The 112233-nt window shown below is 64.1% G+C and carries 109 protein-coding genes (2 of these 109 only partly in view); 52 read left to right on the top strand and 57 right to left on the bottom strand.

What is annotated here, in order from left to right; all coding sequences use genetic code 11:
* Together Q3C01_RS07600 and Q3C01_RS07605 are read left to right on the top strand one after the other, a co-directional pair.
* Window positions 1–1259, top strand: partial view of an amidohydrolase family protein gene (locus Q3C01_RS07600; RefSeq protein WP_458144701.1) — the 3' portion only. The gene continues 232 nt to the left of window position 1, outside the view; 1259 of the gene's 1491 nt are visible here — the last part of the coding sequence; its start codon lies beyond the left edge, outside the window; it ends in the stop codon at window positions 1257–1259.
* A gap of 3 nt (window positions 1260–1262) precedes the next feature.
* On the top strand, window positions 1263–2198 hold the full coding sequence (locus tag Q3C01_RS07605) for a CobW family GTP-binding protein (protein ID WP_458144702.1): 936 nt from the start codon (window positions 1263–1265) through the stop codon (window positions 2196–2198).
* A 71-nt stretch (window positions 2199–2269) separates the two neighbouring features.
* On the opposite strand, the gene Q3C01_RS07610 is transcribed toward Q3C01_RS07605, so the two are convergent.
* Window positions 2270–2518 (bottom strand): hypothetical protein, encoded by a 249-nt coding sequence (locus tag Q3C01_RS07610; protein WP_458144703.1) that lies wholly within the window; start codon window positions 2516–2518, stop codon window positions 2270–2272.
* Between the two features lie 87 nt (window positions 2519–2605).
* Window positions 2606–3484 (bottom strand): dienelactone hydrolase family protein, encoded by an 879-nt coding sequence (locus Q3C01_RS07615; protein WP_458144704.1) that lies wholly within the window; start codon window positions 3482–3484, stop codon window positions 2606–2608.
* A 280-nt stretch (window positions 3485–3764) separates the two neighbouring features.
* On the opposite strand from Q3C01_RS07615, the gene Q3C01_RS07620 reads away from it, so the two are divergent.
* A complete protein-coding gene (locus Q3C01_RS07620; protein WP_458144705.1) occupies window positions 3765–4223 on the top strand; it encodes a cupin domain-containing protein in 459 nt (152 codons plus the stop codon).
* 7 nt (window positions 4224–4230) lie between these two features.
* Here the strand turns inward: Q3C01_RS07620 and Q3C01_RS07625 are convergent, their stop codons facing one another.
* Window positions 4231–5193 carry an alpha/beta hydrolase gene (locus tag Q3C01_RS07625; RefSeq protein WP_458144706.1) on the bottom strand — a complete coding sequence of 321 codons (963 nt, stop codon included), beginning with the start codon at window positions 5191–5193 and terminating at the stop codon, window positions 4231–4233.
* Between the two features lie 142 nt (window positions 5194–5335).
* Between Q3C01_RS07625 and Q3C01_RS07630 the strand changes: the two genes are divergently transcribed.
* Window positions 5336–6013, top strand: a complete 678-nt coding sequence (locus Q3C01_RS07630; RefSeq protein WP_458144707.1) for a nitroreductase — start codon at window positions 5336–5338, stop codon at window positions 6011–6013.
* 390 nt (window positions 6014–6403) lie between these two features.
* Here the strand turns inward: Q3C01_RS07630 and Q3C01_RS07635 are convergent, their stop codons facing one another.
* The 3 genes from Q3C01_RS07635 to Q3C01_RS07645 are packed head-to-tail and all read right to left on the bottom strand — an operon-like array spanning window position 6404 to window position 8997.
* Window positions 6404–7522: an HD-GYP domain-containing protein gene (locus tag Q3C01_RS07635; RefSeq protein ID WP_458144708.1), complete on the bottom strand. Its 1119-nt coding sequence runs from the start codon at window positions 7520–7522 to the stop codon at window positions 6404–6406.
* Window positions 7523–7543: 21 nt separating this feature from the next.
* On the bottom strand, window positions 7544–7861 hold the full coding sequence (locus Q3C01_RS07640; RefSeq protein WP_458144709.1) for a PilZ domain-containing protein: 318 nt from the start codon (window positions 7859–7861) through the stop codon (window positions 7544–7546).
* Complete coding sequence (locus Q3C01_RS07645; RefSeq protein ID WP_458144710.1) at window positions 7858–8997, bottom strand: DUF2336 domain-containing protein; 1140 nt, start codon at window positions 8995–8997, stop codon at window positions 7858–7860. Before Q3C01_RS07645 ends, Q3C01_RS07640 begins: the two co-directional genes overlap by 4 nt.
* 352 nt (window positions 8998–9349) lie before the next feature.
* Between Q3C01_RS07645 and Q3C01_RS07650 the strand changes: the two genes are divergently transcribed.
* Together Q3C01_RS07650 and Q3C01_RS07655 are read left to right on the top strand one after the other, a co-directional pair.
* Entirely contained in the window at window positions 9350–10219 is an 870-nt protein-coding gene (locus Q3C01_RS07650; RefSeq protein WP_458144821.1) for an AraC family transcriptional regulator, read from the top strand.
* 61 nt (window positions 10220–10280) lie between these two features.
* Entirely contained in the window at window positions 10281–10871 is a 591-nt protein-coding gene (locus Q3C01_RS07655) for an NADPH-dependent FMN reductase (protein WP_458144711.1), read from the top strand.
* A 7-nt stretch (window positions 10872–10878) separates the two neighbouring features.
* Here the strand turns inward: Q3C01_RS07655 and Q3C01_RS07660 are convergent, their stop codons facing one another.
* Together Q3C01_RS07660 and Q3C01_RS07665 are read right to left on the bottom strand one after the other, a co-directional pair.
* Entirely contained in the window at window positions 10879–12963 is a 2085-nt protein-coding gene (locus Q3C01_RS07660) for a methyl-accepting chemotaxis protein (RefSeq protein WP_458144712.1), read from the bottom strand.
* A gap of 93 nt (window positions 12964–13056) precedes the next feature.
* Complete coding sequence (locus Q3C01_RS07665; RefSeq protein WP_458144713.1) at window positions 13057–13497, bottom strand: DUF1810 domain-containing protein; 441 nt, start codon at window positions 13495–13497, stop codon at window positions 13057–13059.
* 139 nt (window positions 13498–13636) lie between these two features.
* On the opposite strand from Q3C01_RS07665, the gene Q3C01_RS07670 reads away from it, so the two are divergent.
* Together Q3C01_RS07670 and Q3C01_RS07675 are read left to right on the top strand one after the other, a co-directional pair.
* A complete protein-coding gene (locus tag Q3C01_RS07670) occupies window positions 13637–14665 on the top strand; it encodes a DUF2778 domain-containing protein (RefSeq protein WP_458144714.1) in 1029 nt (342 codons plus the stop codon).
* A 66-nt stretch (window positions 14666–14731) separates the two neighbouring features.
* Entirely contained in the window at window positions 14732–14989 is a 258-nt protein-coding gene (locus Q3C01_RS07675) for a hypothetical protein (RefSeq protein WP_458144715.1), read from the top strand.
* A gap of 7 nt (window positions 14990–14996) precedes the next feature.
* Here the strand turns inward: Q3C01_RS07675 and Q3C01_RS07680 are convergent, their stop codons facing one another.
* Window positions 14997–15986 carry a phosphotransferase enzyme family protein gene (locus Q3C01_RS07680; protein ID WP_458144716.1) on the bottom strand — a complete coding sequence of 330 codons (990 nt, stop codon included), beginning with the start codon at window positions 15984–15986 and terminating at the stop codon, window positions 14997–14999.
* A gap of 160 nt (window positions 15987–16146) precedes the next feature.
* Here Q3C01_RS07680 and minC point away from each other — a divergent pair, with 160 nt between their 5' ends.
* The 4 genes from minC (at window position 16147) to Q3C01_RS07700 (ending at window position 18459) form a co-directional block, all read left to right on the top strand.
* Window positions 16147–16839: a septum site-determining protein MinC gene (gene minC / locus Q3C01_RS07685; protein WP_458144717.1), complete on the top strand. Its 693-nt coding sequence runs from the start codon at window positions 16147–16149 to the stop codon at window positions 16837–16839.
* A 21-nt stretch (window positions 16840–16860) separates the two neighbouring features.
* The gene (gene minD / locus Q3C01_RS07690) at window positions 16861–17676 is read left to right on the top strand and encodes a septum site-determining protein MinD (RefSeq protein WP_458144718.1); all 816 of its coding nucleotides are present in this window, start codon (window positions 16861–16863) and stop codon (window positions 17674–17676) included.
* Entirely contained in the window at window positions 17673–17957 is a 285-nt protein-coding gene (gene minE, locus Q3C01_RS07695) for a cell division topological specificity factor MinE (protein WP_458144719.1), read from the top strand. The genes minD and minE overlap by 4 nt, the downstream gene beginning before the upstream one ends.
* Window positions 17958–18273: 316 nt before the next feature.
* Window positions 18274–18459, top strand: a complete 186-nt coding sequence (locus Q3C01_RS07700) for a hypothetical protein (RefSeq protein WP_458144720.1) — start codon at window positions 18274–18276, stop codon at window positions 18457–18459.
* A gap of 11 nt (window positions 18460–18470) precedes the next feature.
* Here the strand turns inward: Q3C01_RS07700 and Q3C01_RS07705 are convergent, their stop codons facing one another.
* From Q3C01_RS07705 to Q3C01_RS07715, 3 genes are all read right to left on the bottom strand, one after another.
* Entirely contained in the window at window positions 18471–18716 is a 246-nt protein-coding gene (locus tag Q3C01_RS07705; RefSeq protein ID WP_458144721.1) for a hypothetical protein, read from the bottom strand.
* A gap of 142 nt (window positions 18717–18858) precedes the next feature.
* Window positions 18859–19239, bottom strand: a complete 381-nt coding sequence (locus Q3C01_RS07710) for a hypothetical protein (RefSeq protein WP_458144722.1) — start codon at window positions 19237–19239, stop codon at window positions 18859–18861.
* A gap of 947 nt (window positions 19240–20186) precedes the next feature.
* Entirely contained in the window at window positions 20187–21167 is a 981-nt protein-coding gene (locus Q3C01_RS07715; RefSeq protein ID WP_458144723.1) for a hypothetical protein, read from the bottom strand.
* Between the two features lie 325 nt (window positions 21168–21492).
* Here Q3C01_RS07715 and Q3C01_RS07720 point away from each other — a divergent pair, with 325 nt between their 5' ends.
* Entirely contained in the window at window positions 21493–22089 is a 597-nt protein-coding gene (locus Q3C01_RS07720; RefSeq protein WP_458144724.1) for a L,D-transpeptidase, read from the top strand.
* Window positions 22090–22240: 151 nt separating this feature from the next.
* Window positions 22241–22438, top strand: coding sequence for a hypothetical protein (locus tag Q3C01_RS07725; RefSeq protein ID WP_458144725.1), 198 nt, complete (start codon window positions 22241–22243; stop codon window positions 22436–22438).
* A 16-nt stretch (window positions 22439–22454) separates the two neighbouring features.
* Here the strand turns inward: Q3C01_RS07725 and Q3C01_RS07730 are convergent, their stop codons facing one another.
* Window positions 22455–22886, bottom strand: a complete 432-nt coding sequence (locus Q3C01_RS07730; protein WP_458144726.1) for a COG4315 family predicted lipoprotein — start codon at window positions 22884–22886, stop codon at window positions 22455–22457.
* Between the two features lie 173 nt (window positions 22887–23059).
* Between Q3C01_RS07730 and Q3C01_RS07735 the strand changes: the two genes are divergently transcribed.
* Window positions 23060–23581 (top strand): DUF1993 domain-containing protein, encoded by a 522-nt coding sequence (locus Q3C01_RS07735; protein WP_458144727.1) that lies wholly within the window; start codon window positions 23060–23062, stop codon window positions 23579–23581.
* A 6-nt stretch (window positions 23582–23587) separates the two neighbouring features.
* Here Q3C01_RS07735 and Q3C01_RS07740 read toward each other — a convergent pair whose 3' ends face one another.
* A complete protein-coding gene (locus Q3C01_RS07740; RefSeq protein WP_458144728.1) occupies window positions 23588–24052 on the bottom strand; it encodes a MarR family winged helix-turn-helix transcriptional regulator in 465 nt (154 codons plus the stop codon).
* 116 nt (window positions 24053–24168) lie between these two features.
* Here Q3C01_RS07740 and Q3C01_RS07745 point away from each other — a divergent pair, with 116 nt between their 5' ends.
* The 5 genes from Q3C01_RS07745 (at window position 24169) to Q3C01_RS07765 (ending at window position 28388) form a co-directional block, all read left to right on the top strand.
* On the top strand, window positions 24169–26094 hold the full coding sequence (locus Q3C01_RS07745; protein ID WP_458144729.1) for an FAD-binding monooxygenase: 1926 nt from the start codon (window positions 24169–24171) through the stop codon (window positions 26092–26094).
* Between the two features lie 157 nt (window positions 26095–26251).
* Window positions 26252–27190 carry an SH3 domain-containing protein gene (locus Q3C01_RS07750; protein WP_458144730.1) on the top strand — a complete coding sequence of 313 codons (939 nt, stop codon included), beginning with the start codon at window positions 26252–26254 and terminating at the stop codon, window positions 27188–27190.
* Window positions 27191–27342: 152 nt separating this feature from the next.
* Window positions 27343–27624 (top strand): hypothetical protein, encoded by a 282-nt coding sequence (locus Q3C01_RS07755; RefSeq protein WP_458144731.1) that lies wholly within the window; start codon window positions 27343–27345, stop codon window positions 27622–27624.
* Between the two features lie 173 nt (window positions 27625–27797).
* Complete coding sequence (locus tag Q3C01_RS07760) at window positions 27798–27977, top strand: hypothetical protein (protein ID WP_458144828.1); 180 nt, start codon at window positions 27798–27800, stop codon at window positions 27975–27977.
* Window positions 27978–28007: 30 nt separating this feature from the next.
* Complete coding sequence (locus Q3C01_RS07765) at window positions 28008–28388, top strand: hypothetical protein (RefSeq protein ID WP_458144732.1); 381 nt, start codon at window positions 28008–28010, stop codon at window positions 28386–28388.
* A 21-nt stretch (window positions 28389–28409) separates the two neighbouring features.
* Here the strand turns inward: Q3C01_RS07765 and Q3C01_RS07770 are convergent, their stop codons facing one another.
* Together Q3C01_RS07770 and Q3C01_RS07775 are read right to left on the bottom strand one after the other, a co-directional pair.
* Window positions 28410–29717 carry a hypothetical protein gene (locus tag Q3C01_RS07770; RefSeq protein ID WP_458144822.1) on the bottom strand — a complete coding sequence of 436 codons (1308 nt, stop codon included), beginning with the start codon at window positions 29715–29717 and terminating at the stop codon, window positions 28410–28412.
* Between the two features lie 509 nt (window positions 29718–30226).
* Window positions 30227–30559: a GYD domain-containing protein gene (locus tag Q3C01_RS07775; protein ID WP_458144733.1), complete on the bottom strand. Its 333-nt coding sequence runs from the start codon at window positions 30557–30559 to the stop codon at window positions 30227–30229.
* A gap of 283 nt (window positions 30560–30842) precedes the next feature.
* Between Q3C01_RS07775 and pdxY the strand changes: the two genes are divergently transcribed.
* Window positions 30843–31646 carry a pyridoxal kinase gene (pdxY, locus tag Q3C01_RS07780; protein ID WP_458144734.1) on the top strand — a complete coding sequence of 268 codons (804 nt, stop codon included), beginning with the start codon at window positions 30843–30845 and terminating at the stop codon, window positions 31644–31646.
* A gap of 159 nt (window positions 31647–31805) precedes the next feature.
* Window positions 31806–32285: a hypothetical protein gene (locus Q3C01_RS07785; RefSeq protein WP_458144735.1), complete on the top strand. Its 480-nt coding sequence runs from the start codon at window positions 31806–31808 to the stop codon at window positions 32283–32285.
* A gap of 104 nt (window positions 32286–32389) precedes the next feature.
* Here the strand turns inward: Q3C01_RS07785 and Q3C01_RS07790 are convergent, their stop codons facing one another.
* Entirely contained in the window at window positions 32390–32920 is a 531-nt protein-coding gene (locus tag Q3C01_RS07790) for a phasin family protein (protein ID WP_458144736.1), read from the bottom strand.
* A gap of 230 nt (window positions 32921–33150) precedes the next feature.
* Between Q3C01_RS07790 and Q3C01_RS07795 the strand changes: the two genes are divergently transcribed.
* Window positions 33151–33405, top strand: a complete 255-nt coding sequence (locus Q3C01_RS07795; RefSeq protein ID WP_458144737.1) for a hypothetical protein — start codon at window positions 33151–33153, stop codon at window positions 33403–33405.
* Between the two features lie 198 nt (window positions 33406–33603).
* Window positions 33604–33768 (top strand): Flp family type IVb pilin, encoded by a 165-nt coding sequence (locus Q3C01_RS07800; RefSeq protein ID WP_449382110.1) that lies wholly within the window; start codon window positions 33604–33606, stop codon window positions 33766–33768.
* 173 nt (window positions 33769–33941) lie between these two features.
* Here Q3C01_RS07800 and Q3C01_RS07805 read toward each other — a convergent pair whose 3' ends face one another.
* Window positions 33942–34115 (bottom strand): hypothetical protein, encoded by a 174-nt coding sequence (locus Q3C01_RS07805; protein ID WP_016840760.1) that lies wholly within the window; start codon window positions 34113–34115, stop codon window positions 33942–33944.
* A gap of 32 nt (window positions 34116–34147) precedes the next feature.
* A complete protein-coding gene (locus Q3C01_RS07810; RefSeq protein ID WP_458144738.1) occupies window positions 34148–34498 on the bottom strand; it encodes a zinc ribbon domain-containing protein YjdM in 351 nt (116 codons plus the stop codon).
* A 189-nt stretch (window positions 34499–34687) separates the two neighbouring features.
* Between Q3C01_RS07810 and Q3C01_RS07815 the strand changes: the two genes are divergently transcribed.
* On the top strand, window positions 34688–36094 hold the full coding sequence (locus Q3C01_RS07815) for an adenylate/guanylate cyclase domain-containing protein (RefSeq protein ID WP_458144739.1): 1407 nt from the start codon (window positions 34688–34690) through the stop codon (window positions 36092–36094).
* 329 nt (window positions 36095–36423) lie between these two features.
* Entirely contained in the window at window positions 36424–36570 is a 147-nt protein-coding gene (locus Q3C01_RS07820; protein WP_458144740.1) for a hypothetical protein, read from the top strand.
* Between the two features lie 16 nt (window positions 36571–36586).
* Here the strand turns inward: Q3C01_RS07820 and Q3C01_RS07825 are convergent, their stop codons facing one another.
* A complete protein-coding gene (locus Q3C01_RS07825) occupies window positions 36587–37564 on the bottom strand; it encodes a hypothetical protein (protein ID WP_458144741.1) in 978 nt (325 codons plus the stop codon).
* Between the two features lie 234 nt (window positions 37565–37798).
* Here Q3C01_RS07825 and Q3C01_RS07830 point away from each other — a divergent pair, with 234 nt between their 5' ends.
* The 4 genes from Q3C01_RS07830 to Q3C01_RS07845 all read left to right on the top strand — a co-directional run bounded on the left by Q3C01_RS07830 (window position 37799) and on the right by Q3C01_RS07845 (window position 40360).
* Entirely contained in the window at window positions 37799–38086 is a 288-nt protein-coding gene (locus tag Q3C01_RS07830; RefSeq protein ID WP_458144742.1) for a hypothetical protein, read from the top strand.
* Window positions 38087–38268: 182 nt separating this feature from the next.
* Window positions 38269–38565, top strand: coding sequence for a cytosolic protein (locus Q3C01_RS07835; RefSeq protein WP_458144743.1), 297 nt, complete (start codon window positions 38269–38271; stop codon window positions 38563–38565).
* 137 nt (window positions 38566–38702) lie between these two features.
* Window positions 38703–38900: a hypothetical protein gene (locus Q3C01_RS07840; RefSeq protein WP_458144744.1), complete on the top strand. Its 198-nt coding sequence runs from the start codon at window positions 38703–38705 to the stop codon at window positions 38898–38900.
* A 422-nt stretch (window positions 38901–39322) separates the two neighbouring features.
* On the top strand, window positions 39323–40360 hold the full coding sequence (locus Q3C01_RS07845; protein ID WP_458144745.1) for a hypothetical protein: 1038 nt from the start codon (window positions 39323–39325) through the stop codon (window positions 40358–40360).
* 383 nt (window positions 40361–40743) lie between these two features.
* On the opposite strand, the gene Q3C01_RS07850 is transcribed toward Q3C01_RS07845, so the two are convergent.
* Complete coding sequence (locus Q3C01_RS07850) at window positions 40744–41541, bottom strand: transglycosylase SLT domain-containing protein (protein WP_458144746.1); 798 nt, start codon at window positions 41539–41541, stop codon at window positions 40744–40746.
* Between the two features lie 217 nt (window positions 41542–41758).
* Between Q3C01_RS07850 and Q3C01_RS07855 the strand changes: the two genes are divergently transcribed.
* The 3 genes from Q3C01_RS07855 (at window position 41759) to Q3C01_RS07865 (ending at window position 44253) form a co-directional block, all read left to right on the top strand.
* Complete coding sequence (locus tag Q3C01_RS07855; RefSeq protein ID WP_458144747.1) at window positions 41759–42805, top strand: acyl-CoA desaturase; 1047 nt, start codon at window positions 41759–41761, stop codon at window positions 42803–42805.
* Window positions 42806–43118: 313 nt separating this feature from the next.
* A complete protein-coding gene (locus Q3C01_RS07860; protein ID WP_458144748.1) occupies window positions 43119–43544 on the top strand; it encodes a VOC family protein in 426 nt (141 codons plus the stop codon).
* Between the two features lie 199 nt (window positions 43545–43743).
* Window positions 43744–44253, top strand: coding sequence for a GDSL-type esterase/lipase family protein (locus Q3C01_RS07865; protein WP_458144749.1), 510 nt, complete (start codon window positions 43744–43746; stop codon window positions 44251–44253).
* Window positions 44254–44343: 90 nt separating this feature from the next.
* Here Q3C01_RS07865 and Q3C01_RS07870 read toward each other — a convergent pair whose 3' ends face one another.
* A complete protein-coding gene (locus tag Q3C01_RS07870; RefSeq protein ID WP_458144750.1) occupies window positions 44344–44859 on the bottom strand; it encodes a ParB N-terminal domain-containing protein in 516 nt (171 codons plus the stop codon).
* Between the two features lie 924 nt (window positions 44860–45783).
* Here Q3C01_RS07870 and Q3C01_RS07875 point away from each other — a divergent pair.
* Complete coding sequence (locus Q3C01_RS07875) at window positions 45784–46050, top strand: DUF2312 domain-containing protein (RefSeq protein WP_449382100.1); 267 nt, start codon at window positions 45784–45786, stop codon at window positions 46048–46050.
* 139 nt (window positions 46051–46189) lie between these two features.
* Here Q3C01_RS07875 and Q3C01_RS07880 read toward each other — a convergent pair whose 3' ends face one another.
* Complete coding sequence (locus Q3C01_RS07880; protein WP_458144751.1) at window positions 46190–46798, bottom strand: hypothetical protein; 609 nt, start codon at window positions 46796–46798, stop codon at window positions 46190–46192.
* A 174-nt stretch (window positions 46799–46972) separates the two neighbouring features.
* A complete protein-coding gene (locus tag Q3C01_RS07885; RefSeq protein ID WP_458144752.1) occupies window positions 46973–50734 on the bottom strand; it encodes a vitamin B12-dependent ribonucleotide reductase in 3762 nt (1253 codons plus the stop codon).
* Between the two features lie 750 nt (window positions 50735–51484).
* Here Q3C01_RS07885 and Q3C01_RS07890 point away from each other — a divergent pair.
* Window positions 51485–52381, top strand: a complete 897-nt coding sequence (locus Q3C01_RS07890) for a DMT family transporter (RefSeq protein WP_458144753.1) — start codon at window positions 51485–51487, stop codon at window positions 52379–52381.
* Between the two features lie 180 nt (window positions 52382–52561).
* On the opposite strand, the gene Q3C01_RS07895 is transcribed toward Q3C01_RS07890, so the two are convergent.
* The 3 genes from Q3C01_RS07895 to Q3C01_RS07905 all read right to left on the bottom strand — a co-directional run bounded on the left by Q3C01_RS07895 (window position 52562) and on the right by Q3C01_RS07905 (window position 56074).
* A complete protein-coding gene (locus tag Q3C01_RS07895; protein ID WP_458144754.1) occupies window positions 52562–54814 on the bottom strand; it encodes a CHASE3 domain-containing protein in 2253 nt (750 codons plus the stop codon).
* Complete coding sequence (locus tag Q3C01_RS07900) at window positions 54811–55221, bottom strand: response regulator (RefSeq protein WP_458144755.1); 411 nt, start codon at window positions 55219–55221, stop codon at window positions 54811–54813. The genes Q3C01_RS07895 and Q3C01_RS07900 overlap by 4 nt, the downstream gene beginning before the upstream one ends.
* 229 nt (window positions 55222–55450) lie before the next feature.
* Entirely contained in the window at window positions 55451–56074 is a 624-nt protein-coding gene (locus Q3C01_RS07905; protein WP_458144756.1) for a BA14K family protein, read from the bottom strand.
* Window positions 56075–56306: 232 nt separating this feature from the next.
* Between Q3C01_RS07905 and Q3C01_RS07910 the strand changes: the two genes are divergently transcribed.
* Window positions 56307–56714: an NADH:ubiquinone oxidoreductase subunit NDUFA12 gene (locus tag Q3C01_RS07910; protein ID WP_458144757.1), complete on the top strand. Its 408-nt coding sequence runs from the start codon at window positions 56307–56309 to the stop codon at window positions 56712–56714.
* 336 nt (window positions 56715–57050) lie between these two features.
* Here the strand turns inward: Q3C01_RS07910 and Q3C01_RS07915 are convergent, their stop codons facing one another.
* Window positions 57051–57737 carry a DJ-1/PfpI family protein gene (locus Q3C01_RS07915; protein ID WP_458144758.1) on the bottom strand — a complete coding sequence of 229 codons (687 nt, stop codon included), beginning with the start codon at window positions 57735–57737 and terminating at the stop codon, window positions 57051–57053.
* A gap of 102 nt (window positions 57738–57839) precedes the next feature.
* Between Q3C01_RS07915 and Q3C01_RS07920 the strand changes: the two genes are divergently transcribed.
* A complete protein-coding gene (locus Q3C01_RS07920) occupies window positions 57840–58778 on the top strand; it encodes a GlxA family transcriptional regulator (protein ID WP_458144759.1) in 939 nt (312 codons plus the stop codon).
* Here the strand turns inward: Q3C01_RS07920 and Q3C01_RS07925 are convergent.
* Entirely contained in the window at window positions 58775–59785 is a 1011-nt protein-coding gene (locus Q3C01_RS07925) for a Na+-dependent transporter (RefSeq protein ID WP_458144760.1), read from the bottom strand. The two genes, Q3C01_RS07920 and Q3C01_RS07925, sit on opposite strands and share 4 nt — an antisense overlap.
* Before the next feature lie 213 nt (window positions 59786–59998).
* Window positions 59999–60946: an alpha/beta hydrolase gene (locus Q3C01_RS07930; RefSeq protein ID WP_458144761.1), complete on the bottom strand. Its 948-nt coding sequence runs from the start codon at window positions 60944–60946 to the stop codon at window positions 59999–60001.
* Window positions 60947–61163: 217 nt separating this feature from the next.
* On the opposite strand from Q3C01_RS07930, the gene Q3C01_RS07935 reads away from it, so the two are divergent.
* Window positions 61164–62222 carry a DUF2155 domain-containing protein gene (locus Q3C01_RS07935; RefSeq protein ID WP_458144762.1) on the top strand — a complete coding sequence of 353 codons (1059 nt, stop codon included), beginning with the start codon at window positions 61164–61166 and terminating at the stop codon, window positions 62220–62222.
* Window positions 62223–62477: 255 nt separating this feature from the next.
* On the opposite strand, the gene aat is transcribed toward Q3C01_RS07935, so the two are convergent.
* The 10 genes from aat to Q3C01_RS07985 form a co-directional block, all read right to left on the bottom strand.
* The gene (aat, locus tag Q3C01_RS07940; RefSeq protein ID WP_458144763.1) at window positions 62478–63155 is read right to left on the bottom strand and encodes a leucyl/phenylalanyl-tRNA--protein transferase; all 678 of its coding nucleotides are present in this window, start codon (window positions 63153–63155) and stop codon (window positions 62478–62480) included.
* Window positions 63156–63203: 48 nt separating this feature from the next.
* On the bottom strand, window positions 63204–64307 hold the full coding sequence (locus Q3C01_RS07945; protein WP_458144764.1) for a sensor histidine kinase: 1104 nt from the start codon (window positions 64305–64307) through the stop codon (window positions 63204–63206).
* Entirely contained in the window at window positions 64304–64744 is a 441-nt protein-coding gene (locus Q3C01_RS07950) for a response regulator (RefSeq protein WP_458144765.1), read from the bottom strand. The genes Q3C01_RS07945 and Q3C01_RS07950 overlap by 4 nt, the downstream gene beginning before the upstream one ends.
* The gene (locus Q3C01_RS07955) at window positions 64741–66294 is read right to left on the bottom strand and encodes a sensor histidine kinase (RefSeq protein ID WP_458144823.1); all 1554 of its coding nucleotides are present in this window, start codon (window positions 66292–66294) and stop codon (window positions 64741–64743) included. The genes Q3C01_RS07950 and Q3C01_RS07955 overlap by 4 nt, the downstream gene beginning before the upstream one ends.
* Window positions 66295–66374: 80 nt before the next feature.
* A complete protein-coding gene (gene accC / locus Q3C01_RS07960) occupies window positions 66375–67724 on the bottom strand; it encodes an acetyl-CoA carboxylase biotin carboxylase subunit (RefSeq protein WP_458144766.1) in 1350 nt (449 codons plus the stop codon).
* Window positions 67725–67806: 82 nt separating this feature from the next.
* Entirely contained in the window at window positions 67807–68292 is a 486-nt protein-coding gene (gene accB / locus Q3C01_RS07965; protein ID WP_458144767.1) for an acetyl-CoA carboxylase biotin carboxyl carrier protein, read from the bottom strand.
* 36 nt (window positions 68293–68328) lie between these two features.
* Complete coding sequence (aroQ, locus tag Q3C01_RS07970; RefSeq protein WP_458144768.1) at window positions 68329–68796, bottom strand: type II 3-dehydroquinate dehydratase; 468 nt, start codon at window positions 68794–68796, stop codon at window positions 68329–68331.
* Between the two features lie 235 nt (window positions 68797–69031).
* Window positions 69032–69793: a DUF1236 domain-containing protein gene (locus Q3C01_RS07975; protein ID WP_458144769.1), complete on the bottom strand. Its 762-nt coding sequence runs from the start codon at window positions 69791–69793 to the stop codon at window positions 69032–69034.
* Window positions 69794–69990: 197 nt separating this feature from the next.
* Complete coding sequence (locus Q3C01_RS07980) at window positions 69991–70758, bottom strand: DsbA family protein (protein ID WP_458144770.1); 768 nt, start codon at window positions 70756–70758, stop codon at window positions 69991–69993.
* Window positions 70759–70856: 98 nt separating this feature from the next.
* Window positions 70857–72260, bottom strand: coding sequence for a M48 family metalloprotease (locus Q3C01_RS07985; protein ID WP_458144771.1), 1404 nt, complete (start codon window positions 72258–72260; stop codon window positions 70857–70859).
* A 165-nt stretch (window positions 72261–72425) separates the two neighbouring features.
* On the opposite strand from Q3C01_RS07985, the gene Q3C01_RS07990 reads away from it, so the two are divergent.
* The 4 genes from Q3C01_RS07990 to Q3C01_RS08005 all read left to right on the top strand — a co-directional run bounded on the left by Q3C01_RS07990 (window position 72426) and on the right by Q3C01_RS08005 (window position 77928).
* On the top strand, window positions 72426–73613 hold the full coding sequence (locus Q3C01_RS07990; protein ID WP_458144772.1) for a pyridoxal phosphate-dependent aminotransferase: 1188 nt from the start codon (window positions 72426–72428) through the stop codon (window positions 73611–73613).
* Between the two features lie 81 nt (window positions 73614–73694).
* Window positions 73695–74249: a biotin transporter BioY gene (locus Q3C01_RS07995; protein WP_458144824.1), complete on the top strand. Its 555-nt coding sequence runs from the start codon at window positions 73695–73697 to the stop codon at window positions 74247–74249.
* An 84-nt stretch (window positions 74250–74333) separates the two neighbouring features.
* Window positions 74334–75671 (top strand): C4-dicarboxylate transporter DctA, encoded by a 1338-nt coding sequence (gene dctA, locus Q3C01_RS08000; protein WP_458144773.1) that lies wholly within the window; start codon window positions 74334–74336, stop codon window positions 75669–75671.
* A gap of 172 nt (window positions 75672–75843) precedes the next feature.
* Window positions 75844–77928: a tetratricopeptide repeat protein gene (locus Q3C01_RS08005; RefSeq protein WP_458144774.1), complete on the top strand. Its 2085-nt coding sequence runs from the start codon at window positions 75844–75846 to the stop codon at window positions 77926–77928.
* On the opposite strand, the gene Q3C01_RS08010 is transcribed toward Q3C01_RS08005, so the two are convergent.
* The 3 genes from Q3C01_RS08010 to Q3C01_RS08020 are packed head-to-tail and all read right to left on the bottom strand — an operon-like array spanning window position 77925 to window position 81951.
* Complete coding sequence (locus tag Q3C01_RS08010) at window positions 77925–79157, bottom strand: NAD(P)/FAD-dependent oxidoreductase (protein WP_458144775.1); 1233 nt, start codon at window positions 79155–79157, stop codon at window positions 77925–77927. The genes Q3C01_RS08005 and Q3C01_RS08010 overlap by 4 nt on opposite strands.
* Before the next feature lie 14 nt (window positions 79158–79171).
* Window positions 79172–80401 (bottom strand): MFS transporter, encoded by a 1230-nt coding sequence (locus Q3C01_RS08015; RefSeq protein WP_458144776.1) that lies wholly within the window; start codon window positions 80399–80401, stop codon window positions 79172–79174.
* Between the two features lie 53 nt (window positions 80402–80454).
* Window positions 80455–81951 (bottom strand): amidase, encoded by a 1497-nt coding sequence (locus Q3C01_RS08020; RefSeq protein ID WP_458144777.1) that lies wholly within the window; start codon window positions 81949–81951, stop codon window positions 80455–80457.
* 210 nt (window positions 81952–82161) lie between these two features.
* Between Q3C01_RS08020 and Q3C01_RS08025 the strand changes: the two genes are divergently transcribed.
* Entirely contained in the window at window positions 82162–82845 is a 684-nt protein-coding gene (locus tag Q3C01_RS08025; protein WP_458144778.1) for a helix-turn-helix domain-containing protein, read from the top strand.
* A gap of 64 nt (window positions 82846–82909) precedes the next feature.
* Here the strand turns inward: Q3C01_RS08025 and Q3C01_RS08030 are convergent, their stop codons facing one another.
* Window positions 82910–86005: an Rne/Rng family ribonuclease gene (locus Q3C01_RS08030; protein ID WP_458144779.1), complete on the bottom strand. Its 3096-nt coding sequence runs from the start codon at window positions 86003–86005 to the stop codon at window positions 82910–82912.
* Between the two features lie 720 nt (window positions 86006–86725).
* On the opposite strand from Q3C01_RS08030, the gene Q3C01_RS08035 reads away from it, so the two are divergent.
* The 5 genes from Q3C01_RS08035 (at window position 86726) to Q3C01_RS08055 (ending at window position 93878) form a co-directional block, all read left to right on the top strand.
* Window positions 86726–88021: an N-acetylmuramoyl-L-alanine amidase gene (locus tag Q3C01_RS08035; RefSeq protein WP_458144780.1), complete on the top strand. Its 1296-nt coding sequence runs from the start codon at window positions 86726–86728 to the stop codon at window positions 88019–88021.
* Between the two features lie 233 nt (window positions 88022–88254).
* Window positions 88255–90753, top strand: a complete 2499-nt coding sequence (locus tag Q3C01_RS08040; RefSeq protein WP_458144781.1) for a penicillin-binding protein 1A — start codon at window positions 88255–88257, stop codon at window positions 90751–90753.
* 107 nt (window positions 90754–90860) lie between these two features.
* Window positions 90861–91992, top strand: a protein-coding gene (prfB, locus tag Q3C01_RS08045; protein ID WP_458144782.1) for a peptide chain release factor 2 whose coding sequence is annotated in 2 segments (ribosomal slippage) — window positions 90861–90929 and window positions 90931–91992 — 1131 coding nt in all. Because the reading frame shifts where the segments join, the coding sequence is not laid out codon by codon here.
* A gap of 2 nt (window positions 91993–91994) precedes the next feature.
* Window positions 91995–92867 carry an NAD(P)-dependent oxidoreductase gene (locus Q3C01_RS08050; RefSeq protein ID WP_458144783.1) on the top strand — a complete coding sequence of 291 codons (873 nt, stop codon included), beginning with the start codon at window positions 91995–91997 and terminating at the stop codon, window positions 92865–92867.
* Between the two features lie 84 nt (window positions 92868–92951).
* Window positions 92952–93878, top strand: coding sequence for a DMT family transporter (locus tag Q3C01_RS08055; RefSeq protein WP_458144784.1), 927 nt, complete (start codon window positions 92952–92954; stop codon window positions 93876–93878).
* Here the strand turns inward: Q3C01_RS08055 and Q3C01_RS08060 are convergent.
* Genes Q3C01_RS08060 through Q3C01_RS08080 form a run of 5 tightly spaced genes read right to left on the bottom strand, consistent with a single transcriptional unit; the run spans window position 93858 to window position 99348 of the window.
* Window positions 93858–95102 carry an O-antigen ligase family protein gene (locus tag Q3C01_RS08060; protein WP_458144785.1) on the bottom strand — a complete coding sequence of 415 codons (1245 nt, stop codon included), beginning with the start codon at window positions 95100–95102 and terminating at the stop codon, window positions 93858–93860. The two genes, Q3C01_RS08055 and Q3C01_RS08060, sit on opposite strands and share 21 nt — an antisense overlap.
* A gap of 9 nt (window positions 95103–95111) precedes the next feature.
* Entirely contained in the window at window positions 95112–96497 is a 1386-nt protein-coding gene (locus Q3C01_RS08065) for a glycosyltransferase family 4 protein (protein ID WP_458144786.1), read from the bottom strand.
* Window positions 96494–97234 carry an ABC transporter ATP-binding protein gene (locus Q3C01_RS08070; RefSeq protein ID WP_458144787.1) on the bottom strand — a complete coding sequence of 247 codons (741 nt, stop codon included), beginning with the start codon at window positions 97232–97234 and terminating at the stop codon, window positions 96494–96496. Before Q3C01_RS08070 ends, Q3C01_RS08065 begins: the two co-directional genes overlap by 4 nt.
* Before the next feature lie 4 nt (window positions 97235–97238).
* Window positions 97239–99173 (bottom strand): glycosyltransferase, encoded by a 1935-nt coding sequence (locus Q3C01_RS08075; protein WP_458144788.1) that lies wholly within the window; start codon window positions 99171–99173, stop codon window positions 97239–97241.
* Between the two features lie 19 nt (window positions 99174–99192).
* Complete coding sequence (locus Q3C01_RS08080) at window positions 99193–99348, bottom strand: hypothetical protein (RefSeq protein WP_458144789.1); 156 nt, start codon at window positions 99346–99348, stop codon at window positions 99193–99195.
* Between the two features lie 130 nt (window positions 99349–99478).
* On the opposite strand from Q3C01_RS08080, the gene Q3C01_RS08085 reads away from it, so the two are divergent.
* Together Q3C01_RS08085 and Q3C01_RS08090 are read left to right on the top strand one after the other, a co-directional pair.
* A complete protein-coding gene (locus Q3C01_RS08085) occupies window positions 99479–100360 on the top strand; it encodes a DUF6502 family protein (protein ID WP_458144790.1) in 882 nt (293 codons plus the stop codon).
* Window positions 100357–101550 (top strand): DUF5666 domain-containing protein, encoded by a 1194-nt coding sequence (locus tag Q3C01_RS08090; protein ID WP_458144791.1) that lies wholly within the window; start codon window positions 100357–100359, stop codon window positions 101548–101550. Before Q3C01_RS08085 ends, Q3C01_RS08090 begins: the two co-directional genes overlap by 4 nt.
* Before the next feature lie 50 nt (window positions 101551–101600).
* Here the strand turns inward: Q3C01_RS08090 and Q3C01_RS08095 are convergent, their stop codons facing one another.
* The 6 genes from Q3C01_RS08095 to Q3C01_RS08120 are packed head-to-tail and all read right to left on the bottom strand — an operon-like array spanning window position 101601 to window position 106517.
* On the bottom strand, window positions 101601–102323 hold the full coding sequence (locus Q3C01_RS08095) for an amino acid ABC transporter ATP-binding protein (protein ID WP_458144792.1): 723 nt from the start codon (window positions 102321–102323) through the stop codon (window positions 101601–101603).
* A gap of 9 nt (window positions 102324–102332) precedes the next feature.
* Window positions 102333–103037, bottom strand: coding sequence for an amino acid ABC transporter permease (locus Q3C01_RS08100; protein ID WP_458144793.1), 705 nt, complete (start codon window positions 103035–103037; stop codon window positions 102333–102335).
* Window positions 103037–103735 carry an amino acid ABC transporter permease gene (locus tag Q3C01_RS08105; protein WP_458144794.1) on the bottom strand — a complete coding sequence of 233 codons (699 nt, stop codon included), beginning with the start codon at window positions 103733–103735 and terminating at the stop codon, window positions 103037–103039. Before Q3C01_RS08105 ends, Q3C01_RS08100 begins: the two co-directional genes overlap by 1 nt.
* 49 nt (window positions 103736–103784) lie before the next feature.
* On the bottom strand, window positions 103785–104603 hold the full coding sequence (locus tag Q3C01_RS08110; protein ID WP_458144795.1) for an ABC transporter substrate-binding protein: 819 nt from the start codon (window positions 104601–104603) through the stop codon (window positions 103785–103787).
* A gap of 25 nt (window positions 104604–104628) precedes the next feature.
* Window positions 104629–105846, bottom strand: a complete 1218-nt coding sequence (locus Q3C01_RS08115; RefSeq protein WP_458144796.1) for an aspartate transaminase — start codon at window positions 105844–105846, stop codon at window positions 104629–104631.
* On the bottom strand, window positions 105843–106517 hold the full coding sequence (locus Q3C01_RS08120) for an RraA family protein (protein ID WP_458144797.1): 675 nt from the start codon (window positions 106515–106517) through the stop codon (window positions 105843–105845). Before Q3C01_RS08120 ends, Q3C01_RS08115 begins: the two co-directional genes overlap by 4 nt.
* 128 nt (window positions 106518–106645) lie before the next feature.
* Between Q3C01_RS08120 and Q3C01_RS08125 the strand changes: the two genes are divergently transcribed.
* Entirely contained in the window at window positions 106646–107575 is a 930-nt protein-coding gene (locus tag Q3C01_RS08125; protein ID WP_458144798.1) for a LysR family transcriptional regulator, read from the top strand.
* Between the two features lie 117 nt (window positions 107576–107692).
* Here Q3C01_RS08125 and Q3C01_RS08130 read toward each other — a convergent pair whose 3' ends face one another.
* Entirely contained in the window at window positions 107693–109048 is a 1356-nt protein-coding gene (locus Q3C01_RS08130) for a M23 family metallopeptidase (protein WP_458144799.1), read from the bottom strand.
* Between the two features lie 111 nt (window positions 109049–109159).
* Complete coding sequence (locus tag Q3C01_RS08135; RefSeq protein WP_458144825.1) at window positions 109160–109861, bottom strand: peroxiredoxin; 702 nt, start codon at window positions 109859–109861, stop codon at window positions 109160–109162.
* A gap of 195 nt (window positions 109862–110056) precedes the next feature.
* Between Q3C01_RS08135 and Q3C01_RS08140 the strand changes: the two genes are divergently transcribed.
* On the top strand, window positions 110057–112233 hold the 5' portion of the coding sequence (locus Q3C01_RS08140) for a YhdP family protein (protein WP_458144826.1). The gene runs 1639 nt beyond the window's last position; the window shows 2177 of its 3816 coding nt (coding positions 1–2177); its start codon is at window positions 110057–110059; the stop codon falls past the right edge of the window.

The following is a 112233-nucleotide window of genomic DNA, read 5'->3' on the forward strand; positions in this document are numbered from 1 at the left end:
CGACGACGCTCGACCTCGAGGCCGGTGTGCTGCCTGTCGCGGCCTGGTATCGCAAGCAGGCGGCGAAAGGACGCGTGCTCAACTATGGCGCCTCAACCAACTGGGCTTTCGCGCGCATCGGCGCGATGACGGGCTCCAACTCGGAAAGCTCGCTGGAGGCGTTCGGCAATGCCATGCGCGATCGCCGCTGGATCGACAACGTGGCGAGCGACACTGAGGTGGCCGGCATCCTCGATCGTCTCGCGGATGGGCTCAACGAGGGTGGCATCGGCATCGGCATCCTCAACGCCTACGCCCCCGGCGCCGGCGTGCAGGAGCTCACCGCGGTTTGCCAGCTGGCGGCCAGCCATGACGTGCCGACCTTCACCCACGTCGCCTTCATGTCGCGTATCGATCCGGAAAGCGCGGCCGAAGCCTATATCCGCCTGATCGGCTATGCCGGCGCCACCGGCGCGCATATGCACATCTGCCACTTCAACTCCTCCAGCAAGACCGACATCGAACGTTGCGTGAAGCTGGTGGCCAAGGCGCAGGCGCAGGGCCTTCCGATCACGGTCGAGGCTTACCCTTACGGCACCGGTTCGACCGTGCTTGCGGCCGCGTTCTTCAGCGACCCCGAATTCGTAGCGCGCAACGGCACCGGCTATGACTCGGTGCAGCGGGTCGCCGACGGCCGGCGTTTCCGCGACCGCGAGGAGCTGCTGGCGGCGCAGGCCGCAGAGCCCTCCACGCTGGTGCTCTGGCACATCCTCGATATCGAGAACAACGCGCACCACCGCGATCTCCTGGATATGTCGGTGCTGTATCCAGGCGGCGCGATCGCGTCCGACGCCATGCCCTGGACGCTCGCCGATGGCCGCACCTACACTGGCGATGCGTGGCCGCTACCCAACGACGCCACGTCCCATCCGCGTTCGGCCGGCTGCTTTACGCGCTTCATCCGCGAGTGGGTGCGCGAGCGCCGCGCGATTTCGCTGCTTGAAGGCATCCGCAAATGCGCGCTGATCCCGGCACAGATTCTCGAGCACAGCACGCCCGCGATGCGTGCCAAGGGACGGCTCGCAGCCGGTGCCGACGCCGACATCGTGGTGTTCGACTACGAGACGCTGACCGACCGGGCGGAATTCTCCGCGATGAACCGTGTCTCGGAGGGCGTACGCCATCTCGTGGTGAGTGGCCATCCGCTGATCACCGATGGCGTGCTGGACGTGGCGGCAAGGCCCGGCCGGCCAGTGCGCCGGCCCGTCGTCGAGGCTTGAGGCGTGTCCGTTCCGGTTCTGCTCGTGGCCGGCTTCCTCGGGGCGGGCAAGACCACGGTCGTGAACCACCTCCTGGCGCATGCCGACGGGCGTCGAATTGCAGCCGTCGTCAACGATTTCGGCGCGATCAACATCGACGCCGAGTTGATCACGGGTGCCGCCGACGGCGTGGTGAGCCTCGCCAATGGCTGCATCTGCTGCTCGCTCGAAGGCGATCTCTTGCGCACGCTTGCCGTGCTGCTGCGGCGTGATCCGCGCCCGCATGTCATCGTGATCGAAACCAGCGGTGTGGCTGATCCTGCGGATGTCGTGCGCAACCTGATGGATCCGCTGATCTTTCGCGAAGCGCCGCTGGAAACCGTGATGTGCGTGGTGGACGCGACGATGCGGGTGGCCATGCTGGACGACGCGTTGTTGCGGTCGCAGGTGCGGGCGGCCGATGTGGTCGCCCTGAGCAAGGTGGATCTGGTCGACGGCGCCGGTGCCGCGCAGATGCGCGACGCAATCCGCGCGATGCGCCCCTCGGCCGTCCTGGTCGACGCTGTCCATGGCGAAGTGCCCGCGGCGCTGCTGTTTGCGCCCGATGTCGATCGCGCGCCGGTGCCGCGCGAGCCTGGGCCGAAACGACCGGCTGCCGAGCGGTTCGAGACCATGAGCTGGACCGCGGATAGGCCGGTATCGCTGCCGCGGTTGCAGGCGGCGATCGGCCGACTCGCGCCAAGATTGGCGCGGGCGAAGGGCCTGTTCGAGACTGTCGAGCAGCCCGGGCGGCTGATGGTTTTTCAACTGGCCGGCGGTCGGGCGACGCTGGCCGCGGGCGGGACGCTGCCTGCGGGGACGCCACGGACGCGGATCGTCTTCGTTGCCGAGATCGGCGTCCTCTCGCGCGAGGAGATCGATCGGATCATGGAAGGCTGCATCGACGCTGGGGCGGCGTGAGGGCCGCCCCAAAGCAAGATACGCCCGCGGCGAGCGGGCGTATCGGGATCGAGGGCCGATCGCGCCGCGCCTTAAGCGCCCATCTCGCACTTCTTCATGAAGCTGCTCTTGGCGGCGCCGGCGAGCGGCTTGCCATCGGAGCCAACCGCCTTGGGCGCGCAGGCATCTTCCTTGCATTTCTTCATGAACGAGGTCTTGGCGGCGCCGGCCAGCGGCTTGCCATCCTTGCCAACGGCCTTGCTTTCGCAGGTATCCTCTGCGAAGGCCGAACCGGCCGCGAAGGTGGCGACGACGGCAGCCAGGAAAATCCGCTTCATCATGGGTGTCTCCCTAAACAATGGTTCGGGAATTGGAACTCCGAATCGTGGCGCAATCAAGCAAGATCAGCGTTCGGCCTGGCGATCGCTTCATTTTTTCCAGCGTGCTACTGTAGCAATCGCCTTGACCTGCACGTCGTTCAACGCCGCCTGATTTGCGGCGACCGACTGGTGGAGCGGCAAGGGATCGTCGAAATCATGGGTCGCGCCGGGATAGACCGTGACGTCGATCTTGCTGCCGGCCTGGCCCGCCCGGTCGGCGGCCTCCTGGCACAACACGGGCGACACCTCCTCATCGCTGGCGCCCAGGAACATGGCGATCGGCGCGGTCGTGGAGATCGTCGGCTGCAATAGCGCCTTCGGTCCGCAACCCGGATAGAACGCGAGTGCGCCGCGAAAGCCGGCTGCCAGGTTTGCGCCTTGCCGGATCATCACGTTCAGCGCGGTGCTGCCGCCGTTCGACCAGCCCTGGAGGAAGATCTGGTTGCCGATCACGTCGCTGCGGCTGCGCAAATAGGCAAGCGCGCCCTCGGCATCGAGCGGGCGCACGGTTTTCTCGTTGACGTCGTCACGATCGGAATCGTCATGGGTGAAACGGCCGAAACCGTAGGCCTTGCCGCGCGGACCAAAACTGTCCGGCAGCAGTGTGAGATAGCCGCGTGCTGCCCAGTATTGGCCCCACATCACGTGCCGTTTCGACAGGGTCGCAGCGTTGCAGGGCGAGGTGACCTTGGGGCCAACGACGGTGCAGTCCGCATTGACGTTGCTGGAATAGGGCCCGCCGCGGCCGTGCAGCAGCACGATGGCGGGAGCGGGACCCGCCGCCTGCGGGCGGAATAAATAGCCGACGAGCTGTGTGCGGCCGTCGGCACTGCGGAAATAGACCGTCTCCGGTGCGGCTGCCGCATCGCAGATCAGCCACAGCGAGGTGGTTGCGGCAAAGACAATGCGAGTGAAAAAGGCTGGCATGCTGGTCGGAATCCCTGGTCTTCCGGCAGGAGGCACTAAAGCGCGATGAGATTGGGCTGAACCATCATCGCGCTTTAGGTTGTTGTTTTGAGCATGATCTCCGCGCAAACGTGCTGCGTTAGTCGCGAGGGAAAACCGCTTCACACTTTGCGCTAATGCGGCCCTTCGGGTCCAGATCTGGTGGAGGCGAAGATTCAACTCAGCTTGCTGCACTGCGCGCTGACCGGTTGCTGCAAAGCTGTTAGCCTCGTTCATAATCCAGCAGGAACGGAGCATTGCGATGGACGCCCCGACAGGCCCGCAAACCGCCGACCGGCATTCCCACCTGGTTCAACCCCAAATCATGGACTGGCAGAAAACGCGCTTTCCGGGCTGCGAAACCAAGACGTTGCTGTTCGATCGCAGCACGGGACTGATGACGGCCCTGATGCGCTTTGCGCCTGGGGCGGTGCTACCCGATCATGAGCATGTCGGCATCGAGCAGAGCTACGTGATCGAAGGCGCGCTCGTCGATAAGGAGGGGCTCGCCAAGGACATCGCGTGCGGGGCCGGCGAGTTCATCTGGCGCGAAGCCGGCAGCCGTCACGTCGCCTGGTGCCCGGAGGGAGCGCTGGTTCTTGCGATCTTCCAGGTGCCGAACAAGTTCTTCGAGGCCGACGGCCGGGTGATCGATGCCAGCGGTCAGGACTGGGACGAAGCCTGGGGCCATACGGCGACGCAGCGGGCGCGCAGCAGTTAGCAGTTCTTCATGCCCCGCGGGCGAGCAACGCCTTGAAATCGGCACGCGCGCGCTGGGCCTCGAGGCGCGCAACCTCGGAGGCTTCACCCATGCTGAAATAGCCGTGGATCAGGCCGGCACCCTCGTGATGCCTGACGGGAACGCCGGCGGTCTCCAGCGCCCGTGCATAGGCCGCGCCCTCGTCGCGCAGCGGATCGAACCAGGCCGTCGTGACGACGGCCGGCGCAACGCCGGCGAGCGATTTGGCCCTCAGCGGCGAGGCGCGCCAATCCTGTGCGTGCGAGGGATCGGCGAGGTAATGGCCAGCAAACCATTCCATCACCGCGCGCGACAGGAAATAGCCGTCCGCATTTTCGGTGCGTGAGGGAAAGTGCGCGTTCTCGGTCGTATCCGCATAATTGCCAACCACGTCGGTCGCGGGATAGACCAGAAACTGTCCGGCGAGTCCGATGCCGGCGTCGCGGCAGGCGATTGCGGTGCCTGCTGCGAGATTGCCGCCGGCGCTGTCACCGGCCACGCCGACCCGCTTCACGTCGCCGCCAAAATCCGCGATGCGGTCGAACACGTCGCGTGCCGCGGCAAAGGCATCCTCGAATGCGCCGGGAAAGCGCGTCTCCGGCGGACGCCGATAGTCGACGGAGACCACGACCGCGCCGGTCTCGATCGCGAGGAATCGCGCCTGCCGGTCATGGGTGTCGAGATTGCCTGCAACCCAGCCGCCGCCGTGGAAGTAGATCACGGTCGGCGCGGGCTTCGAACCGAGGCGATACACGCGTGCGGCAAGCGATCCCGCGCCGCCCCTCACCTCGATATCCCGGACCTCCTCCACGGGCGGCGGCGGCACGGCGGCGCGCGCGGCAGCAAGTGCAAGCAGGGACTCGCGGGCGCTCTGCGGTGTCATCGTCGCGGGATCGCGCAGCGGCAGCGTCGCGATGATCTGGGCAATGACGGGATCGAGCGGTGCGGGCATCGGCGGGTCTTTCAAGGCGTCTTGCAACGGTTCTTGGTTTTGCTTGCGCGCTAGCATAGGTTTCGAGCGCCGGTTGGGCAACCGGCGGCCGGGTCGCGCCGAAATTGCGTGGTACGGAAAGCAGGAGAGGCAGGGGGAACAGGTGGATTTCGAAACGCTGGTGCAGTCCCGTCGTAGCGTGCGCGGTTTCAAAAAGCACCCGGTGCCGCGCGCGGAGATTGAGGCGATCATCGATGTGGCCAAGCGTGCGCCGTCTTCGATGAACACCCAGCCCTGGCACGTTCATGTGCTCACTGGTGCGCCGCTCGAGCAGGTACGCCGACGCAACATGGAGGAGATGGTCGCCGGTGCCAAGGTCAAACGCGACATCGTCAGCCATGGCGAATACCAAGGCATTCATCGCACGCGTCAGGTCGACATTGCCAAGAAATTATTCGGCGCGATGGGGATCGCGCGCGACGACAAGCCGATGCGGCAGGATTGGGTGTTGCGCGGCTTCCGCCAATTCGATGCGCCGGTCTCACTGGTGCTCACCTATGACCGTGTGCTCGACCCCGGCGCGGTCTGCCACTTCGATCTCGGCGCGCTTTGCTACGGCATCGTGCTCGCGGCATGGGATCGCGGCCTTGGTTCGGTGATCAACGGGCAGGGCATCATGCGCTCCGACATCGTGCGCGAGGTCGCTGAGATCCCCGACGACGAGGTCATCATGACCTGCGTTGCGATGGGATATCCGGACGACACGTTTGCCGCCAATGCCGTGCGATCCGATCGAGAGGAGAACAGCGAGTTCGTGCGCTTCGTCGGATTCGCCGACTAAAGGTTGCATATTGCGGGAGCGCGTTGCGGTTTACCAAGAGAATATTCTTCTGCCGAAATTTTTGGTGCGGACTCCCAACCGGCTCTTGCAATCTCGACTCGTCAGGAGGAACAATAAGCGCGTTGAAAGGTTTGTTGCTGGCGCGAGGGAATTCACATGCGGCGGCTGGCTAGCCTGGTGCGATGGTTGCTTGGGCCGCGAGTGCGGTATCCCGACGATGATGATCCAAGTCTCCCTTTCTCTCCCGAAGAATTCGGCCGGTTGATTTGCAGCGGCAAACGTGAAGACATGAAGCGGCTGGCGGAAGGCTTGGCGTGCCGATCGATTCCGCGTCGCGCCAAATACCGCGCCACGCACTAAGGCGAACGCATTGAAGGCGCCGATGCGCGATCAGCGGGTCAGCGCGACCTGCTTGAATGAGGCGACCAGCGCCTTTTCCAGTTTGCCCTGCATCCCCAGGAGAACGCCATAGGCCTCCTCGCGCGGCATTGTCGGTCGGTACGACCGGTGCTCGATCAGCGCGGCGAAGATGTCGGAGATGGTGAGAATTCGAACGACATCCGCAATGTTTTCGGCGCCAAGCGCGTCCGGATAGCCGCTGCCGTCGAGATATTCGTGGTGATGACGTACCGCATCGAGGATCTCGGGCGAGATGTTGGCATAATCCTTCAGAACCTCGTATCCCGCGACCGGGTGCGTCTCGATCAGTGTGCGCTCCTCGGCGTCGAGGCGTCCCGGCTTGTCGAGGATCGCCAGCGGAATCTTCGCCTTGCCGATGTCGTGAAACATGGCCGCCGAGTACAGCCGTTCGAGATCGTCCTTCCTGACGCCGAGACTCAAGCCAAAGTCGATGGCGACGCCGGTGACCAGCAGGCAATGCTGGTAGGTTCCCTCGTGATGACGCCGTACCGTGGTGAGCCATTCCGACAGGCCGTGTTCTGCAATGCGGTTGGCGATCTTGCGGCCGGCTTCCCTCGTTCCATCGACATCGATGGTCTCACCGAGCATGACCGAGCTGAACATCGAGCCGATGGCGGTCGCTCCCGCCTCGACGGCGTCATCCGGTTGCGACTGGCCATCTGCGGATGTGGCATCGGAGTTCGGCGACCCGAGCAGCGCGGCCAGGAGCTTGGCCTGGTTGGGTACGCCCGGCAGGACGTGCGTGGCGCCGAGGGCGTAGGCCTGCGAGATGCAAACGTGGGAGGGCGGCTCGACCAGGAAGATGCGCTTGCTCGCCTTGGCCAGTCGCGCAGACCGCTTCTTCAACGCAGCGATGTTGTCGACGTCGCGAAGGTCCGCGCGCACGACGACGGCAAGCGGTGAGTGCGGCAGCCGTGCCTCGGCATCGAGCCGTTCACCCGCCACGGCGAATTTCCGTTCGACGATCGAGCAAACTCCGGACAGCTTGTCCGAGCTGTCAGCCAGCACATGCACGAAGGCGTGCGCGGCCCGAGGCTCCGGGACGCTCTTTTGAGCTTTGACTGGTGCGACGACACTGGAACTTGGCACGGCTGTGGCTTTCAGCGACGGCTACTTGCTCTTCGCCAGTTCGCTGTCGGCCTTTGCCGGTCCTTTCCTTCCCGTCTTGATGAAGTGAATCCCTGCCATTGTTCCGTCGATCCAGACCAGTTCGCAGCGGCGATAGGCGAGGCCCGTCGAGGACAGCAGCATGAAGAATTCCCTCGCTTGCAGAACGTCGAGGGTTCCTTCGACCTCGATCTTGGCGCCGCTGTCCGAAACATCAAGCAGCACACAGGAGCGGCGCCAGGTGCCGTCCGCCCCCATCAGATTGACGGGCTGCTTGTGATCCATCCGAACGCGGTGTGCTTTGCGACCGTCAAATTTCATGGGCTGGCCCCGGATTTCCCGCGCTTATTGTTGTTGTCGGCAGTAACGGCCCCGGCGCTTGCGGCCATTTCGCCCCAGCGCACCGCCCACTGGCTTGTTGAAAGATAGAGCTCGTCGAACAGCTTTTGGGCGCGCTCGCGCTGCTCATAGGAAAGGCGCGGGCCGCCGCGATTGCAGAGGATGGCGAGCGTCGTCTGCCAGTTCAGGCGGGAGGCGCGGCAGGCCATGACCAGTGCTTCGCAATCCTCGTCGGTGATGATTTTTTCGATCACGTCGGTCGGCGCACCCGACAGCACCGAGAGTGAGGCGATCAGATTGGCTGCCTCGCCCCGGATCGCGAAGCGGTTGATGGTCGAATCGTTGAGCTTCCCGACGCGGTTGAGCGCGACGACGGAGAGCCTCGCTTCGGCATAGTCGGCCGATGACGGAAGCTTCGGCCGTGCCGTGGGCCGTGTCGGACTGAGCACGGTCTCGATCCGCTCGCGCAAAGCGGGGGCAGCAGCATCAAGTATGGCAGCCCTCGCGTCCGGGCTCAGCCTGGGGAAGAGCCCGCGGACAATCTTGTCGGGCGTGTCGGAACGGAATGCCAGCGCCCTGGCGATCTCGTTGTCATGTTCGGCCCTGGCGATCAGCATGGCATAGCCCGCGGCGGAAAAAGCGGCGCCCGGATTGTTCACCAGCGCGCGACCGACATTCTTGCCGCCGCGCTTCAGCAGAATGTCCGTCAGGGCTGGATCGACCGGGTTCCTTCCAGAGATCGCCAGCAGATGCTGCTCCCCGCGCGACGTCGCAATTGTCGCCAGGTCGTTCGCCGAAATCGTGCGCGATTTGAGAAGGAGCGGGCCCGCAACCATCGGATCGTCATGGAAGGCAAGACGACGCGACGTCTCCCTCGGAGCCAAGCTCAGATCGACCAGCGCGGTGCTCAGCTGCGTGAGGGCCGTCGGCTCGATTCGTTCCGCAATGCGAAGCAGGACCTCGTCCAGCGCACTGATCGCTGGCTCCTGAAGACGATCGCGACCTGCAACGAGCAGGTCGGTCGTCCGCCGAAGCATGCGGACACGGCGCTCGTAGGCGCAGCCTGCGATGGTGCTTTCGAGCTCGGCAACAATATCGGCAGGCAAAATGGCATTCATGGCGGGCCTGATCCGCTAAAAAAACGACGGTGTTTCTACGGGGGCAATTGCGCGCCAAAGTTGTTAAACATCGGTTACATTGCAAGGTGCGGTGGCGCCTTTGCGCCGCAGTAAAATTTGAATCGATATCGAAATTCGGCAGATGCCGCCGCGAAACCCTTAAAGGCCCAAACGACCGTTGCGTGGTCAGGCCAGCGCCGGACCGGACCGAAGATACAATTGAGTGGGTGACCAAATCGGGTCACCGTTACTGACAGTTTTTTTGATTCGCTATGAATGACCATTCGTGGGGGCGCCAACGTTGGGGCCAAAGATATTTCGATTTGACGATGTCGATGAATTCCGCAGTTCGATAAGAACCTTGGACGTGGAGTTCACGCCGCTCGTGCGGAGGATCGCGGCCGTGCAGACCATCCTGAATCTGCCGGGTTGCGACGTCAACTTCACGAAATCCTTTCCACGTATCGTGGATGCGCAGCTCGTGAAGAACTGCACCGCGGTTGGCTTCACGATGGACGACCACGAGGTTCCCATTCGTTTCAACGGAGCGCAGCGGGATCGCGCGGCCATCGTCATCGGCGGTGGTGGCGCCGTCTTCAACGCGGTCGAGGAAGTCGAGCGACAATACGCCTCGGTGATGTTTACGCCGGAGGTGAGCGGGCGCGGTTGGCCGGAGACGAGGGCAAACTTCCACATCTATGAAACGAGCGCGCTGGCGCTGAGCTGGCTGCGCAGGCTGATCCGGGAGGTGATCACTGCTGCATCGGAACCGGTCGATGCCGTCGAATGGCCGATGAAGGCATCCGCGATGAGGGAATCCCTGCTCGCCGCGATCGATGCGGCGTTCGCTGGCGTCGTTCCGGCGCGCTGGACCGCGCGGGCCAATGACGAGCGGCATTTCAGGACATTCCAGGACATCCGCGCGCTCCTGCTGGATGATCTCGCTCAGCCCATCTACAGCGAGGAGTTGGCCAGCAAGCTCGGCCTGTCCGTGCGCAGCATGCATGATGCGGTCCAGCGCTATCGGGGCATGAGTCTGCACCGCTATCTACGACTCTGGCGGCTGTGGCTCGTGCGCAAACGACTGCTGACGGGGCCCGAGAGTGTGAAGGCCGCCGCGCTTGCCTTCGGCTTCTGGCACCTCAGCGACTTCTCGAGAACTTATCGGCACCAGTTCGGCGAGACGCCATCGCAGACGCTGGAGCGCGCCCGAAAGAGCTGACCTTTCATCGCGGCTTTCGTGAATAGGTCGGCATAACGCTTCGTGCTAGGATGCGCCCATCATGGGCAATCGCATCCTCGTCTTCTACGGCTCCTACCGCTCCGACCGCATGGGCATTCGCCTGGCGCATTTCGTCGTCAACGGCTTGCGGAGCCGCGGCGACGAGGTCACCTTCATCGACGCCAAGGCGGTCGGCCTTCCCATGCTCGACCGCATGTACAAGGAGCATCCCAAAGGGCAGGCTCCGGAGGCACTTGAGAGGCTGGCGACTCAGATCCGCGATGCCGACGGTTTCGTGTTCGTCACCGGCGAATACAATTGGGGTGTTCAGCCGGGGTTGAAGAACCTCACCGATCATTTTCTCGAGGAATGGTTCTGGCGCCCGGCCGCAATCGTCAGCTATTCCGCCGGTCGCTTCTCCGGCGCCCGGGCCGCAACCGCCTGGCACGGCACGCTGTCGGAAATGGGCATGGTGGTGATCTCGAGCACCATCTCGGCCGGTCCGATCGCGCAGACGCTGTCGGCCGAGGGCGAGCCGACGGGCGAGGGCGGCAAGGCACTGGAACGCTCGTTCCCGCGGTTTGCCGACGATCTCACCTGGTGGGTCGAAGCTGCGAAAGCGCAGCGAGCCCGCAAGCCGCCGCCTTATTGACGATGCGCTAGGCGGCCCTGACCTCGCTGAGGAAACGGTTGACCTGGCCGGCAAGATCGCGTGACTGCGAGGAGAGCTGCTCGGCTGCGCCCAGCACCTGATTGGCGGCAACTCCCGTATCGTCGGCTGCGCGCTGCACGCCGGTGATGTTGGAATTGACCTCCTGGGTGCCGCGCGCGGCCTCCTGGACGCTGCGCGAAATCTCCTTGGTCGCGGATCCCTGCTCCTCGATCGCCGCCGCGATCGCGGTGCCGATATGATCGATCTCGGCAATCACGTCGGCGACGTTGCGGATCGCAGCGACCGTCTCGTCGCTCGCGGACTGTATCGCGGAAATCTGCTCGGAGATCTCGGTCGTCGCCTTCGCGGTCTGTCCCGCCAGCGATTTGACCTCGGAGGCGACCACGGCAAAGCCGCGGCCGGCGTCACCGGCGCGCGCCGCCTCGATGGTCGCGTTCAGTGCCAACAGGTTGGTCTGTTCGGCGATGCTCTGGATCAGCGTGACGACGTCGCCGATCTTCTGGGCGCCCTCGGCAAGGGTGCGGGCGGTATCACCGGTGCGGCGGGCATTGTCTACGGCGCGTGCCGCGATCTCGGTGGACTGGGCGACCTGGCGGCCGATCTCGGCGATCGAGGAGGTGAGCTCCTCGGTCGCGCTCGCGACCGTCTGCACGTTGGTCGAGGTCTGCTCGGAGGCGGCCGCGACGACCGCGGCCTGGCTGTTGGTCGCGGACACCGTCGCGGTCATCGACTGCGCCGTGCTTTCCATCGTGGCCGACGCCGAGGACAGGCCGCCGACGAGCTCGGAGACCTTGGCCTCGAAAGCGCGGGTGAGCTCGTCGAGGATCTGCGCGCGCCGCATCTTGCCGTCGTTCTCGGCCTGCTTCTCGGCAGCGAGCTGCTCGGCCTTGATCATGTTGTCCTTGAAGACCCGAACGGCAGCGGCCATCGCGCCGATCTCGTCGGAGCGCGCGGCGCCCGGAATCTCGTCCGCCATCTCGCCGGCGGCGAGGCGCGACATCCGCGTCGTCAGGCTGACGATCGGCGCACAGACGCGGCGGCGGACCATGATGATCATCCCGACGCTCGCGACGAGCACGGCCGCGAGGCCGGCCAGCGCGATCGCGAAGCTCAGCCGCGCGGCGGCCGAGGCAGTGCCGAGGATCTGCTCGGCGTTGTCGTAAAATGCCTCGCGCACGCCGATCACGGCGCCCAGCCCGCGCTGCGAGTCCGCATAGAAAGTATCGACGTCAATGTCGTACTTGCCGCTCGCAGCGCCGTCCTTGACGAGCTTGAGGTCGCGGCCAAAGCCTTCGACATAGTCGGAATTCATTGTCTCGAGCGCGGCGGCGACGTTCGCCGGCGTCGTCGGATTGCCGCGCAATTCCTGCAGCGACATCAGGATCTGGTCGTGGCGCCCTTGCGTGCGGGTGACGTCGATCTTTTCGGCCTCCGTTGCGGCCCTTTTGGAGCCGACGAGGTTCTTGTGCAGGCTAGCGTTCAATCCGCCGACGTCGCGCAGCGCCCAGGCGATGTTGGCGTAGCTCGCCTGGCGATAGGCATCGCCGTTGAGGATCGCCATGCGGCGGACCTGCTCATTCAAGAGCGCGGTGACGCCGTTGTTGAATACGGCATTGTCGGCGACGATCTTGCGCGCAGCGTCCTTGCGGGCGTCGGCCGGGCCGTCGATCGCCTTGTCGATGGCCCCGCGAAGGGCGGAAAATTTCGCATTCAAGGCGTCGATGCTGCTGGCAATGGTGTTGCCGTCGTCGAGGCTGCCTGGAAGTTGCTCCTTGCGCAGCGCGTTCATCTTGTCGCGGGCGCCATCCGTCAGCCTGCGCAGCTTCTCGTGCTCGGCGCGCATGCCGGGATCGACCGTCGCCGGGCCGTAGAGAATGTTGGTGGCGTAGCCGCGCTCGGGATTGAGATAGCGCGGGATGTCGCCGACCGCGCGCACGATCTGGAGCCTGTCTTGCGCCTCCGCGATCCGGTCCATGGTCTGATATTTGGTCACCGCGACATAGACGGCGAGACCGCCGCCAACCGTCGACAGCGAAACGATGGCGGCAGTCAGAAGCGTACCAATTTTCATGAGCTATCCGGCAATGACGCGTAAAATCGCTCCAAAGGTACGTGGGTCCGCTTAATCTGGGGTTTACGATGGCGGGAGCATTGCCTCAGCCGGTCAGCCCGCGCTGCGGTCCATAGCCGCGAGGATCTCGAGCGTCGCGCCATCGCGCGCGCCGATAAAGTAGCGGGCAAGCGCCTGGCCGAAGATCGTCTCACCCGAGGTGGCTTCGAACAGCGTCATCGACGAGCGGAACTTGGCGTCGTCGGGCGCGCCGAGGATCGCGTTGATGTTGCGATCATTCACTGCGAGCACGAGGCCGGTGCATTCGAGAAGGCGCGGTCCGAGCACGGGGTGGGCGAGGTAGGCCTCGGCCTCAGCGCGGGAGGCGATGGCATAGCGCTGCGACATGGCGCTGAAGCCGAGCCCGGCCAGTTGCGGGAAGATGAACCACATCCAGTGGCTGCGCTTCCGCCCCGCCGAAAGCTCCCCGACGACCCCCGGATAGATGTCGTTCTGGGCCTGGAGGAAGCGCCCAAGATCAAAAGGATCGCTCATTAACCGCCTCCGGCGACCGCCCCGGCCGCGATTATGCCTAACTTTTGGCTCCTGATGTGGTAGCTGGTATAGAATCTCGACGGGGTTGGGTACCCCAAGGGGTTCGAGACGGGGTTAAGCGGGTCGATTTGGGGATCTGATGGTTTCCGACGCAGCACGGGCCGAGAAGCTCTTGTCGCGCCGCCGGATCGGGCGGTCGGAAGCGCTTTTGCTGTCTGTGGCCGCCCTGGCGCTGTCGGTCGGCGCGGCCGCCTGGATCGCCTACGGCAACGACACGGCCTCTCTCGCCTCGGCTGCATTGCCGCCCAGCGGCCCAACGACGTCATTTGAGGACCGATTCCAGCCCACCTCGCTAGAGCGCGACACCGGCTTGCGCTCCGTCGAACGCTCGGCGGTCAGCATGCTCCAGCTCAAGCTCCGCGACGCCAAGGCGCTGCTCGCCCAGCAGCTCGTCCGTGACGACTGGCGCTCGACCCTGACCGAGGACGACAAGCAGGTGGCCGAACCGGCGGCGCCGCTATCGCAGAAGCCCGACGTCCCGATGCCCCGGTCGCGCCCGGTCCAGGCCGATCTCGCCTCCCAGGTCGCTTCCAGCCAGGCTTTTGCCGATTCCCTGCCGAAGGGCGACAACCGCAGCCTGCTGCAAAAATTCTCCGACATGTTCCCGGGCAAGGTCAGGCTAGCCTCGCTGACGCCCGACAGCGGCCTGTTCCGCCAGGGGCCTGATCTCGCCGCGCTCGGCTACGATCCGAAGACCGCGATCTACGACCTCTCGGCGAAGGCGGTATACCTGCCGAGCGGCGTGGCGCTCGAAGCGCATTCCGGCATGGGCGCCATGATGGACGACCCCGACCATGTCGACCAGCGCATGGTCGGCGCGACCCCGCCGGCGACCTACGAGCTGAAGCCGCGCGAGAAGCTGTTCCATGGCGTGCGCGCGCTGCGCATGACGCCGGTCGACGGGACCAGCGCCCTTGGCCGCGTCGGGCTGCTCACGCATCCCTACATGCTCGGACCGCGCGGCGACTCCAACGGCTGCGTCTCGATCAAGTTCTACGATCGTTTCCTGAAAGCCTATGACGACGGCGAGGTCAACCGTCTGATCGTGGTGCCGAACCTGAAGGGCGCCACGTCGGTGTCGCAGCGCGCATCGGCCTCGGACTCCTAAAAGTCTGAACAAACGGCAGGGGCTGGCGTTTTCGCTTCGTTAAGCCGTCTCGTGCAGAAGCAGCCCATGAGTGATCCAACCAGTTCCGACACCCCGCTGCGCACGACGTTCAAGATTCGCCTGAACGGCAACACGCTGGCGATCGCGACCGTCGGCCAGGCCTATCAATTCCTCACCAACTACAATTCGATGGAGTGGATGGAATTCCGTTCGCTGCATGAGGAGGCCGTTGCCGCACTCGAAGGCGCCGCTGAGAACGCGATGCTTGCCGTGCAGGCGACGAACGCCGTGCGCGCGCTGTTCGTGAGCGCGAAGCTGCTGTAGCGCGGATCTACGAGAGCAGTCGACCGTCGAGCTGCTCTCGCTCCCATGCCCTCAGGAATTCACCCTCGCGGGCGACCCACTTGGTCAGCTCGGTGCCCCATTCCCGCGTGCGGCTTGCGTACTCGCCCATCAGCCAGAAGTGCCTGACGATGACGAACGCATGCGCGGCCACGAAATCGCTTTGCGTGATGGGACGAACGCTTCGATAGCCATCGACGAAGGCGTGCCACACCGCGTGAAGCTTGCGGCCAAAGGACACCTTTGCCCACAGGAAGACCGAGAGGTCGTACGCGAGATAGCCCGGTCCGCTATCGTCGAAATCGAAGAAGGCCGCTTCGCCTGCCTCGGTGATGCATGCATTGGAGCCGTGGCAGTCGCCGTGACAATGGGTCCAGGTCAACTCGTTATGGGCTTCGATCCGCTCAGTGGTTCGCGTCGCGATGGCCTCGAGATCGGCGGCTTCGGCGCTCGCGTCCTCCAAGAGACCGCTCTTGCGGATTCTTGCGAGCGGCCGGCGCAACAAATGATCGAGATCGAGTCTGTAGAGTGGAGCAGGCGCGCTGTAGGAGGCCGCGGCGTTGTGCAGCTTGGCCAGCGTCACGCCATTGGCGCGCGCATCGGCAAGGGATGTTGCTTCGGGCGCGCGCCCCTGGAGTTCATGGAAGAGCACGCCTTCGCGCTGGCCCTCGCGTGCTTGTGCCCGAACGAAGAGGGCGCCATCAGGCGTTCGGACGGCCGCGGCGACCGGCACGCCCGATCGGGCGAGGTGAGCCAGGAAATCCGTTTCCGTCCCCACGTCTGCAGCTCCGCGTGCGCGATGATGCGACAGACGGAAGATGTAGCGCTCGTCGCTGGCCGTAACGATGCGGTAGGTGTCGTTGAAGCCGCGCCTGACCATCCGGCACTGAAGGGGCGCTGCCAGCGCGTAGCGCTCGGCGAGGAAGCGCGCGACCACCTCCGCTGGCGATATCGTGTAGATGGGCTCGAAATCGACCAAAACTGAAGCTCAAGCGGGAATCGGCGGCGATCCTAATGCGGGCTCTTCAGCGAGGGAAGGCGGAGCGCTCCGCGTGACGTAACGCATTGAGAAATTAACCGGCCGTTAACCATCTCGGACGCATCGTTAACCATTCAATAACAAGGACGAGTCGGCAGCCATGGAGGCAGCAGCAAGACCTCAACGCCAATTGGTGCGCCTGCGCGGCCGATCTTACGTCGCCTTCGTCTTCGTGCCGACGGTTCCGATCGTCGACTGGCTCCAGGAGATCGACGCCACGATCGCGCGCTCGCCGGGATTCTTTGCCGGTCGCCCCGTGGTGGTCGACCTGTCTTCGGTCGATCTCAGCCAGTCCGGCATCACGCATCTGCTCGGAAGCCTGCAGGAGCGCAACATCCGCGTACTCGGCCTCGAGGGGGTTGAGGAGGCGCGGTTGACGCCGAACATGCCCCCGCTGCTCTCGGGTGGACGTTCCTGTGGGCTCGAGCCGAGCGCGCCGAAGAAGGTCGAGGTCACGAAGCAGCCGAGCTCGCTGCTGCTCGAAAGCCCCGTGCGATCGGGCCAGACCGTGATCTTCCCTGAGGGTGACGTGACGATTCTCGGCTCGGTCGGTTCCGGTGCCGAGGTCGTCGCGGGAGGTTCAATCCACGTCTACGGCGCGCTGCGCGGGCGCGCCATGGCCGGCGTCAACGGCCACTCCTCCGCGCGTATCTATTGTCAAAAGATCGAGGCTGAACTGCTTGCAATTGATGGATTTTACCAGACCGCGGACGACATCGACGCTGCCTTGCGCGGCAAGCCGGCGCAGGCCTGGCTGCAGGGGAACACCATGCGAATTACAGCACTGAACTGACCAGCAAAGGAGATATTTGAGATGAGTAAGGTACTGGTCGTGACATCAGGCAAGGGCGGGGTCGGCAAGACCACGACGACCGCAGCCTTGGGGGCGGCGCTGGCGCAGCGCGGCGACAAGGTCGTGGTCGTCGATTTCGACGTCGGCTTGCGCAACCTTGACCTCGTGATGGGTGCCGAGCGGCGCGTCGTGTTCGACCTCATCAACGTGGTGCAGGGGGTTGCAAAGCTGCCGCAGGCCCTGATCCGCGACAAGCGGCTGGAGAACCTCTGGCTGCTGCCGGCCTCCCAAACCCGCGACAAGGACGCGCTGACGGAGGAGGGCGTGCGCAACGTGATCGCCGATCTGCGCAGTCGCTTCGACTGGGTGATCTGCGACAGCCCTGCCGGCATCGAGCGCGGCGCCTCCATGGCGATGCGCTTCGCCGACGAGGCCGTGATCGTCACCAATCCCGAGGTCTCCTCGGTGCGCGACTCCGACCGGATCATCGGCATGCTCGACTCCAAGACGGTGCGGGCCGAGAAGGGCGAGCGCGTCGAAAAGCACGTCCTGATCACGCGCTACGATCCCTCGCGTGCGTTGCGCGGCGAGATGCTCAACATCGACGACATCCTCGAGATACTCGCGACGCCGCTGCTCGGCATCATCCCGGAAAGCCAGGACGTGCTGAAGGCCTCCAATGTCGGTACGCCCGTGACGCTGTCCAATGCAGACGGCGCTCCGGCGCGGGCCTACATGGATGCGGCGAAGCGGTTGTGCGGCGAAACCATCCGCATGACCGTACCTTCCGAGAAAAAGGGCTTCATGGATCGCCTCTTGCGACGGAGGGCGGCATGAGCATGGGGCTGCTCCGGCTTCTTCGCGGCAACAAGGCCGCCACTGCGCCGGTCGCGCGCGAGCGGTTGCAGATACTGCTCGCCCATGAACGTGGACAGCGCGGTCAGCCTGATCTGCTCGGCGTGCTGCGCGAGGAAATCCTCGCCGTCGTCTCGAAACACGTCACGCTCGATCCGACCAAGGTGGTCGTGCGGCTGGAACGCGGCGACGAAGTCTCGACGCTCGAGGTCGACATCGAGGTGCCCAACGACATCGAGCGTAAGCGGGTGGCGGTCGGGTAGGGCATGATTCGGAAAAGTGTGGAGCGGTTTTCCGAAAAAATCATGCTCAAACAACCACCTAAAGCGCTATGACGATTCCTCCTAATCTCATCGCGATTTAGGCCCGGCAGGATCGTCTTACTTGGGGTGGATGAGAAGGCAGCAGTCCGCTGGCGACAGCGGGCTGCCTTTGTTGCGTCTACGAGACCCGGCCGTTCAAATTTCTGGGCCAGCCGATGTGATGTGACGCGCGGGAACCCGGCTTGCGCTCGACCGTTTGAGACAGGCCGCGGGACGTCAACGCCGCGGCTGCGACGCGTCAATCGGGAGAGCGCCCATGATGTCCGAGGTCCAGGTTCACACCATCGCGCGTCAGATGCTCGAGAAGCATGGCTTTGCTGCGATTGCTCAGGCCGCCCAGCAGGCGCAGGCCTGCGAGAGCCGCGGCGAGGCCGAGGAGGCGAAGGAGTGGCGTCACATCGAGGACGCCATGAAGATCATGAAGGGTCCACACCAGAGCTGAGTTGGCGCGATTTAGTGCGCGTCCGGTTCAGTGCCCGGCGCCGGCGGCTTGTGCTGGGTCTGCGCTTGGCTGCTGCGTTCGCCGGTCTCCTTGCAGGGAAGCTGGGTCCATGAACCGTCGGGCGCCTGCTGATAGGCGCTGCATGTCGACGCAGCCGATTTTTCTTCGGCCTGCTGGCTGTTCGAATTCCTGGCGAGCACGGGCGGCGTCAACGCGCCTGCGAGCACACTTGCAAGCAGGATGTGGGTTATCCGCATCTGGGGTCTCCTTGACGAAGCCGCCTGCATGCTTGCGAGGATTGTGACGATTGTTGGCCAATGCCACCGGTTCCATGGCGGCATGGCTAACGTTTGCTCCATATGCCTTGCCGAAAGCGGCGTGGGCCGCGCTGCGGGACCGCTATTTGGTGTGAATGAGCCCCGCGAGATTGGTCCTCTGGGCTTCGCACCAGCTGCTCATTCCGAGCCGGCGCTGGTCGAGATCGGTCGATTGGGTTGCGACCGCGACCTCGGCCATGAGGTCGTCGTCCTGCTTCTCGCCCATCTTGCCGCCAGTGTGCATGAAGGCGATGGCCTTGCGCACTTTTTCGGTCGTGCCGTCGGGCAGCTGCATGTCCTGCGCTCGCTTCACCAGGTCCTGGTAGACGAGATCGGTGCCCGGGCATTCGACCTTGGCGGCGAAGGCCTGCAGGACCATCGTCACATAGACCGACCGCGGCGGCGCAGCCTGGGCGGGTGCAGCGATCAGCATCAAGCCCGCGATCAACCAACCATAGCGCATTCCAATGCCCTCCCGTTTTTTGGGGAGGCTAGCGTCCGGCGCCCCGCTGCGCAATGGGGTGGAAGATCGCGCGCGTTCGCGCGGGCCGTGAGGTCAGAACGCCTCACGCGTGGAATGCCGCCCCGTCATGCGACTGTCTCTTATACACATCGAGGATAATACTGCCCTGGTTCTTGAACTCTTCACCAACCACGAGATCGAAGTAGTAGTAAGGCATCTGAGGTCCCCAAGTCTTGACTACAAAGTCTTCCGTACTCAAGTCCGACGACAAGTCTCACTCAGGTGATGGTACCACTGAGTCGATCTTTCCCGAACGAAGTGTCCGCGCAATCTCTGTGTGTATGGCGCAAAAATCATGTGCACGACGTGAGATCGTTAAGATTTTATTAAGTATGTGCGCGTCATGCTCGCAGCATGGAATTGCAACAGAACCGGGCTCCGGGAACCGGCAGTTGCAAGAGAAGGCCGGCGGCATAGATCCCGACGGCCTTTTCTCTTTGTTGCAGGCACAAATTCGCTGCACCGTAATCGTCCGGGCTCAACGTCTCTCGACGACTCAGACAGCGTCACCTCTGCTTCGGACGCAAGCCAGCACACGCAGCATGCCGAACAGCGTCACGACATTGGCGACGAAGCTGTCCAAGGCCTGCGGATCTGCGACCGTTGAAACGATCCAGCTTGCCAGTCCGATCAGCGAACAATCCGACGATCGCGAACAAAATGACCAGTGGCGTTGTTGCGAGCCGTGGCTTCGAGACGAAGCGTCTGATCGTGAGCCGCAAGGTTCACGAGTCCGAGGCTAAAGCGCGATGAGATTTGGATGACGCGTCATCGCGCTTTGGGTTGTTGTTTGAGCGTGATCTCCGCGCAAACGCGTTTCGCGTTTGTCGCGAGGAAAACCGCTTCGCACTTTGCGCTAACGCGGCCCTTCGGGTCCGGATCCTGCGCTAGTGCACCGGCATCGGCGGGCGCACCACGGGTCCGTCGTCATCGGCGAGCTGCGAGGCGGAAGCAGGCGGTGGCGGCGGTGGAACGGCAGCAGCTTGCGACGGAGGCGCGATCGGCACCGGCGCGTAAGTCGGTGCATAGGCTGGGGCGGTGGCCAACGGCCTGGGCTTGTGCACAGGCGCCGCCGGCCGCGGCGGCAGAGCCGAGAGCTTCGCGCGCGGTTCGGCAATCCTGGCCTCAGCCGGCTTCGGCGGCGTGGCCTTCGCGATCTCGCGTGCCATCTGCTCCTGGCTCGCTTTCAGTTCGGCGATGTTGGCCTTGAGCTGCTCGATCTGCTGCGTCATGGCGGCGAGATCGCGCGTCATCGACTGGAGCGACTGTGCCGCGTCGGGCGCCGTCGTCGGCGGGCTCGTGCTGCCGTTGTCCTGCGCCTGAGCGGGAATTGCCGGTTGCACGGCGGGTTGATCGGCCGCCGCGGCTTGCTGCTCGGCTGGGGCCTGCTGCTCGGTCGAGGCAGCCTGCTCCGTCGCTGGTGGTGTCGCCTGCGACGGCGAAGCCACGAGGGCTGGTATCCATTCAGCGATCATCGCTTTCGCCATATCGCCATGTGTCTGCCAGGCGACCGTCGCGGCGGCACTGCCTCCGGCAAACAGCAGGGTGACGAATGCGCCGCTGAGCCATCTGCCGACCGACGAGCGCTTGCGCCTGACGTGGAGATCGCTGGCCGCTACGCGAACTGCGGTATCGACCGACGGCGCCGCCGCGGGAGCCTCCTTCACCAGATTGATCTTCAGATTGATCTTCGGCTCCGGACGCGTTGCGCTGTCAGGCACGAGCGTGGGCGCAGGTGCAGCCTTGTCCGGGCGCGAGGCCAGGACGATCTCGGGCGCGATATCGAGCGCGTCGTGCGGATCGTTATCCTTGACCGTGTCCTTGACGATTTCATCGACGATTTGCTTGCTGTTCAGCGTCGCGAGCATCGAAGCTCCTTACACCTTGGTCGTCCGCATTCGCGCGAGCCGATTGAAAGAGATCAGTCGGTCCTCCGCCCCCAGTGCGCACGAGTCCAGCCGGGTTTGACCAAAGCAAGGCGGCGGGAAGGAGAGTGTGGGGCCGCCCCCTTTGCCGGATGTCCGGGCGGAACTCTGGCTCCACGAAGACTTGTCGGTTTTCCCGTCACGCCGCCATTTTTTCAGCACGATTTGGGCAGCAGATGTACATGGTTGGGGGCGCAACCTGGGGCAGGCTGTGCAAAAATCCTCTATCGCAATACTGGTAGCCGCGTTGCTGCCGCTGGGCGGTTGCATGCAGGCGACACTGTCGCCATCCAATAGCGCGAGCATGACGCCACGCGACCGGCAATTGCTCGCGCATACGCCTTACGCGCAGGCGAACGTGCCCGAACAATATCTCCGCCATATCGTCGACTATTCGCGCAAGGAGCAGCCGGGCACGATCCTGGTAGATACCGATGCGCGCTATCTCTACTACGTCCTGCCCGAAGGCAAGGCGATCCGCTACGGTGTGGCCGTCGGCGAGGAGGCCATGGCGTTTTCCGGCGTGGCGCGGGTCGGGAAGATGGCCGCCTGGCCGGACTGGATCCCGACACCGGAGATCCAGGAGCGGCTCGGGCCTTATCCTTCGCGCGTTCCGGGCGGCGCGGCCAATCCGCTCGGCGCGCGGGCGCTTTACCTCTACGCCGGAAACAAGGACACGCTCTATCGCATCCACGGCACCAACCAGCCGGAATATATCGGTCAGGCGATTTCGTCCGGCTGCATCCGGATGCGCAACGAGGATGTCATTGATCTCTACGACCGGGTGAAGATGGGGTCGACCGTGGTGGTGCTGCCACCGGGACGAACGGCGCAAACCGGCGCGGGAGATGGCTTCCGCGGGTAAGCGGGTAGCTGCGGAGTTCGTTGAGCTCGTTGGGCCCGGCGCGCGTTGACCGGGCCCTCCTACGTTCTCGAGCCGCAAAACGTGAACTGCCTCACAGCGGATTTGCCGCGCGTGCGCTATGCCTCAGGGGCTAGCTGCCATCGGAGGCACCATGCAAAAATTCTTTCATCAATTGAATGAGGGCGACCGCCGCATTGCGCGAAAATGGCGGTGGGCGAGCGTCGGCTTTTACGGCTCAATCCTCGCGGGATTGATCCTGTACGTGGCGGTGCACTGGAATCCGGAGGCGAACTACGCTTCCGTCGATTCCGTGCCTCATGCGAAGGTCGCGAGCAGTTCTAGTCACTGAGGTCCGGGCGGCCCTGCTACTCGTCAGGCCGGGCAATTCGCCATTGCAAGGTCGTGGCGTTGCCATTGGTGTCGCCGGGCTCCTTGTCGGCGGGAGACGTATAGAGCGGGCGATAGCGGTAGGCCCACATCTTGCTGCCGTCGTTGCGGGTGATCACGGTAAAGTCGCCGACCGCCTTGGCGTCGGTTGGCGCTGACAGCGGCGTCCAGCTCTGGGTACATTTGCCGTCGCAGTTCGACGTCTTGCCGCTGGTGTCACGCTCGTAGTAATACAGCGTCATACCCTTGAGATCGACGAGCTTTGGGCCTTGCTTGGTCAGGATCACGCGCGCCGGCGCGGTCGTGGCGTCGGGCTTTGGCGGCGGGGGAGCATCCGAGCCATGTCCGTTTGCGAGCGCCTGCCCGGAAAAGAGCAGTGCGGCTGCGGCCACCATGACGAACCTGAACATCCAAGGCCCCCGATCGCAAAGTTAATCGCGCGTTAAGCGCAGAACGGAGCGACGGTAGCAGCCGAAAGTTAGTTCCAGGTTTCGCCGCGCTGCGACAAACTTGGGTAACGATTGCAATCGGTGAGGATTTGCGGGAACTCTATCCCGGCGAGATCCAACTGGGGAGTTACGCCATGGCCTTTTCGCTCTACGACGCAACGGTTGCCAATTATCTCCAGATCCTCGGAGCGGTTGGCGGCTTCCTCGACAAGAGCCTTGTCCATTTCAAGGAGAAGGGCATCGATCCGGCCGAGGTTGTGGAGACCCGCCTTGCGCCGGACATGTGGCCGCTGCGCGCCCAGGTCGCCTCGGTCGCGCATCATTCGCGCGGCGCGCTCGCGGCGGCGAGGGACGGGGTGTTCGTCCCACCGAGCATCAACCCCGATCACGACTACGCCGCGCTTCAGGCGCTGGTGACCGAGGCCCGCAACGAGATCTCTGCTCTGACACCCGAGGCTGTCGATGCTCTGATCGGCCGCGATGTCACCTTCAAGGTTGGTGACCGCACTGTGCCCTTCACCGCGGAGGGGTTTCTGATGTCGTTCTCGCTGCCGAACTTCTTTTTCCATGCGACCACGACCTACGCCATCCTCCGCCACAAGGGCGCGCCGCTGGGAAAACGCGATTTCATGGGCCGGCTGAGGCTGAAGACCTGAGCGGGCTCACGTCGGCGCTTCGCGCAGCGGTGCACGGCTGAGCTCGTTGCCCGCGGCGATCGCCTTGCGCAAGAGCCGCATCAATTCGTTGGCTTCCTTGTCGGTCAGGCCGCGCAGCATGATCCGCTGCGCCGCTTCGACTGCCGGCGTGATCGCACGCAGCGCCTTGCGTCCCTCGTCGGTGATCTCGAGTTCGCGTGCGCGCCGGTCGCGGCTGCTGGCACGACGCTCGACGAGGCCCTTCTGCACGAGGCGATCGATCACGCCCGTGATGGTCGTGCGGTCGTAGGCGATCAGGCCCGCTAACGTCACCTGGTCGAGCCCGGGATTGGCCTTGATGGTCGCGAGCGCCGCATATTGCACGGGCGTGAGATCGAAGCCTGCGTCCTCCACCTCGGCGAGGAACACCGCGACTGCAATCTGCTGAAAGCGACGGGCGAGATGGCCGGGCATGTCGTTGTTGTCTTTCACCGGTTCCTCCTGAGTGGTGGATATTGACGAGTATACTGATAGTCAGTATACTGAGCAATATTGAAGAAGGGCCTAACACGGTCCGCTTAACGCGCAACACGGGAGGAGCAGGTCTCATGCAGTTCCATCTCAACGGATTTTTGCCGGGCGAGCCCGATATCGCCGACCCCGCAGAGCGCATTCAGGCCTCTGGCGCTACCGGCTCCGTTCCGGATGAGGTCGACGTTTTGATCGTCGGTTGCGGTCCAGCAGGACTCACACTCGCGGCGCAGCTCGCCGCGTTTCCCGACGTCAAGACCTGCATCGTCGAGCAGAAGCCCGACCGTCTTCTCGTCGGCCAGGCCGACGGCGTCGCCTGCCGCACCATGGAAATGTTCCACGCTTACGGCTTTGCCGAGCGGGTGCTGAAGGAGGCCTATTGGGTCAACGAGACGACGTTCTGGAAAGCCGACGACAAGCACAGCGCAAACATCGTGCGCAGCGGCCGGGTGCAGGACGTCGAGGACGGGCTGTCCGAATTTCCGCATGTCATCCTGAACCAGGCGCGCGTGCATGACGGCTTTCTCGACGTCATGCGCAAGTCCCCAACCAAGCTCGAACCGCATTACGCGCGGCGTCTCATCGATCTCCATGTCGATCCCGCGGTGCGCTTCGAGGATCATGCGGTTACGGTGAGGCTGGAGCGGGTCGATCTCGGTCACGAGGGAGAGATCGAAACCGTGAAGGCGCGCTATGTCGTCGGCTGCGATGGCGCGCGCTCCACCGTGCGCAAATTCATCGGCCGTGAGCTGCACGGCGATTCCGCCAACCACGCCTGGGGCGTGATGGACGTGCTCGCGGTGACCGACTTTCCCGACATCCGTTTCAAGGCGCTGATCCAGTCGGCCAATGACGGCAGCATCCTCGTTATCCCGCGCGAGGGCGGCTACCTCGTGCGCCTCTATGTCGAGCTGACGACGCTCGATGTTGGCGAGCGTGTTGCGAACCGTAACATCACCTCCGACGATTTGATCGCGAAGGCTCGCCGCATTCTCAATCCCTACACGCTCGAGGTGAAGGAGATCGCCTGGTGGTCGGTCTACGAGATCGGCCAGCGCCTGACAGACAAGTTCGACGACGTACCTGAGGCGGAGACTGCGACACGGCTGCCGCGCATCTTCATCGCCGGCGATGCCTGCCACACCCACAGCCCGAAGGCGGGGCAGGGCATGAACGTCTCGATGCAGGACGCTTTCAATCTGGGCTGGAAGCTCGCCGCAGTGCTGCGCAGGCAGTGCGCGCCGCACCTTCTGCACAGCTATTCGGCCGAACGCCAGGCGGTGGCAAAAGAGCTGATCGAGTTCGATCGCGAATGGGCGACGATCCTTGCCTCGGTCAAGGGCGACGGCAAAGCCGCGGATGCGGCCAAGACCCAGGACTATTTTGTCCGCCACGGTCGCTACACCGCGGGGACGGCAACGCATTATCCGCCGGGTCTTCTCACCGGCAACACCACGCATCAGCATCTGGCCAGCGGTTTCGTGATCGGTAAGCGCTTTCATTCCGCGCCGGTCATCCGCCTTGCCGACGCAAAACGCGTTCACCTCGGCCACGTCGCCAGGGCCGACGGCCGCTGGCGCATCTTTGCCTTTGCGGGCGCAGGCAACCCCGCGGCGGGCGCCGGCGCAATTGCCGCGTTCTGCAATTTCCTGAGCCAGGGACGGGAGTCCCCGCTGCGACGCTATACGCCTGGGGATGCCGATATCGACTCCGTGATCGATGTGCGGGCGGTGTTCCAACAGGATCACCACGAGCTCACGATCGGCGCGATGCCGTCACTGCTTCTGCCAACCAAGGGACGGTACGGACTTCGCGACTACGAGAAGGTGTTCTGCCCCGATCTCAAGGACGGTCACGACATCTTTGCGATGCGCGGGATCGATCGCAATGCGGGATGCATGATCGTGGTGCGGCCGGACCAATACGTCGCACATGTGCTGCCGCTCGATGCCTACGCGGAGCTGGCGGCGTTCTTCGACCGCTTCATGCTGCAGGTGAATTGAACGAGGAGCGGGCTACTCTTCAATGGGCGCGCGATGAATGGCGGATGAATATTGAACCCGTGCGCCTCGGCCTTTTCATCTTTCGGCTGGTTCGACGCGATGGCGCGGAACGCTCGTTGCGCTCGAACGTTCCTGCTCGCATGAGGAGGATCACGCCATGAAGCTTAGACTTGCTTTTGCTGCAGCCATGCTGCTCGCGCCGACCGCCGCGCTTGCGGCGCCCGGCATCGTCACCGCGTCCGTCGGATTGAGGGCAGGGCCGGGGCCCGGCTTTCCGATGGTCGATCGCATTCCCGGAGGCTCCCGCGTCAACGTTCACGGCTGCCTTGACGGCATGGCCTGGTGCGACGTGAGCTGGTCGGATGATCGCGGTTGGGTGTCGTCGCAGTATCTCGAATATCTCTACCGGAACCACTACGTCTATCTGCCCGACTATGTCGACGAGGTCGATGTGCCTGTGGTGCCGTTCGTGCTGAGCTCGTACTGGTCGAACTACTATGCGGGCCGGCCCTGGTATCACCGCCGAGACTACTGGTCGAACTACTGGACATCGCGTGAGCGCAATGCAACGCGGATGACGCTCGATCCGCGGGCCGCGCGCATCGGCCGTGCCGCGACGCGCGAAGGTGCGATAGCAGTCGGAGGCGGGACCCGCGCCGGCGAAGCCGCGCGTGTGACGCGCGAGCAATCGCAGGCACGCGAGATCCGCGGCCGCCCGGCGGAGGCTCAGGCGCGGATGACGCATGAGAACGCGGTGCGTGCAACGCATGAGAATGCACGCGCCGCTGCCCGCGAGAACGCTCGCGCCGCTGCCCGCGCGCAACCGATGGCACGCCCGCAGCCGCAGATCGCGCGCGGCCATCAGGCGCCGCGCGTCTCGGCCGCGCCCGCGGCACGTCCCGCGATGCCGCACGTCGCGCAACCCAATATCAGCCACGGCCCGCCGATGAATGCGCATGCGCAGATGCCAGCTCCGCGCGCAGCAGCGCCTGCACCCCATGTCGGCGGTGGTGGCGGCGGTGCCCCGCATATCAATGCGGCGCCGCATGGCGGCGGCGCGCCGGCCGGTGGGCCTCCGGGCCGACAGCGGCACTGATCACGGCGAAAGCCCGGCCGAGAGCCGGGCTTTTCCTTTGCGGCCTGCACAATTTGAGGCAATTACGCAGAGGTAGATTTCATCGAACGTAACAACTTTACCGGATGCTTTTTTTCGTCCACTCGGGGCAAGGGGCTTACGGGAGGATGATGATGAGACAGCACGGCCATTCGGGGACGCGCCGGCAGAATGTCGCGATGAAGTCGATGTCGAAGGAGGCGAAGCAGCTCGCGCGTGTGATTGCAGGCTATCGCGGCTCGCTTCTTGATCTCGACCAGCAGCGGACGCGGACGAAATTGTCCGACGCCGAAAAAGGTATCTTGGACGAGCGGCGCAATAATTTGCTTGTGACGATTGCAGCATTGGAAGACCGCCTCTCGGCGGTGCAAGGATTGATCGACCTCGGCCGTCCACACGTCATTCGCGTGCATTGACCGCCGCCCAGCGCGTCCGACATCCATGAAGTGATGGTTTCGCGTGCCGCGGCGGCGGTCGCGAGGCTGCACGATGCTCTGGACGGCACCAAATTGCCATGCTCCCGGCGAATTGCCGCCAAAGCCCGCTGGCACGTGAAAGGTGGGTGCGGGGACGTGCGACGGGGACGATAGTGGCTTACAAGATGGTCGCAGAACGCGACAATGAGACGTATAGGTTCGAGCGCGAGAGCCGGCTTATGATCGTGGCGAAGGCGCGGGTGTGGGCGAGCGAAGGCTGGCAGGTCGTGATCACCGACCAGGATGGCAAGGCCTACGCCCCAGCCGAGTTCGAGGCGTTACTGGCGGCCTGACCGGCCGCTGGATTGGGGTAGGGGACGATTTTGACGTCATCTGATCGATCGGCGCGCGGGTTGGTCGCGCCCCTGTGTACCGTGGCCGCGGCAGTCCTGCTGACCGCGACCATTGCGCGCGCGCAAAATCTCGACGAGGGCAAGCCGCCGCAGAAACTGTTTGCCGATGGTTGCGCGAGCTGCCACCGCAGCCCGCGCGGGCTTGCCAAGGGACGTTTCAGCTTCACGCTCTATTGGTTCCTGAAGGACCATTATGCGAGCGGACCTGATTCGGCGAAGGCGCTCGCCGCCTATCTGGAGAGTGTTGACAGCCCACCTGCCGGAAAGCCGCGCGCGTCCGCGAAATCCTCGAAGTCCACCGGAGCGCCTCGGTCGTCTGTGCGGCCGCCGGCGCCGGTTCCGCAGAGGTAAACGGCCTACGCGGCTACCTGCTCAGCCCGTGCGGACCTTCGAGGCTCTAGCCGCCTGCGGCTGTTTTGCGGAGCTGCGTGCAGCGGTTCGCTTGGCCGCGCGCGCGGCCGCGAGCTTCCTCGCAGCAACCTTCTTGTGCGGCTTTGCCTCGGCTGCGGCCTGCCTGGAGTTCGCGCCGCCGCGGCGGGAGACGTATTCCTGGCCGTCAATCGGGCCGACATGCGGCGGATCGTGGTCGAGATAGGGGCGCCCGATGCCAAGCGCCTTGCCGTTGGCATCGACCCATTTCCAGAGCGCCTCGGTCGAGACCCAGCGCTGCGCGCGGTTCTCGCCCTTGACGCTGACGATGTCGGCGGCGAGGCCATGGCCGTAACCGCCGCGAGAGCTACCGCCATGATACGACCGATTGGAGGCGGCTTTCAGCCCGCTCGCGATCGACTGGCGGTAATCGTCACGGAAGGCGCTGGTGATGCCGGGTTCGAGGCCCGCCGCCTGTGCGGCGTGAAGCGCATGGAACAGCTTGAGCTTGAAGTCGCGGTCCATGCCGCCGATCACGTAGTCCATCAGCGACATGCCCGCTTTGTCCGCGGCCTTCGGATCCTTCCAGGCGAAATCCTCGTCGACGAGCTTGGTGAAGCTCCGCATGACCGTCACCGTCCTGCCGCGCCGCTTGATCGTGACGCTGCGGCGCTCCTGCTCCTTGATCGAATCTTCCTTGGGCGTGCGCTGATACAGCGCCCAGAGATAGCGGTCGATGCAGACGTCGACGACGAGGCATTCGTCGGCGGCTTCGAGAGGATCCGGACTTTCCTGCGTGGTTGCTTTCGCGTCGGTTGCGACGGGCTCCGGCGTGGTCGCGATCGCTGCGGCGAGCGGCGGCGTCTCCGTAGGCAGCACATCAGTCGGATCGGCGGACGCGACCTTGACGGCCGGCTCGGGCGTCTGGGTGGCGGTGACGGGCTCCGGCGTGCTTGAACTAGTGAGCTGCGGCGGCGTTTCCGCCGGCAGGATTGGCGCGGGATCGGCCGATGCAAGTTTGACGACGGGCTCGGTTGTGGTCCCGGCCGGTACCGCGTCGGTCGTTGTGCTCACTGCCGGCAGCGCGATCGTCGGCACGTCGGTCACGGCGACGGACTCGGTCGCAGCGCGCGGGACTTCGGCAGGTTCGCTGTGCGCGGCGAGAGCTGGTGCGGAGGAGTCCGCAGCGACGTTGGCGCTGCTGTTCTGGATTGCCTCCGGGGAAACCGCGGCAAGCCAGATCGCAAAGGAACCCGCGAGAACCGCCGCGGGGCACGACACCGCCACGATGAGAGAGCGCTGATCGTTCATCATCCCAGCCTCCAAAAGCTCCTGCCGGAACCCGATTGCAACAGCCAAGCATGCGACGCAGCAATTGTTCGGGCGAGGATATGGCGGCGCAATGGCACAAAAGGCGAGGACGGAGCTTTTCAACGCGAGTGTGTCCCGGCGGACACGCGCGGGTTCCCTGCAGCGCTCCGCAGAGTCAGCAGTCGCTGAGCCTCGCACGATCACGATGCCTAAAACAAAAAGGCCGCCTCGCGGCGGCCTTTGAAGTCATAAAGCGCAGAGCAATTAAAGTAGGTACCGCAAAGCCAGCCCCGGGAATTTCAAAATCGGCACGAGCTCAAACGTTCTGCCCGGTTGCGTCGACCTTAATCGAGAATTGTTGCACACGAAATGAGGAAGTGTGACTTCGCTTAATGCAAACTGTTAACGCAGCGCTGCTGCACGAAAAGACGTGGATGGCCGGGACGCGCCCGGCCATGACGATATGCAGATAGTGCCAAGGCCGCCAGCATCGCGCGCCATCGCCGACTTTATTTGCCCGGCGGCTTGTAGGCGGCGGCGAGGCGCGAGGCCTTTTCCGCAACCGACTTGAACTCGCCCATCTTCCATGCGCGCACCGTTTCAATCTTCGCCACCGCACCGCTTGCAGCTGCCGCCATGCCGACGGCGATGGCATCGGAGCCGTCCGGCATGTCGGTGACGATCACGGCATCATGCGCGCCGGTGGTCATGAATGCGCCGAGCAGTTTGCCGCCGGCCTTCTCGACCAACGTGTTGACGACCTCGGTGCGGTCCGACGGCTTGTCGACGAGACCCTTCACGCCGGCGTTCGAATAGGAGACGTAGGTGATGAACAATGGCATCGTTCCCTCCGTTGGGTGATGAGCGAGCAATCAGCTTTTTGAAAAAGGCGCCCGCAAGGGCGAGGATCAAGCCTGCCGACGGCATGCAAGCTGCCTGAAAGCGAGGCGGAGTTCGGCACGTCCGGTGTGGCAGCAGCGAAGGACTATAGTCTCTTTTTCCTGCGCGACAACGCATCCACCTCAGCACAGGGGCGCGGTTGCACCTTGCGAAAGGTATCATCTTCGTGGAGCAATTGATGGGTATCGCTTTCGCTCCACAAATCCTCAAAGTGAAATTGCGCACATGCTCGTCATCTCTATTCAAAGCCAAGTCGTTCACGGCCATGTCGGCAACTCGGCCGCCGTCTATCCCATGCAGTCGGAGGGCGTGAACGTCGCGGCGGTGCCGACGACATTGCTGTCGAACCACCCGCGTTATCCGACGCTGCACGGCCGCGTGCTGGATGCGGATCTCGTGGCCGATCTCCTGCTCGGCGTCGAGGAGCGGGGCCTGATCGAGCGGGGAAGCGTCGTTCTCACCGGCTATCTCGGCTCGATTGCAAACGCAGAGGTCATCGCCGATTTCGTCGAGCGCGCGCTGCGACGAAATCCAAAGCTTATCTATCTCTGCGATCCCGTGATCGGGGACGACGGCAAGATCTACGTCGCCGAGGGCATTTTGGATGTGATCCGCAAGCGGCTTATGCCGTCTGCAAGCTTCATTACGCCAAACCAGTTCGAGCTGGAGCTGCTGTCCGGTATTGCGGTGAAGGATGCCCCGAGCTTGCTGGCCGCGAGCGCTGCCATCGCGGCGCAGGGCCCGCGAGGCGTCATCGCGACCGGCTGCACGCTCGCCGATACACAAGCAGGGCAGGTGGAGACGATCCTCTGCCAGGACGAAAAACTTTCGCGCTTTGCGACAGCACGGCTGCCGATCCGGCCTTGCGGGACGGGTGATCTGCTGTCGGGACTCCTGGCGGCCGGGCTTGCGAGGGGCTCAGTGGTCGAGACTGCGGTTCGGCTGGCAGTCGATGCTGTGTTTACGGTGCTCGCGCGCACGCATCAAACCGGATCGGAGGAGATGTGCCTCGTCTCGCCGACAGGTTGAGAATATGATGCATAATCATCTTTGCGTGTCTATCTGGATGTTGCGAAAATACGGCAAACTTCGGGCCGTCAACAGCATATACAGTTAGAAGGCGGGTTGTCCCCGTAATACATTGGGTGAGTTGGGGTTGTTCGGGGCGCGTATCGGGAGAACCTACCTATGGCAAGTGTTGAACAATTGCGAAGAAAGGACTCGGTAAACCTGGTTCAACTTGAGGCGGACATTGCTTCGGTTCGCCAGGGAAGTTCATTAGCTTCAATTGCATTGCCTGATTATGTCGAACACACGGAGGGGGTCACGCGCGTAGGGGCCCTCAGCGCAGAGGCGGTCATTCGCGATTATGAATCCGCCGCAAAAGAGATCGAGGCGATGGGAGCCGAGTTGATCGGCGCTGCGCAAAAGTGCGAGGCGCTGACAGCGCAGGTGCATGATGCGATCGCGTATATGCGCGAAACGGCCGCGGGTTATCGTGAAGAAGGACGCAAGATCTTCAAAAGGATCGAAGAATGCGCCCTGTTCACCGAGGACGTCCGCAAAACATGCGAGCAGGTGAAGCGCAGAATGGGAGCTGCGGGTAGCGTTTCCTCCACGGAGGAGGATGAGCCGGCCGAGCAGGAGCAGATATCCGAAAGCGCCTAGATCCCTCTGGATCTGTTCCCCTTGATCCGAGGGATGTGAGACCGCCTTCGGGCGGTCTCTTTTTTTTGCGAGCGACGTTGCGGTTCCGGATCTTGGACTACCAGCTAGTGGCGTGTCGCGCGGACTTCCAGCGTGGTTTGGGTGATCCTGGCCACGAAGCCTTCAAAGTTTACGACCCTCTGCTTGACCAGTTGTTCGTGGAGGTCGGCGATTTTCTGCGTTTCTGCGACGAAGTTTTCACACGCCTGCTTCGCGAATTCCATCTGAAGCGCAAACGCCTCCGCGGGTGAGCGCGCGCTCGCAAGCTTCCCAACGAAGGCCCAGGCGTGTTCAAGTGACCTCCTGGTGTAGTCGCCATAGGCATCTGCGATCGCCCGAACACCGACCGGAACGAGTTCCATCGAAGCGGCCGGTACGCTTGTTGTCTCGGCGGCAGAAACCTCGGTCGACGGGAACTGCGGATTGAGGTCGACGCCGGTCTCCAGCTCGGTCGCTTCACTGCTCTCCGGCGCTGCAGCCGGCAACTGATCCGTTGCAGTCGCGTGTTGCTCGTCGGCCAGGGTCTGCTTCGTCTTTTTCTTACGGTTACGCTGGCCGGATTTTCCGGTCGGCTTGGTCTGGTCTGCACTCAACATTACAAAATGACTCCCCAAATCGATGAAGCTGCAACCTCCGCCCTATTTGCGCTGAAATCGCGATTGCGGCTTGTCGCGGGCGTGGCGGGCATGTGATGAGATTTGGTAGGATGAACGCCGGGCCTGTACCATCTGCGAAATCTGCATTGTTGCAATGCAACAAGACAGGCTACCGCGCTGCAGCATAAGAACATAGCTCCGGATCTCAAGTCCTACCCAGGAGATTCGGTGTGAAGACAATTTCGTTAACAATTGCAGCCGCCGCCATGTCGGTCGCTGCCGCCTTCGCCGCGGAGCTGCCGAGCTATGAAGCCAATGGCTTCCCGGCCTCGCCCGTGCAGGTGAGCCTGCTCGGCGCCGCGCATGTGAACCAGCAGGCGGCTGCCACCACCGCACCGTCTCCGCACCAGGTGAGCGTGCTGACGCCGCGCGCCAAAGTGACGACCGCAACGACCGCGCCGGTCACGACCGGCACCGCGCGCTGAGCCGGATCCGAAAGAGCAGGGTGGGCCTGCGCCGTTAGCCAGCCCCATCCTGCCGGCTCATTCCGCAAGCACGACCCCGGCGCAGTCTTCGTCTCGCGTATCGTCAAATTGACAGACCCAAATTAACGCAATCGTAGATTGCGCATCCTATCCGATTGCGTGCGAGCCATGCCTTGCACAACCGGAAAGGATACGATTTTGAAGCGCATTTTTGCAAAATTTATAGCTGACGAGTCCGGCGCGACCGCGATCGAGTATGGCTTGATCGCCGCCGGCATCGCGCTTGCCATCATCGAAGTCATCTATGCGCTAGGCACCAATCTGGTTGAGAAGCTCACCGCGCTGGCGACCGCTTTGAAGTAGCACGAGCGGTCTGTGCGTAGCCCGGATAAGCATAGCGATATCCGGGACCTTGTTGCGTGGTTTCCCGGATGTCGCTTCGCTCATCCGGGCTACCGACGGCCTCTCGGATCCTGGCGAGATAAATACCGTAAATCAGAAATAATGTAAACGAGTAACTGTCGGCCGAGGGTCGATCAGCCGAACAGCGCGGCGTAGATCACGTAGAGCCAGCCCAGGATGCCATGGATGATCGCCCACAGGATCGAATGGTTCTTGGTGTAAGAGATCGCGATGGCGAGGGCCGAGCCGAAGCCCACGCCATATTTCGCGCCCTCGACCCGAACTCCGTAGTAGCGATTGCCGTTCATGGCCGTCCTCGCTTCCATCGATGCTGCCGGCTTTACGCCTTCCGCACGAACTCCGACTTCAGATTCATCGCGCCGATGCCGTCGATCTTGCAGGCGATGTTGTGGCCATCGGTGGCGTCCTGGAGGCGGATGCTCCTGACCTTGGTGCCGCCTTTGACGACGGATGACGATCCCTTGATCTTGAGGTCCTTGATCACGATGACGCTGTCGCCATCGGCAAGCGCGTTGCCATTGGCATCGCGAACGCCCGCCTCCTGCGCCGCTTCCGAGGCCGCCGCGGTCGACGCGCTCCATTCATGGGCGCATTCCGGGCAGACCCAGAGACCGCGATCCTGGTAGGCATGCTCCGAATGGCAGCTCGGGCATGTCATGGCATCGTCCATCGTCAAACTCATCCCCTTCTTGGCGGGCGCACCGTAGGGGCCGGGGAAGGGAAAGCAAGGGAAATCCGGCCACTGTCCCTCCCATCATCGTGACGCAGCATTTGGCTGATACGGCTTGTGCCCTGCCTCGCGAAACATAGCTGATAGGGAGCGGATTACCGCTTGCCCGCTTTCAGGTAACATCATCGCATGAGCGAAATCGAAACCCTGTTTGGTGTGTTGCGTCAGTCGGCCGACGAAGGCGTCGTCGACATGCTCGAGCGCATGGTGCGGGAGGCGCCGGACCACGCCTTGAACCGCATGAACGCGCTCGACCTCGCCGTGCGTGCCGGCCTCGATGAGGAACGCGTCGTCGCAGGCCTTCTGCACGCGGTGCAGCTCGGCATGGCCGAGATGACCTGGAGCGTGATCTGCCCGAGCTGCGCCGGTGTGCTGTCCGCCAACAAGAGCCTGAAGACCCTCAACAGTCCGCATTATCATTGCGCCTTCTGCGCCGCGGGCTATGAGACGACGCTCGACAATCTGGTCGAGGTGACCTTCACGATCAGCCCGCGCGTGCGCAAGATCGCGGCCCACAATCCCGACGAGCTGCCCTTGGCCGACTACTATCGGCAGATCTTCTGGAGTTCGGCCATCGATCTTCCGCTCGACCTTGAGACGCTGCTGCGCGAGGTTACCCTTGAGACCTTCGATCTGCCGCCGGGCGAGCGGGCCATCCTGTCCCTGCATGTGCCCGAAGGTACGCTGATCGTGTTCGATCCCGTGACGCATACGGCACAGTTCCTCGAGATCAAGGGCGAGGAGACCAGCGAGCGGCAAAACCTCTCGATGATCTTCAACAAGGCCGAGACCCCCGCCGAGGCGGTCACCTTGCGTCCCGGGCCGCTGCGGCTGGCGCTGGACAACCGCACCGACGGGCGCGTGCTGCCGGCGGTGTGGGTCGCGAACAAGGCACTCGATGATCTCCTGACGCGGCGCAAGCCGGCGCTGACGGCAAAGCGTCTCCTCACCAACCAGACCTTTCGCGATCTCTACCGCACCGACACGCTCGCCATCGGCCAGCGCCTGAAGATCCTCAGCCTGACCTTCCTGTTCTCGGACTTGCGCGACTCCACCGGGCTCTACGAGCACGTCGGCGACCTCGTTGCCTTCGATCTCGTCAATGAGCATTTCCGCCTCTTGCAGGAGATCATCGTCTCCGAACGGGGCGCCATCGTGAAGACGATCGGGGACGCCGTGATGGCGACCTTCGAGACGCCCGACCGGGCCATTGCGGCCGCCATCCGCATGCGCGAGGCGATGAGCGATCTCGGCGCCGAGCGCCAGCATCAGGGTCTGCTGCTCAAGATGGGCATTCACGAGGGCTCGTGCCTCGCCGTCACCCTCAATGGCCAGCAGGACTATTTTGGCCAGACCGTCAACATCGCCTCGCGCGTCCAGGGGCTTGCCGCCTCACGCGCGATCGTGGTGACTGAGCCGGTGGTGGATTCTGCCGGCGCGCAGGCCCTGCTCGAAGCGGGCGGCTTGCAGCCAACGCGCCGCAGCGTGACGCTGAGCGGCATCGCGGATCGGGTGTCGGTGTACGAGATCCCCTGAGGGTGGGGAGCAAAACAAAAAGCTCGAAAACAACCCCATGCAAAGTAGCCGGTGGCCGGTGCACGCTGTTTGCGGATTTTTCGAATCCGGTTGACACGTCGGGCAAATCACCGGCGTGATGTCATCATCACGCCATTGCCGACAGCCCGTAGCGCCGCTTTCGGCGCGTCTCGAACCATGAGGCCGAAACCAAAGCCCCTACGCGGCTTTGTTATGTACGGCCGTTCAAAACGGGTGTGATCTCTTTAAGGGTTGCTTTGCAGATCGCGCTGCTTGATGCGGCCGCCGCATTTTGTGCGGCCATTTTTTGAAATCATACTGGAGGCGTCATGCCCGTTGCGCAGAAAACTGTCATTGCCACGCAGTCGCCGCGTGGGTTCATTCTCAGGCATATGACGCTGTTCGCCGCGGCTCTGCTGTTCGTGTTCGTGCTGAGCTTGACCTACGGGCTGGATCTCAGCCCGGGGTTTTTCTGAGCGCGATCGTGCAGGCTCACCAATCCGGATAGCCGTAAGGATCCATCATGTAGGGCGGGGGCATCCAGGGTCCTCGCGGCGGCCTGGATCGCCGGGGTGCGGCTGCTTGTATGTGCGGGCGCGCAGCCACGTCGCTCTCCCTCATGAGGGGCCTGCTGGCGGGTTTCGCAGATGACGCAGCAAGCTGCGCCTGCAGCGCCTGGACCTGCGCGGCGAGGCGCGCATTGTCCCCCGCATCCTTCTCCTGCGCCGTCTTGAGTTGTTGAATGGCGTCGGCTTGCTCGCGAAGCGTTTGCTCGTGACTGCTTTTCAGTTGCTCGAGTTTGTCGTTGATGCTCGCAAGCGACTGCGTGATAGTCTTGAGCGATTGTGCCAGCTCGGCGGATGTCTGGTCGGGCGGTGTGGCGCCGGTTGGAGGAACGCTCCCCGCTTGCTTTTTCGCTTCCTTGTTGGGTTCCTTGGGGACCGGCGGCGCCGGTATAGCCACGGGTGTCTGCTCATCCGCAGCAGCGAGCTGGACTGCTGGCGGCTGCGCCGGACTGCGAACCTCCGATACCTCCGGGGGCGCAACCGAGGCGGGCGGAGCCCATCGTGCCATGATCGCCTTGGCCTCATCGCGATATTGCGAAGCGAAGGCAGCACCGAGGATGCCTATCGCAAGCAACAGGCCAACGAAGGCGCGCAGCATGGGCCGGTCTCCCTTCAGGCCTTGAGGGCTTTGAGGGCGAGCCTTGCTCTCCGCGGCCGGTGCCTTGTCCGGGGGAGGGTCGCTTCGTTCCGCACTGGCGCTTGCCTGCGGCGCTGGCGGGCTATCGGTGCCGCGTTCCAATCCGGAAACCAGTCGGTCCAGCCGCGCAAGTTCTTCATTGGCGCTCTTGATCCGTTCATAGGCCCGCGTCAGCTCGCCGTCGGCGCGCTGCGCGCCTTGCGGTTCATCCGGCTTCGGCTCGTCAGGCTTGGGGTCGTCCGGCCTGGGGTCGTGCGTCTCAGGCACCGATGCGCTCTCCATTCAGTCCCGCGTCAATGGAATGAGTGCGGCAGTCCAAGGTCGTGAAGAGGATAGTTCCCGCCGCCGTCGTGATCAAGACAACGCGAAGGTGAGGGAAAATTTATGGCGGCCCGTGGCGCATGTGCGCGCCCCACGGAGCTGTTCCCCGATCGCTTTGCAGCCGCGCGTTGTCCCCAGGCATCCCTCCAACGTGCTATGCTGTGGCGGGGAGGATGAGCAATGAGAGCCCCTACCGTGATACTCGCCCTGCTTCTTTCAAGTCCGGCCGCCGCCCAGGAGTGCCAGACATGCTCGGCGGTCGACTCCTGCATGAAGGAGTACGTCAAGGGTACGTCGGAGGCCCAAAGGGCCACCAGGCAAGCCATCCGGGATTGGAAGCAGAATCTGGACAGGAAGGCCTCCGCAGAATTGTCCGCCAGGGGCATAAACGCACTGCAAGATACCATGGAGACGCAGGTTCGTTCTGATCTCGATCACCTCAAGGAGTGCCTGGCGAAGATCAGGTAGGGCGAATGCAGGCGGTGGGACGCACGCAGGATGGGTTGAGCCCCCGCGCAACCCATCGTGTTCCCGGCGATTGATGGGTATCCGCCTTCGCTCGTCGCGTTACGGCGGTCAAGTCGCTCCACCCGTCCTCGCGTTGGACTGGACGCGACGCTTGAGTTCATCCAGCCGCAAAGGAGGATCCAATGAAATCGCTTTTGCTGCTCACCGCGAGCGGTCCGCTGCTCATTCTCACGTCGCACGAGTCCCTGAACGACCAGAAACTCATAGAGGTGCTCAGGCACAAGGGGATCGGAAAGTTCGTCGGCTTCGAGGTTCCCTTGGCGCTCGCCAGAGCGCGCTACGGCGGGCACTTTCAGGCGGTCGAAAGCAATCTGCACGAGACCGATGATTTGAGGATCCTCGACTTCAACGGCCAGCGGGTCTTTCAGCTCTTTCGTTTCGATGAATTGGGTTCACCGGCTCTGATAGAACACTTGTGATCCGGTTTTGTCTTGCGGCAGATCCGTTTCGAAAAACCCATCATCCCCCGTGGCGGCGAACGTGGTGGGTTGGGCAGGGCTGTTCCGAAGGGACACCGATTGAGGTACGGTGGAAGCTTGGACCTGAGGAGTCGCCCATGACGTCATATACGGTCGGGTTGAAGCTTGGGATGCGTGCCAAGGCGCTCACGATCGAAGCCGAGGATGCATTGGTCGCGGCGCTGAAGATCAAGCTCGAGAACCCCGAGGCCCTCGTCACCTACGTTCGCAAGTCAAATCGACGCGGCGATCGTCGCCACCCGCACGAAGCGATGCGGGCCAAGAAAACCGTCTAGGCGTCGCCAAGACTTTGATTGCCGTGACGCAGAAGTGGTGGGCACGTCGCTTGCGCTCCTTTGCTCACCCTACAGCGCCTTCGCAAGAAAATAGAACGTTAAGACTTGCTGGTGGCTGATTTTGCGCGATTCCGATTCGTTCTTTGAGAACGAAGCAGAGTCAGATGCAGAACGAATTTCCTGCGTAGCTCGTAGCGCGTAGGATGCGTTGAGCCTTTGCGAAACCATCGTCTTCGTGGCCGGCAATTGATGGGTATCGCTTACGAGCCGTGGATTACGCCCTCGGGCTAATCCACTCTACGCTTTCTGTGGGGAACAGGCCCGGTTGAGAACGTGAACCAGCTCACAAACACGCACCGCAATAGATGATAGTTGGTTATGGATAGCCAGAAGTTGTCGTCTGGCCCTCCCTGAGGATGCAGATGCTGTTGCGATCCTCTATTCTTCGCAAGGTGCGCGCTGCCCTGGTGGTCGTAGGGCTTGTGCTGCTCTGGGGGGCGACTGCTCCAGCGCAACAGGACTTGGGCACCCTGCAGCAGGGCACAGCTGGTAGCCTAAAGCAGCGCAAGGCGAACCTCGAAGTTGCAAAACTTAAGCTTGAGGCCAAAAAGCTTGCTGACGAGTCCTTATTCCTGAACAGATGGGGGCCGACCGTCATTGTAGTGGTTGGCGGTATTCTCGCCGGTGTGCTCAGCGGTATAATTGCCGGTAACGCTGCTATACGGGTGGCTCGCCGAAACGCGCTCAATAATGTGCTGGTAGCTCGCAAGAGTGCTCGCAATAATGTGCGGGTGGCTCGTAAGAATGCTCTCGCTGCTTTACGCGTAGCCCGCCGGAACCAGAAGGCCGATCTGGATCAAGCTACTCACGAAAGAAGATTAGAAAGCTATCCAGACCTTCTGACGGCTACCTCACCATTGGCTATCTATTTCCCTAACCTCGCATTCCCTACCTCGGCCAATGCAGGATCACTCGACCCGCAGACATGCGAGACTATCGGGCGTGCAATCTCGAAGTGGTACTTTGGGTCGGGTCTGCTGTTGAGTGTAGAGTCTCGCGATGCCTACCTTCGGCTGGCGCGTGCCCTCACACTCGCTTCGTGCGCGGAGAAACTGTATGTTCCGCTCTTCCCAAGGGACGCCAAGGAAATAAGTGCCAAAAGCGTTGATGACTACCGTGCGCTTCTTGACATTGAAGAGCCTGACGACGAGACGATCGAGGAATGGGAATTCGGAAACGCGCCGACGACACCGGCTGGCAAAAAGATACTCGAGCTCGACGACTATAAGTTCAAAGACTACGTGTTTCTGCAGACGTTGAGTAGCCGACTTCGAACATTGCTTGCGGAGGATATTCGCAGCCGCCGGCGACCTGCAGGCACAAGCCCTCGAGCCGTCGCCTCGCGTTCTGCAGAGGAAGAGGCTGCCCTTGAAGAGATCGGGACCTCGAGCTCGGCGTAGCCTGCCGGCGGCAGGGATCTCGGGCGGTTTGACACTTGAGCCTACGCAAGTCGGATGCCGTCGGACCAAAGCAGCATGTAGAATGGGCTGAGCCGCTGCGAAACCCATCTTTCGCGTCACTCGCAATTGATGGGGCTCCACCGTCACGGCGGGCATGCTCGTTCAAAGCTCCGCAAGAAAACAGAACGTTAAGACTTGCTGGTGGCTGATTTTGCGCGATTCCGATTCGTTCTTTGAGAACGAAGCAGAGTCAGATGCAGAACGAATTTCCTGCGTAGCTCGTAGGGTGGGCAAAGCGAAGCGTGCCCACCTCTTTGGTCGCCACGATGCAGAAGCGGTGGGCATGTCGCTTGCGCTCCTTTGCCCACCCTACGGCCTGCGAGCTAATTGTCGTCATCCGCCGCAAGGCGCAGAAATTGCCGCTTCATCGCGTTGACCTTGGAGACATAGCCCGCGACGAGATGATCGCCGCAGCGTTCGCCGGCCAACATCTGAAAGTGACGGCGTGCGTAGGCCAGGGCGGGGCCCGCGCCGCAGAGGTGGATCAGCGCGGCCAGATCCTGCTTCTGCTGCGCGCTTGCCTTCACGTCGCCCGCAAGGCCGAGAACCGCCGCTACATTGCGGTCCAGATACACCGATGCCAGCTCGATGGCGTGGCTCGGGATCGCGCGGATATAGAAGCCGGGGAATCTGCAGCCGGTATCCGTGACTGCATTGCCACGGACACAGAACCGCGCGGCCTCGGCGTAGGCCGGATTGGTCATCTGGTAGAGGCCGACGGCGCTGGAGGCAGGCTGGTAAAGCGCAAGGGGATTGAGGCTCAATCGCCAGCGCCAGTAGGTGCGTGCGACCGGATTGCCTGAACTTTCGACCTGCGCCAGCGCGGCCAGCAATTCGGGCGTGATCGTATCGGTGGAAAGGCTGCGGAAGAGCGGCCCGTATTGCCGCCACGTCTCGGCCGGCTCCTTGTCGAGGGAGTTGCCGACAAAGAAGAACAGCTCAGTCGGCTTGCGGACCACGTGATAGACGAGGTTCACGAGTACGACGACCACAAGCAGCATCGCCACGCCACACGCGATCCGAACCATCCGCGGTGCGCGCGCGAATGTCTTTCGTACCCACCGTGCGCCCCGCCGGACGCTGGGAAGGTGAGGGAGGAGGCTGTTGCTTTTCCTTGGCATGGCTTTTGGAGCTAGGGTTAATGCGGCTGGCCCTTGCGACCATCACCTGGCGAAGTCGATGGTATTGCCGTGAAATCTGGCGTCATCACCCCTCCGACACCGTCTTTTTGAGACCCGGTTCCGCGCTCCCCCGACCGATCGAGTCCTTGCGAGAAACAACATGCGTCTGTAGGTTGCGCCGCAGTAGCGTTAATTTTCCGTAAATGGATCGAGTGAAATGACCGCAATTCGGGGCGTGGCGTCGGAAGAGGGTGCGGACCGGAAAATGCCACCGGGAGTACTTTTCGAAGGCCCGATGGTCGACGCCAAGTTTCTCGATTCCTACATTGCGTTCGGCTTCATGGTCGGAGGTTCGATCGCTGCGCTGGTCTGGGCATTCTGGCAAGGCATCGGCTGGGTGGAGGTTTCGGTCTTCGTCGGCATGTTCGTGCTGACCACGGTCGGGATCGGCTTCATGCATCGCTATTTCGTGCACCGGAGCTTCCGATGCAGTCCGGCCATGCGGGCGATCTTCGCCGCGATTGCCACGCTCGCGGTGCAGGGCTCGATCCTGAAGTGGGTGAGCAACCATCGCCGGCACCATCTTCACTCCGACAAGCCCGGCGACGTCCACAGCCCTTACTATGACGGCTCCGGCAACCGCTATGTCAGCTTCGTGAAGGGATTTATGCACGCGCAGGGCGGCTGGGTGTGGGACCAGGCCACCACCGATGGCGAATACTACGCCAAGGATATTCTGGCCGACCCGATCTCCATGTTCTTCACCAGGACACGCTGGTACTGGTACGCGTTGTCGGCGGTGATCATTCCGGGTGCGATCGGCTACGCGTTTGGCGGCGTGCGCACCATGATCGGCTGCATCTTGTTCTCCGGACTGTTCCGCAGCTACGTCATGACGATGGCTACCTCGCTGGTCAACTCGGTCTGCCATAGCGAGGGTCGCTACGGCTACCGCCGCTTCGAGACCACTGATGGCACGACCAACGAGCTGGTGACCACCATCCTCACCTTCGGTGAAGGGCTGCACAACAACCATCATCGGTTTCCGCGGGACGCCTACCTTTCGCACGCCTGGTACGAGATCGACATCAATGGCCTGATCATTCTCGGGCTTGGGAAACTCGGGCTCGTGCACGACATTTTCGGGGCCGGCGCGGGTCGACGGTCATCGCCAGATACGCAGCCCGGCGGTCGTGGGGCCGTCGCCATCGAGACACCATTGGACCGCGTCGCCGAAGACCTAGGCTCGTCCGGCGCAAGGTAGACTTGCCCACTCTTCGCGGAAGCCGAGATTACGGTGCGCGTAATTCGCGCCGTCCACCAAACGTGAGCCGAAGCGCGTAGGGTGGGTTAGCCCTGCGGCTGCGCGAAGCGCAGTCCGCTAGGCGTAACCCACCACTTCTCTCACCGCACGGAAAGCCAAGAGGTGGGTTACGCTTCCGCCTTCGCTCGTTGAGCTTCGGCGGACAGGTCGCTAACCCACCCAATTCTGTTTGAGAATAAAACTTCGGAGGCTGTGTCGGGTTCGTTGTGGCCAGTTCGTCCTCAGGTCGGAACCTAGAGGAGCTCACCACCCAATGGCCAAGCTGATCTTCATCAACCTGCCTGTCAGGGATCTTGCGCGCGCGACCGCTTTTTATGAGGCGATCGGTGCCGTCAAGAAGACGCAGTTTTGCGACGACACGGCATCATGCATGGTATTTTCCGACACGATCCATACGATGCTGATGACCCACGACAAGTATCGGCAGTTCACGACCAAGAAAATTGCCGACGCCAAGACAACCAGCCAGGTCCTGCTTTGCATTTCGGCCGACAGCCGCGCCGAGGTCGACGATGTCGTCACCAAGGCCGGGAGTGCGGGCGGCGTGATCGATCCGTCGCCCAAGGATGAGTACGACTTCATGTATGGCCGCAGTTTCGAGGATCTCGATGGCCATCTCTGGGGCGTGAACTGGATGGATTTCGAGGCGATGACCAGGGCGAGGGAGGCCAGCTCGTAGCTCGTAGGATGGGTTGAGCTCTTGCGAAACCCATCATCTTCGCGCCTGGCAATTGATGGGTATCGTTTCGCTCCACCCATCCTACGGGCTGCACTTTCAGTTGCCAAACGTAGACTGATAGCGAACATTGGCTGCTGATCTCGGCGGGGCATTCATTCGGCCCCGATCGAAGCGATTGTTAAAATATATGGAGCTGGCAATGAATCGTTCGAGCTTGCGGATTTTCGCCCTTGCAGTTGCAGCCATCGTTGTCGCCTCGATCAATCCTGCGTCCGCGCAGATCGTGGCGCTCGGCCATAGCGCTGTTCACGGCAACGTCTCGGAGTCCGAGATGTGGCCCGCCGTGCTGGAGGGACTGCTGCGCGCCAAGGGGTCCCAGGTTCACGTCGCCAATGCCGGCGTCTGGGGCGAGACCACCGATCTGACGCTGGCGCGTACGCCGAGCGCTGTGCCCGCTGGGACGAAGCTCGTCATCCTCTGCGACAACCCGGCCAACGACGTCAGGCACAATATGAGCCCGGTCCAGGCCATGCAGAACATCGCGGCCATCAAGAGCCAGTTGAAGGCCCGCGGCATCCGCGTCGTCGACGTTTGGGGCACCTACATGTCGGTCTGGCGGCAGCCGGGCAGCGTCGGTCCCGACGGACGTCATCTCAGCGTCGAAGGCAACAGGAAGATGGCTGCGGCGGTGGTGGGGATGGTGAGGTAGGCGCGCTTCCCGGATGCGGAGCTGGTGTCCGCCGTTCTGGTCGCTGCGAACGAATTGAATGCACTGTCACCGTCATTCTGGAGCCGGCAATCAATAGCGGCCCCCGCTGCCCTTTTGCTGCGTGATCCAGTCCGACAATGTTTTCGGTGTCGATTTCGCAGTCCGGCCCGGTGATGCCTTCGGATTGTCGCGGACGCCTTTCGTCGGACGGGTGCGCGGCGCTTCCGTTGCGTTGACGCGCTTCGAGGCAGCTGTCGATGCCTCCGCGGCTTCCTTCTCGAGGCGCAACTGTTTCAATCGCGCCATCTTGATGCGCTCAGCCTCGACTTCTGGTCCGTCGGACAGCAGGGGCTTGTGTTGAGCAAGCTCGGCCGGGACCAGGACACCGATAATGGTTGTCTCGCCGAGCGCCTTGCAGGCTTCGAGCCGATGCAGTCCCTCGACCAGAACGAGGCGGTCTCCGTCGAGCCGAACGGAAATGGGGGCCTGTTGTCCGATGTCCAGAATGCTTTCCGCGATCTCCCCGACGGTTTCGGGCCTGATGGCTTTCTTCTGCTTCGTGGGAACGAAGATCTTCTCGATCGGGAAGCTTTCCGGTTTGGGCATAACTTCACTCCGCTTCTACCGGGCCCGTCGGAACCCATGCCGGTGGTGTCTGGAGTTTAGGAGGGAAGGGCTCGACCGCAAAGCCAATTCGGAGGATTACGGTGTGCACCTAATCAGCACCTAGGATGGGTTGAGCCCTTGCGAAACCCATCATCTTCGCGGTTGGCAATTGATGGGTATCGCTTCGCTCCACCCATCCTACGGGCTACGGCGGACAAGTCGCTCCATCCGTCCTACGGGCTCGAAAAAAAATGTAGCCACAAGTGTGAAATAGCACACAGACGGCAGCCGGTCTGTCTGGTTGTGTGACGCGAATGTTGGCCCTGCCTCCAGTACACTCTGTGAGAGGGGCATACAGCAATCTCAGGAGCCTCGTCATATGCGTCCAGAAGCTCACGACCATGCTTTGCAGCTTTCGCATTGAGTCCACCTTGAGCGGGTGAACCAAAGAGGTCGGGTGCGCGCACAACAAGGCGCACAGGGATTTTTCTGGGCCCCGCCGGTGACGGACGGGGCCTTTTCCATTTGTGTCTGCTCACGTCTGCTCGGCGGCGCCTTCGCGTAGAAGGACCGGGGTCATGTGGGAGTATTTTGGACCCGATTTCGCGTTTGACGTGGTGAAGGGAGTGGTCGCCGGAATAGCCTCGATGGCCTTTCAGGTCGTCGCCCCGCGGACCTTTCGTGCCGCGAAGCAGTTTCGCGCGCGCTGGGTTGCGAGGAAAGCTGCGAAGCGAGCGGCAAGGCGGGCACGCCGCGATGCGACGGCGAATGATGGGCAGTGAGAAGAGAATAGCTCGGATGGACTTTTCTGTCGTCGTGGAAACGAAAGAGGTGGGTTCCCGCGTGCGGTGCGAGGTCCGTCGGTTAATACATTGGTCATTCCTTTGCAGTCATTTTCACGGCCTCATTCAACAGGGAGGCACCATGTCTGACGTCACCATTCCCGGCGGAAAAATTCGTTCGTTCGTCGAGCGGATCGAGAATCTGGATACCGAATTGCAGGAGTTGAACGAGCAGAAGAAGGAAGTGTTTTCGGAAGCCAAGGCCGAGGGTTTCGATGTGAAGATCCTCAAGGAGATCATCAAGCTGCGGAAGCAGGACGAGGACGAGCGTGACGAGCGAGAAACCCTGCTTGATCTCTACATGAGAGCGATGGAGACGGCGGCGCCGGAACAGGCGAAAGCGGCGTGAGACGATCGGCTTGATGTGTGAGGAGAGATAGCCGCGATCGGCGGATTGCGGCTATCTCTCCAGCACGTAGGATGGGTTGAGCTTTGGCGAAACCCATCATCTTACCAAGTTTGATGGGTATCGCTGCGCTCCACCTATCCTACGAGCTCGCCTTTGTAGTTCGTTCAAAAACGGCGCTGTGGATGCGATCTTGGCCGTCATTCATTATGAAATAGCAAATGTGCTCCTCGTCTGGTGACACAATGATGTGCCGATTCAGAAGTCCGACGATCTTGTCACGCCATTTTCGGATTTCATCAAACTTCAGTGGTCTATCGCTTTTCAAGATGTTGCGAGCACTACCGCGATGAAGATGCGTGCCAGCGTGCTGGTTGTACAAAGACACAAGCTCGCTCCGCGATAGGAATCCATCTTTCTTGTGAACCCAGCTCGGTGGCGTTGATGGCGCATCTTCATGCTCCAATGCCACGGGGAAGAACTTAGGATGCAGTTTCCCAAGCGTGTTGAAAATCCAGTCCGCCTTATAGGACTTCATAAGGTCGGCGTGCTTGGAAGAGAGGTCACCGTGCACAATGAGGCAACCGATCGCGATTAGCTCACAAATCATCCGGAGCTGCAGAAAGCACAGTTCTTCGGCGACTCGCGAACGCAATGGCACCTTTCGCGCAAGCACCAAATCAATGGCTTCCACGCGGAACTTAATCTCCACAAGGATGCTGCGATAGACCTCCGTCGCCTTCTCATTCATTTGGCACCTCAAAAACGCGATTCTATCGGTCACGTCCCTGGTGCGACCTCAAACGTCATCTCTCCAGAGGGGGTGGTACCGCAAAGTGAAATGCCATGGCTTGCTTCTGAGAAACTAAAAGGCCGCTCCTTCGAGCGGCCTTTGCGTTGTTAATCAAATCATCATCTAGAGGCCTCACGAACACCCCGTCGTGCTGCCACACGTATCGCACTTCATGCACGTGCCATTCCGCACCAGCGTGAAGTTGCCGCACTCTGAGCACATCTCGCCCTCATAGCCCTTGGCCTTTGCTTCCGCGCGGCGCTCGGCCTTGGTGGGGACGACCGTTTGCGCGGTGCCGGCCTTGCTCCACTGGAGCTGCTCGAGCTTCTCTGTTGGAGAGAGGTCGTGGCTGGCTTCCTGCTTCAGAGCGACGGCGCCTTCGATCGTATCGCCGGCGCGGGCCGCGCCGTGCAGTGCGGTGACGCGGTGGCCGCCGGCGGGGGCGCTGTCGTTGCCGGAGGAGACCGCGGCCGAGCCGCCGCGCATCACGACCAAATTGTCCGTGCGGGAGCGGGTGAGGCCGCGCGAGACCAGCTTGGTCGCGTGGTGGCCGCCCTCGTCGTCCGGCTCCTTGCCTTCCTCGACGCCCTTGCCGAGCGCGTCGAAGCTCGTCTCGTTGGGATCGACGTGGGCGAGGTCGAAGCGGGATAGGTAGCTGACCGCCAGCTCGCGGAAGACGTAGTCGAGGATCGAGGTCGCGTACTTGATGCTGTCGTTGCCCTGCACGGGGCCCGCCGGCTCGAAGCGGGTGAAGGTGAAGGCATCGACATATTCATCGAGCGGTACGCCGTATTGCAGACCGAGGGAGACCGCGATCGCAAAGTTGTTGATGAAGGAGCGCAGCGCTGCGCCTTCCTTGTGCATGTCGATGAAGATCTCGCCGAGACGGCCGTCGTCATACTCGCCGGTGCGGAGATAAACCTTATGCCCGCCGACGACCGCCTTCTGGGTGTAGCCCTTGCGGCGATCCGGCATCTTCTCGCGCTCGCGCATGACGATGATGCGCTCGACGAGCTTCTCGACGATCTTCTCGGAGACCTGGGCGGCGCGTGCCGCCATCGGCTTCTCGTAGATCTGCTCGACCACATCGTCCTCGTCCTCATCATCGCTGATGAGCTGCGAGTTGAGCGGCTGGCTCAGCTTCGAGCCGTCGCGGTAGAGCGCGTTGGCTTTCAGGGCGAGTTTCCACGACAGCATGTAGGCGGACTTGCAGTCCTCCACCGTGGCGTCGTTCGGCATGTTGATGGTCTTGGAGATCGCACCCGAGATGAAGGGCTGCGCCGCTGCCATCATGCGGATGTGGCTCTCGACAGACAGATAGCGCTTGCCGATCTTGCCGCAGGGGTTGGCGCAGTCGAACACCGGATAGTGCTCGGCCTTGAGGTGCGGCGCGCCTTCCACCGTCATCGCGCCGCAGATGTGGACGTTGGCCGCCTCGATCTCGCGCTTGGTGAAGCCGACGGCCTGGAGCAGGTCGAAGCCGGGGGCTGCGATCGCTTCCGCGCCGATGCCGAGCTGGTCGCGGATGAAATCCTCGCCAAAGGTCCACTTGTTGAAGGCGAACTTGATGTCGAAGGCGGTCGGCAGGGCCTTTTCGACCTTGGCGATCGCTTCATCCGTAAAGCCCTTGGCCTTCAGCGTCGAGGCGTTGATGCCGGGGGCGTTGGAGAGCGAGCCATGGCCGACGGCGTAGGCTTCGATTTCCGCGATATCGCTCTCGCGATAGCCGAGCGCGCGGAGCGCTGCGGGGACCGCGCGGTTGATGATCTTGAAGTAGCCGCCGCCGGCGAGCTTCTTGAACTTCACCAGCGCGAAGTCGGGCTCGATGCCGGTCGTGTCGCAATCCATGACGAGGCCGATCGTGCCGGTTGGTGCGATCACCGTGGTCTGGGCGTTGCGATAGCCGTGCTGCTCGCCGAGCTCGAGCGCCGCATCCCAGGCTGCCTGCGCATGCGCGATCAGGTCGGCTTGCGGGCAGGAGGCGTGGTCGAGCGGCACCGGGTTGACGCTGAGCGCCTCGTAGCCGGAGGCTTGGCCGTGCGCGGCGCGGCGGTGGTTGCGGATGACGCGCAGCATGTGCGCAGCGTTCTTCTTGTAGCCGGGGAAGGTGCCGAGCTCGGCCGCGATCTCCGCCGACGTCTTGTAGGTGATGCCGGTCATGACGGCGGTCAGCGCGCCGCAGAGCGCACGGCCTTCCTTGGAGTCATACGGCAGGCCCATGGTCATCAAGAGGCCGCCGATATTGGCGTAGCCCAGGCCCAGCGTGCGGAACTCGTAGGAGAGCTCGGCGATCGCGCGGGACGGGAACTGCGCCATCATCACGGAGATTTCGAGCACCAGGGTCCAGAGCCGGCAGAGATGCTCGTAACCCTCGACGTCGAAGTGCTTGGTCGTCGTGTTGTAGAACGTCAGCAGGTTGGCGGAGGCGAGATTGCACGCCGTGTCGTCCAGGAACATGTATTCCGAGCACGGATTGGACGCGCGGATGTCGCCGGACGCCTTGCAGGTGTGCCAGTCGTTCATCGTGGTGTTGAAGTGCAGGCCCGGGTCGGCCGATGCCCAGGCGGCGTAGCCGATCTTCTCCCAGAGGTCGCGGGCGCGCAGCGTCTTCGTCACCTTCTTGTTGGTGCGGCCAATGAGGCTCCAGTCGCCGTCGGTCTCGACCGCGCGGAGGAAGTCGTCCTTCAGCGAGACCGAGTTGTTGGAGTTCTGGCCGGAAACCGTGAGGTAGGCTTCCGAGTCCCAGTCGGTATCGTAGATATCGAACTGGATGTCCTTGTAGCCCTGCTTGGCAAACTGGATCACCCGCTTGATGTAGTTGTCGGGCACGAGGCTGCGGCGCGCCAGCTTGATTTCGCGACGGAGGGCAGGGTTCTTCTCGGGGTCGAAGCAGTCATCGCCCGAGCCTTGGCAGTTCACGCAGGCCTTCAGCACCGCCTTGAGGTGCTTCTGGTTGATCTTGGATCCCGTGACGAGGGCGGCGACCTTCTGCTCCTCCTTCACCTTCCAGTCGATATAGGTCTCGATGTCGGGGTGATCGACGTCGACCACGACCATCTTCGCCGCGCGGCGGGTGGTCCCGCCGCTCTTGATCGCGCCTGCCGCGCGGTCGCCGATCTTGAGGAAGCTCATCAGGCCCGACGAGCGGCCGCCGCCGGAGAGCTTTTCGCCTTCGCCGCGCAGGCGCGAGAAGTTGGAGCCGGTGCCGGAGCCATATTTGAACAGGCGCGCCTCGCGGACCCAGAGGTCCATGATGCCGCCCTCGTTGACGAGGTCGTCACCGACGCCCTGGATGAAGCAGGCGTGCGGCTGCGGATGCTCGTAGGCGGACTTCGACTTGGTCAACTTGCCGGTGAAGGGGTCGACGTAATAGTGGCCCTGGCCGGGGCCGTCGATGCCATAGGCCCAGTGCAGGCCGGTGTTGAACCATTGCGGCGAGTTCGGCGCGACCATCTGCATGGCGAGCATGTAGCGGAGCTCGTCATAGAAAGTCTGGGCGTCCTCGTCGGAGGAGAAGTACTTGCCCTTCCAGCCCCAATAGGTCCAGCAGCCGGCGAGGCGGTCGAAGACCTGCTTGGCGCTGAGCTCGCTGACGTAGCGCTCCTTCTCGGGCAGCGCGGCAAGCGAGTCGGTATCAGGCACGGAGCGCCACAGGAACGAGGGGACGGATTCCTCCTCGACCTTCTTCAGGCGCGCGGCGACGCCGGCTTTACGGAAATACTTCTGAGCCAGCACATCGGAAGCGACCTGCGACCACTCGGTCGGCACTTCGACGTTGTCCAGCTTGAACACGACCGAGCCGTCGGGATTGCGGATCTCCGACGTGGTCAGGCGGAATTCGATCCCGGCGTAAGGGGATTGTCCTGCAGTGGTGTGGCGCCGCTCAATTTTCATAGTTTGCCCCGTCCTTTTCTGACCGGATCCGCCTTCGTTTGGGCGTCCCGGGTAGTTGTTCTCACGCGACTCCTCCCGGCCGTTTCGGCTTTAAGGCTTCGCAAGCTCAGCCGGTGGATCCGGCCCTGTTTCTCCCGACGGAAGGACCAGTACCGAAGCACCGATCATCCCCCGGCATGTCCACCCGCACCCGCCCCCAAGGGGATGCGCGCGACATGCGTTCAACGCCACCACACTACGCTTGCTCCGGGCCTGTCTCGGCCCGTTCGAGCGCCCCGTAAGAGTCAGCAAATCAAGGGCAGACAAGCCCTTCACCCGCTGCCCCCTTCGGCTGGCGGAGTGGTCATTTGCGAGGACCCTTTGGGGAGTGACCGGCGGGACGCAAACACACTCGCGCCGAACGGACCGAAAGCTAGGACTCTCCGTTGCGCACGTCAAGAACTAGTGCGAGTTCCTGAATCAAATACTAAATATGGTGGAAAGACGGGGATAACAGGGGTCGGAACCGCGCCTGTTGTGGAGGCAAGTATCAGTGAGTCCTGAGAGATTCCCAACCGAAAATATTTGTGTCTGGTGATGCCCGGCCGGCTTCGTCCCGCTGTTCACAGGGCCCGTTTATTTTTGGCCGGAGGCATTGCGTCAGCAGGACTCACGTAGTGCTACGGAACGTACAGGCAGCCATGCCCGCCCAGGTGGTGGTCCGGCGCGCCGATCCGCGCCAAGGTGGGGCCGTTTCCGCCGGGTTACCACATGCATGATTCGACAAAGCGGGGGATGCGGACGCGCATCGCCCCGGCTGGCCTGATGTTCCTCGCCATCACTTCGGTGGGCTGGGGCTTCAACTGGCCGGTGACCAAGTTCCTGCTCTCCGAACTGCCGCCGCTGACGTTGCGCGGCGTCACCGGCGTGCTCGGGGCGCTGCTGCTCGCAACTCTGGCCGTGATCCGCCGGGACAGCCTGAGGATCGCCCCCGGAATATGGCCGCGGCTTCTGGTCGCGGCGCTCCTCAACGTCACCGGCTGGATGGTGCTGATGGGGCTGGCGCTGTTGTGGCTGCCGGCGAGCGAAGCGGCGCTGATCGCCTACACCATGCCGGTCTGGGCCTCGCTCTTCGCCTGGCCGGTGTTAGGGGAGCGGCCGACGCTTCTGCGCACCATCGCGCTGGTGATGGCGTTCGCAGGCCTGGCCTCGATCATGGGCGGCAATGGCGTCTCCGCAAGCGTGGAGAAGCTGCCGGGCATCATCATGGCGCTCGGCGGCTCCATCGGCTTTGCGGTCGGCACGGTCGTCTCAAAGAAATATCCGATCCATCTGCCGCCGATCACGGCGGCCGCCTGGCAGATCGGCCTCGGCTGCCTGCCGGTTGCGATCGTGGGCCTTGCGCTGGAGACGACGCATCTGTCGCAGGTGACGCCGGTCGGCTGGGGCCTGCTGGTCTATTCGGTTGTCGGGCAGTTCTGTATCGCCTACGTCAGCTGGTTCGCCGCGCTGTCGCGCCTACCTGCCTCGGTTGCCGCGATCGGCACCATGGCCGTGCCCGTCATCGGCGTCGTGACCTCGGCGCTTGCGCTGCACGAGCCGCTGGGCGCGGGCCAGATCGCCGCGCTGGCCTTCACGCTGGCCGGCGTCGTGCTGGCGACGCGTTAGCGTTGTGAGTCCGACAGTCTATTCCGTCATTCCGGGGGCCCGAGCGGAGCGAGGGGGCCCGGAATCCATCGAGCCGCAGAGTACGTGGGTGAATGGATTCTCAGATGCGCAATTGCGCATCATAGCTCGCGACTGCGTCGCGCCCCGGAATGACGTCCAGGAGACGTCAGAGACACGGCGCTAGCTCACGTCTTCCTTGCCGAGCGCCAGGCGGATCATTTCGGCGAGCTGGTTGCGGCGATAGGGCTTGGTCAGCAGCAGCACGCCTTCGTCGAGCTTGCCCTGGTGGACGATGGCGTTGTCGGTATAGCCGGAGGTGTAGAGCACCTTGACGCCTGGCCGGCGTTTTTCGACTTCCAGCGCAAGCACGCGTCCGCTCATACTGCCGGGGATGACGACGTCGGTGAACAAGAGATCGAACGGCTCGCCGCGGTCGACGAGCGCGAGCGCCGTGCGGCTGTCGGCGGCGGCGATGGTCTTGTAGCCGAGGCTTTGCAGCTGCGCGGTGACGAAGTTGCGCACGAGATTGTCGTCCTCCACGACCAGGATGGTCTCGGCGCCGCCGGTGGCCGCCGGCGCCGCGCTGGTCGTCGTCTCGCTCGCGCCTTCGCCGGGCGGCAGATAGAGCTTGATGGTCGTGCCGTGGCCGGCCTCGCTGTAGATCTTGATGTGGCCGCCGGACTGCTTGACGAAGCCGTAGACCATGGACAGCCCGAGGCCCGAGCCCTTGCCAATCTCCTTGGTGGTGAAGAACGGCTCAAAGGCCTTTTCCTGCACATCCAGCGGCATGCCGCTGCCGGTGTCGCTGACCGCGAGCATCACATAGGCGCCGGGCGTGACGTCGGGGTTCGCCTGCGCGTAGGTCTCGTCCAGCGTCACCAGACGCGTCTCGAGCAACAGCTTGCCGCCCCCGGGCATGGCGTCGCGGGCGTTGATCGCCATGTTGAGCACGGCGTTGGTCAGCCGCGACGGATCGATGTGCGAGGTCATCGGCCCCCGTTCGAGCGCGGTCTCGATCTGGATCTGCTCGCCGAGCGCGGGACGCAGAAGCTTTGCACTGTCCGATATCACCGTGTTGACGTCGACGTTGCGCGGCTCCAGCGGCTGCTTGCGGGCAAAGGCGAGCAGGTGCTGGATCAGCTCGGCGCAGCGCTGCGCGGCATCGTCGATCAGCCGCGCCATGCGCTGCAGCTCTGGTTGCTTCTTGAGGCTGTCGACCAGCGTCTCGGTATTGCCCGAGATCACCGTCAGCATGTTGTTGAAGTCGTGCGCGACGCCGCCGGTCAGTTTGCCAATGGCGTCTAGCTTCTGCGACTGGTGCAACTGCCGCTCGGTCTCGCGCGAGAGGGTCGCATCGTGATAGACCAGCACCGCGCCGGAGATCGCCTTTTGCGCATCGCGCATCGGCCGCCCGCTGATGAGGAGATGGCGCACGGGACTGTCGTCGTGCGGGCGGACGATCATCTCCATCTCTTCGAACTCGTCGCCGCGCAGCACACGCGCCGACGGCAGCTCCTCAGGGATGAGCGGCGTCACGCCGTCGCCATGGAACACGTCCGACATCGCGCCCAGGCTCGTCAGGTTCATCCCGGCGCGATGCAGCAGGATGCGTTCCGCGGCGGGATTAGACAGAAGGACGTTGCTGTCCTTGTCGATGACGAGCACGGCTTCCGCCATGCTGTGGAAGGTGCTTTGCAGCACGTTCACCGAGATGCGGAGTTCGTCGTGGGCGGTGACGAGGTGCTCGGTTCGCTCGGCGACCGCCGCCTCCAGCGCCTCGTTGGCAGCCCGGGTCTCATGCAGCGTGCTTTGCAGGGCGACACTGCTGCGCCGGGTTTCGCGCAACAGCAGCGCGACCAGCAACAGGATCAGCACCGCGCCGGCGACGTCGATGCCGAGGAGGACGATGCCGGTGCGGCGCGACTCCACCGCGCGTGAGGCGAGCTGCCGCTCTTCCTCCGCGGTCAACCGGTCGAGATTTGCCGTAACCACCTCCATAGAGCCTCGGCCTTCCGCCTTGCCCTGGAGCGCAGTGATGCCGTCCCCGTCGTTCGCGGCGCGCAGCCGCATCGCTTCGGCTGCGATATCGAGCCGCCGTTGGATCAGCGGCTCGGTCGCCTCAAGCAGCGCGACCTGATCGGGATTGTCGCGGAGCGCGCGCCTGAGATCGGCGAGCGCAGGCGCGATGGCGCCACGTGTCGCCTGGAACTCGTCGTTGAAGGACGCGCTGCGATAGAGCTCATAGCCACGCGCCGCACTTTCGGCGCGGCGAATGAGGAGGCGCAGATCCGAGATCTTCTTCAGTGCCCCGACCGTGTGGTTGGCCCACGTCGTGTCGAACCGCGACTTCACGTCGAGTCCGATCGAAGCCGCAGTGATGATCAGGAGGATCGCAAGTCCGGCACCGAGAATGACGCGCTGCGAGGCAATCAAGGGGATTTGTTGTCCTTCACCGGTGTTGCCTCGCCGAGGCACTCCTTGATTGCATTCAGCAGCGTGTCCGGCGTGAACGGCTTGCGCAGGCAGCGCGTCGCGCCGAGCTCGAGCGCCATGCGGAGAAAATCGGGCGAGGGCGATGCGGAGGAGGCAAAGGCGTAGCCGGACATCGCGATCAGCGGGATCGTCGGCGCACGCTCATGGAAGATGCGGATCGACTCGAAGCCGCGCATATGCGGCATGAAGATATCGACCAGCATCGCGTCGAAGGTCTGCTGCTCCAGCGCAGCCAGCCCAGTCTCGCCGCCGTCAGTTAACGTGACGTCGAAGCCCTGGCGTTGGAGGAGGACCTCGATGGTCGCGCCGACCATCGGATCGTCATCAACCACGAGAATACGCGGCATGACTCTGCCTAACCAATCGAAGTCCCCATAGTCTTTGCTGATATAGGCGAATCGTGGATCGGGTCAATTTTGGATTGGATCAGGACAGATATGCACGGTGAAGTGCATAAAACGCACGATGTATGGCGTTCGTGTGAAAGTGCACGCCGGGCGAAACCACAACTTCAAAAAGGCGCCACCTGAAAGCGGCGCCTTTTCGATCAAATTGGAGCAATGCAACTAACCGGCTCTAGGGGCAGGGATGTCGCAGACCGTCATAGCCGAGATAGGTGCCTGACGCGGGGTCATAGGACCTGTAGCGCTGGGCGCAATAGGCTGCGGAATCGCCGCCAGTGTCGGGCACAACGGCAACGCTCGGGCCGGTGTCATAATAGTAATCGTCGTCGCCGTAATAGTAGGGGTCGTTGTAATACGGGCCGCCGGAATAGGCGTATGACCCGAGCGCCCCGATCGCGGCGCCTGCGGCCACGCCGGGCCAGAACCCGCCACCGCGATGGTGCCAGCCGCCGCCACGCCAGTTGCCGCCGTTCCAGTTGCCGGCCGGCGCGCCGGCTGCAACACGGCCGCCTCCGCTGAAGGCCGGCGCAGAGACGCCGGGACGAACGGCTGTGGAGGCTGCGAAATTGCCCCCGCCACCGCGCACCGCGCCACCACCGCTAAATCCGCCACCACCGCTAAATCCGCCGCCGCCCATTCGAGCTCCGCCACCGCCGCCTCCGATGGCGGCGTGTCCGCCGCCACCGCCACCGCCGACGGCCTGAGCGCGGGATTGGGCAAAGCTGGCGGCTGGTGTCACCAGCGGGAGAACCAGTGCCAGCGCCGCCGTGGCAGTCAAAACTCTGAGATTGTTCATATTCGGCTCCTTTTCCCGAAATCAAACTGCTCAAGCAGGCAAGTGGTTCCAGGGCGCCCGCGAGGTTTGCGTGGGAAGCGCAGGATTCCAGCGTGCGTCTGTACCCGGCATGAACGGATCGCGTCCGCCTTGCGGCGGATCAGCGCATCGCGGATGTCCCATCCGCAGTGCGGCAACTGGACAAGTCCGCTTCCGGATGGCATCAGGACCCCACGAAGCAGGGCCTTGCCGCATGAAACAATTCTTCCTCAAGCTCTTCACCTGGTGGAACAGCCAGACCTTTGGCACGCAGCTCTGGACCTGGCGGTTCGGCGAGCTGGTCGGCGAGGACGAGCAGGGTAACCGCTACTATCGCACCCGCGGCGGGGTGATCGATCCGACGCTCGGTTTCGAGCGGCGCTGGGTGATCTATAACGGCTATGCCGAAGCGAGCCGGCTGCCGCCGGGCTGGCATGGCTGGATGCATCACGTGGTCGACGTGCCGCCGACCGAGCTCAACCACAAGCCGCGCGAGTGGGAAAAGCCGCATCAGCCGAACCTGACCGGCACGCCCAAGGCCTACCGGCCTTCGGGCTCGACGCTTGCGAGCGGCAAGCGCCCCAAGGCGACCGGCGACTACCAGCCCTGGACACCCGGCTAGACCGGCAAATTCCGCCGATCATTGGCGCTGGATGCATTCGCATCCAGCGATCGCTGCTGTGAACAACGGGAACAGCGGGGATGCCGCATGCGCGGCCGTTGCGCTTCCGCGAGCGATGCGGCTCAATGAACCCATCTTACGGAGATGGGAGACCATCGCGTACGGTTCGGGCAACAGTTCGCGACTGTCCCGAAATGCAGCGGCTGCCGAAAAGGACTCGATCGGGAGATAGGCCCCCGGTCTTGAAGCTCCGAAATCGCCCGTTGGAATGTGCAGCTGCCGTAAGACAGGAAAGGCCGCCCGGGAAACCAGGCGGCCTTTTTCTGTTGCGATCAATCACATCACCCTGGCTGCCGCCTGCTTGGCGGCTTCGATGCGGCGTGCCTGCGAGGGCGCGATGCGTTCCTTCATCAGGGCGAGCACTTCGGCAGGCGCGGTCTCCGGCGAGCCGGCGTTGAACGGCGGCGCTGGATTGTATTCGAGGCGGAGCTGGATCGCTTCCGCCATGGTGCGGTCGACCAGGATGGAGACAAGTGTCAGCGCGAAATCGATTCCGGCGGTGACGCCGCCGCCGGTAATCCGGTTGCGGTCGATGCAGACGCGTGTCCGCGTTGGCGTCGCACCGAATAACGGCAGCACCTCCATCGCGCTCCAATGGGTGGCGGCGCGATAGCCCTTCAAGAGGCCGGCCGCGCCCAGCACCAGCGAGCCCGTGCACACCGAGGTGACGTATTTGGCGCCCACGGCCTGCCTGCGCAGGAAATCGAGCACCTCCTCGTCATTGACGAGTGCATCGGTGCCGAAACCGCCGGGCACGCAGATCACGTCGAGTTGCGGGCAGTCTTCGAAGGTGGTGGTCGGCGTCAGCGTCAGCACGGAATCGCTCGGGACTGGCTCGATCCGCTTCCAGATCAGGTGCACCTCGGCGGCGGGCACGGAGGAGAACACCTGCACGGGACCGGTGAGGTCGAGCTGGGTGACGCGCGGAAAAACCAGGCATCCGATTCTAAGCGGTGACGACATGAGAGGCTCCAGACAATCAGCTTGACGGGCCGACGATGCCATGATGCGCTTAGGTCAGAAATGGCATAATTCCCTCATTTTCGGACATGGCGGGTTGAGCCCATGATCGGCGTCCTGATCTTCCCCGACTTCCAGTTGCTCGATGCGGCGGGCCCGATCTCGGTATTTGAGATCGCAGCGCGCTATTCGAAGATTGTGCCTGCCATCCGCGTGCTGGCGCTGAACGCCGGGCCCGTGCGCAGCTCGTCCGGCGTCGAGATCATGGCGCACGATTTCAAATCGGCCAATGCGGTCACGACATTGATCATCGCGGGCGGCGAGGGCGTGGCAGGCGCGGCGCGCTGCCCGGCAACGTTAGCCTTCGTGCAGCGGCTGGCGAAGCGCGGCGTGCGCGTCGCCAGCGTCTGCTCCGGTGCCTACGTGCTGGCGGAGGCGGGCCTGCTCGACGGCAAGCGCGCGACCACGCACTGGGGCCGCACCCGCGATTTCGTCGCGCGCTATCCCAAGGTGAAGCTCGAGCCCGACCAGATATTCACCCGCGACGGCGACGTTTGGACCTCGGCCGGCATCTCCGCCGGCATCGATCTAGCTCTGGCGATGGTGGCCGAAGACCATGGCGAGGCGGTCGCACAGGACACCGCGCGCCAGCTCGTGCTCTACCATCGCCGCAGCGGCGGACAGTCGCAATTCTCCTCGCTGCTCGAATTGAAGGCGCCGAACGGCCGCTTCGGACCGCTGCTCGCGTGGGCGCGCGAGAACCTCGATACGCCCTTGACCGTCGAGGATCTCGCCGAGCGCGCCAATATGAGCGCCCGGCACTTCGCGCGCGCCTTTGCCGCCGAGACCGGCTCGACGCCGTCAAAGGCGATTGAGCGCCTGCGCGTCGAGGTGGCGCGCGAGCGCGTGCAGTCATCCAGCGAAGCGATCGAGCTCGTCGCGCAATCGACCGGCTTCCGCGATCCTGAAAGGATGCGCCGCGCCTTCATCCGCGCCTTTGGCCAGCCGCCGCAATCGCTGCGGCGCGCGGCGCGGGCGAGTTAGCGTGTCGTTTCGGCGGCTGCGGCGGTCGCGGCTGTTTGCGACTGTGCCGTCAAACGTCGCGCGATCGGCGTCAGCATCTGCGGCGCGACGTAGTAGGGAAACTGGGTGAGGGCGAAATAGAGCCAGGTCACGCCGGGCAGCGTTCCGGCAGTCGCCGCCAGCATCAGCCCGATATTGCGCTGCGACACCATCAGGCCAAGCGCGAGCGCCTGTTCGTAGCCGATGCGGCGGAATAGCAGCGTCGTGACGACCAGCAATGCGAAGAAGATCGCGAAGGCGAGCAGCGCAATAGCGATCGACAGCAGGGGATCGGCGAGGAAGTCGGCGATCACATTGCCCATCACGGCCGCGACGAAGACGAGCAGGATGATGATGTTGATGCCGTCGATCGGCCGGCGGTGACGCTGGATCGCGTCCGCGCCGACCAGCCAGCGGATCACGGTTGCGGCCATCAGCGATCCGGCAAGGATCGCGAGTAGTTTGGCGCCGAGCACAAGTGGCGAGATGCTGAGCGTTCCGCCGAGGAAGAGTGCGGCGAACAGTGACGCAGTGAACGGCACCAGCGCCGTGGAGGTCACCAGCGTGACTAGCACCAGCGTGGCATCGAGGCCCATCAGCGCCGCGATCGCGGGGGAGGCCATCATCGGCGAAGCGATGCCTTGGAGCATCAGGGCGAGGAACAGCTCGGGCGAGCGGGCGTCGAAGCCCGAAATATGCGCCGTGAGGCCAAAGATCAGGGGAACGCCGATCGTCGTCCAGGCGGTGGCCGCGACGATCAGCGCCGGCCGGCGCAGATGCGCGCGCAGCGCGGCGAGGTCGACGCGCATGAAGGAGATCACGAGCAGGAGGAAGATCGCCTCGGTTACGAAGGGACGCAGCACCGCGCCGAGCGGCGGGATCGCGATCCCGAACAGCACCAGCGCCGCCACCGCGCGGGTACCCTGATCGCCGAGCCATGCCAGCCATCGCACGGGAGCGGCCAAGGTGCGTTGCAGGCTGGGGGGCATGTGAACTTCCAGGGGAGGGGCGTCTCGCGCGAAGAGGTTGAGGCGATTTGCGGAGTGCAACTCTTGAGGCACTGGCCTCGCTGATCAAAGTAGCAAGTGATTACCGGTATTGCGAGAGCTGTAGCCCGAATGGAGCGCTGCGTAATCCGGGGCCGGGACCAATGACGACAGCCCCGCATTCCGCCTCGATCCATGCGGGCTACGACATCGTCTTCAGCCCAACTTCTTCAACCACGCGCCGATCTCTTCGGCTGCGACATCGGCCTGCGGCAACAGTTTGCCCATCGTGAAGAACCCGTGGAATTGGCCGGGGAAGTGGCGATAGCTGACGGGCACGCCGGCCAGCTTCAGGCGTTCTGCGTAGTCACGGCCTTCGTCGCGCAAGGGATCTGCGCCGGCTGTGAGCACATAGGCCGGCGGCAGGCCATTGAGCGTGGTGGCCCGGACTGGCGAGGCGCGCCAGTCGTGCGTGTCGGCCGCGCCGTTCAGATAATGGTTTCGGAACCAGCGGACAACAGAATGGGTGAGGAGCAGGCTGGTCTCGGGCTCGCTGTGAGAGGGATGCGTCATCGCGAAATCGACGGCGGGATAGATCAGCACCTGGCCTGCGAGGCCGACGCCGTTGCCGTCCCGGGCGGCGATGGCGACCACGGCGGCGAGATTGCCGCCGGCGCTATCGCCGCCGACGCAAAGGCGCGATGCATCGATGCCAAGCGTGCTGGCGTTCGCGGCAATCCAATGCGTCGCTTCGATGGCGTCGTCGACGGCGGCGGGAAACTTGTGCTCGGGCGCGAGGCGATAGTCGACGGAGATCACGATCAGCTCGCCCGCGACGGCGAGCTTGCGGGCTGCGACGTCATGGGTGTCGAGATCGCCGATCACCCAGCCGCCGCCATGGAAGAACACCAGGGCCGGCGACAGACCGTCACGGCGGCGCAGCCTCATTGGCACGTAGAGGCGGGCAGGGATCGTGCCCTGCGGCGCCGGGATCGCAACGGCTTCGACACGTGCCAGTTCTGGCGGCTCGGGATTGGTCGCGAACCCCGATCGCGAATAGTCCGCGCGGGCTTCTGCTGCGGTCAGCGTTTCATAGGGCGGGCGATTGGCTTCGAGGAACGCCCGGTAGACGGCGGCGGCATCGGGATCGAGGACGACTGGCATGGGAGGAGGCCCTGCGAGGATTTGGCAGATGGGCGTTTTCGAGGCTCTTGTCGGAGGCGCCCGAAAAGGGGCCACCATGGCAACTATCCCATCTGGTCGAGGGTCTGGCCAGCCAGGGACCGGGAAGGGCCCGGCAGGCGAGGGGGAAACCGCCCTTTCCCCGCCGTATTCGGCGTGTTAACCGGATGGTCTGCGAGCGGCCGTAACCCCCTGTACAATGCTCGAGAAACCCGATTCGCTGTTGAAGCCGCGCGAGATGTCTCGAAACCTGATCCTGACCGGCCTTGCGGCGCTGTTTGCCGCCACAGCGATGACCGTCTCGCCTCCGGCGCAGGCGCAGATCGGTACCATCTTCTCCGATCCGCCGCCGCTGCGGCCGCCTGGCAGCATTCCGCGCGGCAACCAGCCGCAGCAGCAGATGCCTGATGATGACGAGGAGGTGCCGGAGCTGCCGCCGCAGGGCCGCGTGCTGCCGACACCCAACCGTCCCGTCCCCCGCCAAGGCAATGCTTTGCCGGGGCCGGTGGAGACGCAGCCCTTGGCGCCGCCGCCGGGAAGTACCGTGCTGCCGCAGAACCAGCAGCCCTCCATCGCGGTCGCGCCGCCCAATCCTCAAAGCCCCCCGCCGCAGCCGGGCGCCAATCCGACGCTGCCGGGCTTGCCGCCCGGGCAACGCCAGCCCAAGGGAACACCGCAGAACGGCGTGCCGCAGACGCCGGCGAGCCTTCAGCCGGGCGATGAGGTCGTCACCGAGCCGCCGGCGCAGAAGATCGTGAACAAGAAGGCGACTTTCTCCGGCCTCGACAAGATCACCGGCCGCATCATCAATTTCGACGAGGAGATTGGCGAGACCGTGCAGTTCGGCGCGCTGCGCGTCAAAACCGACGCCTGCTACACGCGGCCGGCAACGGAAGCCGCCAATACCGACGCCTTCGTCGAGGTCGACGAGATCACGCTGCAGGGCGAGGTGAAGCGGATTTTTTCGGGCTGGATGTTCGCCGCAAGCCCCGGCCTGCACGGCGTCGAGCACCCGATCTACGACATCTGGCTGACCGACTGCAAAGAGCCGCAGCAGACGATCGCGACGGCAGCGCCGGATCCGGCGAGCAAGCCGGCCACGCCACCGCCGCCCCCGGCACAGAAGAAGGCCGCGCCCAAGCAGGCCGTGCAGCAGCAGCGTCCGCCGCAGCCGCCGCCGCAACAGCAGCAGGCGCCTCCACCACCACCGCAGCAGCAGCCGGGCCTCTTCGGGCTCCCGGGCTTCGGCCGGAATTAGTTTCCTGATATTTGCTGTGCTTCCGACACGGCCGGGAAGCAAACCTGTCTGGCTTCGCAGTTGGCCAAGACGGCATTGTTCGCGATAGATCGCGAACGACAGGCCGCCGCTTCGCGCTCCACTCATTACTGAATAACAATGCGGCGCCGGGGCCCTAAAGCGCGATGAGATTAGGATGAATCATTACCGCGCTTTAGGTTGTTGTTTGAGCATGATCTTTTCGGAAAACCACTTCGCACTTTTCCGGATCATGCTTTAGCTTTTCGTCGCAATGATCTCGAGAGCGCGCGCGCCGGGGATCGCGTCACCAGGCAACTTCAGGAAGTCGGCAGGTTCGCCCGCCAGCGCCTTGTCGAGCAGGGCGGTGTAACGGCGCCTGGAAATCTCGACCGCGCCGAAGCTGCGCAGATGCTCGGTCACGTATTGCGTGTCGAGCAGCTCGAAGCCGCCGTAAATGAGTCGCGCCACCAGATGCACCAGCGCGATCTTCGAGGCATCGCGCGCGGTGTGAAACATGCTTTCGCCGAAGAAAGCGCGTCCCAGGCTCACCCCATAGAGGCCGCCGACGAGGTCGTCGCCCTGCCAGGCCTCGACGCTGTGGCAATGGCCGAGCTCGTGCAGGCCGCCATAGAGGTCGCGGATGCGCTTGTTGATCCAGGTGTCCTCGCGTCCGACCTGCGGCGCGGCGCAGCCGGCAATCGTCGCCTTGAAGGCGGTGTTGACGGTGACGCGAAACACATCCGAGCGCACGCTGCGCGCAAGGCGCGAGGCGACGCGAAATCCCTCGAGCGGGATCACGCCGCGCATCTCCGGCTCGACCCAGAACAGGGTCGGATCGTCCGCGCTCTCGGCCATCGGAAAGATGCCGCAGGCATAGGCACGCAGCAACACGGCGGGGGTGATTTCAGACGAGGCGGAGTCGCGCGCAGTCATGCCCGGCACATTAGCAGGATCGCGGCAGCCTTGCGATGGGGTCGCGCGTCAGCTTGCGGCGGCGCTGTTCGTCGTGCTCGATGGCGCGGGCAGGCGGCGGAACTTCAGCAGGATCTTCGTCCCAGTGTGATCCGGATCGCGTTCGACGGAGGCATCGAGCTTTGAAGCCATCGCCGCGACGATGCGCTGGCCCATTCCGGTGGAGCGCGGATCGGCCTTGGCGTTGTCGCCGACACCATCATCGGCGATCGACAGAACGAGATCCTCGCCTTGCGAGGTCAGCTCGACGTGAATCGGGCCGGCCCCATCCGGGTAAGCGTATTTCACCGCGTTCATGACGAGCTCGTTGACGATGATGCCGACCGCAACTGCGCGGTCCGGATCGATCTCGATCGGCTCGGCCTTCAGCGTCAGGCGCGACATCCGGTTGCCCTCGGCCGAGCGGCGGAGGTCCTCGAGCAGCGAGTCCAGATACTGGTTCAGGACGACGCTCTTCAGATCCTGCGAGGTGTAGAGCCGGCGGTGCACCTGCGCGACCGCGGCGACGCGGCCCATCGCATTGGTCAGGGCGGCCTTGACCTCGTCCTGCGCAGCCGAGCTTGCCTGCAGATGCAACAGCGAAGCGATGATCTGGAGCGAGTTGCCGACGCGGTGGTTGACCTCGCGCAGCAGCATTTCGCGCTCGGCGGCAAGTGCCGCGTAGCGGTCGCGCGAGGCGTGGATTTCAGCTTCCGCCTCCTCGCGCGCCTTCTGGAGCGCGGCCTGGCGCAGGGCGCCATCGGCCGCGACATGCAGCAGCGGGATGAAGTCGCCCGTGACGTCCTTGACGAGGTAGTCGGCTGCGCCCGCCTTCAGCGCGGTGACGGCAATGCTGGAATCCTGCGATGCCGTGACGAAGACGACCGGCGGGGCGCCCGGAATCGCCATGATCTGTTCGAGTGTCTCGAGACCGTCGAGGCCCGGCATGTATTGGTCGAGCGCCACGACGTCGATGCCGCCGTCGGCGTCTCCTTGCCGGATGCGCGCGAGGCCTTCCTCGCCGCTTGCGGCAAGGACGACCTTGTAACCGCGGCGCGTCAGCCCGCGCTCGACGAGGCGCGCCAGCGCGTCGTCGTCGTCGATATAGAGCAGCGTCGGCGTTGTCCGGTTCATGTTGCGGCTGGGGGCACCTGGATGACGGAGAAGAATAGCCCGAGCTGCCGGATCGCGTTGGCAAAATTCTCGTAATTGACCGGTTTTGTGATGTAGACGTTGCAGCCGAGCTCGTAGCAGCGCTTGATCTCCTGGGAGTCGTCGGTGGTGGTCAGCACCACCACCGGAGAGGCCTTCAGGTACTTGTTCTCCTTGATCCGCTTCAGGATATCGATCCCGCTCGCGTCGGGCAGGTTGAGATCGAGCAGGATCAGCAGCGCATTGCCTTTCTGGGCGAGGCCGGTGCCGTCAGCGCCGAACAGATAGCGGATGGCCTCCGTGCCGTTGGCAAACGGCACGATCTCGTTGTTCACACCGGAGCGTCGGATATTGCGTTCGATGAGGCGGGCGTGCCCCTCGTCGTCCTCGATCATGATGATGGTAACGGGCTGGGTCATTGCTGTGCATTCCGCTTGCTGGCGTTCCACTTGATCGGCAGCGTGATCGTGAAAGTGCTGCCGACGTTGAGTTCGGAGGAGACCGACATCGTACCGCCGAGCCGGCGCACCAGCGCGCGGACGTGGGCAAGGCCGATGCCCTGGCCCGGCTTGTCCTGGAGGCCGGCGCGGCGGAACAGGTCGAAGATGCGGTGGTGATCCTTCGGGTCGATGCCGCGGCCATTGTCGGAGATCTCGAAGATCGCATAGCCAAGCTTGGTGCGGCCGCGCAGCACGATCTCGCCGGGGACCCCGGTCCTGAGATACTTGATGGCGTTATCGATCAGGTTCGAGAAGATCTGCTCCAGCGCCAGGCGGTCGCTCACGATATCGGGCAGCTCGCCGACGCGGATTTCGGCCTGTGCCTCGGCGGCCTGATGCGCCACCGTCGCGACGATTGCCTCGATCAACTCGCCCGTGTCGATCTTGACCGGCTCGAATTCGCGCCGGCCCTCGCGGGTGAGGTTGAGGATCGCCGAGATCAGGCGATCCATCTTGGCGATCGAGGATTTGATGAAGCCGAGCGCCTCGGAAAAATCCTGGGAGAGCTGCTTGTCCGGCCCCTCCAGAGCAATTTCCGCGGCATCGTTCATCGCCAGCGGCGGCCCATCCGCCGGAACGTGGGTGAGGCTGCCGATGCGCCGGAAGATGTCGTTGCTCAATTCCTCGAGCTCGCTGGTGAAGCCCATGATGTTGACCAGCGGCGAGCGCAGGTCGTGACTGACGATATAGGCAAAGCGCTGGATCTCGTTGTTGGCTTCGCGCAGGTCTGCCGTCCGTTCGTCGACGGTGGCCTCGAGATTGAGGTTGGCATCGCGCAGGCGTGCCTCCGCCTCGTCGCGGATGGTCGCCGAGCGCCGCACCAGCCAGATCGAGATCAGCACAAGCACCACGACGAGGCCGGAGCCGACGCCGGTCAGCGACGCCGCCAGCGTCTGGCTGTTGTTGGCATTGGCCGAGCGGAGTGCGAACAATCGCTGCTCCTCGCGGAGCATGGCGTCGGCCGCGTCGCGGATCGTGCTCGTCGTGTCGCCGGCGGCGGCTTCGCGGACGAGCGCGGAGGCGCGGGCGAAGTCGCTCTGTTCGATGTAGTTCATCTCGCGCGTGAACTGGTCGAGCCTGGTTTCGACCGCCGGCCGCAGCTTGCGGACGTTTTCCGCCTGCGCGGGATTGTCCTTGGTCAGCTCTGCTAGCCTGTTGAGATGCGGCAGGACCCCTGCCACCGCGGCCTGGTGGTCGGTCCAAAATTCCGGCCCGCGCGTGAGGAGAAATCCGCTCGCGCTGCTCTCGGCGCGACGAATTTCCAGCAGCAGCGTGTGAATCTGGTTCTCAACCTCGATGGTGTGAATGACCGAGGCGTTGTCGTCGCGCGCCTTGTTGACGAGGTAGACGGAGCCGGCGCTGATCACCGTCAGCACCAAGAGTCCCGCCGCGAACAGCAGGATCTGCCAAAGTGCGCGCCGCCGTCTCAGGTCAGGCGTTACGCCAACTCCGCTTCCGACGTTAAGAATTTCCACTCCCCCGTGCAGAAAACCCGCCGATAACGCCGCAGGCGGCGTTCGGTTCCATAGCAAGGGAAGGATGGTAGGCGCTAGTTGCCCGACTGGCCGGCCAGGTACTGTTCCAGCCAGTGGATGTGATAGTCGCCGTCGATGATGGCGGGTTCACGCACCAGGGCTCGGAACAGCGGCAGCGTCGTCTCGATGCCGTCGACCACCATCTCGTCCAGCGCGCGGCGCAGCCGCATCAGGCATTCGGTGCGGGTCTTGCCGTGCACGATCAGCTTGCCGACGAGGGAATCGTAATAGGGCGGGATCGTGTAGCCCTGGTAGACGGCCGAGTCGATCCGTACGCCCAGTCCGCCGGGCGGATGGTACTGCGAGATCCGGCCGGGCGAGGGCCGGAAGGTCTGCGGGTGCTCCGCATTGATGCGACACTCGATCGCGTGCCCGATGATCTGGATCTCCTCCTGCTTCGCCGGCAGGTCGCCGCCGGCGGCAATGCGGATCTGCTCCAGCACGAGATCGATGTCGGTGATGCTCTCGGTGACGGGATGCTCGACCTGGATGCGCGTGTTCATCTCGATGAAGTAGAACTCGCCGTCTTCGAAGAGGAACTCGATCGTGCCGACACCGAGATATTTCATCTCGCGCATGGCCTTGGCGCAGGTCTCACCGATCTTGGCACGCGCGGCCGCGGAGAGGACGGGCGAGGGACCTTCCTCCCAGACCTTCTGGTGACGGCGTTGCAGCGAGCAATCGCGTTCGCCGAGGTGGATCGCGCCGCCGCGGCCGTCGCCGAGGATCTGGATTTCGATGTGGCGCGGCTTCTTCAGGTATTTTTCCAGGTAAACGGACGCATCGCCGAAGGCAGATTTCGCTTCGTTGGCGGCCGTCGACAGCGCCAGCGCAAGGTCTGCCTCGCTGTTCGCGACCTTCATGCCGCGCCCGCCGCCGCCGGCGGCAGCCTTCACCAGCACTGGGAAGCCGATCTCCCTCGCAATCGCCATCGCGTTGTCGTTGGGACCGACCGCGCCGTCGGAGCCGGGCACCACTGGGATGCCGAGCCGCTTGGCGGTCTTCTTGGCCTCGATCTTGTCGCCCATCAGGCGGATATGCTCGGCCTTCGGGCCGATGAAATGCAGATTGTGCTCGGAGAGGATTTCCGCAAAGCGCGCATTCTCCGACAGGAAGCCGTAGCCCGGATGCACCGCATCGGCGCCGGTGATCTCGCAGGCCGCGAGCAGCGCGGGGACGTTGAGATAGCTGTCCTTCGACTGCGGCGGCCCGATGCAGACGCTCTCGTCGGAGAGGCGAACGTGCATCGCGTCCGCGTCGGCGGTGGAGTGCACGGCGACGGTCGCGATCCCGAGTTCCTTGCAGGCCCGCAGGATGCGAAGGGCGATCTCGCCGCGATTGGCTATGAGGATCTTGTCGAACATGGTGCCTCAGCGGGTGAATAGCGAGTGGCGAATGGCGAATGGAAGTGCAGCAACCATTCGCTATTCGCCATTCGCCACTCGCTTATTCAATGATGACCAGCGGCTCGCCGAATTCGACCGGCTGGCTGTCCTCGACCAGGATCTGCGTCACGGTTCCGGCACGCGGTGAGGGGATCTGGTTCATGGTCTTCATCGCCTCGATGATGAGGAGCGTCTGACCGACCGAAACCTTGGAGCCGACCTCGATGAAAGGCTTTGCGCCTGGCTCCGGCGCCCAATAGGCGGTGCCGACCATCGGCGAGGTGACGGCGCCGGGATGTTTCGAGAGATCTGCCGGCGCGGCAGTCGCAGTCGCCGCGCCAACTGCAGCGACAGGGGCCGCGATGACCGACGCCGGCACGGCCGCGGCGACGCTTACGTTGCGCGCGACGCGCAGGCGAAGTCCTGCGCGTTCGATCTCGATCTCGGTGAGGCTCGTCTCGTCGAGCAGGGTTGCGAGCTCGCGGATGAGCGCGGAGTCCTCGCTGGAAAATTTTGCGGCTGCTTTATCGTCTGGCTGGCGCGCCATGATCTTGATTCCGAACCTTCTGTTTGAAAAGGGGCGTCAGGCTTTGGGCTGGATGCCGAGCTTGGCGGCAAGGCCCTGGATCGCGAGGCGGTAGCCCTCGATGCCGAAGCCGCACAGCGACGCGAATGCGGCGCGGGCGGTGTAGGAATGGTGACGGAAACTCTCGCGGGAGTGGATGTTGGTGACGTGCACCTCGACCGTCGGGATCTGCACAGCGAGCAGCGCATCGTGCAGCGCAATCGAGGTGTGCGAATAGCCGCCGGCGTTGATGATGATGCCCTTCATCTTGCGGGCGTGCGCCTCGTGGATGAAGTCGATCAATTCGCCTTCGCGGTTGGACTGCCGGCAGTCGGCCTTGAGACCGAAATTCGCTGCGGTCTCCCGGCAGAGCGTCTCGACGTCGGCCAGCGTCGCGTGCCCGTATTTCTCCGGCTCGCGCGTCCCCAGCATGTTGAGGTTCGGCCCGTTGAGGACGAGGATGGTGTCGGTTGCAGGTTCAGCCATTCAAATCCCGGTCAGGTGCTTCGGCGGAGGTGGCGGGGGTTATAGGTAACAAAGGGGCTTAGGGGAAGCCTTCAACGACCTCCCGCGGGGCTTCAGATAGCTCATCCAGTCTGCAAAAAGCTGTGTGGAAGCTACGGAAATTGCTTGTTAACCAGTCCAAAGCATGGCTGCCGGCCAAAGGCAAAAAGGGGCGGGCATTGCTGCCCGCCCCTTGGGATTGCCGATCTCTCGGCCGTCAGGCGTTGAGTACCGCAATGATCTCGTAGGTGGCCGGATCGATGATCACGATCTCGTCGCGGACCAGGACGTACTTGTAGCTCCGCCATTCTGGATAAATCGTCGCCACCCGTGACGGCAGCACGTGCAGCTCGATGCCCTCACGCGGGATCCGCGTGCCGACCGAAACCGAGAAGTTCACGTTGCTGACGGGAGCAACCTTCTCCTCGCGGATGACCGAGGTGATCTGCGTGCGCTGGTCGGTCGAGAGCTTGGCGCCAGCACCGGCCTGGCCGGTCGTCGTGCCGGACTTGGTCTGTGTCTCCGAGCTCATGCCCTTCGACCTGTCCTGCTGGCCCTGGGCGTGTTCGTCGGTGCGTTGGCCCTTCGTTGCACCCGACTTCTCCTCAGCCGTCGGATTCTTGTGCATCGTGCCCGAGGACTTCTCTTCGGCGCCGGACTTCATGGATCCGCCGGATTGTCCCACGGTGCCCTTCTCCTTGCCCATGGAATCCCTGTGTGTGTCGCCGGATTGCTCGTGCTTCATGGTGCCCGAGGACCTCTCTTCAGCGCCGGACTTCATCGATCCGCCAGCCTGTCCCACGGTGCCCTTTTCCCTGCTCATGGCACCGCCATGTTCAGCCGCGCCGGTGGAAGGATGCGCGTTCTGTTGCTGCTGGGAGCCGCCGCTCTCCTTGGTCCCTGTTCCCTGCGCATTCGCGAGACCAGTGCCCGCGACGAGTGCCAGCGCGGCAACCGAGATCATAAAGCGATTAGTCATTGAACCTCTCCTCACGTGTTTTGTGCGTCATTGCCCGCGCCGACAACGAAAGGAGAAATGAGATGTTCCGAAACTTCAGTGGTTCCGCGGCTTTTGTTTGTTGAACGCGCGATGAACGTTCGCGCCAACATCCTGACAACAAAAAAGGCCGGCAAAAGCCGCCCTTTTCGCAGTATTCGGATAATCGATATCTGGAACTAGCAGGTCGCCTTGCCGCAGCGCGCGACGCCGATCTTCTCCTTCAGGCCGTCGAGGCCGATGGCACCAACCACGATCTGCTTGCCGATCACGTAGCTCGGCGTGCCATTCATGCCCATCGCTTCGGCGAGCTTGAAGTTCTCCTCGATCGTGGCACGCACTTCCGGATTGGCCATGTCCTTCTCGATCTTCGCGACGTCGAGACCGGCTTCCTTGGCGGCGGCAAGCGCGTGCGCCTTGTCGGCCTGGCCACGGCCGCCGAGCAGCTTCTGATGGAAGTCGAGATACTTCTTGCCGGTGGGATCCTGCATGCGGACAGCGACCGCAACCTGCGCCGCCTCGACCGAGCCCTGGCTCAGCACCGGAAACTCCTTCAGCACGACCTTCAGCTTGGGATCGTTCTTCATGAGGTCGAGCATGTCCGACATCGCGCGCTTGCAGTAGCCGCAATTGTAATCGAAGAACTCGACGAAGGTGACGTCGCCGTCCTTGTTGCCGAGCACGACCTGGCGCGGCGAGTTGAAGATCGCATCGGCATTCTGCGCGATGCTTGCTTCGTGCTTTTGCGCTTCGGCGGCCGCCTGGCGCTTGCTGAGCTCGGCCATCGCATCCTCGAGCACCTCGGGATGGCTGACGAGATAGTTCTTGATGATCGCCTCGATGTCCGAGCGCTGGGTGTCGGTGAAGCTGTCGGCCGCGGCGGGCGCGGCTCCGCCGAAGACGGCGAGCGCAAACAGCGCGGGGACGATCAGGCGCAGCGAAGGCATTGGTAAATCCTCTGGTCGAAAGCAGGTTTCGGAAGACATCCCGGCCGATCTAACCTGGCCGCGCCGTGACGTCGTGGTGTCGGTGTCGTTCCAATCGTCTAATTGTTGCGTGGCGGTTTTGACGCCACGATGTCATCGGCCTTGACCCAGCCGGGCGTGCCGACGGCGAAACGTGTTTTTGCGCGCGTCGCAAGTTCGCGTGCGGTCTTGTTGTCGCCGCGCAGGTAAGCGGCCTGCGCTGACGCCAGGTCGGCCTCCGCATAGTCCCCCTTGCGGCCATAGGCCATGGCGAGCTGCGTGTAGCCGATCGGTGCCTCCGGCTCCCGCGCCACCGCGGCACGGAGAATCCGGATCGCTTCGTCCGTGTAGGACTTATTATCAGTTCCGACCAGAGCCTGCCCAAGTAACATCTCGATGAGCGGGGCGTTGCCGGAGAGCTGAACCGCCTTGTGCAGGGCAGGGATCGCTTCCGCCGCCTTGCCGCTCTCGAGCAGTGCCTGGCCGCGTACCTCGTAGAAATACGGGTTGTTCGGCTGCGCCTGGATCAGCGCGTCGATCTGGGCCAGCGCGCTGCGCAGGTCGCCGTGCAGATAGGTGCTGATGGCGCGGGCATAGCGGGCGGGCATGCTGTCGTTGGTCAGCGGATAGCGGCGATAGACGGTCTCGGGCCGCTCCATGAAAGCGGAGACCTTGGCGCGCACCATGTCATGGCGCGCCTGCAGCGCCGGGTCGTCCTTCTTGTCCCAATAGGGGCTGGAGCGGGCGAACTGGGCGAGCGCCTCGACGCGCTCGGCCGGCATCGGATGCGACTGCAAATAGGGATCGGCGCCGCGCGCGGCGAACAGGCTCTCGCTGGTGAAGCGCTTGAAGGTCTCGTACATGCCCTTCGGCGATTGCTGGGTCGCGGTCAGGAACTTCACGCCGGCGCGGTCGGCGTTCTCCTCCTGCTGGCGCTGATAGGACAGCAGCGAGCGGCGGATCATCTCCTGCGGTCCGGCGACGGCGGCCGCACCGGCATTGGCGAGGCCATTGTTCGCGTTGCCACTGCGGGCGCCCGCGACCATGGCGCCGGCGCCGAGCAGCATGGCGATGATCATCTGGGTCTGGGCGTTGGCGAGCTGCTCGCGCAGCTTGGCGAGATGGCCGCCGGCCAGATGCCCGGTCTCGTGCGCGAGCACGCCGATCAACTGGTTCGGCGTTTCCGACTGCATGATCGCGCCGTAATTGACGAAGATGCGGCGGCCATCAGCGACGAACGCGTTGAACGATGCGTCGTTGAGGATCACCATCTGGATGTTCTGCTTCTCCAGTCCCGCGGCGCGCAGGATGGGCCTGGTGTATTCGCGCAGCAGTTGCTCGGTCTCGGTGTCGCGCAGCACCGGCGGGCCTCTGGGGCTCTCCTGGGCCTTGATCGCCGGAAGCGGCGTCAGCACCATGGCCGCCGCAGTCACGATGGCGGTGAGAGCGGAGGCCTTCTTGCGCAAAGCGAGCTGGAGCAACATCGATCGGTCTTGAAATGCAGTTTCGTGATTGGTCTTGGTGATTGGCGTCGGACCGGATACGGGGTATCCCCTAATGAGCCGCACAATGCGGCCAGTCTGGGGCGCGGGCGCCCCGTTCCCGGTCCCCCCAGGGGTTCCGGACCGGAAGCGAAATAGCAGATATTGATGGCCGATGCGATATTGAGGAACCGGCTGGAGCCCTGGCTGACGCCATCCCGCCGCAGCGACGTTCCCCCCTTCATGGTGATGGACGTGATGGCGGCGGCCGCGCGAATCGAGGCGGCGGGCGGCCACGTCATCCATATGGAGGTCGGACAGCCTGCCGCGCCGGCCCCGAAGACCGCGATCGCCGCCGCCCACCAGGCGCTGGATAGCGCGCGAATCGATTATACCTCCGCGCTCGGTATCCCCAGCTTGCGCGAGCGGATCGCACGCCACTATCGCGACGCCTATGGCTGTGCGGTGAGTCCCGAGCGGATCGTCGTCACCACGGGGTCGTCCGGCGGCTTCATCCTGGCCTTCCTGGCCCTGTTCGAGCCGGGTGACCGCGTCGCGGTGACGGTGCCCGGCTATCCGCCATACCGGCATATCCTGACCGCGCTCGGCTGCGAGCCGGTGCCGATCGAGACCACCAGCGAGACCCGTCACGCCCTGACCGGCGAGGCGCTGCTGGCCGCCCATCGCAAGGCGCCGCTCAAGGGCGTGCTGGTCGCAAGTCCCGCCAATCCCACCGGGACCATGATGTCCAGGGAGGCGCTGTCCAGCCTGATCGCAGCGGCGGAGGGCGCCGGAATCCGCTTCATCTCGGACGAGATCTATCACGGCCTCGACTATGCTTTTCCCGCCGTCACTGCGGCGGCGCTGTCGGACCATGCGCTGATCATCAACTCGTTTTCGAAATATTTCTGCATGACCGGCTGGCGGGTCGGCTGGATGGTCGTGCCGGAAGTTCTGGTGCGGCCGGTCGAGCGGCTCCAGCAGAACCTGTCGATCTCGGTGCCGTCGCTGTCGCAGATCGCGGCTGAAGCAGCATTCGACGGCGCTGCCGAGATGGAAGAGATCAAGCACGGCTATCAGGAGAACCGCCGCATCCTGATCGAGGGGCTGCCGAAGGCGGGCCTGACCAAGTTCCTGCCCGCCGATGGCGCATTCTATCTCTATGCCGACGTGTCGGATTTCACCTCCGACAGCTTCGAGTTTGCCACGCAGATGCTGGAGCAGGCCCATGTCGCGGCAACGCCCGGCATCGATTTCGATCCCTTGCACGGCCGCTCCTTCATCCGCTTTTCCTATGCGAGATCGGCGGAGGAGATGCGGGAAGCAGTTGACCGGATCGCTCACTGGCTTAAATAGCCCGCCAGTTTTGAGAGCCTTCCGGAGTTCAACGTGTCTGACAAAACGCCTGCCGTCGCCCCGCATTTTCCTCTCGCGGCCATCGTCTGGCCGGTCCAAAGCAGCGCGGGCGCGTTGCGCGCGGTCGTGCTGGTTGCGATTGGTACCGCTTTGATGGCGCTGTCAGCCAAGGTCAGCCTGCCGCTGCCCTATGTGCCCATGACGTTGCAGACGCTGGTCGTGCTGATGATTGGCGCCGGCTATGGCTGGCGCCTCGGTAGCGCAACCATGGTCGCGTACCTCGCGGAAGGTGCGATGGGCCTGCCGGTGTTCGCAGGCCCTGTCGGCGGCCTCGCCCCGCTCATCGGCCCCACGGCCGGATATCTGTTTGGCTTCGTCGCGGCGGCCTTCGTCACGGGCTTTCTCGCCGAGCGGGGCTGGGATCGCAGCATGGCCTGGCTGTTCGCGGCCATGGCCATCGGTCACATCGTCATTTTGGCGGTCGGCTTCGCCTGGCTCGCTTTCGGCCTCGGGCTTGGCGTCGCAAAGGCCTGGCAGGTCGGCATCCTGCCGTTCATCGCGGCGTCGCTGATCAAGAACGCGCTCGGAGCGACCTTGATGCCGGCTGCGCGCCGGGTCGTCGACCGCCGCCAATAAGCGGCCAACGGCCGAGCAGTTCCATTTGACTCGGCCCGCCAAGTTGATCTTGGCTAGAACCAAGGGAATTGAGGGGAGGGAGCCATGACGACGACAACGATGACTGCGGGCGCGCCGGCCGCAAAGGCCGCTGCCAAGCCGTGGTACAAGGTTCTCTATATCCAGGTGCTGATCGCCATCTTCCTGGGGGCCATCGTCGGCTGGCTGTGGCCCACGGTCGCGACCAACGACTGGATCAAGGCGATGGGCGACGGCTTCATCAAGCTGATCAAGATGGTGATCGCCCCGATCATCTTCTGCACCGTGGTCTCGGGCATCGCCCACATCCAGGACGCCAAGAAGGTCGGCCGCATCGGCGTCAAGGCGCTGGTCTATTTCGAGGTCGTCTCCACCTTTGCGCTCCTGATCGGCCTCATCGTCGGCAATCTGGTTCGTCCAGGCGCGGGTTTCGGCGGTGCGGCAGCGAACGCGCAGGCGGTTGCCAACTACGCCAAGCAGGCCGAGGGACAGAAGAGCGTCGACTTCATCCTGCACATCATTCCTGACACCGTGGTCGGCGCCTTCGCTCAAGGCGAGATCCTCCAGGTGCTGTTGTTCTCGGTGCTGTTCGGCTTCGCCATCATGGGCCTCGGCGAACGCGGTCATACCATCCGCGCCTTCATCGATGACGCTGCGCACGCGGTTTTCGGCGTCATCTCCATCGTGATGCGCGCGGCACCGATCGGTGCGTTCGGCGCGATGGCCTATACGATTGGCAAGTTCGGCACCGGCGCGATCCTCAACCTGATCGGGCTGATCGCCACGTTCTACGTTACCGCGGCGCTGTTTGTGTTGATCGTGCTCGGCACGATCGCGCGCTTTGCCGGCTTCTCGATCTTCAAGTTCCTCGCCTACATCAAGGACGAACTGCTGATCGTGCTCGGCACCTCGTCCTCGGAAAGTGCGCTGCCGTCCTTGATGGAGAAGCTGGAACGCCTCGGCTGCTCCAAGTCGGTGGTCGGCCTCGTGGTGCCCACCGGCTATTCGTTCAACCTCGACGGCACCAACATCTATATGACCCTGGCCACCCTGTTCATCGCGCAGGCGCTCGGCGTCGATCTCACCCTGGGCCAGCAGATCACCATCCTGGTGGTGGCGATGCTGACCTCGAAGGGTGCCTCCGGCATCACCGGAGCCGGCTTCATCACGCTTGCTGCGACGCTGGCGGTGGTCGACCCGCGGCTGGTGCCGGGTATGGCGATCGTGCTCGGCATCGACAAGTTCATGAGCGAGTGCCGCGCGCTGACCAATCTTTGCGGCAACGGCGTCGCCTGCGTGATCGTCGCCTGGTGGGAGGGCGAACTCGACCGCGACAAGCTCAATGCGCGGCTGAGCCAGCAGATCGATCCGACGGACATGGAGACAGCGCTCACGACGGACTGATCTGCAAGCTGGATCTGACAGCGCTTCGCGCGTTGTCAGGCCTCGAAGTGGTAGGGCTGGTCGACATGGTCGATCGGCCCTTGCTGTTTTGCCAGGCATCAAAAGTGACGGAATCCGCGCGCCCGCCCGTTCAACCCCCATCGGGATTTCGGGGTGAAGGGTGGGTGGCAGCATGGGCCAGGCGGCGGTCGATCGGATTCTGTTGCGGGCGGTGGAGCATTACGAGGCGGGGCGACCGGATCAGGCCGGGCTGTTGTGCGGGGAAGTCCTGAAGGCGCATCCCGACCATGTGCCGGCGCTGCATCTGTCCGCCGTGGTCGCTTTCGTGACCGATCGCGCGAGCGACGGGGCGAATCTGCTGAGCCGCGTGTTCAGCCTCGATCCCGACCACGCGCCGGCCCTCGTCACGCTGGGCGACGCACTTGCCGTAAAGGGTGAGCAGGACGGCGCAGTGGCGGCGTTTCAGCGTGCGCTTCTGCGGCGGCCGGGCGATGCAGGCCTCTGCAACAAGCTCGGCGTGGCGCTCGCAGAGCTGTCGCGCTTCGAGGAGGCGGAAGCCGCCTACCGGCGTGCCATCGCGATCGATCCGCACCTGACGCGTGCGAATTTCAACCTGGCCGTCGCGCTGGCGGGGCAGGGCCGTCTTGCCGAGGCCGAGCATGCCTATCGCGAGGTCATCACAAGGGATCCAGCGCATCGCGGCGTCTGGCTCAATCTCGGCAATGTGCCTGCTGATCAGAAGAAGCTCGACGAGGCCGTGACCGCCTACCGCCGCGCGCTCGACGCAGACCCCGAGAATCCGGGTCTGCTCTGCAATCTCGGCGCTGCGCTCTATCGCAAGGGCGAGTTCGAGGAGGCGATCGTGCATTATCGCCACGCGACGCTGCTAGACCCTGACAATGTTGCGGCGATGCGGCTGCTCGGTCTCGTCCTGCACGAGGCCGGTCACCTGCATCAGGCGGCCGCGACCTATCAGCGGACGATCGCGCGCGATCCGGCGGATCACGTTATCATCAGCAATCTTGGCGCTTGCCTCTGCGAGCTCGGGCTTTTCGATGCGGCCATCGCAGCTTGCGAGCGCGCGCTGACACTGAAGACCGATCATGCGCCCGCCCATACCAATCTCGGGATCGTCTTCGAGAAGCAGGATCGTGTCGAAGCGGCCGTCGCCGCGCATCTCCGCGCCGTCGCCGCCGATCCCGCCTACGCCAAAGGCCATGCTAACCTCGCGGTGTCACTGCGCAATGCCGGCGAGATCGACGCCGCGCTGGCCGCTTCGCGCCAGGCCATCGCGCTCGATCCGGAGCAGCCGCTCGCTCAATATAATCACGCGCATTTTTTGCTGATGAACGGCGACTTCGCCAGCGGCTTTGAAGCCTATCAATGGCGACGCAGGTGCAAGACCCTGTCCGACGGCGACCCGACCTTCAGCGAGCCGGAATGGCAGGGCGAGCGGCTTGACGGCCGCGCGCTTCTGCTGTTTGCCGAATACGGGCTCGGCGATGCCCTGCAATTCGTGCGCTATCTGCCGATGGTGGCCGCACGGGGCGGCTCCATCATCCTCCAGGTCCAGCCGGCGCTGGCCTCGCTGCTGCGGACGATGGAGGGCGTCACCGTGATCGCGCGCGGCGAGGCGCTGCCGCCGTTCGACGTGCAACTGCCGCTGATGAGCCTGCCGCGCGTGTTCGGCACGAGGCTCGATACGATTCCGGCGAACGTGCCCTATCTGCATCCGGATCCCGCAAGACTGTCGCGATGGCGCGCCGCGCTCGATGGCGTAAGCGTACTGAAGATCGGCGTGGTCTGGGCCGGCAATCCCAGGCACAAGGGCGACGCACAGCGCTCTCTGTCGGCGGAAGCGGTCTTGCCATGCCTGATCACACCAGGCGTGCAGCTCTACAGCCTTCAGAAGGAGCCACGCGAGGCTGACCTCCCGGTGCTCGCGGCGCTTGGCAATGACATCGTCGATCTCGCACCGGCGCTTGGCGATTTTTCCGATACCGCCGCGGCGGTCGCAGCGCTCGATCTCGTCATCGCGGTTGACACCTCGGTTGCGCATCTTGCCGGCGCGCTCGGCCGCCCGGTCTGGATGCTGCTGCCTTACGCGCTCGACTGGCGCTGGCTGCGCGAGCGCGAGGATAGCCCATGGTATCCGACCATGCGGCTGTTCCGGCAGCGTCGCCCGCGCGAATGGGACGATCCGCTGATGCGGATGTCGGCCGCGCTGGCGGTCCTCGCCGCGAAACGCGCTGGCTAGAAACGCTCTGGCCGGTATGGCGTGGGATCGATCGAGGGCGTCTCGCCGCTCATCATCTCAGCGAGCAGGCGGCCGGTGGCAGGGCCCAGCGTGAAGCCCTGGTGACCGTGGCCGAAGTTCATCCAGAGACCGCGATGGCGCGGTGCTGGCCCAAGCACGGGCAGCATGTCGGGCGTGCAAGGCCGCGTGCCGTACCACGGCTCGGGTTCGACGCGGCCGCCGAGATCGAGCAGCTCTCGCGCGGAAGCCTCTGCACTGGCGAGCTGAACAGGCGTTGCCGGCGCGTCCGGCCCGGTCAGCTCGGCGCCAGTGGTGATGCGGATGCCCCTGGCCATCGGCCCCATGGCGTAGCCTCTTGCCGTATCGACCAGCGGGAGGTCGAGCGAAGCGCCGCCGCTATAGTGCATGTGGTAGCCGCGCTTGCGCACCAGCGGAATGCGATAGCCGAATTTTTGCAACAGATCGGGGGACCACGGTCCGAGCGTGACGACGACATTGGCCGCATCGATTGGCCCGTCGTCGGTTTGCACGGACCAGCCGGACGACGTCTGCTGCAGCGTCTGCGCATCGCCGAGAATGATATGACCGCCGAGGCGCTGGAACAGTTCGGCATAGCTCGCGACCAAGGCGCCGGGATCCGACACAGTCCACGGCTCCAGCCAATGAATGGCACCGGGCAGATCGTCGCGCAGGATCGGTTCGGCCTTTGCCAGCTCGCTACCGCTCAGGACACGAAACTTCACGCCGAAGTCGCGCTGGTTTTCCTCCGCGGTCTTGATTGCGAGCTCGAACTCGGCGGGATCGCGATGCAACAGCCGATAACCGGCGCGGCGGATAAGATTGTCGGCGTGGGCTTCGCGGATGAGGATATCGTGCTCTGATGTCGCATAGGCGATCAGGCGCGCCCATGCCTCGATCGCCTCGCGATGTCGCTTGGGCGCCGAATGCCACCAATAGCGGAGCAGAGGCTCGACGTGGCGGTGGAGGGACGTAAGGCTGTAGCGGACGTCGTTGGTGCGGCCGGTCGCGATCTTCAAGAGCGTCGCAAAGTCGCGCGGCATTGGATATGGCCGCACAGCTTCGGCTTGGATCATTCCGGCATTGCCGTAGCTGGTTTCGCGGCCCGGCTCCCTGCGATCGACGAGCGTCACCGACCAGCCACGCCGATGCAGATGCAGCGCCGCGCTGACGCCGATCATGCCGCCGCCAAGGACGATTGCGCTTTGCATCGGCATGTTTCCCTTCAGGCCGGCCGCGGCGCGAGCTTGGGCTGCGCCGTGTTGATGGTCGCGGCGACGACGACCGACATCGCGGTCATCGCCACCAGGAAGCCGAAGGCCGCATCGAACGATCCGGTTCCGGTCACGATGAAGCCAATCGCCGCCGGCGCCACGAAACCTGCGCTCTGGCCGCCAAGATTGACCATGCCGACGCCCGATCCGATCTGGTCGTCGCGAAGCAGCTTTGTCGGAAGCGCAACCACCGAGGCCAGCACGAAGGATTTGAAGAAATAGACCAGCGACTGGTAGGTGATCAGCAGCGCGATCGTTTCCGCCCTGTACATGGCGTAGAGGAAGATGCCGGTCAACGCGGAGCTGCCGATCAGGAGCCATTTTTCGCGCTCGGCGAAGAACGTCGTCATTACCCAGCCGCCGATCGCGGTCGCGATCGTCGCCATCACGAACGGGATCGGCGCCACGATGCCGACGGTCTTGAGATCGAGTCCGCGCTGCTGGAGCAAATAGAGTGGCATCCAGGAATCCAGGCCCTTGTTGACGCAGCTGAGGCCGAACCACACCACCATCAACTGCCAGATCAGCGGGTTCTTCATCAACTCGCGCATCGGCGCGCGGTCCGCGGTCTTTGCCGTCGCCGTGCTCGCCTGGGCCGCGCCCAAGCGTCCCAGATGCGGGACGAAGAGGAAATAAACAAGTGCGAACACGAGGCCGGCGATGCCGATCGTGTTGAAGGCGTGGCGCCAGCCGAGCCAGAGGATCAGCGGCGCCATGATCAGCGGCGCGAGCATGCTGCCGGCATAGTTCGACGACAGCAGCAGCGCCGACATTTTCGGCCGGCTGTCCTTCTTGAAGAGCTCCGCAATGGCGCGGATGCTCGCCGGCGGGAAACCGCCCTCGGCGATGCCGAAGACGAAGCGGATCGCGATCAGCGATGTCAGCGACCAGGCAAGGCTCGTGAAGGCCGTGAACAGCGACCACATCACGATCGTGACGATCACTACATATTTCGATCCGAAGCGGTCGGAGAGCCATCCGCCCGGCACCTGCATCGCGGCATAGCCGAGGAAGAACGCGCTGATGACGATGCCGAGATCGGCGGCCTGGAGATTGAAGTCCTTGCCGATTTGCGCCAGCGCCAGCGAGATCGCTGCGCGATCGATGTAGGAGATGCAGTAGGCGATGTAGAGCAGGACGAACGCGACGACCCCGGTTTTTCGCTGCGACAATTCAGTCATGCTCTTCTCCGCTTCGCCGGCGATCCGGTGGCGCTGTTAACTCTGCTGTGGGGTCATTCCCAGGTGAGGAAGCCTGGCGCGGCCGAGAGCGGCGCCGAGGCGGCGAGCTGCGCCAGATCGGGGATCGGGCGGCAGAGCTGCGGGTCGCTCGCAAACGCGGCCTCGATGCCTGCAGCAACCGAGAGGACGATGGCGTCACCGCCGCGCGGGCCCACGATCTGCAGGCCGAAGGGCATGCCCGCTTCATCGACACCGAGGGGCAGGCTGAGCGCGGGATGGCCTGGAAGCGTCACGGCATACGCGAGCGCGAGCCAGTGGAAGTAGGACTTGGTGGGCGCACCGTCGATCTCCGCCGGATAGAGCTCTGACCAGGGCCGCGGGCTCAGCGTGATGGTCGGACTGATCAGCACATCGCAACTTTCGAAGAAGCTTTGATAGGCGTGATAGATCCGCGTCTGCGTCGTCGCCGCGCGCGCGTAGTCTTCGAGCGTGTAGCTCAGGCCTTCCTCGACATTGGCCCGCACATTGGGGCCAAGCATCTCTGGACGCTCCCTGTAGTTCTTGCCATGCATCGCGAGGAACAGGCCTGCGCGCAGCACTGCGAAGGCGTCGTCAGCGCCGGAGCAATCCGGCGTCGCCTCGCGGCAATCGGCGAACAGCGGCGCAAGCTTGCCGACGCGGTGGCGGAACACGCGGCGGATCGCCTGCTCGGTCGGGGCGAAGCCAAAGTCTTCGGTAAAGGCGACGCGCAGCTTGCCGAGCTCGGCGGGGTGCGCAGGTGTCCAGCGTTCGGCGCGTCCGCGCAATGGTTCGCCGGGCAGGGTGTAGGCGAGCGGATCACGCGCATCGTCGCTCGCCATCACCGACAGCATCAGCGCGGTGTCGGCGACGTTGCGCGCCATCGGGCCGTCGGTCGACAGGTTCGACCAGCCGAAGGCGCGCCTTTCGCTCGCCACGAGGCCGTAGGAGGGGCGCATGCCGACGATGCCGGCAAAGCCCGCCGGATTGCGCAGGGAGCCTCCGGTGTCGGAGCCCGAGGCAAGCGGGGCCATGCCGCAGGCGAGCGCCACCGCCGAGCCGCCAGACGAGCCGGCCGCCGATCGCATGGGATCGAAGGGATTGCCGGTCGCGCCGAACACCGGATTGCGCGTGTTGCCGCCCGCAGCCCATTCCGGCGTGTTGGTCTTGCCGAAGATGATCGCACCGGCCGCGCGCAGCCGCGCAACTGAAGCCTGGTCCGCCGCTGGAATGTGATCCCTGAACAGTGGGCTGCCATAGGTCGTGCGTAGCCCGGCGGTGTCCTGGGTATCCTTGATGAGAACCGGGAGGCCATGCAGGGCACCACGATCCTCGCCGCGCAGGATGGCCGCCTCGGCTTCCTTGGCCGCCGCGCGCGCACCGGGCTCATCCAACGTCACGGTGGCGTTCACGGCGGGATTGGTTGTGGCGATCCGCGACAGGCAGGCGTCGAGCAGCTCGACAGGCGAGATAGCCCGCGCAGCCAGCAGGCGGCGCAGCTCGACGGCGCTGGAATCGCAAAGTCCGGACAATGCCAATCCCTTTCAAAATGTGAAAACGATTTAGCATATCGGAAAGTGTGGTCGGCGCACCAATTTTCGTCAGGACGGGCTGTTCCGCGCGCAAATGCTGGCAAAACTGCCTTTCAGACGACCAAATGGAACTTTCTTGAACTTCAACCGAGCCTAAAAGTTTAGGCGGATCGGCCAACAATTTTTCCACTGCCGTGCTAGGCTTGCTGCATGAGCGAGATCACGACGCCCGAAGGTGCCAATTCCCAGCTCGGCCAATGCCTCAAGGCCGCCCGCCAGGCACGAGGCCTGACGCTCAAGCAGGTGGCGGAGCGAACGGGCATGGCGCTCTCGACCTTGTCCAAAGTCGAGAACGGCCTGATGTCGCTAACCTACGACAAGCTGTTGCAGCTCACCTCAGGCTTGAAGATGGAAATCGCCGAGCTGTTCAACCCGGCGACCCCCGTGCGCCCCGAGCACGACCGGCCGGTCACCGCCCGGCGCAGTATCAGCCGGGCCGGGCAGGGGCAGGTGATCACAACGAAGTTCTATACCTACACCTATCAATGCACCGACCTGATCGGCAAACGCATGGTGCCGATCCTGGCCGCGGTCCGCGCACGCTCGCTGGAGGAGTTCGGCCCGCTGCTGCGCCATGCCGGCGAGGAGTATTTTCTTGTGACGAGCGGCCGCGTCGCCGTCCACACCGAGTTCTATGCACCGGAGATCCTGCACGAGGGGGACGGCATCTATCTCGATAGCACCATGGGCCACGCCTACCTCAACGCCGGCGATACCACTGCCGCCAAGGGCGTGTGTCTCTGTACCAGCGAAGCGCCTGACCTCTACGACCAGCTTCGCCAGATCGCCTCCCGCGACGTGGCACCGCTCGACGACGAACTGCCCTCGTCGTAGCTACCGTTGACCCAAACGAAAAACGCCCGGCCAAGCCGGGCGTTTTTGTTGTCGAGCGCTCGGCTTATTCGCCGCCCCCGAAACGGCGGGACCACCAGCCGGCGCGACGCGGCTGCTGCGCCGGTGTTTCGACTACGGCCTCCGGCGCAGGCTCGTCTGCGGGAGCGGGAGCGGGGGGCGTAACCTCGGTGGGCGCTTGCGCGACCTCGGCATCCGGCTCGGGCTGGCTGCTGAAGAAGCTCACCTTTTCACGCACGGTCGAACGACGCCGCGCGGCCTTGTCGTTGTCGGAGGCGGACTCATCGGCGGTGTTGGCTGCCTCGGATTGAGCCGGAGCAGGTGCTGCGTCGGCCAGCTCCTCAGGCTGCAGTGCCGATGGTCGAACGATTGCTTCGGTCTGCGCGATCGACGGCGACGCGTCGGGCGTGAAGGCGTCGAAATCGGCGATCGCCTCCGTCGCTTCAGGCGGCGGATTGGCGTTCAGCTCGTCGCTGATCGAACCGGAGAGACCTTCCTCACCTCCGCCACGCCGGCGGCGACCGCCGCGACGTCCACGCCGGCGACGGCGCTCGCCGCCACCCTGCTCACCGCGGGCCTGGTCGAGCTGCTCATCGGTTTCTTCGCCTTCCTGCTCGACATAGGATTCCTCGTCGGACTCGCCTGCAGCCAGGGCCGGCTCGGGAGCGGTCGGCGCGGTGTCCTCGCGAATCTCGCCCTCGCGCTGGCCGCCACGGCCGCGACGACGCCGACGGCGCCTGCGGCGCTGGCCGTCCTGCTCGGGCGCAGCATCACCTGCGGCCTGTTCCTCAGCGAGACCCTCGGTCTCGTCCGTCTCGACCTCGGATTCGGTCTCGAGATCGAAGCCGTCCTCATCGTCATAGGCTTCTTCAACCACTGGCGGCGGGCTTGCCGCGGCCTGCGCTGCGAGCAGCGCCTTGGCGGCTTCCAGCGTATGCACCTGCTCGCCGCGGTCGATCATATAGGCCTGCGGCCCACTGACGGACGGATCGGCGATGACCGACAGCGTGACCTTGAAGCTGTTCTCGAGGTCGCGCAGATGGCCGCGCTTGTGGTTCAGCACATAGAGGGCGACGTCGGTGCGGGTGCGGACCACCAGATTATGGGTCGCGCCCTTCATCAAAATCTCTTCCAGCCCGCGCAGCAGCTGGAGCGCGACCGAGGAGACCGAGCGGACGTGACCGGTGCCGCCGCAATGCGGGCACGGATCGGTCGAGCTCTCGAGCACGCTGGCGCGGATGCGCTGGCGCGACATCTCCAACAGGCCGAAATGCGAGATGCGGCCGACCTGGATGCGCGCGCGGTCCTGCCGGAGGCAATCGGACAGCTTGCGCTCGACCGCGCGGTTGTTGCGCTTTTCGTCCATGTCGATGAAGTCGATGACGATCAGGCCGGCGAGGTCACGCAGGCGGAGCTGGCGCGCTACCTCTTCGGCCGCTTCCAGATTGGTCTTGAGCGCGGTGTCCTCGATATGGTGCTCGCGCGTCGAGCGGCCGGAGTTGACGTCGATCGAGACCAGCGCCTCGGTCTGGTTGATCACGACATAGCCGCCGGAGCGCAACTGCACGGTCGGCGAGAACATCGCATCGAGCTGGCTCTCGACGCCCATGCGCGAGAACAGCGGCTGGCCGTCGCGATACTGCCTCACCGCGCCGACATTGGCCGGCATCAGCATCTTCATGAAGTCGCGCGCTTCGCGGTAGCCGCTTTCGCCCGCGACCTGGATCTCGTCGATCTCCTTGTTGTAGAGGTCGCGCAGCGAGCGCTTGATCAGCGAGCCTTCCTCGTAGACGAGGGTCGGAGCCTGCGACTTCAGCGTCAGGTCGCGCACCGTCTCCCACATCCGGATCAAATATTCGAAGTCGCGCTTGATCTCGGGCTTGGTGCGGGAGGCACCGGCCGTGCGCAAGATGATGCCCATGCCTTCGGGCACATCAAGATCCTGCACCACTTCCTTCAGTCGCGAGCGGTCCTGGGCCGACGTGATCTTGCGGCTGATGCCGCCGCCGCGCGCGGTGTTCGGCATCAGTACGGCATAACGGCCGGCGAGCGACAGATAGGTCGTCAGCGCAGCGCCCTTGTTGCCGCGCTCTTCCTTGACGACCTGCACCAGCATCACCTGGCGGCGCTTGATGACTTCCTGGATCTTGTACTGGCGGCGCGGGCGGAAGGTGCGCTCCGGCACTTCCTCCAGCACGTCGTCGCCGCCGACCGATTCGACGACTTCCTCTTCGGCCTCTTCACCATCCTCGCCATCGTCGGCGTCGTCCTCGGCGGGAGCGCCGGGATGCGGCACTTCTGCGGTTTCAATGGCGGCGTACACGGCGTCGGCGGGTTCGATCGCGGCGGTCACGGCTTCCGCCAGCGTCTCGGCATGGAGTTCGGGCACCGGCGCTTCGGAGGCGGTGGTCTGCTGCGGTTCCGTGGCAAACTCGGTCGCGACCGCGGGGTCGGCTCCAACTGCCGCAATGGGCTCGAGGGCCTCGTTGGCATGATCGTGATGGTCGTGTTCATGCTCATGCTCATGCTCACCATCATCATGATGGTGGTCATGGTCATGCGCGTGCTCATGATCATCGTGCCCAAGCTCATCATGATCGTGGTCATGAGCCTCGAACGCGTCGTGATGCTCCGCTTCGGCGTGCAGATGCTCGCCCTCATGCGCAGCGCCCTCGGCGTGCTGCTGCAGTATCTCGCCTTCGAACGGCTGGGCGGCGGGATCAGCGCCGGCCTCGAGGCCCTCGACGATGTCGCTCTGCACGCGCTCGCCGTGGCCGCGACGACGGGCATTGCGGTGGCGCGAGCGGCGCCGGTTGTGGGAACGATTCTCGTTCTCCTCCTCGGCCTCGCGATGAGCCTGCTCCTCGGCCTCGATCAGCGCCTGCCGATCGGCAACCGGGATCTGATAGTAGTCGGGATGGATTTCGCTGAAGGCGAGGAAGCCGTGGCGGTTGCCGCCATATTCGACAAAGGCGGCCTGGAGGGACGGTTCGACCCGTGTGACCTTGGCGAGGTAGATATTGCCGCGCAGTTGCTTGCGTTGCGCAGTCTCGAAATCAAATTCTTCGACGCGATTGCCGCGGACCACGACGACCCGGGTCTCTTCCGGGTGGGTGGCATCGATCAACATCTTGTTGGGCATATTTTAACTCTTGGCGGCGGCGGGCGCGGTTCACCGTGGGCGCGATTAGCGCTGCCGGGTGACGCGACGGTCCACCTGATTCGGGGGTGAGGGGAAGGCCGAAACGCCCTCGCTCGTGCCGCGCAGAACCGGAAGCCGAGAGAACAACGCGGCGCGCGGAAGCTTCGCTCCGCAATGTCGCGAATTGTCTCTCAGTTTTGGTCGGCACAGTCTGGCGCATCAAGCGTCGGCCCGTATGAAACATTGGACGGCGAGCGCGCCGCCCCTTAATCAGTTGCTGCTGGCCAGGGTTTGGCGCGAATGCGCTCGCCCCTTGGGAACACCGCCGGTCCTTGGGATTAAGGAACCGGGTTACGGGCTACGCCGCCTGTCAAAGCCCGTCCCTGGAAATGGTGGTAACCTGGGACCGGCGCCACCGGAGCTTTGACCCGTCCAACCTCGCTGCCGCGCGCCGCGCTGGCCGTGAAGGAGGGGGGAAAACGCTGGAATCCTCAAACCTTGAGAGTTCCGGCGCTGCACCGGGAGGCGGAGAGCGACGCAACCGAAAATATTGGCCGTCAGCAATTCGTACATACGAGGAATGCGCCGTTGGTGCAAGGGAGCGTAAGGCGAGCGTCGCGCGCCGGTCACACTTGGCGAGATTTGGTCATTGCGTCATTAGGATTGGATTAACCCTCCGGTTCTATTGCGTTAGAAGAGCTGCTCGGAGGCACGGAATCGGTGGCGAGCCGCGCAAATCATCTGATTTTGCTGGGATGTGCGCTGCTGTGCGCCGCAGCATTGCCATGCTCTGATTGCAGGCCCGTCGCGGCCGCGGAAAGCCAGCCGCAAGCTGCCGTTTCGGCGTCGAATTTCCCGGTTGTCTCGGCGGCGCGCCTGGCCGGGGACATCAAGCAGACCCGCCTTGTTCTCGATCTCGATCAGACCATTACCTTCCGGGCTTTCACCCTGGCGGACCCGTACCGGGTGGTGGTCGATGTTCCCCAGATCAATTTCCAGCTTCCTGCGGGCACAGGGGCGGCCGGGCGCGGGCTCGTCAAGGCGTTCCGCTATGGCCTCGTGATGCCGGGCGGCTCGCGAATCGTGCTCGACCTCGCCGGCCCCGCCAAGATCGCCAATTCCTACGTGCTCGAGGCCGCCAACGGCCAGCCGGCCCGGCTGGTGCTGGAGCTGGAGGAGGTCGATCGCGCTGCTTTCGTGCAGTCGGTGGCGCCGGAAAGCCGGGCCGCTCTGCATCCGGCGACAACTGATCCTCCCCCGGCGACGGCGGCGCCAGAGCCGGCCCAACAAAAAGCCGCAGCGCCGACGGATGCGCGGCCCGTGGTGGTGATCGATCCCGGCCATGGCGGCATCGACAACGGCACCCAGTCGAGCGGCGAAGCCGAGAAGAACCTGGTGCTGGCCTTTGGGCTCGCGCTGCGCGACCGACTGGAGATGAGCGGCAAGTACCGAGTCGTCATGACCCGGGATGACGACACCTTCATTCCGCTCAACGACCGCGTCAAAGTCGCTCGTTCCATCAATGCCGCGCTGTTCGTCTCGATCCATGCCGACGCGCTGCCGCGTGCGGAGGGCGACGCCCAGGGCGCCACCATCTACACGCTGTCGGACAAGGCTTCCGACGCCCAGGCCGAGCGGCTGGCGGAAGCCGAAAACAAGGCGGACGCCATCGGCGGGGTCAATCTGTCCGACGAACCGGCCGAGGTCGCGGACATCCTGATCGACCTTGCTCAGCGGGAAACACGTACCTTTTCAAACCGTTTTGCCCGACTTTTGATGGGGGAGATGAAGACGACGGTGCGGATGCACAAGCATCCCCTGAAGTCGGCAGGCTTCCGGGTGCTGAAGGCGCCCGACGTGCCCTCAGTGCTGGTCGAACTGGGGTACGTGTCCAATAAGGGGGATCTCGAGCATCTGGTCTCCGAGAGCTGGCGTTCCCGGACCGTGACGTCGATGGCCCAGGCCATCGACGCCTTTTTGGCCAAGCGGCTCGCGACCGCCGGGCCCACCAATTGATGAAAAGGGAGTTTTGGGTGTCCTCGCAAAGCCCTAGTTTGGCCACAGCGGGCGCTCTATAAAATCTGCGGATGAGGGGCAGGAATCGACAACCCCCTCGGCAAGCGTGTTAGGGCTACGGGCCCAGCGAAGCTCTTGAGTGGTGTAACTGGTACGCCGGTGAATTCTCGACTTGAGGAAGGCGCCCCTTGCCGGCGCCATAGTTGTTCAAGGTTTGAACGGATAAACAGATAATGCGCTTGCTGATACGGTTCATGGGCTTCCTGTTCGCCGCGGGAACCGTGGTCTTCCTGGTGGGCGTCGGGGCCGTGGCAGGCCTGATCTGGCATTTCTCCAAGGACTTGCCGGACTACTCTCAGCTTCAGGATTACGAACCGCCGGTGATGACCCGCGTGCACGCGGTCGACGGCTCGTTGGTTGGCGAATACGCCAAGGAGCGCCGGCTGTACTTGCCGATCCAGGCGGTGCCGAAGCTCGTGATCAACGCCTTCCTCGCCGCCGAGGACAAGAATTTCTACGAGCATGGCGGCATCGATTACACCGGCATGGCGCGCGCCGGACTGCTCTACTTGCAGAACTACGGCTCCAACCGTCGTCCGCAGGGCGCCTCCACGATCACCCAGCAGGTCGCCAAGAACTTCCTCCTGACCAACGAGGTGTCGTTCGCCCGCAAGATCAAGGAAGCCTTGCTGGCGATGCGGATCGAGAAGACCTACTCCAAGGACAAGATCCTCGAACTGTATCTGAACGAAATCTATCTTGGCCTCGGCGCTTACGGCATTGCCGCGGCCTCGCTCGTCTATTTCGACAAGTCGGTCAACGAGCTGACGGTCGCGGAAGCGGCCTATCTGGCGGCGCTGCCCAAGATGCCGGCGACGCTGCATCCGGTGCGCAACCGTGACCGCGCCATCGAGCGCCGCAATTACGTGATCGACCGCCTCCAGGAAAACGGCTGGATCAAGCAAGCCGACGCCGAGAAGGCGCGCAAGGAGCCGCTGGTCGTCACCAACCGCTCCAACGGCGCCCACACCTTCGCCGGCGAATATTTCGCCGAGGAGGTTCGCCGCGACATCTTCGAGCGCTATGGCGAGAAGAAGCTCTACGAGGGCGGTCTCTCGGTGCGCACGACGCTCGATCCGAAGATCCAGGTCATGGCCCGCAAGACCATGGTCACCGGCCTCGTGAACTATGACGAGCAACAGGGCTATCGCGGCGCAATCAGCAAGCTCGACATTTCCGGCGACTGGGGCGTCAAGCTCGCAGACATCAAGTCGCTCTCGGACATCTCGCCGTGGCGCATGGCCGTGGTGCTGGAGACCAGCGACCAGTCGGCGCGTCTCGGCTTCCAGCCCGCGCGCGAGCTCGGCGGCTCCGTCAGCAAGCAGCGCGAAACCGGCATCGTCACGCTCGACGGCGTACGATGGGCGAAGGCCGCCTCGGGCCCCGCGAAAGGCAAGACGCCGACCGCCGTGTCCCAGGTGCTCCAGCCGGGCGACGTGATCTATGCCGATCCGCTCTACACCAAGGAAGGGCAACCCGTCGAAGGTCAGTACCGGCTCCGCCAGATCCCCGAAGTGTCGGGCGCGATGGTGGCGATGGATCCCTGGACCGGCCGCGTGCTTGCAATGGTCGGCGGCTTCTCCTTCGATCAGAGCCAGTTCAACCGCGCCACGCAGGCCTATCGGCAGCCGGGCTCCTCGTTCAAGCCGATCGTCTACTCGGCCGCGCTGGACAACGGCTATACTCCGTCGACCGTGGTGCTCGACGCTCCGATCGAAATCGATCAGGGTCAGGGCTCCGGCGTATGGCGTCCGGAAAACTTTGATGCTGGCAAGTATATGGGGCCGATGACCTTGCGCAATGCGCTGCGGCTATCGCGGAACACGGTGACGGTGCGGCTTGCCCAAGACATCGGCATGCCCTTGATTGGCGAATATGCCAGGCGCTTCGGCGTCTATGACGAGTTGCCCAATTACCTATCCTACTCTTTGGGCGCCGGCGAAACCACGGCGATGCGGATGGTCACGGCCTATTCCATGATCGCCAATGGTGGTCGCCGCGTGAAGCCGACGCTGATCGATCGCATCCAGGACCGTTACGGTCACACCATCTTCAAGCACGACCAGCGTGAATGCCGCGGCTGCGATGCGGCCGGCGGATGGAAGAACCAGGCCGAGCCGCAGCTCATCGACCGCCGCGAGCAGGTGCTGGATGCCATGACCGCTTATCAGATCACTGAGCTGATGGAAGGCGTCGTCCAGGCTGGTACCGCGACCGTGGTCAAGGAGGTCGGCAAGCCGATCGCCGGCAAGACCGGTACCACCAACGAAGCCAAGGACGCGTGGTTCGTCGGGTTCTCGCCAGACGTCGCGGTTGCCATCTATATGGGGTATGACAAGCCGCGTCCGCTCGGCAGGGGCAATGCCGCGACTGGCGGCCATCTCTCGGCGCCGATTGCGCGCGACTTCTTCAAGCTCGCGCTGGCCGATAAGCCGGCGGTCCCGTTCAAGGTTCCGGCCGGCATCAAGCTGGTTCGTGTCGACTCCAAATCCGGCATGCGCGCCGCTCCGGGGCAGACGTCGGGAACCATCCTCGAAGCGTTTAAGCCCGGTACGGCGCCGCCGGATAACTACGCCGTCATTGGCGTCGCCGATGCCGATGGCCGGGCGCCGCAGCAGCCTCCGCCGGACTCCGGCTTCTTCATGCGCCCGGGCACCGGCGGGCTCTACTAGCGGATAATGCCAACGATCGATGTGGCGGGCGGTTGCGCTTTGCAGCCGTCGCCGCTACATCCCCATTTCAATTGTACGCGGACAATTCCGCGAGACCAGAGAACGACATGCGCGCCGAAATCGAACGGTTGGTAGAAGAGATCAAGCAGTCAGTCGGGCTGCTGAGGAGGCATCTTTGACGTCGAGAAATCGACGGCGCGCCTCGCGGAGCTGAACAAGCTCGCAGAAGATCCCAATCTCTGGAACGATCCGCAGAAAGCCCAGAAGCTGATGCAGGAGCGCACCTCGCTGGAGGATGCGCTGTCCGGTATTGGCAAGGTCGAGCAGCAGCTCGAAGACGACATCGGCATGATCGAGCTCGGCGAGGCCGAGGGCGATGAGGGCGTGGTCGCCGAGGCTGAGGCTGCGCTCAAGAACCTGAAAAAGGAAGTCGCACGGCGCGAGCTCGAGGCCCTGCTCTCGGGCGAGGCCGATCGCTTCGATTCCTATCTCGAAGTCCATGCCGGCGCCGGCGGCACCGAGAGCCAGGACTGGGCGCAGATGCTGCTGCGCATGTACACGCGCTGGGCCGAAACGCATGGCTTCAAGGTCGAATACCTCGAAGAGTCCGAGGGCGAAGAGGCCGGCATCAAATCCGCCACCATCCAGGTCTCGGGCCACAATGCCTATGGCTGGCTCAAGACCGAGGCCGGCGTGCACCGGCTGGTGCGCATCTCGCCGTTCGACTCCAACGCGCGGCGGCACACCTCGTTCTCGAGCGTGCAGGTGTTTCCCGTCATCGACGACAGCATCAAGATCGACATCAAGGAATCCGACGTCCGCACAGACACCATGCGGTCGGGCGGTGCCGGCGGCCAGCACGTCAACAAGACCGAATCCGCGGTGCGGCTGACGCATATCCCGACAGGTGTCGCGGTGGTCTGCCAGGCCGGCCGCTCCCAGCACAAGAACCGCGCCCAGGCCTGGGACATGCTGCGCGCGCGGCTCTACGAGATCGAGCTGAAGAAGCGCGAGGAGAAGGCCGCGGCAGACCAGGCCGCCAAGACCGATATCGGCTGGGGCCACCAGATCCGTTCCTATGTGCTCCAGCCCTACCAGATGGTGAAGGATCTGCGCACGGGCGTGCAGACCTCCGATACCTCGGGCGTGCTCGGCGGCGATCTCGATGAGTTCATGGCTGCAACGCTCGCCCAGCGTGCCTTCGGCACCACGAGCGGCGAAATCGAGGACGTCGACTAGCCATGCCCCGCATCGCCTTCATCGGATTGGGGCGGATGGGTCACGGCATGGCCGGCCGTTATCTCGATGCCGGCTTCACCGTGTCGGTCTGGAATCGCAGCAAGGCCAAGGCGGAAGACCTGATCGCGCGTGGCGCGCGCTGGGCGACCTCGCCCGAGGACGCCGCGATCGATGCAGATGCCGTGGTGACCATGGTCGCCGACGATGAAGCGTCGCGCAGCGTATGGCTTGGTCTCAACGGCGCGGCGAAGACGGCGAAGGCCGGCACGATCGCGATCGAATGCTCCACGGTCTCGTATAATCACGCGCGCGAGATGGCGCGCGAATTGAAGGGGCGGGGGCTCATCTATATCGACTGCCCCGTGACTGGCCTGCCCGACGCGGCAGCGGCGGGAAAGCTGACGCTGCTGGTCGGTGCCGACAGCGCCGATCTCGAGCGCGCCCGGCCGTTCCTCGAGCCGATCGGCTCGACCATCCGCCATTTTGGCGCGGTAGGATCGGGCACGGTCTACAAGCTGATCAACAACCTCATGGGCGCGATCCAGATCGCAGGGCTGGCCGAAGGTCTTGCGATCGCCGAGCAGGCCGGTCTCGACATGAAGCTCGTGCTGGAGTCGATCCAGGCGGGCGTCGCCGCAAGCCCGCAGGTACAGCGCCATTCCAAGCGCATGGTCGCCCGCGATTTCTCCGGCGCGACCTTCACGGCCGCGCTGCGTCACAAGGATGCGGACTACGCGGTCAAGCTCGCCGAAAGCCTGCTTGCCGACAAGCCGCTCGTTGGCCGCGCTGCCGTGGAAGCCTATGCGCGCGCAAAGGCCGTGATGCCCGATGATGACGAGGGCAAGATGATCGAGATCGTGTCGCGGCCGAAATAGGCCCGCTCGTCGCAATCGGAAATCGGGTGGCAATGGCTGTGGTTTCGCGGTAGGCGGTCGGTTCGATCGCCAAAGCGAGACACGATGATTGCCAACGACAACCGGATCGACACCCGAGACTGGTCGCTGCTCTGCGCGCTCTCGATCCTCTGGGGCGGCTCGTTCTTCTTCAATGGCGCGGCGCTGCGGGAGCTGCCGCCATTCACGCTCGTATTCCTGCGGGTCATGATCGGCGCGGCCGTGCTGCTGCCGTTGCTGCGACTCTACAAGATCGGGTTTCCGAGGGGCACCTCCGGTTGGAGACCGTTCTTCGCGATCGGGCTGCTCAACAACGTTGTCCCATTCTCGCTGATCGTGGTCGGCCAGACCTTCATTCCGAGCGGGCTGGCGTCGATCCTGAATGCAACGACGCCGCTGTTCACCGTGATCGTGATGGCGATTGCGGGCGAAGAGACGTTGCAGATGCGGCGCGTGGCCGGCGTCGCCTTGGGGCTCGTCGGCGTGATCATCCTGAGAGGCTGGGGCGTCGAGGCGAGGGCGGGGCAGGGGGTCGGCATTTTGCTCTGCCTCGGCGGTGCCTTCAGCTACGGCCTCGCGGCGCTGGCGGCACGTCGATTGTTGAAAGACTCGCCTCCGCTCGGGACGGCAACCTTTCAATTGATGGCTTCGACGGTGATGATGGCAATCGTCGCCGGCGCAATCGAACAGCCATGGCGACATCCCATGCCGGGTGCAACGACTTGGCTTGCGGTGCTCGGCCTCGCAGGTTTGTCGACGGCGCTTGCCTATATCGTCTTCTTCCAGATCCTGCGACGTTCGGGCGCGACCAACGTCATGCTGGTCACGTTGCTCATTCCCGTGACTGCCATTCTTCTTGGCTGGCTCGTGTTGGACGAGCCGGTCTCGCTGCGCGAGATAGCGGGGGCGCTTGTCATCGGCAGCGCGCTGCTCGTGATCGATGGGCGCGTACTGGTCGTGTGGCGCCGCTGTTCAGCGGCGTTCGGCCTTTAGCGTCATGCCGCCGGCGACGCCGACGCCGAGCACGTAGATCCAGCCTGCGTGAAAGTCGAACAGATGCGAGTTCAACAGTGAGCTCGTCACGTTCTGCACGACGACGACGAGCCCGATCCAGGCCGCGAGGCTATCTCCTGTGAACAGCGACAGATGGACCAGCCACATCGCATAGAGCAGGACGACTCCGAGCAATCCCCATTGCACGGCGACGTTGAGGGTCTGGTTGTGGGGATTGTTGACCACCTCGGCCTCGAGGCCGGCCTGTCCCACCGCGGCGCGCTCGAATTGCCGCTTGATCGAGCCGGTGCCGTGGCCGAGCAGGGGCGCCTCTGCAAAGGAAGCGATCGCCTTGCGCCAATAGGTAAGCCGCTGTGCGGTGGAGGCGTGGCTGATATCTTCGTGTCCATGCTGGTATTCGACGGCAACGTCCGTGATCCGCTGACGCAGGTACGGCGACGTCGTCCAGGCGAGGAGGCTCGCCGCGACGGCGGCGGCCAGCAGCAACAGGGCGGCGTGCCGGCCCAAATGCCGCCAGGCGAACAAGGCCAGCAACACGGGCATGCAGAGCAGCGCAGTGCGGGCGGACGCGACGAACAGCATGTTGGTGACGAACAGCAGGATCAGCGCGAGGCAGCCAAGCGTTACCGTCAACCGTCGTTCACGCCAGAGCGTCAGCGTGGGCAGCGCAAGCGCAAAGGCGCACAGGGTGAATTCCTGGCTCTGGTCGATGTAGTTCTTGACCGGCACGCCGGCGGATGCGGTCGCCGTCAGCTTCCACTCGGGGTGGAACAGCACGATCCAGGAGAAGATCGCGAGCAGAGCGCACGAGGCGAGGAAGGCGGCGAAGACCCACGCGCCGCGCTCCGAACGCCGGATGTGATAAAGCAGCGGCGGAATGATGATGAGCTTTGCGACCGGCTTGATCGCGTGCAGCCGGTCGGCCCAGGCGGCGTCCGACCAGAGCAGGCCTGCGAGAGCAAGGCCCAGAAATGCGAAGGGCAAGGCGAAGGCCGGTTGCCTCAGGCATCGCGCATAGTCCCGCCAATCGATGGTCGGCGTGAGGACGAGCAGCCATAGGCCGACGAAGATCGACGGCAATGAGGTCGACCACGGCAGCGAGGCCGCGATCATCGCGGCAAGCAGGTCGGCACTGCAGATCAGCCTCGCGGTGCTGCACGAGGGCGCAAGCGTGCCGCGCGCGTCGGCGGCTTCAACGCTCATTATGGTGGCCTATTGCGCGGCCATCATGCTTTCGGCGGGCCGATACTGGCCGAGGAAATCGCGGGCCTGGGTCTCGTATCCGAAGCGCTCGGCAAGCTCACGACGACGGTCCCTGATGTCGCGGCGGCATTCCTCCTGTCGCGCGATGACGCGCGTGACGGAGGCGCGGATCGACTCGGCGGAGAACGGATCGAAATAATCGGCAAGCTCGCCCGCAACCTCGCGGAACACCGCGATGTCGGAGCAGAGCACGGGCGTGTTCGCCGCGAGCGCCTCGATGATCGGTACGCCGAACCCTTCGGCGAAGCTCGGCATGATCAGGCCGTGCGCCTCGGCGATCAGGGTCGCCTTCTCATGCTCGTCGACATAGCCGGCGAAGCGGATGTTGGGCGGCAGGTTGCGCATCTGCGAGGCACGGCCGGCATAGCCGATCACGACGAGGTCGGCCTGCGGCATGCCGCGGAAGGCGCGGATCACGGTGGCGACGTTCTTGCGCGGCTCGTTGGAGACGATGACAACAAAGCTCGGCCGCCCCGGACGCCCCGTCGGGGCTGGCAGTTGCAGGACATCCGGGGCGTCGAACTGCGTGCGGGGGTAGACGACCCTCGCAGGCAGATGGGCAAATTGCGGCAACAGCTCCCTGAACCGCATCATGCTGTAGTTGGAGACGAAGGCGAGCTCGTCGGCCTGGCGCAGGCTCGTCAGCAGGCGCGACAGGAACAGGCGCGTTGCGACGTCGCTGAGCTTGAGATCGGTGAGCGGCAAGAGGTCGTGGACGACGCAGATGACCTTGGCGCCGGGCTTGCGCTTGATCGCCACGCGGGTCGGCGTATCGACGAGGATGACGTCGTAGTCGCGAGCATCGATCCGCGGTGGCGGCAGCAGGAAGAGGGCCGAGGAGTCCTGGTAGCTGTAGAAGCCGGCTTCGAGCTGGAAGTCGCGGAACAGTTCGAGATGACGCAGATCCGGTGGAATGTATTCGAGCGCGGCGCTCTTGTTCTCGATCAGCCGCGCGCTCATCCCGCGCAGGCCGATCGCCCGCAGGAAACAGAGGGCGTATTCCAACGACGTCGCCATGTCGATCCGGTGCCGGATCCAACCGAGCAGGCGACGCAGGCCGCCGTGGCTGCGCATCATCGGCTCGCTCATGTTGACCGAGTCCAGGTAACGGTACAGCGCCAGGAGCTCGATGTTGCGCGATTGCCGCGGAAACAGCCCGGTGCGCCGTTCGCGAGCCCGCAGCTTGCGGTAGCGGCGCGTTGTCTCGACGAGCAGGGTCAGCTCGTGGCCGTCGGCCTCGAGCGAGCGGATCAATTCGCGGGAGAAGTGGAAGATGCCGCGTTTGTGGTTGGGCTCGCCGAGCGCCTCCGAGACGACCAGAATGCTCTTCTTCATGCGCGTATCTCGCGGAGCTCGAATGGATGTGCGGCGGGCGGCTCGACGGCGACCGTCGAGGCGACGTGTCCGTGATCGAGGTTGATGATGGTGGAGCAGGTGCGACGCAGCAGCGGCTGGTCGTGGGAGGCAATGATCACGATCGCGGCCTGCGAGACCAGCTTGAGCAGCCGGGCCTGCGCCTTGGCCGAGAAATTCTCGTCGACGACGCTGAGCCACTCGTCGAGCAGCAGGATGTCGGCCGGGAACGCGGTCGCGGTCGCAAACAGCACGCGCATCAGCATGCCCGAGGAGAACATGCGCAGCGGCAGCCGCTGCATCCGCTCCTCGAGCTCGGTAAAGGCCCAGATCTCGTCGATGATCGCACGCGTCGGCTTGCGGCCGGAGATGCGCAGCAGGAGCGCGATGTTGTCCTCCGCCACGAAGTCGAGATTGACGCCGGCATTGAGACCGAGCAGGGGCACGATGTTGCCCTTGATTGCGACGCTGCCGCTGCTGGGCGGATAGACGCCGGCAATAAGGCGGAGCAGCGTCGATTTGCCCGAGCCGTTCGGCCCGGCAAGACCGATGCGTGCGCCGGCTTCGGCCTCGATCGTGATGTTGTCGACGGCGCGGATGATCCGCATCCCGCCTTCCTCGCGGATGAGATGCCCGAGCAGGCGGCGCTTGAGCGAGTAGTCGTAGGCGCCGTAGAGGGGATAATCGAGACTGACGTTACGCAGGCTGATCGAGGCCATGATGCTAGATCCAGAAGGCCGCTTTGCGCAGGTGGACGAGCGTCAGCCAGCTTGCGAGCGCGAGCACGGCAAGGCACGCCAGCACGTAGACGATGCTGAGAGTGTCGACATGGCCACCCATCAAAGGCTCGCGCCAGACCGCGAACAGGTGTGTCAGCGGATTGAGCCGCATGATGGTCGAGCGATGATTGATCATCTCCGATGACCAGATCACGGGTGAGGACAGGAAGCCGAGCATCAGCGAGGATTCGATGATCGGCTTGAGGTCGCGATACCGCGTCGCCATGGCGCCGAGCACCAGGCTCAGTGCGAAGGTGCAGGCGATGAAGAGCAGAAGCCCCGGCAGGGCGGCCAGAGCGTGGGAGATATCGCGCGGGGTCAGCACGAGCCAGAGGATCAGCGGCACGCAGGCATTGTGGAGCGCGAATAGCGCCTGGCGGAAGGTGCATTGCAGGAGGAAGATCACCGGTGGCAATGCGCGGTCGCGGATCAGGCCCGCCGAGCCCTGTAGCGCCGTGGTGGCATCGAGCACGACGCTGTTGAGGAAAGTCCAGGCCGTCATCGACAGCGCGAGCATGGGCAGCCGGGCCAGCACCCCGGCGTTGGACATCTGGCCGATCACCGAACCCAGCACCGCGACCACGATCGCCATCTGGAGCGACATCCAGAACGGGCCGAGCAGCGAGCGCACGTAGCGATGGCGCATGTCGGACCAGGCCAGCGCGCCTGCGATCCGGACCACATCGAGCCAACCCGGCGTGGGGGAAGCGACGGCGGCGGAGCGGCTTGTGCTCGCGCCCGAGGCCTGAGCCAATGCCTGGGTGTACACCGTCTCCATGCCGTTCTTGAAGGCCATGGCGGAGTAGCGCGTCGCCGCGCGAGTCCGTGCGGCAAGGCCCATGCGGCGGCGGCGTTCGGGATCGCGGATCAGGGTGTCGATGGCTTCGCCAAGCGCGACGGCATCGCCGGGCGGCACGGTGATCGCCTCGATGCCGTCACGCGCAACATGCGGCACGGCCGTGTCCAGCGCCGTGTTGACGACGGGCCGGCCCGCCGCCATCGCCTCGAGCTGGACGAGCCCAAAGGTCTCGGCGCTGGTCACCGACGGCATCACGAACACGTCGGCGATGCACATCAGCTTGATGCGCTCGCAATCGGGCACGGAGCCGAGCAGGCGGACGCGCTCGCGAACGCCGAGCTCGTCGATCAGCTCCTCGAGCCGCACGCGCTCGACGCCTTCGCCGATGATCCAGACCTCGAAGTCGTGGTTTGCCGCAGCGCGGATCAGCACCTCAAATCCCTTGTAGGGAACGAGCCGCCCGCAGGCGAGCACGAGCCGTCCGCGATCGTTGACGTGCTCGGGATCGATTCGCGGCCAGTCGTATTTCGTGGTGTCGATGCCGAACGGCACGACGTGGCACTTGTCGGCGAATTCCCGCAGCAGCGGCGTGGTGTCGACCAGCACGCGGTCGGAGATGATGATGGCGGCGGCCTGACGCAGGGTCCGTCGCATCAACGGCTCGACGAACCAGCGCAGGCCAGCATGGGTGACGATGTCGGCATGCCAATGCACGACCAGCGGCCGCTTGCGAGCGAAGCCGAACGCGAAGACGAGGTCGGCGAGCGGGAAGGGGGCGTGCAGTGCCAGCAGGTCGTGCTGCGCGATCTTGCGCCACAGGCGCCAGGGATAAGTCGGCGCGGCCGGCAGCGAGAGCACGTCGCCGAATGACTGTACGCGCTCCACGGCGACGTCGTTGACGACGATATCGCGGCGTGCCTCGGCGGATTTCGAGCACACCAGCACGGCGGAGGTGAAGGCGTCCTTCACGCTCGCGCAGATGTCGCGGATCACCGTGAGCGTGCCGCCGAACAGGTCGGGGTAGTAGACCTTGAAGATATGGAGGACCGACGGGCGGGTGGGGTGGCTGACAGGGGCCATGTTGTTCGTCGCGCTCCGCTCAGCCGGCCATGAGGGCGGCGACGAAGGGCACCGCGAGCGTCGAGATGAAGATCACGCCGCGCAGCAGCGCGGGCAGCATCGGCTCGACCGCGCCAAGGCGGCGGCCGAGATGTGCAGAAATCATGCTGGAATTGCAGACCAGGCGGTCAGGCATTGGGTCAACTTTCCCTTTCGAGCCGAGCCCTCAGTTGCCGTCCCGTATATGTGGGAAAATTTACCACGTCAACGGCGCAAACGAAAAAAGTGGGATTGTGTCCCACGCGGGGCGCCGTTACAATTCAGACATGAATGCCAAGCCCGGGTCCAAGGCGGCGGATAAACCGGCTGCACCACAGCCGAACGCCGCGGCAAAGCTGCACGCGCCCCTGGCGCGGCTGCTGCGCCCGTTGGTGCGCCTGTGCATTCGCAGCGGCATGACCTTTCCAGCGCTGGCGCAATTGCTCCGCGAGCTGTTCGTCAACGTCGCCGAGCACGATTTCGCGCTCGAAGGCAAGGAGCAGACCGACAGCCGCGTCAGCCTGCTCACGGGCATCCATCGCAAGGAAGTGGCGCGGCTGCGCGGCGCCGGCGCGCCCGTGCATGAAGCGCCGGCGGCGGTATCGCTGACCAGCGCCGTGATCGCGCGCTGGTTTGCCGCGCCCGAATTCACCGATGCGAAGGGCGAGCCGCTGCCGCTGCCGCGCATGGCCGAAGGCGAGGCTCCCTCGTTCGAGCAGCTTGTCGCCTCCGTCACCAAGGACGTCCGTCCACGCGCGGTGCTCGACGAATGGCTCGATCGCGGGCTGGTCAGGATCAACGGCGAGGACGAGATCGAGCTGGTCGAGGCTGCCTTCGTTCCGCCCGGCGAGAACGACAGCAAATGGTACTATCTCGGCCGCAACCTGCACGACCATATCGCCGCCGCGGCCGAAAACGTCTCTGGGCCTGCGCCGCGCTTCCTCGAACGCGCGGTGCATTACAATGGCTTGTCGCCAAAACTTGCAAAACGGCTCGAGGCGCGCTCGCGCGAGCTTGCGATGGAGGCCCTTCAGACTGCCAACCGTGAGGCGCGTCGCGCGCTCGCCAAGGACAAGGGCGGAGATGCCCGCTGGAATTTCGGCACCTACATTTATTGCGAGGACGTCGAGGAGGAGAGCAATGGCAGCGGCGAGGGCGGTCGCTCATGACCAAGCCGCCGCGCATATCCCGCCGCCTGCTGCTTGCGGGGGTCTGGCTCGCCGGAACGGGCGCCGCCTGGGCGCAAACCAGGCGCGGCACCGACCAGGGCATCGGCGGCACTGGCATCAGCCGCGGCGACGATCAGGGCATCGGCGGCACCGGCATCGTCGGCGTGATCCAGCGCTTCGGCAGCATCTACGTCAATGGCGAGCGTGTCGCTTACGCGGCCGACGTTCCGGTGCGGATCGATGGCGAGCAGGCAACGACGAAGAGCTTGCGCATCGGACAGCTCGCGCGCGTGGTCGCCGTTCGGCAGCCCGACGGCACGCTGGCGACGCGCAGCATCAATATCGCCAGCGAGGTTGCTGGCCCGATCGAAGCGGTGAAAGGCAACGAGATCACCGTGCTCGGCCAAAAGGTGCAGTCGAGCGGCCAGGAGAGCTGGCGCCGCGTCGGCACGCGTGTGGCCGTGTTCGGACTGCGCCGCACCGACGGTATGATCGTCGCAAGCCTCGTCGAGCAGCGTCGCAGCGCCACCGCGCGGGTTTCCGGTCTCGTCGAGCGCGGTCCTGACGGACTGCATATTGGCGGCCTGCGGCTCAACGGTGCGGATGTCGCGCTGGTCGGCCAGCGCGTTCAGGTCGAGGGCAGCGCGAGCCAGGGCGTGCTCCAGGTCGCGCACGCCAGGGTCGACGATTTCTCGGATCTCACCGGCGCGAGCCGGCTATCAGTCGAGGCCTATGTGCAGCGCTCCGGTGCCAATCTGCAGCTCGGCTCCGGTCTCGTCGCCCATGACGGCTCGCGCTTTGCGCCAAGTGCCGGCGAGTCGCGGGTGGTGCTGAACGGCGTGTTCGATCGCGGGCGCGGCTTGCAGGTCGAATCGGTGCAGGCAGTCACGCAGTTCCCGGGATCGTCGCTGCAGGGACCGGGCAGCCCGCCAAGCTCTGGCGGCCATTCGCCGGGCGGCTCGATCCTGCATCCGGGAAGCGGCATGCCCGGCTCGCCGAGCGGCCAGCCCGGTGCGCCTGGTGGTGCTCCTGCGCCTGGTTCGGGCCCGGGGCCGGCTCCCGGCTCCGGCCCATCGGGCACGAGCGGACCGTCTGGTCCCGGCGGCCTCGGCTCACCCGGTGGTCCCATGGGGCCCGGCGGTGGCGGCTTCGGTGGTCCCGGCGGCGGGATGGGCGGCGGCCGACGCTGAGCATGATCTGGAATTCTCATCGCGCTTTAGGGTGCGAAGGTGAGAGCGCCCTAACGCGCCCTCGAGAGAAACGAGCGCAATCGCTCGTGACGGGGATCATCGAAGATCTTGGCCGGTGGACCGCTCTCGACGATCTGGCCCTTGTCCAGAAACCAGACGGTGTCGGCGACCTCGCGGGCAAAACCGATTTCGTGCGTGACGACCACCATCGTCATGCCGTTTTGCGCCAGTGACTTCATCACACGGAGCACCTCGCCGACCATTTCCGGATCGAGCGCGCTGGTCGGCTCGTCGAAAAGCATGACGTCCGGATCCATCGCCAGCGCGCGTGCGATCGCTACGCGTTGCCGTTGCCCGCCGGACAGGCGCGACGGCAAGGCGTCGGCCTTGTCTGCCAGTCCGACACGGTCGAGCTCAGTCATGGCGCGCTCTCTGGCCGCAGCCTTGCGCAGTTTTCGCAAGCGCTCGAGCCCCAGCGTGATGTTGCCGAGGGCGGTGAGATGCGGAAACAGGTTGAACGCCTGGAACACGAATCCGACGCGCTGGCGCAGACGGTTAATGTCGACGCCACGCCCGGCGACATCAACACCCTCGAACAGCACTTGTCCGCCTTGAATGTCTTCCAGGCGCGTCACCGTACGAATGAGCGTGGATTTGCCGGAGCCCGATGAGCCGAGCAGCGTGACGACCTCGCCCCGTTTCACTTGGCCGGTCACGCCGGCCAGCACCTGGTGCTGGCCAAACCATTTTTCGACGGCCTCGAAGCGGATCATGGCTTGCCCTCACGCCGGCTGAACGCCGAGTCCGCCGCGCTCGGCGGCCAGCCGCCGTTCCAGCCAGCGCGCCGCCGATGTCAGAGTGAAGCAAAGCGTGAAATAGGTCAGCGCCAGCAATCCGTAGACCTCGAACGGTTGCGTCATGAGCTGGTTGTTCACCTGGCTCGCCGCAAACGTCACCTCGTTGGCGCTGATGACATAGCCGAGTGAGGTCTCCTTGATCGTGGAGACGAACTGGCTGACCAAGCTTGGCATCATGTTGTGCAGGACTTGCGGCAGGATGACCTTGAAAGTGGTCGGAATGTAACCGAGGCCAAGGGCCTTTGCCGCTTCTGTCTGACCTTTGGGCAGGCCTTCAATCCCGGCCCGGATGATCTCCGAAAGATAACTCGCCTCGTAGACGACAAGTGCGAAGAGCAGCGTCTCGACGCCTCCGACCGTACGTCCGATCAACAGCGGCAGCGCGAAATAGGTCCAGAAGATGAACATGATCAGCGGCAATCCGCGTACGACGTACACCACCGCCGTTGCTGGTCCGCGCAGCCAGCGATAGGAGCTGAGACGAGCCAGCGCGAGTCCGATTGCGACTGGAAAACTGAGGGATAGGCCGACGACCGCGAGGAACAGTGTCATCGCAAGCCCACCGACCGGACCGTGCGGGTATTGCCCGATCAGGAACAGAAGCCAGTTGTCCTCGAGGATTTGCAACATCAGCGCAGCTCGAGTTTCAACCGCCGGTCGGCGAAGGCGCCGAGCGCCATGATCCCAAAGGAGATCGCAAGATAGATGATCGTTGCGACAGCGAACGCTTCGAACGTCTTGAACGTGTAGCTGTCGACCTCGCGGGTCCGATAGGTCAGCTCGCCGACGCCGATCGCCATGGCGAGGCTGGTGTTCTTGAACAGGAGCAGGGTCTGGTTGATCAGCGGCGGAATCACGATGCGCAGCGCCTGCGGCAGGATCACGTAGCTCATCGCCTGGAGATAGTTGAACCCGATCGAGCGCGCGGCCTCGTATTGCGTCTTCGGGATCGAGCGAATTCCGCTGCGTAAATCCTCGGTGATATAGGCCGCACTGGCGAGGCCCAGTGCCACCATCGCGAGGAGAAACTCGCTGTGGTGGCTGTTGACCCACATGCGGATGGCGCGAGGCAGCAGTTGCGGGACGCCGAAATACCAGACCAGGATCTGAACCAGCAACGGAACGTTGCGATGATATTCGACGTAACCTGCCACCAGCCATTCGAGCGGCCTGAACGGAAGCATCCGGACCAGCGTCAGGATGATCCCGATCGTCATTCCGAGCAGCCAGGCCGCCAGGGTCAGAGCGATCGTCGTCGCCACGCCCCAGATGAACCAGTCCAGATATTGGCCGGTCAGGACTGCGGCCGGGTCGAAGACATAGCCCATCGTTAAGTCATGTACTCCCGATGTTCAGTTTGGCGCGGAGGCGAGGGGATCAGCCCTTGATCTCCTCGATCTTGAAATCCCGCTTCATGTCATAGACCGTTCCGGGCCCGAACCACTTGGCAAAAATCTTGCCGGCTTCTCCGGATGCATCCAGCTCAGCGAGCACCTTGTTGACCTGATCCTTGAACGCAGCTTCGCCCTTGCGGACACCGAGCCCCCATGGTTCGACGAAGACCGACTTCTCGACGATCGACATCGGCGAGGACGCCTGTGCCTGTTTGCGGAGTTTCACCAGGATTAGCTCGGAGGCGCAAAATCCGTCGACCTTGCCTTGAACGACGGCAAGAAACCCCGCCGACGAATCCTGGAAGGTTACAGTTTCGGCGGTCGGGATGACACGCCTGACGCCCTGTTCCGAGGACGATCCCTTGAGCGCGCTTATCTTCTTGCCGGACAGCTGCTCGAGCGTCGCGATGCCGGAATCGGCCGACACCAGCACCTTTTGCTCGCTGACAAAATACGAATAGCTGTAGTCGATCTGTTGTGCGCGTTCCTTCGACCAACCGAGATTGGCAGCGAGGATATCGACCCGGCCCTGGAGCAGCTCGGGGATGCGGGCCTCGACGGCCATCGGCTTGAGCTCGAGCGCGACATCGAGCGACTCCGCGACCTTGCGGCAGATGTCGATGTCGTATCCCACGATCTCGCGCGTCTTCGGATCCTGGAAGCTGAACGGCTCGGCCGTGCCGAGCGTGCCGCAGACCAGCTTGCCGCGGGCCTTCACATCGGCAAGCTCGTCGGCCTTTGCCACGCCGACAACCCCGGTGAGGAGCAGGATTCCGGCGGCGGCAACCTGGAATAATCTCATGGCTCTTTCCTTCATCCTTCTGCGGTTAGCGCAAGGCCGCACAGGTTCGCGCGAGCCGTGTGCAGGCCTCCTCGATCTTCGGCAATGAGGTCGCGATCGACATGCGCAGATAGGACGGCATGCCGTATGCCGTTCCATCGATCACTGCGACGCCGGCGGCATCGAGGAAGTGCATGACGACGTCCAGATCGGTCTTCAGAACCTTGCCCTCGGGCGTGGTCTTCCCGATCAGGCCGACGCAAGACGGAAACACATAGAAGGCTCCGTCTGGCGCAAGGCACGAGAGGCCGGGGATATCGTTCAGCAAGGCGACCGCACGATCGCGGCGGCGGCGATACATCTCGCGGGCCTCGGTGACGAATCCCTGATCGCCTTCGAGAGCGGCCGTCGCCGCCGCCTGGCTGATCGCAGACGTGCAGGACGTCGATTGCGACTGGATCGTGTTCATGGCTGCGATGAGCTCTGCGGGCCCCGCGCCGTAGCCGAGCCGGAAGCCGGTCATGGCATAGGTCTTGGAGACGCCATTGACCAGCAAAGTCCGCTCCTTAAGCCGAGGCTCGACGGCCACGATGCACGGCGTTGCCCCGTCATTGAAGCGGATGTGCTCGTAGATGTCGTCTGTCATGACAGCGACATTGGGGTGGCGCAGCAGCACTTCGGTCAGCGCACCGATCTCGGCGGCGGAATAGAACGCGCCGGTGGGATTGCATGGGGAGTTCAGGATGAGCCAGCGCGTTTTGGGCGTGATCGCTTGCTCCAGAGCCTCGGCCGACAGCTTGAATCCCGAGTTCTCGCCGCAGCTCACGATCACTGGCGTGCCGTCGCAGGCCTCGACCATGTCGGGGTACGAGACCCAATAGGGCGCCGGGATGATGACCTCATCGCCGGCTCCGAGCGTGGCGGCGAGCGCGTTGTAGATGACCTGCTTGGCGCCGCCGCCGACGGAGATCTCGTTCATGGCGTAACGGACGCCGTTCTCGCGGGCGAGCTTTTCGATGATCGCCTTGCGCAGCGCGGGCATTCCGTTGACCGGCGTGTAGCGCGTCGCGCCTGCTTCGAGCGCGGCAGCAGCCGCCGCGCGGATGTGCTTCGGCGTATCCAGATCAGGCTCGCCGGCCGTGAGATCGATGACGTCACGACCCTCGGCCTGGAGCTGTCGGACCCGATCCCGCGCCACCATGCTCGGCGACGGCTTGATTCGCTGGACCCTCGGGGCGAGGGCGATGGCACCGGCGCGGCTCATGACGCCGACCCTTGAGCGGGAGTATTCCCTGTACCCATGTAAGAATTGTCGAGACGACCTTCGCGGATGGCTGCGAGTGCGCCGGCCTCGCGCGTCTCCTGCTGCCTGACACGCTCGAGCAGCTCCGCGGCAACGGATTGGTCGAAGGCGATGACACCGTCCTCGTCGCCGAGGATGACGTCGCCCGGCATCACCACCATGCCATCGATCGAGACCGGGACGTTGATCTCTCCGGGACCTGATTTGTAGGGACCGCGATGCGTGACACCACGTGCGAAGCAGGGAAAGCCGGCCTGGGCGAACGCGCCGACGTCACGGATGGCGCCGTCGATGACGAAGCCGGCGACCCCCATCGCCTTGGCGCGCGTCATCATGATCTCGCCGACAAGGGCCTGGCCGAGATCGCCGCCGCCATCGACCACGAGCACGTCGCCCGGCCGGAGCTGCTCATAGGCCTTGTGCAGCATGAAGTTGTCGCCGGCGCGAGTCTTGACGGTGATCGCGGTGCCGATCAGGCGGGCGCTGCCATGGAACGGTCGGAGCGCGCGCGTGCCGTGCAACCTATTCATGTTGTCTGAGACGATTGCAACCTGTGCGGCGGCAAAATCGGCGATGATTGCAGGCGGGACGGAGGGCGGTGAGGGGAGCAGTCGATGGCCGGGCAGGAGCATAGGCAGAACCGATGGGCTGTGTGCTGAAGCGCAGATGTCGCCTAAAGCCTGCCCCGCGACAGACTTGAAGAAAAGTGAATATTTTTCTAGATATGAAATCGCTTTTTTTCGAATGATATGGCACAACCATGGTGAGCCTGACGCTGAAGCAGGTCGAAGCCTTCTACTGGATTGCCGAATTGGGTGGTGTGGTCGACGCCGCGGAGCGTTTGAACCTCGCGCAATCGACCATCTCCAAACGTATCGCCGAACTGGAAGCAGCAGTCGGGACTACCCTGTTCGATCGCAACAGCCGAACGATCAGCCTGACGCGCAGCGGCGAAAACCTGATCGAGCTCGCCGCTCAGCTCTTGGAGCTTGAGGCACGAATGCGCCAGGTCGCAGCCGGGCCGCTGGCCTTCAGCGGTACCTTCAGGTTCGGGGTCACCGAACTCGTTGCCTTGACCTGGCTCCCGAAACTGATCGTGGCCATGAAGGAGGCCTATCCGGCGGTCATTCCGGAGCCTGAGGTCGAATCCAGTGTCGTGCTGCTCGACAAGCTCGCCGATCGTCGGCTGGATCTTGTGATCGGTCTTGATCCGCCGGCCAGTGCCTACTTCAACGCGCTGCCGCTCGACAGCGTCACACTGCAGTGGATGTCGGCGCCCGGCGTCGGCCCCAAGGCCAACGAGGCTGCGCTCGATGAGATCGCCCGGTACCCGATCCTCACCCAGGGAGAAGGATCAGGCTTGCAGAAGCTCGTTCTGGATTGGCTGGGCGCGAGCGGCATCAAGCTCAATCGCGTCGTCAAATGCAACAGCCTGAGCGTCCTCTCGGCGCTGGCCGTGGCCGGGCTCGGCATCACCTTTCTGACCGAGCAGTATTTCCGGCACGAGATCGAGATCGGTCTGCTGCGTACGATCAGGACGTCGCCGCCCATCCCGCAGATCAGATATTTTGCCGTCACGCGTGCGGATGTTGTCGATCCGCTGGCCGGGCAGATCGCGCGCATTGCGCGTGAATGCTGCGATTTCTCGCTTCGCGGCTTGTCGGCGCGGCGCGTCGGACAGGGAGCATGATCCGGAAAAGTGTGAAGCGGTTTTCCCTCGCGACAAACGCGGAACGCGTTTGCGCGCAGATCATGCTCAAACAATAACCCAAAGCGCGATGACCATTCAGCCCAATCTCATCGCGCTTTAGCCGGCGCTGAGGCGTACGCCGGCGCGCAGGAATTTCTGCGGATCGACCGCTTCGCCGTCGATCCGGGTTTCGTAGTGCAGATGCGGACCGGTCGAGCGGCCGGTCGATCCGACCAATCCGACGACCTGGCCGATCTTCACGATCTCGCCGACCTTGACGTTGATCTCGGAGAGATGGCCGTAGCGGGTCGAGAGCCCGTTGCCGTGGTCGACCTCGACCATGCGGCCGTAGCCACCCGACCATCCAGCCGACACCACCTTGCCGTTGGCGGTCACGCGGACGGGATCGCCGGTCGCGGCGCGGAAGTCGAGGCCGGTGTGCATCGCCGGCCGGCCGAGGAACGGATCGCTGCGCACGCCAAAGCCTGAGGTGAACTCGACCTCACCGATGACCGGCTTGCGATAGGGCACCAGCGCCAGCGTGCGGTTGAGCCGATCCACCTCGGCGCGCGTGACATTGATACGATAAAGCTGCTTCTCGAACGGACCGGCATTCGCGGTGAGTTTGACGGGTACAAACGGCCCGCCCATCGCAGTCCGCGGCACGGCTGCTTCGAGATCGGCGAGGTTCAGGCCGAGATCACTGACCACGCCGCGCATCCGACGCGCCCGCGATTCCATGTTCTCCTCGACGGCGCTGAGCGCTGCGACCTGGCGTCTCTCGACCTGGTCAAGCGAGGTCTGCAAGCGCACCAGCACGTTGTCAAAGCCCTGAACCTTGGCGAACTGGCTCGGCTGCGGGCTGGCGATCGCAGGGGTGCGCGATTCAAGCCGCGCCTCGCGATCCGGTGGTGCTACGAAAATCACGGTGTCGCTGATTGGCGAGGGCTTTGGCGTGCCCTGAGGCGGGGGGGCCTCGCCGCGTTGCGGTGTCGCGCGCGGGATCGATCCGGTCACGTCCGGCATGGCGCCGAGCGCGGTTGCGCGGGACTCGAGCGCGGCCTGGCGCTTCATGATCTGGTCGAGCTTCTGGTCGAACTGCTCCTGGTCGAGCAGCTGCCGGCTCGTGGTGCGATCGACTTTGGCCCGGAGCTCGGCGATGCGATCCTCATAGGCATATTGCATCTCTGCTTGGCGGGCGATCAGCCGCGTCAGCACGTCGTCGCGGAAGGCGAAATAGGTGGCGGTCGCCGCCGACCACAGGCCGAGCAGCACGACGGTCCCGACCACGATCCAGAACACCACGGGCCCGAGGCGGACCTGCTTGCCGTGATGCACGATGGTGTAGGCGTCGTCGGCGGCGGGCAGGGGGATCGCGGCGGCGGTGCTGACAGGACGGCGGTTGAAGGGCCGCCCGTGGTCGTGAGGGTGATGCTGGGAGGCGTGCGAGTATTGGGCAGAACTTTTCGACATCGGCACTCCCGCGCCGGTCGGAGAAGTTCCGTACGGCTCAATTGCCGCAGCAATCTGGGCCGCTCATGGTTAATTTTCCGGAAACGGGAATGCTCGAATTCGCACAACTGGTTAAAGGGATGCTGCCGCCGACAGCACGTCCTCGGCGTGGCCGTCGACCCGGACGTTGCGCCAGATTCGCGCCACCTTGCCGTCGGCGCCGACCAGCACCGTGGTGCGAAGAATCCCAAGGAAAGTCCTGCCGTACATCGATTTTTCGCCCCAGGCGCCGTAGGCCTCCAGCATCTCGTGCTGCTCATCCGAGATCAGGGGGACGACAAGGCCGTGCTTGTCGCGGAACTTCTCCTGGGCCTTCAGCGGATCAGCCGAGATGCCGAGCACGCTCGTGCCGGTCGCGGCGAAGGCATCTTTGAGCCGGGTGAAGTCGATCGCCTCCCGTGTGCAGCCGGGCGTGTCGGCGCGAGGGTAGAAGAACAGGACCAGCTTCTTGCCGGAATAGTCGGCCAGCCTCGCGATGCCGCCGCCGTCGCGCGGCAGGCTGAAGGCGGGTGCCTTCTGGCCTTCGGACAGGGCGCCCTTGTCTACTTTGGCGGCCTTCGCGGCGACGGCTGCCGATTCGGAAGATTTTAACCGTTTCGACGTGGCCTTGTGCGATGCTGCCAGGGTTGAGGTCTTTGTTGATTTGCGTTTTGCGGCCCGCTGCATCGTCGCGGGCTTCATTGTCGCCGTAGTCCGCGTTTGAGTCCGTTTTTTCCTGGGGGTTGGGCTGCCGGAGGCCGACTTGGACGATTTCTTTCGCGTTTTCTTGGACATACGCCTTCCTTTCGACGCTTTCGGCGGGTCAACCAAAGCGGTATTGCAGATCTCGTCCGGCGTGCCGGAATCGCGCCCTCGGCTGGGCAAGTCTGACGACGCCGGAGTATGGTTACAAGGAATTCCAAGCACTACCCCACTGCTCGTTGAACGCGCTCTCGGGGCGAAATGACGAACAGCAGGCATATCAAGGGAATGGCGGCAATGCCGGCGCAGGGACGTTTGGTCCCCGCGGACGGCTGCGGCCCCGGCGGCGCTCAATCCAGGGATGGGCGCCTGTATCGAGAGGCAATGGCAAGGAATACGTCGCCCCAGGACCACAACGGGGACCTCTATCGGGACCTCGATCGGCGCCCCGGAGTGCAAGAGCCTCTCGAATGGGACGCGGTCGATTGGGATCCGGACCAGGAGGCGGCGGCAGGTCACCAGGCGCGCCGGCTGTTGTCCCGTTCCAGCTCCCGCTTTCATCGCGTAGGTGACGGCTTCGGCGCGTTCGGTCGCTGGCTTGCGGCTGATCGCTGGGTCAAGCGGCTTGCCCTCGTCACCGGTACCCTCGTCATCATCTTCGTCTGTTGCTTTGCCACGCTGTGGTGGCGGCTCGGCGCGGGTCCCATCAATCTCGACATGGCGACGCCATGGCTCGCGGCTGCGATCGAGGACAATATCGGCCACGGCAACACCGTCGAGGTCGGCGGCACACAGATCGAACGTGCAGGGCGAATCCGCATCGCCGTGCGCATTCGCGACATCATCGTCCGCGACCGCGATCACGCCATCGTCGCAAGCGCGCCGAAGGCTGAAGTGCGGCTGTCGGGCATGGCGCTCCTGATGGGTCGGCTGCGCGCCGAGAGCCTCAATCTCGTCGATGCCGAGCTCGCGATCCGGATCGCACCCGACGGCACCGTCACGGTCTCGGCCGGCGAAACCGCAAAACCGCTCGCCACCGGCGTTGCGTCGAAAAAGGAGGCGGGCCTGCCTCCGACCTTCCCGCGTCCGGGATCTGCGCCGCCTCTCGCGACGACCGCTCCCGCCACTTCGTCCGGTCCGGACGCGGGTGCAGCTTCTTCCAGCGGCAGCACGCAGAGCGGACTGCTTGCCGGGCTCGACTGGCTCGACAGCCTGAGCCTGACCGGGCTCGACGGGCAGAACCTCAACGAGATCGGCCTGAAGAACGGCAATCTGATTGTCGACGACCAGCAACGCGGCAGCAAGTGGAGCTTCGAGAACATCAGCCTCAGCCTGCGCCGGCCGCACGGTGGCGGCGTTGCGCTCAGCTTCGGCGAAGAGGGCGCGCGACCATGGTCGCTCCGCGCCACGATCGGCCCTGCCGAGAACGGCGTGCGCTCCGTCGATATCCGCGCCGACAAGGTTTCGACCTCGAACATCCTGCTGGCATTGCGGCTCAAGGACCTGACCTACAATGCCGACCTGCCGCTGACCGGCGAGCTCAAGGGTGAGCTCGGTCGCGACGGCCTGCCGACCTTCTTCCGCGGCAAGGTTCTCGTCGGCGCGGGGAACATCATCGACACCGATACGCCGGATTATCCGATGGCGATCGACTCGGCCGAGCTCAACCTCGAATGGGACGCCGGACGCCGGGTGCTGGTGGCGCCGTTCAAGATCATCTCCGGCGCCAACCGGGTCACGCTGCTCGCGCATCTCGAGCCGCCCAATGGCACCACCAACGACTGGCAGCTCGGTTTCAGCGGCGGATCGATCCTGCTGGGCGGCATCGACAACGAGCCGCCGCTGGTCTTCAACCGTATCAACATCGGCGTCCGTTTCGACACCGACCACAAGCGCGTCGTGCTGGCGCAGGCCGACATCAGCAATGGCGAGATCGGCGTCGCCGGCACCGGCGCCATCGATTATTCCGGCGAGCCCCGGCTGATGCTCGGCTTTGCGGGCACGCCGATGTCGGCGTCCGCGCTCAAGCGGATGTGGCCGACGCTCGTCGTGCCCGAGCTGCGCGAATGGGTCATCGAGCGGATCGAGCGCGGCACGCTCCAGCGCATCGAGATCGGCGTCAACTCGCCGACGCGCAACCTCCCGCGCAAGGGCCCGCCGATCCCCGATGACGGCCTGTCGGTCAACATCGTGGCGAGCGGCGTCGCGGTTCATCCGGTGGACGGCATGCCCTCGGTGCACGATGCCGACTTGAAGGCGCACGTCACCGGACGCACCGCGACCGTGACGATCGGGCAGGGCATTGCCGATACGCCGGCGGGACGCAAGATCACGATCTCGGATTTCACCTTCGAGGTGCCGGACATGGCGCCAAAGCCGTCGCCGTCGCGCAGCAAGTTCCGCGTCGATGGTCCGGTGCCGGCGGCTGCGGAAATTCTCGCCAATGATCGCCTGAGCGATCTGTC

It is taken from the genome of Bradyrhizobium sp. UFLA05-109, assembly GCF_054185165.1.

Coding starts and splice junctions, on each gene's coding strand:
- Q3C01_RS08110 (WP_458144795.1), bottom strand. CDS start 104,603: ATGAGATTATTCCAGGTTGCCGCCGCCGGAATCCTGCTCCTCACCGGG.
- Q3C01_RS07915 (WP_458144758.1), bottom strand. CDS start 57,737: ATGTCGTCACCGCTTAGAATCGGATGCCTGGTTTTTCCGCGCGTCACC.
- Q3C01_RS07980 (WP_458144770.1), bottom strand. CDS start 70,758: ATGCCTTCGCTGCGCCTGATCGTCCCCGCGCTGTTTGCGCTCGCCGTC.
- Q3C01_RS08125 (WP_458144798.1), top strand. CDS start 106,646: ATGGTGAGCCTGACGCTGAAGCAGGTCGAAGCCTTCTACTGGATTGCC.
- Q3C01_RS08135 (WP_458144825.1), bottom strand. CDS start 109,861: ATGTCCAAGAAAACGCGAAAGAAATCGTCCAAGTCGGCCTCCGGCAGC.
- Q3C01_RS07830 (WP_458144742.1), top strand. CDS start 37,799: ATGAGAGCCCCTACCGTGATACTCGCCCTGCTTCTTTCAAGTCCGGCC.
- accB (WP_458144767.1), bottom strand. CDS start 68,292: ATGGCGCGCCAGCCAGACGATAAAGCAGCCGCAAAATTTTCCAGCGAG.
- Q3C01_RS07655 (WP_458144711.1), top strand. CDS start 10,281: ATGGGCAATCGCATCCTCGTCTTCTACGGCTCCTACCGCTCCGACCGC.
- Q3C01_RS08080 (WP_458144789.1), bottom strand. CDS start 99,348: ATGCCTGACCGCCTGGTCTGCAATTCCAGCATGATTTCTGCACATCTC.
- Q3C01_RS07975 (WP_458144769.1), bottom strand. CDS start 69,793: ATGACTAATCGCTTTATGATCTCGGTTGCCGCGCTGGCACTCGTCGCG.
- Q3C01_RS07885 (WP_458144752.1), bottom strand. CDS start 50,734: ATGAAAATTGAGCGGCGCCACACCACTGCAGGACAATCCCCTTACGCC.
- Q3C01_RS07985 (WP_458144771.1), bottom strand. CDS start 72,260: ATGTTGCTCCAGCTCGCTTTGCGCAAGAAGGCCTCCGCTCTCACCGCC.
- Q3C01_RS07625 (WP_458144706.1), bottom strand. CDS start 5,193: ATGCCCGCACCGCTCGATCCCGTCATTGCCCAGATCATCGCGACGCTG.
- Q3C01_RS08120 (WP_458144797.1), bottom strand. CDS start 106,517: ATGCTCCTGCCCGGCCATCGACTGCTCCCCTCACCGCCCTCCGTCCCG.
- Q3C01_RS07820 (WP_458144740.1), top strand. CDS start 36,424: ATGCCCGTTGCGCAGAAAACTGTCATTGCCACGCAGTCGCCGCGTGGG.
- Q3C01_RS07715 (WP_458144723.1), bottom strand. CDS start 21,167: ATGCTCGCGACGCTGAACAGCAAGCAAATCGTCGATGAAATCGTCAAG.
- Q3C01_RS07890 (WP_458144753.1), top strand. CDS start 51,485: ATGCATGATTCGACAAAGCGGGGGATGCGGACGCGCATCGCCCCGGCT.
- Q3C01_RS07750 (WP_458144730.1), top strand. CDS start 26,252: ATGAAGCTTAGACTTGCTTTTGCTGCAGCCATGCTGCTCGCGCCGACC.
- Q3C01_RS08050 (WP_458144783.1), top strand. CDS start 91,995: ATGCCCCGCATCGCCTTCATCGGATTGGGGCGGATGGGTCACGGCATG.
- Q3C01_RS07855 (WP_458144747.1), top strand. CDS start 41,759: ATGACCGCAATTCGGGGCGTGGCGTCGGAAGAGGGTGCGGACCGGAAA.
- Q3C01_RS08005 (WP_458144774.1), top strand. CDS start 75,844: ATGGGCCAGGCGGCGGTCGATCGGATTCTGTTGCGGGCGGTGGAGCAT.
- Q3C01_RS07840 (WP_458144744.1), top strand. CDS start 38,703: ATGACGTCATATACGGTCGGGTTGAAGCTTGGGATGCGTGCCAAGGCG.
- Q3C01_RS07785 (WP_458144735.1), top strand. CDS start 31,806: ATGGCAAGTGTTGAACAATTGCGAAGAAAGGACTCGGTAAACCTGGTT.
- Q3C01_RS08085 (WP_458144790.1), top strand. CDS start 99,479: ATGAATGCCAAGCCCGGGTCCAAGGCGGCGGATAAACCGGCTGCACCA.
- dctA (WP_458144773.1), top strand. CDS start 74,334: ATGACGACGACAACGATGACTGCGGGCGCGCCGGCCGCAAAGGCCGCT.
- Q3C01_RS07990 (WP_458144772.1), top strand. CDS start 72,426: ATGGCCGATGCGATATTGAGGAACCGGCTGGAGCCCTGGCTGACGCCA.
- Q3C01_RS07745 (WP_458144729.1), top strand. CDS start 24,169: ATGCAGTTCCATCTCAACGGATTTTTGCCGGGCGAGCCCGATATCGCC.
- Q3C01_RS07945 (WP_458144764.1), bottom strand. CDS start 64,307: ATGAACCGGACAACGCCGACGCTGCTCTATATCGACGACGACGACGCG.
- Q3C01_RS07910 (WP_458144757.1), top strand. CDS start 56,307: ATGAAACAATTCTTCCTCAAGCTCTTCACCTGGTGGAACAGCCAGACC.
- aroQ (WP_458144768.1), bottom strand. CDS start 68,796: ATGGCTGAACCTGCAACCGACACCATCCTCGTCCTCAACGGGCCGAAC.
- Q3C01_RS08100 (WP_458144793.1), bottom strand. CDS start 103,037: ATGTTGCAAATCCTCGAGGACAACTGGCTTCTGTTCCTGATCGGGCAA.
- Q3C01_RS07640 (WP_458144709.1), bottom strand. CDS start 7,861: ATGAAATTTGACGGTCGCAAAGCACACCGCGTTCGGATGGATCACAAG.
- Q3C01_RS07880 (WP_458144751.1), bottom strand. CDS start 46,798: ATGAATGAGAAGGCGACGGAGGTCTATCGCAGCATCCTTGTGGAGATT.
- Q3C01_RS07700 (WP_458144720.1), top strand. CDS start 18,274: ATGATGTCCGAGGTCCAGGTTCACACCATCGCGCGTCAGATGCTCGAG.
- Q3C01_RS07790 (WP_458144736.1), bottom strand. CDS start 32,920: ATGTTGAGTGCAGACCAGACCAAGCCGACCGGAAAATCCGGCCAGCGT.
- Q3C01_RS07845 (WP_458144745.1), top strand. CDS start 39,323: ATGCTGTTGCGATCCTCTATTCTTCGCAAGGTGCGCGCTGCCCTGGTG.
- minD (WP_458144718.1), top strand. CDS start 16,861: ATGAGTAAGGTACTGGTCGTGACATCAGGCAAGGGCGGGGTCGGCAAG.
- minC (WP_458144717.1), top strand. CDS start 16,147: ATGGAGGCAGCAGCAAGACCTCAACGCCAATTGGTGCGCCTGCGCGGC.
- Q3C01_RS08040 (WP_458144781.1), top strand. CDS start 88,255: ATGCGCTTGCTGATACGGTTCATGGGCTTCCTGTTCGCCGCGGGAACC.
- Q3C01_RS08010 (WP_458144775.1), bottom strand. CDS start 79,157: ATGCAAAGCGCAATCGTCCTTGGCGGCGGCATGATCGGCGTCAGCGCG.
- Q3C01_RS07615 (WP_458144704.1), bottom strand. CDS start 3,484: ATGCCAGCCTTTTTCACTCGCATTGTCTTTGCCGCAACCACCTCGCTG.
- Q3C01_RS07835 (WP_458144743.1), top strand. CDS start 38,269: ATGAAATCGCTTTTGCTGCTCACCGCGAGCGGTCCGCTGCTCATTCTC.
- Q3C01_RS07930 (WP_458144761.1), bottom strand. CDS start 60,946: ATGCCAGTCGTCCTCGATCCCGATGCCGCCGCCGTCTACCGGGCGTTC.
- Q3C01_RS07805 (WP_016840760.1), bottom strand. CDS start 34,115: ATGAACGGCAATCGCTACTACGGAGTTCGGGTCGAGGGCGCGAAATAT.
- Q3C01_RS07710 (WP_458144722.1), bottom strand. CDS start 19,239: ATGCGCTATGGTTGGTTGATCGCGGGCTTGATGCTGATCGCTGCACCC.
- Q3C01_RS08070 (WP_458144787.1), bottom strand. CDS start 97,234: ATGGCCTCGATCAGCCTGCGTAACGTCAGTCTCGATTATCCCCTCTAC.
- Q3C01_RS07620 (WP_458144705.1), top strand. CDS start 3,765: ATGGACGCCCCGACAGGCCCGCAAACCGCCGACCGGCATTCCCACCTG.
- Q3C01_RS08130 (WP_458144799.1), bottom strand. CDS start 109,048: ATGTCGAAAAGTTCTGCCCAATACTCGCACGCCTCCCAGCATCACCCT.
- Q3C01_RS07905 (WP_458144756.1), bottom strand. CDS start 56,074: ATGAACAATCTCAGAGTTTTGACTGCCACGGCGGCGCTGGCACTGGTT.
- pdxY (WP_458144734.1), top strand. CDS start 30,843: ATGCTCGTCATCTCTATTCAAAGCCAAGTCGTTCACGGCCATGTCGGC.
- Q3C01_RS07720 (WP_458144724.1), top strand. CDS start 21,493: ATGCAGGCGACACTGTCGCCATCCAATAGCGCGAGCATGACGCCACGC.
- Q3C01_RS08015 (WP_458144776.1), bottom strand. CDS start 80,401: ATGACTGAATTGTCGCAGCGAAAAACCGGGGTCGTCGCGTTCGTCCTG.
- Q3C01_RS07665 (WP_458144713.1), bottom strand. CDS start 13,497: ATGAGCGATCCTTTTGATCTTGGGCGCTTCCTCCAGGCCCAGAACGAC.
- Q3C01_RS07815 (WP_458144739.1), top strand. CDS start 34,688: ATGAGCGAAATCGAAACCCTGTTTGGTGTGTTGCGTCAGTCGGCCGAC.
- Q3C01_RS07865 (WP_458144749.1), top strand. CDS start 43,744: ATGAATCGTTCGAGCTTGCGGATTTTCGCCCTTGCAGTTGCAGCCATC.
- Q3C01_RS08055 (WP_458144784.1), top strand. CDS start 92,952: ATGATTGCCAACGACAACCGGATCGACACCCGAGACTGGTCGCTGCTC.
- Q3C01_RS07850 (WP_458144746.1), bottom strand. CDS start 41,541: ATGCCAAGGAAAAGCAACAGCCTCCTCCCTCACCTTCCCAGCGTCCGG.
- Q3C01_RS07875 (WP_449382100.1), top strand. CDS start 45,784: ATGTCTGACGTCACCATTCCCGGCGGAAAAATTCGTTCGTTCGTCGAG.
- Q3C01_RS08090 (WP_458144791.1), top strand. CDS start 100,357: ATGACCAAGCCGCCGCGCATATCCCGCCGCCTGCTGCTTGCGGGGGTC.
- Q3C01_RS07660 (WP_458144712.1), bottom strand. CDS start 12,963: ATGAAAATTGGTACGCTTCTGACTGCCGCCATCGTTTCGCTGTCGACG.
- Q3C01_RS07920 (WP_458144759.1), top strand. CDS start 57,840: ATGATCGGCGTCCTGATCTTCCCCGACTTCCAGTTGCTCGATGCGGCG.
- Q3C01_RS07755 (WP_458144731.1), top strand. CDS start 27,343: ATGAGACAGCACGGCCATTCGGGGACGCGCCGGCAGAATGTCGCGATG.
- Q3C01_RS08095 (WP_458144792.1), bottom strand. CDS start 102,323: ATGATCCGCTTCGAGGCCGTCGAAAAATGGTTTGGCCAGCACCAGGTG.
- Q3C01_RS07775 (WP_458144733.1), bottom strand. CDS start 30,559: ATGCCATTGTTCATCACCTACGTCTCCTATTCGAACGCCGGCGTGAAG.
- Q3C01_RS07810 (WP_458144738.1), bottom strand. CDS start 34,498: ATGGACGATGCCATGACATGCCCGAGCTGCCATTCGGAGCATGCCTAC.
- Q3C01_RS08060 (WP_458144785.1), bottom strand. CDS start 95,102: ATGAGCGTTGAAGCCGCCGACGCGCGCGGCACGCTTGCGCCCTCGTGC.
- Q3C01_RS08025 (WP_458144778.1), top strand. CDS start 82,162: ATGAGCGAGATCACGACGCCCGAAGGTGCCAATTCCCAGCTCGGCCAA.
- Q3C01_RS07900 (WP_458144755.1), bottom strand. CDS start 55,221: ATGCCGCGTATTCTCGTGGTTGATGACGATCCGATGGTCGGCGCGACC.
- accC (WP_458144766.1), bottom strand. CDS start 67,724: ATGTTCGACAAGATCCTCATAGCCAATCGCGGCGAGATCGCCCTTCGC.
- Q3C01_RS07935 (WP_458144762.1), top strand. CDS start 61,164: ATGCTCGAGAAACCCGATTCGCTGTTGAAGCCGCGCGAGATGTCTCGA.
- Q3C01_RS08075 (WP_458144788.1), bottom strand. CDS start 99,173: ATGGCCCCTGTCAGCCACCCCACCCGCCCGTCGGTCCTCCATATCTTC.
- Q3C01_RS07870 (WP_458144750.1), bottom strand. CDS start 44,859: ATGCCCAAACCGGAAAGCTTCCCGATCGAGAAGATCTTCGTTCCCACG.
- Q3C01_RS08030 (WP_458144779.1), bottom strand. CDS start 86,005: ATGCCCAACAAGATGTTGATCGATGCCACCCACCCGGAAGAGACCCGG.
- aat (WP_458144763.1), bottom strand. CDS start 63,155: ATGACTGCGCGCGACTCCGCCTCGTCTGAAATCACCCCCGCCGTGTTG.
- Q3C01_RS07925 (WP_458144760.1), bottom strand. CDS start 59,785: ATGCCCCCCAGCCTGCAACGCACCTTGGCCGCTCCCGTGCGATGGCTG.
- Q3C01_RS08065 (WP_458144786.1), bottom strand. CDS start 96,497: ATGAAGAAGAGCATTCTGGTCGTCTCGGAGGCGCTCGGCGAGCCCAAC.
- Q3C01_RS07705 (WP_458144721.1), bottom strand. CDS start 18,716: ATGCGGATAACCCACATCCTGCTTGCAAGTGTGCTCGCAGGCGCGTTG.
- Q3C01_RS07725 (WP_458144725.1), top strand. CDS start 22,241: ATGCAAAAATTCTTTCATCAATTGAATGAGGGCGACCGCCGCATTGCG.
- Q3C01_RS07950 (WP_458144765.1), bottom strand. CDS start 64,744: ATGACCCAGCCCGTTACCATCATCATGATCGAGGACGACGAGGGGCAC.
- Q3C01_RS07860 (WP_458144748.1), top strand. CDS start 43,119: ATGGCCAAGCTGATCTTCATCAACCTGCCTGTCAGGGATCTTGCGCGC.
- Q3C01_RS07670 (WP_458144714.1), top strand. CDS start 13,637: ATGGTTTCCGACGCAGCACGGGCCGAGAAGCTCTTGTCGCGCCGCCGG.
- Q3C01_RS07645 (WP_458144710.1), bottom strand. CDS start 8,997: ATGAATGCCATTTTGCCTGCCGATATTGTTGCCGAGCTCGAAAGCACC.
- minE (WP_458144719.1), top strand. CDS start 17,673: ATGAGCATGGGGCTGCTCCGGCTTCTTCGCGGCAACAAGGCCGCCACT.
- Q3C01_RS07770 (WP_458144822.1), bottom strand. CDS start 29,717: ATGAACGATCAGCGCTCTCTCATCGTGGCGGTGTCGTGCCCCGCGGCG.
- Q3C01_RS08105 (WP_458144794.1), bottom strand. CDS start 103,735: ATGGGCTATGTCTTCGACCCGGCCGCAGTCCTGACCGGCCAATATCTG.
- Q3C01_RS07730 (WP_458144726.1), bottom strand. CDS start 22,886: ATGTTCAGGTTCGTCATGGTGGCCGCAGCCGCACTGCTCTTTTCCGGG.
- Q3C01_RS07675 (WP_458144715.1), top strand. CDS start 14,732: ATGAGTGATCCAACCAGTTCCGACACCCCGCTGCGCACGACGTTCAAG.
- Q3C01_RS07735 (WP_458144727.1), top strand. CDS start 23,060: ATGGCCTTTTCGCTCTACGACGCAACGGTTGCCAATTATCTCCAGATC.
- Q3C01_RS07610 (WP_458144703.1), bottom strand. CDS start 2,518: ATGATGAAGCGGATTTTCCTGGCTGCCGTCGTCGCCACCTTCGCGGCC.
- Q3C01_RS08115 (WP_458144796.1), bottom strand. CDS start 105,846: ATGAGCCGCGCCGGTGCCATCGCCCTCGCCCCGAGGGTCCAGCGAATC.